Annotated in this window: 107 protein-coding genes and 1 pseudogene (2 of these 108 only partly in view); 52 read left to right on the top strand and 56 right to left on the bottom strand. The window is 72.0% G+C overall.

The features are described 5' to 3' along the window. On the top strand, nt 1-425 hold the 3' portion of the coding sequence (locus ACQP26_RS27900) for an alanyl-tRNA editing protein (RefSeq protein ID WP_433494392.1). It extends 313 nt beyond the left edge of the window; the window shows 425 of its 738 coding nt (coding positions 314-738); the start codon falls outside the window, past its left edge; its stop codon occupies nt 423-425. Between the two features lie 9 nt (nt 426-434). On the opposite strand, the gene ACQP26_RS27895 is transcribed toward ACQP26_RS27900, so the two are convergent. After that, on the bottom strand, nt 435-1106 hold the full coding sequence (locus ACQP26_RS27895; protein WP_281579656.1) for a nucleotidyltransferase domain-containing protein: 672 nt from the start codon (nt 1104-1106) through the stop codon (nt 435-437). A 76-nt stretch (nt 1107-1182) separates the two neighbouring features. On the opposite strand from ACQP26_RS27895, the gene ACQP26_RS27890 reads away from it, so the two are divergent. Then, a complete protein-coding gene (locus ACQP26_RS27890) occupies nt 1183-2097 on the top strand; it encodes an SDR family oxidoreductase (protein ID WP_433494391.1) in 915 nt (304 codons plus the stop codon). On the opposite strand, the gene ACQP26_RS27885 is transcribed toward ACQP26_RS27890, so the two are convergent. Then, nucleotides 2088-3080 (bottom strand): helix-turn-helix transcriptional regulator, encoded by a 993-nt coding sequence (locus ACQP26_RS27885; RefSeq protein WP_433494390.1) that lies wholly within the window; start codon nt 3078-3080, stop codon nt 2088-2090. The two genes, ACQP26_RS27890 and ACQP26_RS27885, sit on opposite strands and share 10 nt — an antisense overlap. 40 nt (nt 3081-3120) lie before the next feature. On the opposite strand from ACQP26_RS27885, the gene ACQP26_RS27880 reads away from it, so the two are divergent. Together ACQP26_RS27880 and ACQP26_RS27875 are read left to right on the top strand one after the other, a co-directional pair. Next, nucleotides 3121-3912 carry an EI24 domain-containing protein gene (locus tag ACQP26_RS27880; RefSeq protein WP_433494389.1) on the top strand — a complete coding sequence of 264 codons (792 nt, stop codon included), beginning with the start codon at nt 3121-3123 and terminating at the stop codon, nt 3910-3912. 1 nt (nt 3913) lies between these two features. Then, on the top strand, nt 3914-4432 hold the full coding sequence (locus ACQP26_RS27875) for an O-acetyl-ADP-ribose deacetylase (RefSeq protein ID WP_433494388.1): 519 nt from the start codon (nt 3914-3916) through the stop codon (nt 4430-4432). On the opposite strand, the gene ACQP26_RS27870 is transcribed toward ACQP26_RS27875, so the two are convergent. From ACQP26_RS27870 to ACQP26_RS27840, 7 genes are all read right to left on the bottom strand, one after another. Next, nucleotides 4425-5330 (bottom strand): GNAT family N-acetyltransferase, encoded by a 906-nt coding sequence (locus ACQP26_RS27870; protein ID WP_281579661.1) that lies wholly within the window; start codon nt 5328-5330, stop codon nt 4425-4427. The genes ACQP26_RS27875 and ACQP26_RS27870 overlap by 8 nt on opposite strands. Nucleotides 5331-5438: 108 nt before the next feature. After that, on the bottom strand, nt 5439-6446 hold the full coding sequence (locus ACQP26_RS27865) for a LacI family DNA-binding transcriptional regulator (RefSeq protein WP_433494387.1): 1008 nt from the start codon (nt 6444-6446) through the stop codon (nt 5439-5441). A 19-nt stretch (nt 6447-6465) separates the two neighbouring features. After that, entirely contained in the window at nt 6466-7833 is a 1368-nt protein-coding gene (locus ACQP26_RS27860) for a GH1 family beta-glucosidase (RefSeq protein ID WP_433494386.1), read from the bottom strand. Next, on the bottom strand, nt 7830-8663 hold the full coding sequence (locus tag ACQP26_RS27855) for a carbohydrate ABC transporter permease (RefSeq protein WP_269703853.1): 834 nt from the start codon (nt 8661-8663) through the stop codon (nt 7830-7832). The genes ACQP26_RS27860 and ACQP26_RS27855 overlap by 4 nt, the downstream gene beginning before the upstream one ends. After that, nucleotides 8660-9649: a carbohydrate ABC transporter permease gene (locus ACQP26_RS27850; RefSeq protein ID WP_433494385.1), complete on the bottom strand. Its 990-nt coding sequence runs from the start codon at nt 9647-9649 to the stop codon at nt 8660-8662. The genes ACQP26_RS27855 and ACQP26_RS27850 overlap by 4 nt, the downstream gene beginning before the upstream one ends. Before the next feature lie 70 nt (nt 9650-9719). Then, nucleotides 9720-11027: an ABC transporter substrate-binding protein gene (locus ACQP26_RS27845; RefSeq protein WP_043328052.1), complete on the bottom strand. Its 1308-nt coding sequence runs from the start codon at nt 11025-11027 to the stop codon at nt 9720-9722. A 173-nt stretch (nt 11028-11200) separates the two neighbouring features. After that, nucleotides 11201-11956: a maleylpyruvate isomerase family mycothiol-dependent enzyme gene (locus ACQP26_RS27840; RefSeq protein ID WP_269703856.1), complete on the bottom strand. Its 756-nt coding sequence runs from the start codon at nt 11954-11956 to the stop codon at nt 11201-11203. Nucleotides 11957-12026: 70 nt separating this feature from the next. Here ACQP26_RS27840 and ACQP26_RS27835 point away from each other — a divergent pair, with 70 nt between their 5' ends. Continuing rightward, nucleotides 12027-13118 (top strand): UDP-N-acetylmuramate dehydrogenase, encoded by a 1092-nt coding sequence (locus tag ACQP26_RS27835; RefSeq protein ID WP_433494384.1) that lies wholly within the window; start codon nt 12027-12029, stop codon nt 13116-13118. A gap of 276 nt (nt 13119-13394) precedes the next feature. Here ACQP26_RS27835 and ACQP26_RS27830 read toward each other — a convergent pair whose 3' ends face one another. Then, nucleotides 13395-14177: a class I SAM-dependent methyltransferase gene (locus ACQP26_RS27830; RefSeq protein ID WP_433494383.1), complete on the bottom strand. Its 783-nt coding sequence runs from the start codon at nt 14175-14177 to the stop codon at nt 13395-13397. Then, on the bottom strand, nt 14177-14941 hold the full coding sequence (locus tag ACQP26_RS27825; RefSeq protein WP_269703859.1) for an SDR family oxidoreductase: 765 nt from the start codon (nt 14939-14941) through the stop codon (nt 14177-14179). Before ACQP26_RS27825 ends, ACQP26_RS27830 begins: the two co-directional genes overlap by 1 nt. A gap of 171 nt (nt 14942-15112) precedes the next feature. Between ACQP26_RS27825 and mshA the strand changes: the two genes are divergently transcribed. From mshA to ACQP26_RS27810, 3 genes are all read left to right on the top strand, one after another. Beyond that, complete coding sequence (gene mshA, locus ACQP26_RS27820) at nt 15113-16474, top strand: D-inositol-3-phosphate glycosyltransferase (RefSeq protein WP_433494382.1); 1362 nt, start codon at nt 15113-15115, stop codon at nt 16472-16474. Nucleotides 16475-16525: 51 nt separating this feature from the next. Next, entirely contained in the window at nt 16526-17059 is a 534-nt protein-coding gene (locus ACQP26_RS27815; RefSeq protein WP_269703862.1) for a YbjN domain-containing protein, read from the top strand. A 287-nt stretch (nt 17060-17346) separates the two neighbouring features. After that, complete coding sequence (locus ACQP26_RS27810; RefSeq protein ID WP_433496211.1) at nt 17347-18207, top strand: hypothetical protein; 861 nt, start codon at nt 17347-17349, stop codon at nt 18205-18207. Between the two features lie 394 nt (nt 18208-18601). Here the strand turns inward: ACQP26_RS27810 and ACQP26_RS27805 are convergent, their stop codons facing one another. Further along, nucleotides 18602-19849, bottom strand: a complete 1248-nt coding sequence (locus ACQP26_RS27805) for an MFS transporter (protein WP_433494381.1) — start codon at nt 19847-19849, stop codon at nt 18602-18604. Nucleotides 19850-19929: 80 nt separating this feature from the next. Continuing rightward, nucleotides 19930-21255 (bottom strand): MDR family MFS transporter, encoded by a 1326-nt coding sequence (locus ACQP26_RS27800; protein ID WP_433494380.1) that lies wholly within the window; start codon nt 21253-21255, stop codon nt 19930-19932. 150 nt (nt 21256-21405) lie between these two features. Here ACQP26_RS27800 and ACQP26_RS27795 point away from each other — a divergent pair, with 150 nt between their 5' ends. Then, a complete protein-coding gene (locus ACQP26_RS27795; protein ID WP_269703867.1) occupies nt 21406-22173 on the top strand; it encodes a phosphoglyceromutase in 768 nt (255 codons plus the stop codon). 46 nt (nt 22174-22219) lie between these two features. On the opposite strand, the gene phoU is transcribed toward ACQP26_RS27795, so the two are convergent. Beyond that, complete coding sequence (gene phoU / locus ACQP26_RS27790) at nt 22220-22864, bottom strand: phosphate signaling complex protein PhoU (protein WP_281579670.1); 645 nt, start codon at nt 22862-22864, stop codon at nt 22220-22222. Nucleotides 22865-23065: 201 nt separating this feature from the next. Here phoU and ACQP26_RS27785 point away from each other — a divergent pair, with 201 nt between their 5' ends. The 3 genes from ACQP26_RS27785 to ACQP26_RS27775 all read left to right on the top strand — a co-directional run bounded on the left by ACQP26_RS27785 (nt 23066) and on the right by ACQP26_RS27775 (nt 26617). Beyond that, on the top strand, nt 23066-24358 hold the full coding sequence (locus ACQP26_RS27785) for a sensor histidine kinase (RefSeq protein WP_433494379.1): 1293 nt from the start codon (nt 23066-23068) through the stop codon (nt 24356-24358). Nucleotides 24359-24379: 21 nt separating this feature from the next. Next, nucleotides 24380-25063 (top strand): response regulator transcription factor, encoded by a 684-nt coding sequence (locus ACQP26_RS27780; protein ID WP_269703870.1) that lies wholly within the window; start codon nt 24380-24382, stop codon nt 25061-25063. A 978-nt stretch (nt 25064-26041) separates the two neighbouring features. After that, nucleotides 26042-26617: a hypothetical protein gene (locus ACQP26_RS27775; RefSeq protein WP_269701096.1), complete on the top strand. Its 576-nt coding sequence runs from the start codon at nt 26042-26044 to the stop codon at nt 26615-26617. Between the two features lie 59 nt (nt 26618-26676). On the opposite strand, the gene ACQP26_RS27770 is transcribed toward ACQP26_RS27775, so the two are convergent. Continuing rightward, on the bottom strand, nt 26677-27483 hold the full coding sequence (locus ACQP26_RS27770; RefSeq protein ID WP_281579673.1) for a hypothetical protein: 807 nt from the start codon (nt 27481-27483) through the stop codon (nt 26677-26679). A gap of 74 nt (nt 27484-27557) precedes the next feature. Here ACQP26_RS27770 and ACQP26_RS27765 point away from each other — a divergent pair, with 74 nt between their 5' ends. Together ACQP26_RS27765 and ACQP26_RS27760 are read left to right on the top strand one after the other, a co-directional pair. Further along, on the top strand, nt 27558-28502 hold the full coding sequence (locus ACQP26_RS27765; protein ID WP_269703873.1) for a Ppx/GppA phosphatase family protein: 945 nt from the start codon (nt 27558-27560) through the stop codon (nt 28500-28502). A gap of 75 nt (nt 28503-28577) precedes the next feature. After that, complete coding sequence (locus tag ACQP26_RS27760; RefSeq protein ID WP_013288771.1) at nt 28578-29384, top strand: sugar phosphate isomerase/epimerase family protein; 807 nt, start codon at nt 28578-28580, stop codon at nt 29382-29384. Nucleotides 29385-29476: 92 nt separating this feature from the next. Here ACQP26_RS27760 and ACQP26_RS27755 read toward each other — a convergent pair whose 3' ends face one another. The 3 genes from ACQP26_RS27755 to ACQP26_RS27745 are packed head-to-tail and all read right to left on the bottom strand — an operon-like array spanning nt 29477 to nt 31506. After that, nucleotides 29477-30043 (bottom strand): CGNR zinc finger domain-containing protein, encoded by a 567-nt coding sequence (locus ACQP26_RS27755; RefSeq protein WP_018787720.1) that lies wholly within the window; start codon nt 30041-30043, stop codon nt 29477-29479. Between the two features lie 19 nt (nt 30044-30062). Beyond that, a complete protein-coding gene (locus tag ACQP26_RS27750; protein ID WP_269703875.1) occupies nt 30063-31229 on the bottom strand; it encodes a glutathionylspermidine synthase family protein in 1167 nt (388 codons plus the stop codon). A gap of 1 nt (nt 31230) precedes the next feature. Further along, entirely contained in the window at nt 31231-31506 is a 276-nt protein-coding gene (locus ACQP26_RS27745) for a hypothetical protein (RefSeq protein WP_269703876.1), read from the bottom strand. Between the two features lie 119 nt (nt 31507-31625). Between ACQP26_RS27745 and ACQP26_RS27740 the strand changes: the two genes are divergently transcribed. Beyond that, the gene (locus tag ACQP26_RS27740; protein ID WP_269703877.1) at nt 31626-32546 is read left to right on the top strand and encodes a proline dehydrogenase family protein; all 921 of its coding nucleotides are present in this window, start codon (nt 31626-31628) and stop codon (nt 32544-32546) included. A gap of 1 nt (nt 32547) precedes the next feature. Here ACQP26_RS27740 and ACQP26_RS27735 read toward each other — a convergent pair whose 3' ends face one another. After that, nucleotides 32548-32952 (bottom strand): VOC family protein, encoded by a 405-nt coding sequence (locus ACQP26_RS27735; RefSeq protein ID WP_433494378.1) that lies wholly within the window; start codon nt 32950-32952, stop codon nt 32548-32550. Nucleotides 32953-33027: 75 nt separating this feature from the next. On the opposite strand from ACQP26_RS27735, the gene ACQP26_RS27730 reads away from it, so the two are divergent. From ACQP26_RS27730 to ACQP26_RS27680, 11 genes are all read left to right on the top strand, one after another. Further along, nucleotides 33028-33822, top strand: a complete 795-nt coding sequence (locus ACQP26_RS27730) for an alpha/beta fold hydrolase (RefSeq protein WP_281579676.1) — start codon at nt 33028-33030, stop codon at nt 33820-33822. Beyond that, nucleotides 33815-34384 (top strand): TetR-like C-terminal domain-containing protein, encoded by a 570-nt coding sequence (locus tag ACQP26_RS27725; RefSeq protein WP_269703880.1) that lies wholly within the window; start codon nt 33815-33817, stop codon nt 34382-34384. The genes ACQP26_RS27730 and ACQP26_RS27725 overlap by 8 nt, the downstream gene beginning before the upstream one ends. Next, nucleotides 34381-34716 (top strand): YrdB family protein, encoded by a 336-nt coding sequence (locus ACQP26_RS27720; protein WP_433494377.1) that lies wholly within the window; start codon nt 34381-34383, stop codon nt 34714-34716. The genes ACQP26_RS27725 and ACQP26_RS27720 overlap by 4 nt, the downstream gene beginning before the upstream one ends. Before the next feature lie 115 nt (nt 34717-34831). Next, complete coding sequence (locus ACQP26_RS27715) at nt 34832-36427, top strand: hypothetical protein (protein ID WP_433494376.1); 1596 nt, start codon at nt 34832-34834, stop codon at nt 36425-36427. A gap of 28 nt (nt 36428-36455) precedes the next feature. After that, nucleotides 36456-37853: an efflux RND transporter periplasmic adaptor subunit gene (locus ACQP26_RS27710; RefSeq protein WP_433494375.1), complete on the top strand. Its 1398-nt coding sequence runs from the start codon at nt 36456-36458 to the stop codon at nt 37851-37853. After that, entirely contained in the window at nt 37850-38728 is an 879-nt protein-coding gene (locus ACQP26_RS27705) for an ABC transporter ATP-binding protein (RefSeq protein ID WP_281579679.1), read from the top strand. The genes ACQP26_RS27710 and ACQP26_RS27705 overlap by 4 nt, the downstream gene beginning before the upstream one ends. Further along, nucleotides 38725-39909 (top strand): ABC transporter permease, encoded by a 1185-nt coding sequence (locus tag ACQP26_RS27700; RefSeq protein ID WP_433494374.1) that lies wholly within the window; start codon nt 38725-38727, stop codon nt 39907-39909. The genes ACQP26_RS27705 and ACQP26_RS27700 overlap by 4 nt, the downstream gene beginning before the upstream one ends. 250 nt (nt 39910-40159) lie before the next feature. Next, nucleotides 40160-40369 (top strand): helix-turn-helix domain-containing protein, encoded by a 210-nt coding sequence (locus tag ACQP26_RS27695; RefSeq protein WP_013288759.1) that lies wholly within the window; start codon nt 40160-40162, stop codon nt 40367-40369. Nucleotides 40370-40590: 221 nt separating this feature from the next. Further along, a complete protein-coding gene (locus ACQP26_RS27690) occupies nt 40591-40692 on the top strand; it encodes a 30S ribosomal protein bS22 (RefSeq protein WP_007465623.1) in 102 nt (33 codons plus the stop codon). A 120-nt stretch (nt 40693-40812) separates the two neighbouring features. Beyond that, the gene (locus ACQP26_RS27685; RefSeq protein ID WP_269703886.1) at nt 40813-41886 is read left to right on the top strand and encodes an NAD-dependent epimerase/dehydratase family protein; all 1074 of its coding nucleotides are present in this window, start codon (nt 40813-40815) and stop codon (nt 41884-41886) included. 356 nt (nt 41887-42242) lie between these two features. Next, the gene (locus ACQP26_RS27680) at nt 42243-43100 is read left to right on the top strand and encodes a lysophospholipid acyltransferase family protein (RefSeq protein WP_433496210.1); all 858 of its coding nucleotides are present in this window, start codon (nt 42243-42245) and stop codon (nt 43098-43100) included. 6 nt (nt 43101-43106) lie between these two features. On the opposite strand, the gene ACQP26_RS27675 is transcribed toward ACQP26_RS27680, so the two are convergent. The 3 genes from ACQP26_RS27675 to ACQP26_RS27665 form a co-directional block, all read right to left on the bottom strand. Next, entirely contained in the window at nt 43107-43985 is an 879-nt protein-coding gene (locus ACQP26_RS27675) for an HAD family hydrolase (RefSeq protein ID WP_269703887.1), read from the bottom strand. Nucleotides 43986-44097: 112 nt separating this feature from the next. Next, complete coding sequence (locus tag ACQP26_RS27670; protein WP_269703888.1) at nt 44098-44958, bottom strand: DUF5667 domain-containing protein; 861 nt, start codon at nt 44956-44958, stop codon at nt 44098-44100. Between the two features lie 285 nt (nt 44959-45243). After that, nucleotides 45244-46215: an ECF subfamily RNA polymerase sigma factor, BldN family gene (locus tag ACQP26_RS27665; RefSeq protein WP_269703889.1), complete on the bottom strand. Its 972-nt coding sequence runs from the start codon at nt 46213-46215 to the stop codon at nt 45244-45246. A gap of 513 nt (nt 46216-46728) precedes the next feature. Here ACQP26_RS27665 and ACQP26_RS27660 point away from each other — a divergent pair. From ACQP26_RS27660 to ACQP26_RS27650, 3 genes are read left to right on the top strand one after another with little or no spacing between them, the layout of a single operon-like run. Further along, nucleotides 46729-48402, top strand: a complete 1674-nt coding sequence (locus ACQP26_RS27660) for an AMP-binding protein (RefSeq protein ID WP_433494373.1) — start codon at nt 46729-46731, stop codon at nt 48400-48402. Beyond that, on the top strand, nt 48392-48646 hold the full coding sequence (locus ACQP26_RS27655) for a glutaredoxin family protein (RefSeq protein WP_269703891.1): 255 nt from the start codon (nt 48392-48394) through the stop codon (nt 48644-48646). The genes ACQP26_RS27660 and ACQP26_RS27655 overlap by 11 nt, the downstream gene beginning before the upstream one ends. A gap of 24 nt (nt 48647-48670) precedes the next feature. Further along, nucleotides 48671-49312 (top strand): HAD family hydrolase, encoded by a 642-nt coding sequence (locus ACQP26_RS27650; protein ID WP_433494372.1) that lies wholly within the window; start codon nt 48671-48673, stop codon nt 49310-49312. Nucleotides 49313-49321: 9 nt separating this feature from the next. On the opposite strand, the gene ACQP26_RS27645 is transcribed toward ACQP26_RS27650, so the two are convergent. Further along, complete coding sequence (locus ACQP26_RS27645) at nt 49322-49978, bottom strand: LuxR C-terminal-related transcriptional regulator (RefSeq protein ID WP_269703892.1); 657 nt, start codon at nt 49976-49978, stop codon at nt 49322-49324. A 102-nt stretch (nt 49979-50080) separates the two neighbouring features. Continuing rightward, a complete protein-coding gene (locus tag ACQP26_RS27640; RefSeq protein ID WP_433494371.1) occupies nt 50081-51385 on the bottom strand; it encodes a sensor histidine kinase in 1305 nt (434 codons plus the stop codon). Nucleotides 51386-51774: 389 nt separating this feature from the next. On the opposite strand from ACQP26_RS27640, the gene ACQP26_RS27635 reads away from it, so the two are divergent. The 6 genes from ACQP26_RS27635 (at nt 51775) to ACQP26_RS27610 (ending at nt 58531) form a co-directional block, all read left to right on the top strand. Beyond that, the gene (locus ACQP26_RS27635) at nt 51775-52545 is read left to right on the top strand and encodes a redox-sensing transcriptional repressor Rex (protein WP_269703894.1); all 771 of its coding nucleotides are present in this window, start codon (nt 51775-51777) and stop codon (nt 52543-52545) included. Then, nucleotides 52542-53915 carry a glutamyl-tRNA reductase gene (locus tag ACQP26_RS27630; protein WP_269703895.1) on the top strand — a complete coding sequence of 458 codons (1374 nt, stop codon included), beginning with the start codon at nt 52542-52544 and terminating at the stop codon, nt 53913-53915. Before ACQP26_RS27635 ends, ACQP26_RS27630 begins: the two co-directional genes overlap by 4 nt. Beyond that, nucleotides 53912-54898: a hydroxymethylbilane synthase gene (hemC, locus tag ACQP26_RS27625; RefSeq protein ID WP_269703896.1), complete on the top strand. Its 987-nt coding sequence runs from the start codon at nt 53912-53914 to the stop codon at nt 54896-54898. Before ACQP26_RS27630 ends, hemC begins: the two co-directional genes overlap by 4 nt. Further along, nucleotides 54895-56475, top strand: a complete 1581-nt coding sequence (locus tag ACQP26_RS27620) for a uroporphyrinogen-III synthase (protein ID WP_269703897.1) — start codon at nt 54895-54897, stop codon at nt 56473-56475. The genes hemC and ACQP26_RS27620 overlap by 4 nt, the downstream gene beginning before the upstream one ends. Nucleotides 56476-56488: 13 nt before the next feature. Continuing rightward, nucleotides 56489-57472 carry a porphobilinogen synthase gene (gene hemB, locus ACQP26_RS27615; protein ID WP_433494370.1) on the top strand — a complete coding sequence of 328 codons (984 nt, stop codon included), beginning with the start codon at nt 56489-56491 and terminating at the stop codon, nt 57470-57472. 453 nt (nt 57473-57925) lie between these two features. Next, entirely contained in the window at nt 57926-58531 is a 606-nt protein-coding gene (locus tag ACQP26_RS27610) for a helix-turn-helix domain-containing protein (RefSeq protein ID WP_269703899.1), read from the top strand. Between the two features lie 32 nt (nt 58532-58563). Here the strand turns inward: ACQP26_RS27610 and ACQP26_RS27605 are convergent, their stop codons facing one another. The 3 genes from ACQP26_RS27605 to ACQP26_RS27595 form a co-directional block, all read right to left on the bottom strand. Then, the gene (locus tag ACQP26_RS27605; protein WP_433494369.1) at nt 58564-61836 is read right to left on the bottom strand and encodes a lamin tail domain-containing protein; all 3273 of its coding nucleotides are present in this window, start codon (nt 61834-61836) and stop codon (nt 58564-58566) included. A gap of 91 nt (nt 61837-61927) precedes the next feature. Then, nucleotides 61928-62944 carry a GNAT family N-acetyltransferase gene (locus tag ACQP26_RS27600; protein ID WP_269706989.1) on the bottom strand — a complete coding sequence of 339 codons (1017 nt, stop codon included), beginning with the start codon at nt 62942-62944 and terminating at the stop codon, nt 61928-61930. 67 nt (nt 62945-63011) lie between these two features. Then, nucleotides 63012-64310, bottom strand: a complete 1299-nt coding sequence (locus ACQP26_RS27595; protein WP_433494368.1) for a murein transglycosylase — start codon at nt 64308-64310, stop codon at nt 63012-63014. A 38-nt stretch (nt 64311-64348) separates the two neighbouring features. Between ACQP26_RS27595 and ACQP26_RS27590 the strand changes: the two genes are divergently transcribed. Together ACQP26_RS27590 and ACQP26_RS27585 are read left to right on the top strand one after the other, a co-directional pair. Beyond that, entirely contained in the window at nt 64349-64564 is a 216-nt protein-coding gene (locus ACQP26_RS27590) for an FmdB family zinc ribbon protein (RefSeq protein ID WP_269703902.1), read from the top strand. Nucleotides 64565-64718: 154 nt separating this feature from the next. Beyond that, the gene (locus ACQP26_RS27585) at nt 64719-67535 is read left to right on the top strand and encodes an ATP-binding protein (protein WP_269703903.1); all 2817 of its coding nucleotides are present in this window, start codon (nt 64719-64721) and stop codon (nt 67533-67535) included. Between the two features lie 95 nt (nt 67536-67630). On the opposite strand, the gene ACQP26_RS27580 is transcribed toward ACQP26_RS27585, so the two are convergent. Both ACQP26_RS27580 and ACQP26_RS27575 read right to left on the bottom strand, forming a co-directional pair. Next, nucleotides 67631-68170 (bottom strand): phospholipase, encoded by a 540-nt coding sequence (locus ACQP26_RS27580; RefSeq protein WP_281579686.1) that lies wholly within the window; start codon nt 68168-68170, stop codon nt 67631-67633. Nucleotides 68171-68333: 163 nt separating this feature from the next. Further along, nucleotides 68334-69998 (bottom strand): glycoside hydrolase family 10 protein, encoded by a 1665-nt coding sequence (locus tag ACQP26_RS27575; RefSeq protein ID WP_433494367.1) that lies wholly within the window; start codon nt 69996-69998, stop codon nt 68334-68336. Between the two features lie 275 nt (nt 69999-70273). Here ACQP26_RS27575 and ACQP26_RS27570 point away from each other — a divergent pair, with 275 nt between their 5' ends. After that, on the top strand, nt 70274-71767 hold the full coding sequence (locus tag ACQP26_RS27570; protein ID WP_269703906.1) for an amino acid permease: 1494 nt from the start codon (nt 70274-70276) through the stop codon (nt 71765-71767). Nucleotides 71768-71863: 96 nt separating this feature from the next. Here ACQP26_RS27570 and ACQP26_RS27565 read toward each other — a convergent pair whose 3' ends face one another. From ACQP26_RS27565 to ACQP26_RS27550, 4 genes are read right to left on the bottom strand one after another with little or no spacing between them, the layout of a single operon-like run. Further along, nucleotides 71864-72688 carry a carbohydrate ABC transporter permease gene (locus tag ACQP26_RS27565; protein ID WP_269703907.1) on the bottom strand — a complete coding sequence of 275 codons (825 nt, stop codon included), beginning with the start codon at nt 72686-72688 and terminating at the stop codon, nt 71864-71866. A 10-nt stretch (nt 72689-72698) separates the two neighbouring features. Beyond that, nucleotides 72699-73661 carry a carbohydrate ABC transporter permease gene (locus ACQP26_RS27560; RefSeq protein WP_433494366.1) on the bottom strand — a complete coding sequence of 321 codons (963 nt, stop codon included), beginning with the start codon at nt 73659-73661 and terminating at the stop codon, nt 72699-72701. Nucleotides 73662-73667: 6 nt separating this feature from the next. Further along, nucleotides 73668-74999 carry an ABC transporter substrate-binding protein gene (locus ACQP26_RS27555; RefSeq protein WP_269703909.1) on the bottom strand — a complete coding sequence of 444 codons (1332 nt, stop codon included), beginning with the start codon at nt 74997-74999 and terminating at the stop codon, nt 73668-73670. Between the two features lie 37 nt (nt 75000-75036). Next, nucleotides 75037-76548 carry an alpha-N-arabinofuranosidase gene (locus ACQP26_RS27550; protein WP_433496209.1) on the bottom strand — a complete coding sequence of 504 codons (1512 nt, stop codon included), beginning with the start codon at nt 76546-76548 and terminating at the stop codon, nt 75037-75039. A gap of 150 nt (nt 76549-76698) precedes the next feature. Here ACQP26_RS27550 and ACQP26_RS27545 point away from each other — a divergent pair, with 150 nt between their 5' ends. Beyond that, the gene (locus ACQP26_RS27545; RefSeq protein WP_433494365.1) at nt 76699-77703 is read left to right on the top strand and encodes a LacI family DNA-binding transcriptional regulator; all 1005 of its coding nucleotides are present in this window, start codon (nt 76699-76701) and stop codon (nt 77701-77703) included. Nucleotides 77704-77824: 121 nt separating this feature from the next. Here ACQP26_RS27545 and ACQP26_RS27540 read toward each other — a convergent pair whose 3' ends face one another. The 3 genes from ACQP26_RS27540 to ACQP26_RS27530 form a co-directional block, all read right to left on the bottom strand. Next, entirely contained in the window at nt 77825-78550 is a 726-nt protein-coding gene (locus ACQP26_RS27540) for a methyltransferase domain-containing protein (RefSeq protein ID WP_433494364.1), read from the bottom strand. Between the two features lie 801 nt (nt 78551-79351). Next, nucleotides 79352-79669: a hypothetical protein gene (locus ACQP26_RS27535; protein WP_281579691.1), complete on the bottom strand. Its 318-nt coding sequence runs from the start codon at nt 79667-79669 to the stop codon at nt 79352-79354. 38 nt (nt 79670-79707) lie between these two features. Then, the gene (locus ACQP26_RS27530) at nt 79708-81345 is read right to left on the bottom strand and encodes an ABC-F family ATP-binding cassette domain-containing protein (protein WP_433494363.1); all 1638 of its coding nucleotides are present in this window, start codon (nt 81343-81345) and stop codon (nt 79708-79710) included. Between the two features lie 85 nt (nt 81346-81430). On the opposite strand from ACQP26_RS27530, the gene ACQP26_RS27525 reads away from it, so the two are divergent. The 3 genes from ACQP26_RS27525 (at nt 81431) to ACQP26_RS27515 (ending at nt 82967) form a co-directional block, all read left to right on the top strand. Then, entirely contained in the window at nt 81431-82201 is a 771-nt protein-coding gene (locus tag ACQP26_RS27525; protein ID WP_350816906.1) for an ROK family protein, read from the top strand. A gap of 89 nt (nt 82202-82290) precedes the next feature. Beyond that, nucleotides 82291-82653, top strand: a complete 363-nt coding sequence (locus tag ACQP26_RS27520; RefSeq protein ID WP_018787684.1) for a tetratricopeptide repeat protein — start codon at nt 82291-82293, stop codon at nt 82651-82653. Between the two features lie 59 nt (nt 82654-82712). Further along, a complete protein-coding gene (locus ACQP26_RS27515; protein WP_013288724.1) occupies nt 82713-82967 on the top strand; it encodes a Smr/MutS family protein in 255 nt (84 codons plus the stop codon). Between the two features lie 57 nt (nt 82968-83024). Here the strand turns inward: ACQP26_RS27515 and ACQP26_RS27510 are convergent, their stop codons facing one another. From ACQP26_RS27510 to ACQP26_RS27450, 13 genes are all read right to left on the bottom strand, one after another. Then, entirely contained in the window at nt 83025-84266 is a 1242-nt protein-coding gene (locus ACQP26_RS27510) for a tyrosine-type recombinase/integrase (protein ID WP_433494362.1), read from the bottom strand. Nucleotide 84267: 1 nt separating this feature from the next. Continuing rightward, nucleotides 84268-84462, bottom strand: a complete 195-nt coding sequence (locus ACQP26_RS27505) for a helix-turn-helix domain-containing protein (RefSeq protein ID WP_114918897.1) — start codon at nt 84460-84462, stop codon at nt 84268-84270. After that, entirely contained in the window at nt 84459-84665 is a 207-nt protein-coding gene (locus ACQP26_RS27500; protein ID WP_433494361.1) for a hypothetical protein, read from the bottom strand. The genes ACQP26_RS27505 and ACQP26_RS27500 overlap by 4 nt, the downstream gene beginning before the upstream one ends. An 89-nt stretch (nt 84666-84754) precedes the next feature. After that, the gene (locus ACQP26_RS27495) at nt 84755-86209 is read right to left on the bottom strand and encodes a replication initiator (RefSeq protein ID WP_433494360.1); all 1455 of its coding nucleotides are present in this window, start codon (nt 86207-86209) and stop codon (nt 84755-84757) included. 128 nt (nt 86210-86337) lie between these two features. After that, nucleotides 86338-87225, bottom strand: a complete 888-nt coding sequence (locus ACQP26_RS27490; protein WP_433494359.1) for a hypothetical protein — start codon at nt 87223-87225, stop codon at nt 86338-86340. Further along, complete coding sequence (locus ACQP26_RS27485) at nt 87222-87503, bottom strand: hypothetical protein (RefSeq protein WP_433494358.1); 282 nt, start codon at nt 87501-87503, stop codon at nt 87222-87224. The genes ACQP26_RS27490 and ACQP26_RS27485 overlap by 4 nt, the downstream gene beginning before the upstream one ends. After that, on the bottom strand, nt 87500-87847 hold the full coding sequence (locus ACQP26_RS27480; protein WP_433496208.1) for an RRQRL motif-containing zinc-binding protein: 348 nt from the start codon (nt 87845-87847) through the stop codon (nt 87500-87502). Before ACQP26_RS27480 ends, ACQP26_RS27485 begins: the two co-directional genes overlap by 4 nt. A 764-nt stretch (nt 87848-88611) precedes the next feature. After that, nucleotides 88612-89034, bottom strand: a complete 423-nt coding sequence (locus ACQP26_RS27475) for a DUF6197 family protein (protein WP_433494357.1) — start codon at nt 89032-89034, stop codon at nt 88612-88614. Next, nucleotides 89031-89543, bottom strand: a complete 513-nt coding sequence (locus tag ACQP26_RS27470; RefSeq protein ID WP_433494356.1) for a DUF6197 family protein — start codon at nt 89541-89543, stop codon at nt 89031-89033. The genes ACQP26_RS27475 and ACQP26_RS27470 overlap by 4 nt, the downstream gene beginning before the upstream one ends. A gap of 84 nt (nt 89544-89627) precedes the next feature. Further along, entirely contained in the window at nt 89628-89819 is a 192-nt protein-coding gene (locus tag ACQP26_RS27465; RefSeq protein ID WP_433494355.1) for a hypothetical protein, read from the bottom strand. Beyond that, a complete protein-coding gene (locus ACQP26_RS27460; protein WP_433494354.1) occupies nt 89816-90676 on the bottom strand; it encodes an FtsK/SpoIIIE domain-containing protein in 861 nt (286 codons plus the stop codon). Before ACQP26_RS27460 ends, ACQP26_RS27465 begins: the two co-directional genes overlap by 4 nt. A 107-nt stretch (nt 90677-90783) precedes the next feature. Next, complete coding sequence (locus ACQP26_RS27455) at nt 90784-91719, bottom strand: hypothetical protein (RefSeq protein ID WP_433494353.1); 936 nt, start codon at nt 91717-91719, stop codon at nt 90784-90786. Nucleotides 91720-91836: 117 nt separating this feature from the next. Further along, entirely contained in the window at nt 91837-92166 is a 330-nt protein-coding gene (locus tag ACQP26_RS27450) for a hypothetical protein (RefSeq protein ID WP_114918886.1), read from the bottom strand. Nucleotides 92167-92361: 195 nt separating this feature from the next. Here ACQP26_RS27450 and ACQP26_RS27445 point away from each other — a divergent pair, with 195 nt between their 5' ends. Further along, nucleotides 92362-93111: a helix-turn-helix domain-containing protein gene (locus ACQP26_RS27445; protein WP_358193583.1), complete on the top strand. Its 750-nt coding sequence runs from the start codon at nt 92362-92364 to the stop codon at nt 93109-93111. Nucleotides 93112-93137: 26 nt separating this feature from the next. Next, nucleotides 93138-93608 carry an NUDIX hydrolase gene (locus ACQP26_RS27440; RefSeq protein ID WP_114918884.1) on the top strand — a complete coding sequence of 157 codons (471 nt, stop codon included), beginning with the start codon at nt 93138-93140 and terminating at the stop codon, nt 93606-93608. Here ACQP26_RS27440 and ACQP26_RS27435 read toward each other — a convergent pair. The 5 genes and pseudogenes from ACQP26_RS27435 to ACQP26_RS27415 all read right to left on the bottom strand — a co-directional run bounded on the left by ACQP26_RS27435 (nt 93605) and on the right by ACQP26_RS27415 (nt 99452). Continuing rightward, nucleotides 93605-94147: an HD domain-containing protein gene (locus tag ACQP26_RS27435; RefSeq protein WP_433494352.1), complete on the bottom strand. Its 543-nt coding sequence runs from the start codon at nt 94145-94147 to the stop codon at nt 93605-93607. The two genes, ACQP26_RS27440 and ACQP26_RS27435, sit on opposite strands and share 4 nt — an antisense overlap. Nucleotides 94148-94210: 63 nt before the next feature. Continuing rightward, nucleotides 94211-96421, bottom strand: a complete 2211-nt coding sequence (locus ACQP26_RS27430) for a hypothetical protein (protein ID WP_433496207.1) — start codon at nt 96419-96421, stop codon at nt 94211-94213. 18 nt (nt 96422-96439) lie between these two features. Continuing rightward, a pseudogene (locus ACQP26_RS27425) lies at nt 96440-96829 on the bottom strand (hypothetical protein); the annotation flags it as partial. A 1614-nt stretch (nt 96830-98443) separates the two neighbouring features. Beyond that, nucleotides 98444-98992 (bottom strand): YciI family protein, encoded by a 549-nt coding sequence (locus tag ACQP26_RS27420; protein ID WP_433494351.1) that lies wholly within the window; start codon nt 98990-98992, stop codon nt 98444-98446. Between the two features lie 109 nt (nt 98993-99101). Then, on the bottom strand, nt 99102-99452 hold the full coding sequence (locus ACQP26_RS27415; protein WP_433494350.1) for a winged helix-turn-helix transcriptional regulator: 351 nt from the start codon (nt 99450-99452) through the stop codon (nt 99102-99104). A gap of 29 nt (nt 99453-99481) precedes the next feature. Here ACQP26_RS27415 and ACQP26_RS27410 point away from each other — a divergent pair, with 29 nt between their 5' ends. Continuing rightward, entirely contained in the window at nt 99482-100366 is an 885-nt protein-coding gene (locus ACQP26_RS27410; protein WP_433494349.1) for an NAD(P)-dependent oxidoreductase, read from the top strand. Nucleotides 100367-100465: 99 nt separating this feature from the next. Here ACQP26_RS27410 and ACQP26_RS27405 read toward each other — a convergent pair whose 3' ends face one another. Further along, nucleotides 100466-102844 carry a M28 family peptidase gene (locus tag ACQP26_RS27405; protein ID WP_433494348.1) on the bottom strand — a complete coding sequence of 793 codons (2379 nt, stop codon included), beginning with the start codon at nt 102842-102844 and terminating at the stop codon, nt 100466-100468. Nucleotides 102845-103155: 311 nt separating this feature from the next. Between ACQP26_RS27405 and ACQP26_RS27400 the strand changes: the two genes are divergently transcribed. The 7 genes from ACQP26_RS27400 (at nt 103156) to ACQP26_RS27370 (ending at nt 111887) form a co-directional block, all read left to right on the top strand. After that, a complete protein-coding gene (locus ACQP26_RS27400; protein ID WP_433494347.1) occupies nt 103156-104346 on the top strand; it encodes a PP2C family protein-serine/threonine phosphatase in 1191 nt (396 codons plus the stop codon). 32 nt (nt 104347-104378) lie between these two features. Next, complete coding sequence (locus tag ACQP26_RS27395) at nt 104379-106130, top strand: sensor histidine kinase (protein WP_433494346.1); 1752 nt, start codon at nt 104379-104381, stop codon at nt 106128-106130. Next, complete coding sequence (locus tag ACQP26_RS27390) at nt 106127-106579, top strand: response regulator (RefSeq protein WP_091426599.1); 453 nt, start codon at nt 106127-106129, stop codon at nt 106577-106579. Before ACQP26_RS27395 ends, ACQP26_RS27390 begins: the two co-directional genes overlap by 4 nt. Then, nucleotides 106572-107381 (top strand): inositol monophosphatase family protein, encoded by an 810-nt coding sequence (locus ACQP26_RS27385; protein WP_269703922.1) that lies wholly within the window; start codon nt 106572-106574, stop codon nt 107379-107381. Before ACQP26_RS27390 ends, ACQP26_RS27385 begins: the two co-directional genes overlap by 8 nt. 184 nt (nt 107382-107565) lie before the next feature. Next, complete coding sequence (locus ACQP26_RS27380; protein ID WP_269703924.1) at nt 107566-108603, top strand: coiled-coil domain-containing protein; 1038 nt, start codon at nt 107566-107568, stop codon at nt 108601-108603. A 60-nt stretch (nt 108604-108663) separates the two neighbouring features. Next, on the top strand, nt 108664-110196 hold the full coding sequence (locus tag ACQP26_RS27375; RefSeq protein WP_281579958.1) for a fused MFS/spermidine synthase: 1533 nt from the start codon (nt 108664-108666) through the stop codon (nt 110194-110196). Between the two features lie 71 nt (nt 110197-110267). Next, nucleotides 110268-111887: a serine/threonine-protein kinase gene (locus ACQP26_RS27370; protein ID WP_269703926.1), complete on the top strand. Its 1620-nt coding sequence runs from the start codon at nt 110268-110270 to the stop codon at nt 111885-111887. Nucleotides 111888-111967: 80 nt separating this feature from the next. Here the strand turns inward: ACQP26_RS27370 and ACQP26_RS27365 are convergent, their stop codons facing one another. Next, nucleotides 111968-112522, bottom strand: partial view of a potassium channel family protein gene (locus ACQP26_RS27365; protein WP_433494345.1) — the 3' portion only. 114 nt of this gene lie beyond the right edge of the window; the window shows 555 of its 669 coding nt (coding positions 115-669); its start codon lies beyond the right edge, outside the window; the stop codon is at nt 111968-111970.

The following is a 112522-nucleotide window of genomic DNA, read 5'->3' as shown; positions in this document are numbered from 1 at the left end:
GTACCCACTCCGGGCTGCACGTGCTCTGCGGCGTGGTGTTCCGCGACTTCGGCGCGCTCGTCACCGGCGGCAACATGGAGCCGGGCGAGGCGCGGATGGACTTCAACCTGCCCGAGGTGCCGCCGGACTTCAAGGCGCGCATCGAGGAACTGGTGAACGCCGAGGTGGCGGCCGACCGGTCGGTCGCGGTGCGGGTGCTGCCGCGCGCCGAGGCGCTCGCGCTGCCGGACATCATCCGTACCCAGTCGAACCTGATCCCGCCGGAGGAGCAGGAGGTGCGGATCGTCGACATCGTCGGGCTGGACGTGCAGGCCGACGGCGGCACGCACGTCGCCTCCACCGCCCAGATCGGCAAGATCCAGGTGGTCAAGGTGGAGAGCAAGGGGCGGGCCAACCGCCGGGTACGCGTACGCCTGGCGGACTGACCCGTCCGGTCAGCGCGGCAGGTGGGCCGCTCGGACGGCGAGCAGCCAGCGTTCGGCGGTCTCCTCGTCCGGGCGCTCCGGGAGCGGCGAGCGGACCCTGTCGAACTCCGCCTCGGCGGCCGCCACCAGGGCCTGCGCCTCGTCCAGCGCGCCACCGGCGACCCGCTCGCCGAACGCGCGGAACCACTCCGGGTCGGCGAGGCGGATCTCCAGCACGCCTGTCGCGTACAGCACCCGACCCTGGTGGAGCAGCCGGGCCAGGTGCCGGGCGTGCTTCGCCGAGCGCCGCCGCCCACCGGCGTCGGCGGGCCGGCCGGCGAGCTTGCGGAACTGCTGCGAGGCGTACCCGAGGTAGGCGTCGCGGACCCGGGGCGCGCTGAGGAACGCCGACCGGATCGCGATCAGCTCCTCGCCGAACTCGGTGCGTGTCTCGTAGCAGTCGGCGGGCAGCCACATCAGCTCGGTGGCGGTCGGGTTGCCGCTCAGCGCCAGCAGCGCGTACTTGCGGGCCTCGTGCAGCGTGACGTCCGGGTCGGTGGTGACCACCGACTCGCGGGGCGGGCGCAGGCCGTGGAACGCGACTGTGGGCGCGGCGAACACGCCGATCCGGTCGGTGTCCGAGCCGGGTCCGGCCAGCCCGTACGCGACTGAGCCGACGATCCCGGACAGCAGCAGGTGCATACCGGTGATGATCGCCCATCCGGTTCGTTCGGGAAACCGGACTTCCGTTGTCAGGTATCGCTGACACGGTGGTCCCATGAACTCACCACTGACCGGAACTGTCGCGCTCGTCGCGGGCGCGACCCGGGGCGCCGGCCGGCAGATCGCCGTGCAGCTCGGCGCCGCCGGGGCCACCGTCTACGCCACCGGCCGCACCACCCGCGAGCGCCGCTCCGAGATGGACCGGCCGGAGACCATCGAGGAGACCGCCGAGCTGGTCACCGCCGCCGGGGGAACCGGGATCGCCGTCGCTGTCGACCACCTCGACCCCGAGCAGGTACGCGCCCTGGTCGAGCGGATCGACGCCGAGCAGGGCCGCCTCGACGTGCTCGTCAACGACGTCTGGGGCGCGGACCCGCTGATCACGTGGGAGAAGCCGGTCTGGGAGCAGCCGCTCGACGCCGGTTTCCGCACGCTGCGGCTGGCTGTCGACACGCACATCATCACCAGCCACTTCGCGCTGCCGCTGCTGATCCGCAACCCGGGCGGGCTGGTCGTCGAGGTCGGCGACGGCACCAAGGAGCACAACGACACCGAGTACCGCCTGTCGGTCTTCTACGACCTGGCGAAGGTGTCGGTGAACCGGCTCGGCTTCAGCCAGGCGCACGAGCTGGCCCCGCACGGCTGCACCGCCGTCGCGCTCACGCCGGGCTGGCTGCGTTCGGAGGCGATGCTCGAACACTACGGCGTCACCGAGGCCACCTGGCGCGACGCCGCGGCTACCGAGCCGCACTTCGTCATGTCGGAGACGCCGGCGTTCGTCGGGCGCGCGGTCGCGGCCCTGGCCGCCGACCCGGACCGGGCCCGCTGGAACGGCAAGTCGCTGGACAGCGGCGGCCTGGCCCAGGTGTACGGCTTCACCGACGTCGACGGCAGCCGCCCGCACTGGGCCCGCTACTACGAGGAGGTGGTCAAGCCGGGCAAGCCGGCCGACCCGGACGGCTACCGCTGACCGTCGGCCGGCGGATCGGTGTAGAGCGCCGCCGCGCGGCGGGCCGCCGCGGCGAAGCGTGCCCGCAGCCGCGGCGGCGCCAGCACCTCCGCCTCCGGGCCGAGCGCCAGCAACTGGGTGTACGCCACGTCGATCGACTCGACAGGCAGCCGCAGCACCAGCCGGCCCTGCTCGTCCGGCGGCCCGGCCGCGTCCACCGCCTCGGTGTAGACGAACGGCGCGTCCACCAGGTGCCGCAGCGCCCGCAGCCCGGCCGGGCCGAGCCGCACGGTGACCCGCTCCCGCAGCAGCTCGCGCAGGAACGCGCCGGCCTGCTCCCGCCAGTACGCCCCGAGGTCGAAGTCCTCGTCCCGCTCGAAGCCGTCGGCCCTCACGGCGACCGCCACCACCCGGTCCACCCGGTACGTCCGCCAGGCGTCGCCGACCCGGCCGACCAGGTACCAGACCCCGTTCTTCAGCACCAGCCCGTACGGCGCCAGCACGCGGGTCACCTCCCGGTCCCCGCGCCGGTAGCGCAGCTCCACCATCCGGTCCCGCCAGACCGCCCGGGCCAGCTCGGCGAGCGTCGGCGGCGCCGGGGTCTCCCGGAACCAGCCGGGCACGTCCAGGTGGAACCGCTGCCCGGTACGCGCGGGCGCGTCCCGCAGGCTCGGCGGCAACGCGGCCAGCACCTTCAGTTCGGCGGCGGCCACCGCGTCCGCCAGTCCCATGTCCCCGGCCGGTCCGGGCAGCCCGGCCAGGAACAGCGCCTCGGCCTCGTCCCGGCTCAACCCGGTCAGCCGGGTCCGGTAGCCGCCCAGCAGCCGGTAGCCGCCCGCCCGGCCCCGGTCCGCGTACACCGGGACACCGGCGGCGGAGAGCGCCAGCACGTCCCGGTAGACGGTCCGCTCGGACACCTCCAGCTCGCGGGCCAGCTCGGCGGCGGTCATCGTCTCCCGCGACTGGAGCAGCAGCACAAGCGAGATCAGCCGGGACGCACGCACCGGCCCATTGTGGTGCACCGGCCCACTAGGCTGTGCCGTCGTGAACGCCTCCCGTACGATCGCGCCGGTCACCGGCGCGGCCACCCGCTTCCTCGGCGGCGCCGGGCTGCTGCTGCGCGGCTTCGGCATGTACGTCCGCAGCCCGAAGCTGATGCTGCTCGGCGTGATCCCGGCGCTGATCACCGGAGCGCTCTACGTGGCCCTGTTCGCCACGCTGCTCTACTTCGTGGACGACCTCGCGGGCTGGCTCACCCCGTTCGCCGACGACTGGTCGTCGACCTGGCGCGGGCTGCTGCGCGTCGTCGCCGGGCTGGCGGTCGTCGGGGTCGCCGGGCTGGTCGGCGTGCTCACGTTCACCGCCGTCACGCTGGTCATCGGCGACCCGTTCTACGAGGCGATCTCGGAGCGGGTCGAGAACCGCCTCGGCGGCACCCCCGGTGCGGTGGACGTGCCGTTCTGGTCCTCGCTGCGACGCAGCCTCGCCGACTCGCTACGCCTGGTCGCGCTGTCCGCGCTGATCGGCGTACCCCTGTTCGCCGCCGGTTTCATCCCGGTGGTGGGACAGACGGTGGTCCCGGTGGTCGGCGCTCTGGTGGGTGGCTGGTTCCTGGCGCTGGAGCTGGTCGGCGCGCCGTTCTACCGGCGCGGGATGCGGCTGCCGGACCGGCGGGCGCGACTGCGGGCCGACCGCCCTACCGCGCTCGGGTTCGGGGTGGCGGTCTTCCTGTGCTTCCTGATCCCGCTCGGCGCGGTGCTGGTCATGCCGGCCGCCGTCGCCGGGGCCGCGCTGCTGGCCCGCCGCTCGCTGGGCCAGCCCGTCGAGGAGAGCTGAGATGGACACCGTCCTGATCGAGGGGGACATCACCGCGCAGCAGGTCGACGCGATAGTCAACGCCGCCAACTCGTCGCTGCTCGGCGGCGGGGGAGTCGACGGCGCGATCCACGCCCGGGGCGGGCCGGCGATCCTGGAGGAGTGCGAGGCGCTGCGCGCCTCCCGCTACCCGCGCGGGCTGCCCACCGGCCAGGCCGTCGCCACCACCGCCGGCAACCTGCCGGCCCGCTGGGTGGTGCACACGGTCGGGCCGGTCTTCTCGCCGCGCGAGGACCGCTCGGCGCTGCTGCGCGACTGCTACGCCAACAGCCTGCGCGTCGCCGACGGGCTGGGCGCGACCCGGATCGCGTTTCCGCTGATCTCCGCCGGGATCTACGGCTGGCCGGTCGACGACGCGGTGGCGCAGGCGCTCACCGTGCTGCACGCGGCCACCCCGGAGCACGTCACCGAGGCGCGGCTGGTGCTGTTCGGCGCCGACACGTACGCGACAGCGGTGCGGGTGGCCGCCGGGCTCAGCTGAGCGTGCGCCGGCACGACCACTGGCTGTCCACCGGCCGGTAGCCGAGCCGCTCGTTCACGGCCAGCATCGGCGCGTTCGCCTCGTCGTTCGAGGTGTACGCGGTCCGTACCCCGCGCGCGGCGGCGGCGTGCAGCGCGGCCTGCTTGGTGAGCCGGGCCAAGCCCCGGCCCCGGTACGCGGGCAGCGTGCCGGTGAAGTCCGACCACATCCGGTCGCCGTCCCGCTTGACCAGGCTCAGCGCGACGAGTTCCCCGTCCACCTCGGCGAGCGTGCTCGCCTCCCGGTCCAGCCCCGGGTTGTCCCAGCACTCGTGCCGCCACAGGTCGAAGCCGAGCGCATCAGTCGGCACGTCCCCCGGCTCGTCCCGGGACGACTCGGCGTCGACCCGGTGCACCATGCGCGGGTCGAGCCCGGCGGCGGACACCAGCCGTACGCCCGCCGGCACCTGCGGCATCGGCGGGGCGGTGGTCAGGTCGAGCGCCGAGTAGCGCAACTCCCGGCTGGGTGTGAAGCCGTGCCGCTGCGCGAACGGCAGCGACTCGGTACGCGCGTGGGTGAGCACCCGGGTGGTCCCGAGCGTCCGCAGGTGACCGAGCGCGGTGTCGAACAGCGAGGTGCCGGCGCCTTGGCGGCGGTGCTCCGGATGCACGTGCAGCAGGGCGATCTCGCCCACGCCCGGTGTCGAGGTCTGCGTGTTGCGGAACGCCGACACCCAGCCGACGATCTGCCCGTCCGCCTCGGCGACCCAGCCGGCCCAGCCCTCACCGGGCGGCGGCTCGGCGATCATGCGGCGGGTCGACTCGACGCCGCGCACCAGGTAGGGGTAGACGAGCGCGCGCAACGCCACCACGGCGGGCGCGTCGTCGGGACGGGCGGGACGGATCTCGGCTGCACTCATCGGGCGGACCCTAGACCCGCCGCCACCCGCCCCGCGACCGGTTAACGCGGAGCGGGCTGTTAATAAGGGCCCCCTCCTCTACCTGAGGCGTTAAGAGGGGGCCCTTCCTTACGCGGACTCGCGCAGCACCAACTCCGTGGGGAGCACCAGTGCCTGCTCGACCGTCTCGCCCGCGGCGATCCGCAGCAGTTGCCGGGTCATCGACCGGCCCAGCTCCACTATCGGCTGCCGCACCGTGGTCAGCGGCGGCTCGGTGTACGCGGCCGTCTCGATGTCGTCGAACCCGATCACCGCCACGTCCTCGGGCACCCGCCGCCCGGCCTCCCGCAGCGTGCGCAGGGCGGCGTGCGCCATCAGGTCGGAGGCGGCGAACACGGCGTCCAGTTCCGGGTCGGCGGCGAGCAGCTCGCGCATCGCGGCCGTACCCGACTCGCGGGTGAAGTCGCCGTACGCGACCAGTTCCGGCAGCCCGGCGTCGGCGATCGCGCTGCGGTAGCCGATCAGCCGCTCGATTCCGGCGACCATGTCCTGCGGCCCGGCGATGGTGGCGATCCGCCGCCGTCCGCCCGCGATCAGGTGCTGGACCGCCGTGCTCACGCCGCCTTCGTGGTCGACGTCCACGTACGGCACGTCGGCGCCGTCGAGTGGCCGTCCGCTGCACACCACCGGGATGCCGAGGCGGGCCAGCCGGCCGGGCAGCGGGTCCTCGCCGTGCAGCGAGGCGAACAGCACCCCGTCGACGTGCCGCCCGGTGGTGTACCGCTCGACCCGTTCGTGCCCGGCCGGTGAGCCGGCGAGCATCAGCACGAGCTGCTTGTCCGCCGCCTCCAGCTCCTGCGCCGCGCCCCGGATGATGCCCGGGAACACCTGGTCGTCGGAGAAGACCCGGGTGGCCGCCTCGGGCAGCACCAGCGCCACCGAGTCGGTCCGCTGGGTGACCAGGCTGCGGGCGGCGAGGTTCGGGACGTACCCGAGTTCCTCGACCGCCCGGCGTACCGCCTGCCGGATCGGCTCGGCGACAGTGGTCGAGCCGTTCACCACCCGGGAGACGGTGGCCCGGGACACGCCGGCCAGCCGGGCCACCGCCTCCAGGGTCGGTCGCTGTGCCGTCGTCATCCCCGTAACCACCACCTCGTCACAGCCCGTTCCGGGCGATCACCTCCTGGTACCAGCGGGCGCTGTGCTTTGGTGTGCGCCGCTGGGTCAGGTAGTCGACGTGGACGATCCCGAACCGCTTCCGGTAACCCTCGGCCCATTCGAAGTTGTCCAGCACCGACCATACGAGATAACCGCGCAGGTCCACGCCCCGGGCGATGGCCTCGTGCGCCGCGCGCAGGTGCCCGTCGAGATAGGCGACCCGGTCGGCGTCGGCCACCCCGCCCTGCTCGTCGACGTCGGTGTCCGGAAACGCCCCGCCGTTCTCGGTGATCATCAGGGGCAGCCCGGGGTGGTCGGCGGCCACCCGTTCCAGCAGCCGGGTCAGCCCGGCCGGCTCGATCGACCAGCCCATGTCGGTCAGCGGCCCGGCCGGCGGCAGGAACTCGACGGTCCCGGCGGTGCCCGGGTAGGCGTCGCCGCCCGCGCCGCCTGCCCGCCCGGCCACGTAGGTGGGCGCGTAGTAGTTCAGGCCGAGCAGGTCCAGCGGCGCGGCGATCAGCTTCTCGTCCCCGTCCCTGATGAAGTCCGGCGCGACGATCCGGCCGACGTGGGCCAGCACGTCCGCCGGGTAGCCGCCGCCGGTGAGCGGGTCCAGGAAGATCCGGTTGTGCAGGCCGTCGACCAGCCGGACCGCCTCGGCATCAGCGGCGCTCGCGGCGTCCGCCGGCTGCACGTCGGCCAGGTTGAGCGTGATCCCCAGCGTCTCCACGCCGGCCGCACGCAGCGCCCGCGCCGCCAGGCCGTGGCCGAGCAGCAGATGGTGTACGGCCCGGAACGCGTCACCGGCGTCCCGCCGCCCGGGCGCGTGCACGCCGGAGCCGTACCCGAGGTAGGCCGAGCACCACGGCTCGTTCAGCGTGGTCCAGGTGCGGACCCGGTCGCCGAGGCGGCCGTGCACGGCCAGCGCGTACTCGGCGAAGTGCTCGGCGGTCTCCCGGACGGTCCAGCCGCCCCGGTCCTCCAGCGCCTGCGGCAGGTCCCAGTGGTAGAGCGTGACGATCGGGTCGATGCCGGCGGCCAGCAGCGCGTCGGTCAGCCGGTCGTAGAAGTCCAGGCCGCGCGGCTCCACCGGACCGGTGCCGTCCGGCCGCACCCGGGGCCAGGACACCGAGAACCGGTACGCCCGCAGTCCCAGCTCGGCCATCAGCGCGACGTCCTCGGCGTACCGGTGGTAGTGGTCGCAGGCCACGTCGCCGGTGTGGCCCTGGAACACGGCGCCCGGCGTACGGCTGAAGGTGTCCCAGATCGACGGACCGCGACCGTCCTCGCGGGCGGCGCCCTCGATCTGGTACGCGGCGGTGGCCCCGCCCCAGACGAAGCCCTCCGGGAATCGGACGTTGCTCATGCCTTGACCGCACCTTCCATGATGCCGCCGATGATCTGGCGGCCGAAGACGATGAACACCAGCAGCAGCGGCAGCGTGGCGATGGCCGTGCCGGTGAACACCTGCGACATGTCCTGGTAGTACCCGTCGGACAGCGCCCGCAGCGACAGCTGCACCGTCGGGTTCTCCGGGTCGTTCAGCACCGCGTACGGCCACAGGAAGTCGTTCCAGGTGGTCATGAACGTGAGCAGGCCGAGGACGGCGGCGGCCGGGCGCAGCGCGGGCAGCACCACGTTCCAGTAGATCCGTACGGTGTTGCAGCCGTCCATCCGGGCCGCCTCGATCAGCTCGGTGCTCACCGCCTGGCCCGCGTACTGCCGCATCATGAACACGCCGAAGCCGGTCACCAGCGCCGGCACGATCACGGCGGGCAGCCGGTCGTTCCAGTTCAGCTTCGTCATGAGCAGGTAGAGCGGGATCACGCCGAGCTGGGTGGGGACCATCATGGTGGCGACGATGACCAGCAGCAGCGCGTTGCGCCCGCGGAAGCGCAGCTTGGCGAACGCGAACCCGGCCAGCGTGGAGAAGAACACCACCGAGATCGTGACCGTGGTGGCCACGATCGCCGAGTTGATCAGGCCGGTCAGAAAGTACGCGTCGGTGTTGTCGAACAGCCGGGCGATGTTGGCGCCGAGGTTGCCGCCGGGGGTGAGCGGCGGCGGCACCTGGCCCATCGTGTCGCTGGTCCGGCTGGCCACCACGAACATCCAGTAGATCGGGAAGATCGACAGGACGGCCGAGAGGGTCAGCGCCAGGTAGGTGAGCCGGCTGGCCGACCAGAGGCGGGTCATCGGGAGACCTCCTTGCGGGAGCCGCCGCCGAGCCGGCGCAGGAGCAGGACGTTTATCGCCGCGACCACGGCGATGAGGGCGAACAGCAGCCAGGCGACGGCGGAGCCGTAGCCGAAGTTGTAGTGCGGTGCGAAGGCGTTCTCGAACATGTACATGGTCACCGTCTGCGACTCGCGCAGCGGCCCGCCGCGGATCGCGTTGGTGCCGGAGTTGAACATCCGGGGCTCGGTGAAGAGCTGGAGGCCGCCGATGGTGGAGATGATGACCGCGAAGATGATCGTCGGCTTGAGCAGCGGCACCGTGATGGACCAGAACTGGCGGGCCCGGCCGGCGCCGTCGATCGCCGCCGACTCGTACAGGTCGCGGGGGATGGCCTGCATGGCGGCCAGGAAGATCAGCGCGTTGTAGCCGGTCCAGCGCCAGTCGACCATGGTGGAGATGGCGACCCAGGCGGCGAACCGGTTCGCCTTCCAGTCGATCGCGTTGATGCCGATGTGGTCGAGCAGCCAGTTGATCATGCCGAACTCGCGGCCGAACAGCACCGCGAACACGATCGCCACGGCGGCGGTCGAGGTGACGTTCGGGATCAGCACCGCCATCCGCCAGGTCGTCCGGGCGCGGAGCTGCCGGTTGAGCAGGTTGGCCAGCCAGAGCGCGGCGAGCAGCTGGGGCACCGTGGAGATCACGAATATGCCCAGCGTGTTGACCACCGAGTGCCAGAAGTCCGAGTCGGCGAGCAGCTGGGTGTAGTTGTCGAAACCGACGAAGGGGTGCTCGGCGCCGAGCAGGTCCCAGTCGTGCAGCGAGACCCAGAACGTGTACGCCAGCGGGTACGCCCCGAAGACGCCGAACAGCAGGAAGAACGGGGCGATGAACAGGTACGGCGAGTACTTCGTGTCGAGTCGGCTGAGCCGGTTGCCCAGGCCGGGACGGGTGGGGCGGGGTGCCGGTGCGACCGGCGGGCGGGCGTCGAGCTGGACGGCCATGACCCGGGACTCCTTTCCGCCGTGCGGGCGGCCCCCGTGGCCGGGTGGCCGCCCGCACGCGCTGCTCGGGTTACTTGGCGGCGGCCTTCTCGGCGTTGGCGACCGCGTCGGTCCAGCCCTGCTCCGGTGAGCGCTTGCCCAGCTCCACGCTGCGGACGGCGTTCTCGACCTCGGTGCGTACGGCCTGGTTCTTCGGTCCCATGTAGACCGGCTTCAGGCTCTTGGCGCCCTCGGCGAAGATCTTGCCGACCGGCGCCTCGGAGAAGTAGGCGTTCTTCGAGTCGATGATCGCCGGGTCCTCCAGCGCCTGCGGCGAAGAGGGCAGGGGACCCTTCGCCTTGAACGCGCCGATCTGACCCTTGGCGCTGGTCAGGAACTTGGCCAGCTCGATCGCCTCGGCCTGGTGCTTGCTCTGCTTCGGCACGGCGAGGAACGAGCCGCCCCAGTTGCCGCCGTTGCCGGGGATCTGGGCGATGTCCCACTTGCCCTTGGCGCCCGCGCCCGCGTTGCCCTCGATCACGCCGGTCATCCAGGCCGGGCAGGCGATGGTGGCGAACTTCGACTGCTTGAACGCCGACACCCACTCCTCCGACCAGGAGCCGTACTTGCCGGACAGCCCCGAGTCGATGATGTCCATCGTGGTGTCGTACGCCTGCTTCACCGCCGGGTTGCTGCCGACGACCAGGTTGTTGCTGGTGTCGTAGTAGCTGTAGCCGCTGCTGTTGCCGGCGGTCTGGAGCAGGATCGTGTTGAAGGTGTTCGTCGCGGCGTCCAGGAACGACGCGCCCGTCTTCTTCGCGGTGAACTGCTCGCCGACCTTGATGTAGTCCTGCCAGGTGGGCCAGAGCTTGGACACGGCCTCGCGGTCGGTGGGCAGACCGGCCTTGGCGAACAGGTCGGTGCGGTAGCACATCGCCATGCCGCCGACGTCCGTGCCGAGGCCGATGAGCTGCTTGCCGTCGGCGGTGAGCCCCTGGTTCCACTTCCAGTCGAGGAAGTTGCCCTTCAGGTCGGCCGCGCCGTGGTCGAGCAGATTGACGAAGTTCTGCGGGTTGGCCTTGTACTCGACGAGCAGGCCCTCCTCGATGGCGACCACGTCGCCGGCGCCCTTGCCCGCGGCGAGCCACTGGGTGAGCTTCGGGGAGTACTCGTCGAGGTTGCCGCCCGTGCCCCGCTCGACGATCTTCACGCCGGGGTGGCTGGCCATGTACTCCTGGTAGAGGTCGGCGTAGCCGAACTGGCCGAAGACGTCGACGGTGAGCGTTATCGGCCCGTCGGCGGCGGCATCGTCGCCGCCACCGCAGGCGGTGGTGCCGAGCAGCGCGGTGGCGGCGACCACTGCAACCGCCGCCAAGCGGCGGCGCGTGAAGGTGAGCATGCTGTCCCTGACCTCTCGGGTCGTCGAAACGGGTGGTGGAAGGCGGTTCCGGAACAAAGAGAGCGCTCTCACGACAGCGTGGGGGAGGGCCGTGGACCTTGTCAAGAGAGCGCTCTCAGAGCGGTCCGAAAAAGAGAGGGGCGGTGGCCGCCCCTCTCCGCCAGGTGCCCTGGTCAGCCGACCCGCAGGCCGCCCAGCAACGTACGGTCGCCCGCCACGTCCAACGCGTCAAAGCTGATCCGGCCCATCAGCGCCAGCAGCAGATCGCTCGCCGTGCCGGCCACCTGCGCCCGCGCGCGGTGGTCGTCGTGGTCGAGGATCGTCGCGGTGTCCAGCAGCGCGACGCCCTCACCCCGCAACCGCAGGTACCACTCCTGCGCGGCATCCGTCGCGTTCAGCTGCACCACGCCGTGCCACTGCCCGGGCTGCGTCCGCCGGCCCGCCGGCAGCCAGGTGTCCAGCACCTCGCTCACCCCGTCGGCCGCGAGCTTCGCCTCGATCGGATCACCCGCACCGATCGCGAGCTGGGCGTCCCAGCGGTGCACGGCGGTCTCGTGGGCCAGCCGGCGGGGCCAGAAGGCCGCCTTCTTCGGCTGCGGCGCGAAGTTCCACGCCGGCGACTCCGGGTCCGTCGCCTCCAGCAGCGCGCTGATCCGTTCGTACTCCCGGGTGTACCACTGCGCGGGGGTGAGGTCCGCCGGCGGCTCCGGGTCGTGCCGCTCGGGACGGGTCGGGACGCCGGCGGTCAGCACGGTGCCCGCCCAGACGTACGTGCGGGTCAGGTGATGAGCGAGATCGGTGACCGTCCAGCCGGGACAGGACAGCACGGGTGTCTCGGGCGGCGCCTCCGTAACCGCCGCGGCGAAGGCGGGGCCCTCCGTGCGCAGCGCGCCGATCCAGAAGTCCTTCGTGTGGTGCAGTCTGCTCATCGCCATCCTCCCGGGGGTGACCGGGCCACCAGTGGGTGCTCCGGCTACCCCTCAGCCTAGGGTGAAAGGCGTGTCAGACGTCTACGCCGAACCGGCTACTGCCGGTGACCCGACCGACCCGGCCACCCTGGCGCGCTACACCACGCTCCGGCTCGGCGGACCCGCCGGGCGGCTGGAGACCGCCGAGAACGCCGCCCAGATCGTACTAAAAGTGCAGGAAGCGGAAGCCCGAGAGCAGGCCGTGCTGGTGCTGGCGGGCGGCAGCAACGTCGTGATCGGCGACCAGGGCTTCCCCGGCACCGTCGTGCTCGTCCGCTCCCGGGGGTTCCAGGCCGTCGCCGAGGACGGCGACACCGTCACGGTACGTGTCGAAGCCGGCGAGCCGTGGGACGACCTCGTCGCCGCCACCGTCGAGCGCGGCTGGTCCGGGCTGGAGTGCCTCTCCGGCATCCCCGGGTCGGCCGGCGCGACCCCGATTCAGAACGTCGGCGCGTACGGCCAGGAGGTCGCCGAGACGATCGTGGCCGTCGAGGCGTACGACCGGACTCGCCGCGAGGTGGTGCGGATCGCCGCGGCGGACTGCGGATTCGTCTACCGGGGCAGCATCTTCAAGTACAGCGACCGCTGGGTGGTGCTCACCGTCGACTTCCGGCTCACCCGGTCTCCGCTGTCCGGCCCGGTCCGCTACGCCGAACTGGCCCGGGCGCTCGGCGTCGAGGTGGGCGACCGGGTGCCGCTCGCCGACGCCCGCGCCACGGTGCGCAAACTGCGCGCCGGCAAGGGCATGGTGCTCGACTCGGCCGACCCGGACACCTGGTCGGTGGGCTCGTTCTTCACGAACCCGGTGCTGCCGGGCGAGGTCTTCGAGCAGCTGCGGGAACGCGCCGCCGACCTGGGACAGCCGCCGGGCTGGCCGGGCGCCGACGGCACGGTGAAGGTCAGCGCGGCGTGGCTGATCGACAAGGCCGGGTTCGGCAAGGGGTACGCCGGCCCGGAAGGCGTCGCCATCTCCAGCAAGCACACGCTCGCGCTGACGAACCGCTCCGGCACGGCCAGTACGGCCGCGCTGGTGACGCTGGCCCGCGAGATCCGCGACGGCGTGCAGTCCCGCTTCGGCGTAACCCTGCACCCCGAGCCGGTCCTCATCAACTGCACCATCTGACCCACCCCACCCCACCCCCGCCCGCCCTCACCCCGCGATCTTGCACTTCCGGCCCTCGTTCGGGGCGTTTAACCCGTTTTGCCGAGGCAGGAAGTGCAAGATCAACGCATCGAGGGGCCGGGGAGGGCCCCGCAGGAGGGTGGTTTTGCCGATCTTGGAGTTGTGGCACCTCGCGAACTGCGTTTACCGGGCATTCGAGGCGCCACAAGTCCAAGATCGACGGGGGCGGGGCGGGGCGGGGTGGGTCGGGGTGGGGTGGCGGGCTGGGGGCTTTGGTCAGCGGGGAGCTACGGCGGGCCAGGGGAGCGTGAGGTAGCCGTGGCGCCACGTGCGCGGGGTGTCCTGGATCGGCCAGCCTGACTCCTTCACCGCGTCGGCGGTGCGCAGCCAGCGCTGACGAGGGCCGAACGGGGCGTACCCGGCGGCCGAGCGCCACGCCTGGTCCAGCGCCTCGATCAGTTCGTGGACGCGTTCACCCGGCACGTTGCGGTGGATCAGGGCCTTCGGCAGCCGCTCGGCGAGCGTGGCCGGGCTCTCCAGCGTGGTGAGCTTCGCCGACAGGGTGAGGGTGCGCGGGCCGGTGGCGTCGAGCAGCACCCAGGAGCCGAGCCGTCCCAGCTCGTCGCAGGTGCCCTCGACCAGCAGCCCGCCCGGCGCGAGCCGTCCGGTGACGGTACGCCAGGCGTCGGCCACCTCGCTCTCGTCGTACTGGCGGAGCACGTTGAACGCCCGTACCAGCGCGGGGCGCAGCCCGGCCAGTTCGAAGCCGCCCCGGGCGAACGTCAGCCCGGGCGGGTCGGCGGCGGGCTGAGCGGCGGCCACGCGTACCGGATCGATCTCCAGGCCGACCACGCGCACGTCGGCGCGGACCCCGGACGCCAGCCGGGCGCGCAGCTCGACCGGGGTGACCGGGGTGGCGCCGTAGCCGAGGTCCACCACCAGCGGATCGGCGGCGGCGCGCAGCGCGTCGCCGCAGGTCTCGACGAGCCAGTTGTCCACCCGCCGGAGCCGGTTGGGGTTGGTGGTCCCCCGGGTGGCCACGCCGAGCGGACGCTCCATTAGGACGTCCGGTGCACCTTGTGCTGCGCGGCCTGGGCCAGCGGGCGCACCACGAGCTGGTCGATGTTGACGTGGTGCGGGCGGGTCGCGCACCAGGCGACGCAGTCTGCGACGTCGTCGGCCACCAGTGGTTCGGCGACTCCGGCGTAGACCGCCTCGGCCCGGTCCGCGTCACCGCCGAAGCGGACCAGACCGAACTCCTCGGTCTTCACCATGCCGGGGTCGATCTCGATCACCCGGACGGGCCGGCCGCACAGTTCGAGCCGGAGCGTGCCGGCGATCGCGGTCTGCGCGTGCTTGGCGGCCGTGTAGCCGCCGCCACCCTCGTAGACCACGTGCCCGGCGGTGGAGCTGACGATGATGACGGTGCCGGCGCCGGAGCGCTCCAGCGCCGGGAGCAGCGCCTTGGTGACGCGCAGCGTGCCGAGCACGTTGACGTCGTACATCCATTGCCAGTCGCCCACGTCGGCGGTCTCGACCGGGTCCAGGCCGCGGGCGCCGCCGGCGTTGTTCACCAGCAGCGTGACCGGTCCGGGGGCGGCCTCGGCGGCGGCAGCCAGGCCGGCCACCGAATCGTCCGAGGTCACGTCGCAGGCCACCGCTGTCGCCGCGCCGCCGTCCGCCTCGATCTGGGCGACCAGCGCGGCCAGCCGGTCGGTACGCCGGGCGGCGGCCAGCACGTGGAATCCCTCGGCGGCGAGCCGGCGGGCGGTGGCCGCGCCGATCCCGCTGGACGCCCCGGTGACGATGGCGACTGCAGTCATCCGGCCATTGTCTCCCGTCGCCGGGCCGGTCGGCGGGATGAGGTCCGTCACGCCCGGGACCCGGCGGAAAGCATTTCCGTACCCCGATGGGGAAGATGACATCCGGCACACGGGTTGACCGAGAAGCGCCGGTCGTGCGGGACGGCATCAACCGTGACAGAGGGAGCGGACGTGGCGGAATTGCACACCGGTGTCGGTCGTCAGCGAGGTGCCCTTCCGTGGCCGCGGCCCCGACGTATCGCCACCCTGTCGGTGCACACGTCGCCGCTGCACCAGCCCGGCACGGGTGACGCCGGTGGCATGAACGTCTACATCCTGGAGGTCGCCCGGCGGCTGGCCGAGGCCGACGTCGAGGTGGAGATCTTCACCCGGGCCACCGCCGGTGACCTGCCCCCGGTGGTCGAGGTGGCGCCCGGTGTGTCCGTCCGGCACGTCACCGCCGGGCCGCTGGAGGGGCTGACCAAGGAGGAACTCCCGGGTCAGCTCTGCGCCTTCACCGCCGGAGTGCTGCGGGCCGAGGCCGCCCGCCCGCCGGGGCACTACGACCTGATCCACTCGCACTACTGGCTCTCCGGCCAGGTCGGCTGGCTGGCCAAGGAACGCTGGGGCGTACCGCTGGTGCACACCGCGCACACCCTCGCGAAGGTCAAGAACGCCCGCCTCGCCGCCGGGGACCGTCCCGAACCGAAGGCCCGCGTGATCGGCGAGGAGCAGGTGGTCACCGAGGCGGACCGGCTGGTCGCCAACACCCGGGTCGAGGCCCGCGACCTGCTCGACCGGTACGCGGCCGAGCCGGACCGGGTGGCGGTCGTGGAGCCCGGTGTCGACCTGGACCGGTTCCGTCCCGCCGCGGGCGACCGGGACGCCGCGACCCGGGCCGCGCGCCGCCCCCTCGGCCTGCCGGTCGACGGGTACGTGGTCGCGTTCGTCGGCCGAATCCAGCCGCTCAAGGCGCCGGACGTGCTGGTACGGGCCGTCGCCGCGCTCCGCGAGCGGGATCCGGCGCTGGCCGACGAGCTGACCGTGGTGATCTGCGGCGGCCCGAGCGGCAGCGGCCTGGACCGGCCCACCGCCCTGATCGAACTGGCGCACGCGCTCGGCGTGGCCGACCGGGTGCGGTTCCTCCCGCCGCAGACCGGCGCGGACCTGCCCGCCCTCTACCGCGCCGCCGACCTGGTCGCGGTGCCCTCGCACAACGAGTCGTTCGGGCTGGTCGCGCTGGAGGCCCAGGCGTGCGGCACGCCGGTGCTGGCCGCCGCCGTGGGCGGCCTGGTCACGGCGGTACGCGACGGCGTCAGCGGCATGCTCATCGACGGGCACGACCCGGTCGACTGGGCGCGGGCGCTGGCCCGGCTGCTGCCCGACCGGGTACGCCGTGCCGCGCTGGGCCGGGGCGCCGAGCGGCACGCCCGGGACTTCTCCTGGCACCGCACCGCCTCGGGCCTGCTCGCGGTCTACGGGGAGGCGATCACCGAGCACCGGGCCCGGCTGGCGCGGCGGCTCGGCGAACCGGCCGCCCTGTGCTCCTGGTGATCTCCACCGGCCACCGGGCGGCCCCGGTACACCGGTCGTAGAGTGGGTGCGATGAGCCGCAGGAGTGAGGTCGCCGCGCTGATCGAGTCCGTCTGCGCGGAGCGCGAGCTGGAGTGGGATTCCACCGGCGAGGCGTCGTACGCGGTGACGCTGCCCGGCACGCACAAGCTCAAGACGATCTGCAACCTGATCGTGGGTGAGCACGCGCTGCGGGTCGAGGCGTTCGTGATGCGCCAGCCCGACGAGCGCCGCGAGGAACTGTGGGCCTGGCTGCTCCAGCGCAACGCCCGCATGTACGGCGTCTCGTTCTCCATCGACGCGGTCGGCGACGTCTACCTGACCGGGCGGGTCAACTTGGCCGGCGTCGACGCCGACGAGCTGGACCGGCTGCTCGGTTCCGTGCTGACGTACGCCGACGAGTCGTTCGACAGCATGCTGGAGATCGGCTTCGGCACCGCCATCCGCCGGGAGTGGGAGTGGCGGGTCAAGCGTGGCGAGTCGACGGCGAACCTTGCCGCGTTCGCGCACCTCTTCGAGCCTTCCGCCACTGCCGGATCGTCCGCCGGAGGTTCGGAGCCCTCCTGACGGGTATGCCGCCCCGCGCGGTGCGGAGCACTGGGACCCACCGCGGGCCGAGGACGGACTGTCGAGGAGCGTGTCCCATGGCTCAGCGCAACAGCTCAGGTCGCGGCACGACTGCGACCCGGACCAAGCGGCAAAGCGGCAACCAGACGCCGAACACCCCGAGGGTGTCGGAGTCCGAGATCTCCCGGATGAAGGTCGACGACCTCCGCAGCCAGCTCAAGCGGCGCGGGGTCGCCGGGATCTCCGCGCTACGGAAGCCGGAACTGGTGAAGACCCTGGCGCGGACCATGCGCGGGGAGGGCGGCGCCGCCCGGCGGAGCGCCGGCCCGGCCGGCCGGCCGTCGGCGACCCGCAAGAGCACCGCCGCGAAGAAGACCACGGCGGCGAAGCGGACCACGTCGGCCCGCCGGAGTGCCACGTCGCCGGCAAAGGCCGCGCCGGCCGCGCGCGCCACCGGTGCCAGGGCCAAGGCCACGGGTACGCGCAAGGCGGCGCCCGCCCGGGCGAAGGCGACCTCGTCGCGGGCGACGACGGCGCGTGCCAAGGCAGCTCCGTCCCGCGCGAAGGCGGCCCCGGCTCGGGCCACTGCCGCGTCCTCCCGTGCGAAGGCCGCGCCCGCTCGGGCGAAGGCGACCCCGTCGAGGGCGAAGGCGGCCCCGTCGAGGGCCAAGGCGGCTCCTTCGCGCGCCAAGGCGGCTCCTTCGCGCGCCAAGGCTGCTCCGTCGCGTGCCAAGGCGGCGCCGGCGCGGAAGGCGTCGTCCGCCCGAGCGCAGGCGGCGCCGACCCGAGGCCCGGCGTCCAGCCGGTCGATCGGGTCGTCGCAGCTCATCACGTCGCTCGCGGACCGGCCGGAGCGTCCGGGCCGGAGCCTGGTCACCCGTAACCACGAGGTGATCCAGCGCTGGGCGCGGGCGCGGGGTGCGAAACCCGCCACCATCGCCGGCACGGAGCGCGAGGGCCGGCCCGGGGTGCTGACGTTCAACATCCCCGGGTACCGGGAGAGCAGCCGGATCCGGGAGATCACCTGGGACGACTGGTTCCGCACGTTCGACCTGCGGCGGCTGAACCTGATCTACCAGGAGCAGATGCGGGACGGCCGGCAGAGCAACTTCTTCCGGACCGAGAACCCGAATCGCGAGGACGGTTGAGGTTTACGGGAATGGCGGCCGGGAACGCCGTGTTTGCCACTCCAGGGACGACAACAGGGACAGCCGGGTTTCCGACACGGGCGCTGTGACGGGCAAGACAGCGTTCCGGGTTGAATCCGGAATCCGGGCGAACTAACTTTATTGCACCGCGTCACGCTTGTTTACGTTCGGGGGAGCGGCGGATCGATCAGATCCGCGCAGGCGAGACGCGAAGATCGGGTGGAGCACGCCGTTGGGGGACGGTGCCACCCGTGGAACCGGCGGCGCGAGCGGGCGACGCTTACGGGGGTGAGTGTCGCCCGCCGCCGCCGGGCGTACGGTACGAGCGCCCATCTCGACGGGGGTCGGGGTGGGCGCTCTGCCGTTGCCGCTCCTCTGCCGTTGTCGCCGCCCCTCAGCGGACGGACGTGACCGGTTCCGCCGCCGCCCGCAGCGCGGCCACCCGCCGTTCCCGGCGCGGCCCGGCCAGCAGGTGCCCGGCGGCGGCCAGCAGGCCGAGCGCGCCCACCACCAGCCAGTGCCGCTCGCCCAGGTGTTCCAGGCTGAGCCCACCGAGCGCCGGCGCCACGAACGACGCGGCCGGGAACGTCAGGTAGAACACCGACTGGTAGCGGGCGCGCAGTTCGGGCGGCGCGAGGTCCGCGTTGATCTGTGCGTTCGGCGGCGCGGCGAGCATCTGCCCGACCGTCCAGACCACCGCCGCGCCGAGGTAGAGCGGCAGCCCGTCGGCCACCGTCAGCGCGCCGAACCCGAGCGCCATCAGGCCGGTGGAGACGGCCAGCACGCTCGACTTGCGGTACGGCTCGATGAGCCGGGGCACGAACAGCTGCCCGGCCACGATGAGCGCCCCGCCGAGCGCGACCACCAGCCCGTACGCCGACGGGCGCAGACCGTCCTCGCGCATCGCCAGCGGCATGATCGTCGAGGTCTGCATGGTCAGCACGGCCAGCAGGAACGTGAGCCCGACGAACACCAGGAACGTGCGGTCGGTCAGCGCGGTGTGCAGCCCGGGACGGCGTCCCACCACCGCCCGTGGCGTGAACGCCGGCCGCCGGGTGAGTGTCTCCGGCACCTTCAGCGCGATCACCACCGCCGCCGCCAGCGTGGCTCCGGCGTCGACCAGGAACAGCGCCGTGAAGCTCGCCTCGGCGAGCAGACCGGCCAGCAGCGAGGCCACCGCCATGCCCAGGTTGAACGCCCAGAACTGGAGGTTGAACGCGCGGGAGCGGCGCGCCTCGGGCACCACGTCCACGATGGCGGCCACGAACGCCGGGCTGGGCATCGAGTGCGCCACCCCGACCAGCGTGGCCAGCGCGGCGATCACCGCCAGGTGCGTGGTGAACGCCAGCGCCGCCATCAGTGCGGCGGCGGCCAGGTGGGCGGCGAGCAGCGTGGCCCGGCGTCCCCACCGGTCGGCGAGGACGCCGCCGAGCAGCGTGCCGGCCGCGCCGCCGATCCCGTACGCGCCGACCACCAGCCCGGCCAGCGACGGCGGGGCACCCCGCGCGGCGGTCAGGTAGAGCGACAGGAACAGCAGCGCGAACGCGCCTGCCCGGTTGATCAGCAGGCCGGACCAGAGGTACCAGAACGTGGCCGGTAGTCCGCCGGCCGTGTCGTCCCACCAGCATCGCAGGCCGCGCACCCGTCCTCCAGGAAGGTTTCCTTACCGATTCCGTCCCGTACGGTATCCACAGGCCTCGGGGCGGTCGCGTCGGGGCGTACTCAGGAACCGGCCCGGACCGGCGCGGCGGGTGCGGTCGCCGCGGCCTCGCCCGCCTCGGGCGCCGGGGTGGCGGTGGCGGTGACCGGCGTGACCGGGGTGCCCACGGTGCGCAGCGCGACCGCGCGGCGCTCGCGGGCCGGGCCCGAGATCAGGTGGGCGACCGCCGCCACGACGCCGATGCCCGCACAGCCGAGCCAGAGCGCGCTGTTGCCGGCGTGCTCGCGGACCAGGCCGCCGAGGATCGGCGCGGCGGCGCCCGCGAGCTGCCAGGACAGCGAGAAGACGCCCTGGTAGCGGCCGCGCAGCGCGGCCGGGGACAGCTCCGCGATCAGGGTGGCGTTGGACGGGGAGTTCAGCATCTCGCCGAGGGTCCAGATCAGCACGGTCAGGCCGTAGAGCCAGACCGTGTCGGCGAGCGCGGTGAGCCCGAAGCCGGCGCCCATCACCAGCGACGCGAGCGCCAGCACGTGCGAGCGGCTGCGGCCCTTGATGAGCCGGGGTACGAACAACTGGCCGACCACGATGAGCACGCCGTTGAGCGCGATCACCGACCCGTACGTGGCCGGGCTGAGCCCGGAGTCGCCCATGGCGATCGGCAACATCGAGATGTGCTGGAGGAACACCAGCGCGGCGAGCAGGTTGAGCGCGACGAAGCCGAGGAACACCCGGTCGGCGAGGATGGTGCGCAGCGCTCCGGCCGGTGCCGGCATCCCCTTGACCGGGAGCACTGTGACCGGGCCGCGGGTCTCGCCCACCTTGGCGAAGATGATCAGCGCGGTCACCAGCGTGGTGGTCGCGTTCACCAGGAACAACAGCAGGTAGCTGCCCTGGGCGGCGAAGCCGGCGAGCACGGCGGCGCAGGCGAAGCCGAGGTTGATGGCCCAGTAGTTCAGCGAGAAGGCGCGCAGCCGGTCCTTGTCCGGCACCACGTCGACCATCATCGCGCCGAAGGCCGGGCGGGCCGCCTCGGCGAACGCGCCGAGCAGCAGCGCGCCCACCGCCACCGCCCAGAGCGGCCGGGCGAGGCCCAGCGCGATCATCATGCCCGCCGCGCCGACGTGGGCGGCGAGCAGCGTGGGTCGCCGTCCCCAGCGGTCGGTCAGGGTGCCGCCGATGGTGGTGCCGACCGCGCCGCCGGCGCCCCAGAGGCCGATCACCAGTCCGGCCTGGGCGGCGGAGAAGCCGCGTTCCTGGGTGAGGTAGATGGCCAGGAAGATCAGGACGAACGAGCCGAGCCGGTTGATCAGCGTGCCGGCCCAGAGGTACCAGAACGTCCGTGGCAGGCCACCCGCCGTGTCCTGGAACCAGCCTCGTACCGTCCGCATCCCGATGCCCCCGTGTGGTAATGACCGATCTGTTTAAAGCGCCTTACAACCTAGTGCCGGGCCGGAGTCGTGGTCATCAGGTTTTCCACGTGGTGGTCGTCACCACCGGTCGCCGCGTGTCCGCTTGCCCGGTACGGCAGGATGATCGGCATGACTGCGAGCGAGGGGCCCACCGTCGGGACGCTGGTCCTGCTGCGGCACGGCGAGAGCGACTGGAACGCGAAGAACCTCTTCACCGGCTGGGTCGACGTCGACCTGACCGCCAAGGGGGAGAGCGAGGCGCGGCGCGGCGGCGAGCTGCTGCGCGAGCACGACCTGCTGCCGGACGTGGTGCACACGAGCCTGATGCGCCGGGCCATCCGCACCGCCGAGCTGGCGCTGAACGCCGCCGACCGGCACTGGATCGCGGTACGCCGGTCGTGGCGGCTCAACGAGCGCCACTACGGCGCCCTGCAGGGCAAGGACAAGAAGCAGACCCTCGACGAGTACGGCGAGGAGCAGTTCATGCTCTGGCGCCGCTCGTACGACACGCCGCCGCCGCCGATCGACGACGCCGACGAGTGGTCGCAGGTCGGCGACCCCCGGTACGCGCTGCTGCCGACCGAGCTGATGCCGCGCACCGAGTGCCTGAAGGACGTCGTCGAACGGATGCTGCCCTACTGGTACGACTCGATCGTGCCGGACATCCTGGCCGGCCGGACGGTGCTGGTGGCCGCGCACGGCAACTCGCTGCGCGCCCTGGTCAAGCACCTCGACCAGATCTCCGACGAGGCGATCGCCAAGCTGAACATCCCCACCGGCATCCCGCTGCGCTACGACCTGGACGCCGACCTGCGTCCGCAGGTGCTCGGCGGCACGTACCTGGACCCGGACGCGGCGAAGGCTGCCGCCGCCGCGGTCGCCAACCAGGGCCGCTGACACGGCGCGGGCGGGGCCTCCCCCGAGGCGGCCCCGCCCGCGGTTCTCAGGCGGACGTGGAACCGGTGATCAGGTAGACCACGTGCTCGCCCGCGTTCACCGCGTGGTCGGCGAAACGCTCGTAGAAGCGGCCCAGCAGCGTCGCGTCGATCGCCGTCTCCACCCCGTACGGCCAGTCGTCGCCGAGGAGCACGCCGAACAGGCTCTTGTGCAGGTCGTCCATCGCGTCGTCGTCGCCGTCCAGCTCGGCGGCCACGTCGGCGTCGGGCTTGGCCAGCACCGAGCCGATCTTCTCGGCCATCCGGTCGGCGATCCCGGCCATGTCGGTGAAGACCGGCCGCAGCTCCGCCGGCACCGCCGGGGACGGGTGCCGGCGCAGCGCCGTCTTCGCCACGTGGTCGGCCAGGTCGCCCATCCGCTCCAGATCGGCTGCGACGTGCAACGCGGTGATCATCGCTCGCAGGTCGGAGGCCACCGGCGCCTGGCGGGCCAGCAGGTCACAGACCCGCTCCTCCACGTGCCGGTAGAGGTCGTCGATCTCGGCGTCCCGCGCGATCACCGTCTCGGCGGCCGTCCGGTCGGCGGTGAGCAGCGCCTTGGTGGCCTGCCGCATGGCCGCGCGTACCGCCTCGGCCATGTCCACCAGCAGCTGGCTGACAATCTGCAGGTCGGCCCGGAACTCGTCGCGCATCGTCACTTCCTGGGGTCGATGGCCGTCACCCCGACGGGGTACGGCAGGAGCAGGTGCGCGCCCCACGCTAGGCCGAACGGTCGGCACCAGGGTGAACGCGGATGAACGACGCGGGGCCCGTAGGTGAACTTTGCCGAAAGCGAGAGTGGTTCGTCCCTTTGTGCCCGATCCCTGGGTTAACAATGACCCTACGATCGCCGGGTGGAATGGGCGGTGGCCATCGTGGTGGCCGGAGCGCTGGTGACCGGGCTGGTCGCCGGGGCGCTGCTGTCCGGACGCGTGGACGAATGGCGGCGCCGCCGGGCGTCGCGGGGCGGCGGGACACCCCGTCGTGACGCAGGGAGGCCGACGATTCCGGACGAAGCGCAGGGTGGCCTATCCGGGCTCGGCCGCAAGACGATCGACTCGCTGCGCGCCGGCGTGGTGGTGCTCGACCCGGACGACGTGCCGGTGCTGGTGAACCCGGCCGCCCGGGCGATGGGTCTGCTCCGTACCGGGGCGACGCCGGGGTCGATCGCGGCGCACCCGTTGATCCGTACCCTCGCCGGGCAGGTCCGCCGCACGGGCGTGCGGCGCGAGATCGAGCTGGACCTGCCCCGGGGCCGCGACGGCGGCGGTGACAACCCGCTCGGCGTGCACCTGCGGGCGATGGGGCTGGGCTCCGGCTACATCTCGATCGAAGCAGTAGACGTCACCGAGTCGCACCGTCTCGCGCGGGTACGCCGGGACTTCGTCGCGAACGTCAGCCACGAGCTGAAGACGCCGATCGGCGCGCTGCAACTGCTCGCCGAGGCGCTCGTCGACGCCACCGAACCGGCCGTCGGCGGCGCGCCCGACCTGTCCGAGGACCTGGTCGCCGCGCGGCGGTTCGCCGAGCGGATCCAGCACGAGTCGACCCGCCTCGGCCGCCTCGTGCAGGAGCTGCTGGAACTGACCCGCCTCCAGGGCGCCGAACCGCAGCCCGCCCCCGAGCCGGTCTCGGTGGACTGGGTGCTCGCCGAGGTCGTCGACCGCACCCGCACCGCGGCCACCGCGCGCCGGGTGGAGATCGCGGTCGGCGGGCAGCGGGGCCTGACCGTGTACGGCAGTGACAGCCAACTCGCCACCGCTGTGGCGAACCTGGTGGAGAACGCGATCACCTACTCCGGCGAGGACACCACGGTCCGGGTGACGGTGACCGGGACCGAGGAGCACGTCGAGATCGCCGTGGCCGACCAGGGCATCGGCATCGCCCCGAACGAGGTCGACCGGATCTTCGAACGCTTCTACCGGGCCGACCAGGCCCGCTCCCGGGCGACCGGCGGCACCGGCCTGGGCCTGGCCATCGTCAAGCACATCGCCAGCAACCATGGCGGCCGGGTGGAGGTGTCGAGCACCCTTGGTGGGGGGTCGACGTTCACCCTCCGGTTGCCCGCACGCCCCCCGGACGACCTGGAGACGACACTCGCCTCCGCTGGGATCGAGGCCGGCCCGGCCGAGCTCCGGCAGGTCTGACCACAGGAAAGGAAACACCCGTTGAGCCGCGTACTCGTGGTCGAGGACGAGGAGTCGTTCTCCGACGCCCTGTCCTACATGCTCCGCAAGGAGGGGTTCGAGGTCTCCGTCGCCGCGACGGGCACCGCCGCCCTCACCGAGTTCGACCGGACCGGCGCCGACATCGTGCTGCTCGACCTGATGCTGCCGGAGATGTCCGGCACCGAGGTCTGCCGGCAGCTCCGGCAGCGCTCGCACGTGCCGATCATCATGGTCACCGCGCGGGACAGCGAGATCGACAAGGTGGTCGGCCTGGAAATCGGCGCCGACGACTACGTGACCAAGCCGTACTCGCCGCGTGAACTGGTCGCCCGCATCCGGGCGGTGCTGCGCCGGCAGAGCGCCGAGTCGAACGAGACGGGCGCGCCGACGCTCGCCGCCGGCCCGGTCCGGATGGACATCGAACGGCACGTGGTGACAGTCGGCGGTGCCGGGGTGCAGCTTCCGCTCAAGGAGTTCGAGCTGCTGGAGCTGCTGCTGCGCAACGCCGGGCGGGTGCTCACCCGAGGCCAGTTGATCGACCGGGTCTGGGGCGCCGACTACGTGGGCGACACCAAGACGCTGGACGTGCACGTGAAGCGGCTGCGCTCCAAGATCGAGCCGGAGCCGTCCGCGCCGCGCTACATCGTCACGGTCCGCGGCCTGGGCTACAAGTTCGAGCCCTGATCCGCCGCCCGCGTTGAGCCCTTTGCGGCGATCTTGGAGTTGTGGCGCCCAGGATGCCCGCTTTGGCGCCGTTCGTGAGGTGCCACTACTCCAAGATCGCCGACCCCGGGGTTTCTCGCGCGGGGAGTTCTCGGGCCTCGACCCGCCGAGACTCCTTCGCGCACGCGATCTTGCACTTCGGTGCTCCGTAAACCGCGCAAATGGGACGCCCCGAGGGCGCAAACTGCAAGATCGCGTGGGCCGTCGACGGCCGCTGCGCTCCCCGTCCAGCTCACGCCCTGCCCGGTCGCGTCGATCATGAACTTGGCGGCGCCTGGTGTCCGTTTCGTCACGGCTAACCTCATGATCAACGCCGCGGGTGTGCCAGGCGAGGGCTTGTTCGGGGGTGATCAAGGAGTTTGTGGGCTTGTGGGCGTCGGATGGTGCCGCTAACTCCTTGATCACGGGGTGCAGGGTGAGGTGCTCGGCTGGCTCGGTGAGGGTTTGGGTGTGTGTGGGGTGGGTGTCCGGGTTGGGGTGGTGGGCGGCACTGTGGTGGCGGAATCGTGGGCGGGTGCCGGGCGTTGTAACCGGGTGAACGACCGAGCACCGGTTGCCGCCGAGCGAGGCGGTGCTGGCTGTGGGCACAGGCCCAGGGCCGCGGTCGTTGAGTACGTCTCCGACGGCGTGAGCCGCATGGAAGCTTCCCGCCCGGCTGGTCGTTGACGATGGTTGCGACGACGCGTCAGGGCCCGGGAATGATGCCGGGCCGGCCGGTCGTTGGACACGGTTCCGACGACGTGAACCCTCCGCGCCGCACCCCCGGTGGTGGCGTGAGCCGGCCCGGGAATGATGCCGGGCCGCGGGTCGTTGGACATGCTTCCGGCGCCGCGTAGAGGCCCCCGCCCCCGCGAGCAGCCGAAACCCCCAGTCTTTTGAGCGCCTGACGGTGCCCACGCATCCCCCCGGGTGCGTCGACCCCCGAATGGAGCACACGTGATGAACACGATTCTGCGTAAGAGCGTTCTGGGTATTGCTGGTCTGGCTTTCACCGGTGGCGTGTTCGCCGGTCCGGTCGCCGCCCACGCCGCGGACACCACCGCGCACGCGAAGCCGGTCACGGCGACGGTGCAGGGTGACAAGCTGATCCCGCACGGTGTGCAGGGCGCCCAGTCGCGCATCGACCTGAACGACGAGCAGACCGCCAACGTCAAGGCGATCATCGCCGCGACGAAGAAGGCCGGCATGGACGAGCGTGCCGCGGTCGTGTCCATCGCCACCGCGTTGCAGGAGTCGAAGCTGGAGAACCTCGGCCACCTGGGTGACCGTAACGACCACGACTCGCAGGGCCTGTTCCAGCAGCGCCCCTCCTCCGGTTGGGGCACGGTGGAGCAGATCACCGACCCCGAGTACTCCACGACGGCGTTCCTGAAGGGTCTCAAGCAGGTCGACGGCTGGAAGGACATGCCGCTGACCAAGGCCGCCCAGACCGTCCAGGTGTCCGCCTACCCGGACCACTACGCCCAGTGGGAGCAGCAGGCCGCCGACCTGGTGGCCGAGCACTGGAACAAGTAAGAAGAACAACTAAGAACGCAGCGAAAGGCCGGCACCCCGAACCAACGGGGTGCCGGCCTTCACTCGCTTGCCGGGTGCGGGGCGACCTGACCCTGGCGTTGCCGGGCGGCGCACAGTTCGGCCAGCTTGGCGTACGCGGGCGCGCCGATCAGCGCGGTCAGCTCCGGGCCGTACGAGACGTACATCGGCTCGGCGCCGACGTGCGCGTCGGTGGAGGACGTGCACCACCAGTCGAGGTCGTGCCCGCCGGCGCCCCAGCCGCGCCTGTCGAACTCGGCCAGCGTGGAGATCAGCACCTTGGTGTTGTCGGGCCGCTTGTGCCACTCCTGGTCGCGGCGTACCGGCAACTGCCAGCAGACGTCCGGCTTGTACTCCAGCGGGTGCACCCCGTCGCGCAGCGCCTGGGCGTGCAGCGCGCAGCCGCCCCCACCGGCGAAGTCGGCGTCGTTGAGGAACACGCAGGGGGCGTCCACGTCGCGGGTGGCGGTACGCCGGGCCGGTGTCTTGCCGTCGACCGTGTCGTTCTCGGTCCAGTTCTTGAACCCGCGCCGGAAGTGCTGCCACGTCTCCGGCGTCAGCCGCTTCACCGCTGCCCGGACCCGCTTCTCGTCGTCGGAGTCGGTGAAGAACGCGCCGTGCGAGCAGCACCCGTCGGCGGCCCGCCCGGCGATGATGCCGTGGCAGCCCTGGCCGAAGATGCACGTCCAGCGGGACAGCAGCCAGGTCAGGTCGGCGCGGACGACGTGCTTCGGGTCGGCCGGGTCGGTGAACTCGATCCACTCCCGTGGGAAGTCCAGCCCGACCTCGCGGCTGCGCGGGTCCTCGGGGTCGTCCACCAGCACGTGAAGCTCGATCTGCCCTGTCACTCGGACCAGCGTACGCGCGGTGACCCCGCCCGGCCGTCGAGCCGACGAAACGTGTTGGCCCTAGTGTCTTCTCCATGCGACTGGGTGTCCTCGACGTCGGCTCCAACACGGTGCACCTGCTGGTGGTCGACGCCCACCACGGCGCGCATCCCTGGCCGGCGCACTCGGAGAAGGTGGTGCTGCGGCTGGCCGAGCAGATCGGCCCGGACGGCGCGCTCACCGTCGGCGGCGCGGACGGCCTGGTCAAGGCGGTCGGCATGGCTCGGGCGGCGGCTGACGGGCTGGGCGCCGAGGATCTGCTGGCGTTCGCCACGAGCGCGGTCCGCGACGCCACGAACGCCGCCGACGTGCTGGCCCGCGTCCGCGACGAGACGGGCGTGCGCCTGGAGGTGCTCTCCGGCGCGGACGAGGCGCGGATGACGTTCCTGGCGGTGCGGCGGTGGTTCGGCTGGTCGGCGGGCCGGTTGCTCGCGATGGACATCGGCGGCGGCTCGCTGGAGCTGGCCGCCGGCATCGACGAGCACCCGGACGTGGCGATCTCGCTGCCGCTCGGGGCGGGACGGCTGAGCCGGGAGCGGCTCGCCGTCGACCCGGCCGGCGCGGCGCCGCCGTCGGCCGAGGCCGTGGAGGAACTGCGGGCGTACGTGGACGCCCAGCTCGACCCGGTGGTCGAGCAGCTGACAGCGGTGGGCTGGGAGCGTCCGGTCGCCACCTCGAAGACGTTCCGCACGCTGGCCCGGCTGGCGGGCGCCGCGCCCTCCGGTGCGGGCCTGTGGGCGCGCCGCAGCCTGACGCGTACCGGGCTGCGGCAGGTGCTCGGGTTCATCAGGCACATCCCCCCGGCCCAGCTGCCCGAGCTGGAGGGGGTCAGCGCGCAGCGGGCGCACCAGCTCCTCGCGGGCGCGGTGGTGGCGGAGGCGGTGATGCGCCGCCTCGACGTCGACTGCGTGGACATCTGCCCGTGGGCGCTGCGGGAGGGCGTCATCCTGCGTCGGCTGGATCAGCTCGCGCCGATGTGACCGTACGAGCGCTCTGGGTTGCTTTGCGGTTGCTCGTCCCGATGCTCGCCGGCGCTTGGGGCTACCCTCGGAACTGTGACTTACCGCGTTCCGGTGCTCCTGTCCACGTCCTCGGTCTTTCCCGAACGGACCGCGGCGGCGTTCCAGCTCGCCGCCGAGCTGGGCTACGACGGCATCGAGGTGATGGTCTGGACCGACCCGGTCAGCCAGGACGCGGGCGCGCTGCGCGGACTCGCCGAGCACTACGGCGTGCCGGTGCTGTCGGTGCACGCCCCCTGCCTGCTCGTCACCCAGCGGGTGTGGAGCCCCGACCCGTGGGAGCGGCTGCGCAAGGCCGCCGAGCTGGCCGAGACGCTGGAGGCGCCGACCGTCGTGGTGCACCCGCCGTTCACCTGGCAGCGTGACTACGCGCGCACCTTCGCCGACGGCCTCGACACCATCGCGGGCCAGTTCGGCGGCCTGCACTTCGGGGTGGAGAACATGTACCCGGTGCGGATGGCCGGGCGGCAGTTCGTCCCGTACGCGCCGGGCTGGGATCCGACCGAGATCGGGTACGCCTCGTACACCCTCGACCTGTCGCACTGCGCGGCCTCGCACACCGACGCGATGGCGATGGCCGACCGGATGGGGTCCGGGCTGGCGCACGTGCACCTGGGCGACGGCACCGGCGAGGGGCGCGACGAGCACCTGGTGCCGGGTCGCGGCGGGCAACCCTGCGCGGAGATGCTCCGCTCGCTGGCCGGACGGGGGTTCACCGGCTCGGTAGCGGTGGAGGTGACGACCCGGGGCGCGAAGAGTCGCGCGGTCCGCGAGGCGGACCTGCGGGAGTCGCTGGAGTTCGCCCGCGCGAACCTGACGGCGCCGTCCCCGGTCGACGTCTGACCGGCACGGGCCACCCCGGCCGCTCGCGCCCGGCTGCGGCGTCGCTTGCGGCGGCGCGGCGTCGGCCCGAGGGCCGGGGAGTGCGCCGGAGGTCAGCTCACCGGGGACAGCGGCTGCGCCGGGACGGCCTGCTCGCCGACCGCTGCGCGCTTGCGCGCCCGATGCGCCGCCACGTGGGAGCGGGTGGCGCAGCGCTCGGAGCAGAACCGGCGGCAGCAGTTGGACGAGGTGTCCAGGTAGACGTTGCCGCAGCGGTCGTCGGCGCAGACCCCGAAGCGGGCGCTGCCGTACTCGCACAGCCACACCGACAGGCCCCAGACCGCGCCGGCCAGGTATTCCGACGAGACCGACGCGCCCCGGCTGGTCACGTGCATGTGCCAGTCCGAGGAGTCGTGCCCGGAGATGCGCGGCTGCACCGGGAACGCCTCCAGCAGCGCGTTCAACTCCGCCACCGCTTCGTTGTCCCGGCCCGAGGTGCCGTACTCGAAGACGTCCCGGAGGCGCTTCTGCGCCCGCCGGAAGATCGCCAGGTCCCGTTCCGCGACCTCGTCGCGCATCCAGCCCTGCTCGTCCGAGAAGACGGCCCGCAGGCCGTCCAGGTCGTCCAGCCGGGCGTTGACGAGCTCGACCCCGGTCCGGGCGTACGCGTCGAAGTTCACGACACCAACGGTAGACGACTCAGAGCGGACGCGGTGCGTCGATGTAGTGGGGCAGGAACCGCGCGTAACCGTCAGTGATGAGGCTCTCGCTCTCGCGCACGCCGGCGCCGGCCGACTCGCCGTCCACGATCCAGCTGCCGAGCACCGTCCGGTTGCCCTCGAACTCGGGCAACGCGCGGAACTCCTGGAAGCAGAAGCCCTCGTCGCCGTAGATCCCCGGGTTGGTGATCTCCGTGTCGCCGGTCACGATGCGTACCGAACCGCCCTCCCGGCCGAGCAGCGGCTTGGCCACGTACTCGGTCATGCCTCGCGGCGAGTCCAGGTACGCGGGCAGCAGGTAGTCGTGCCCCGGGTACATCTCCCAGAGCACGGCCAGCAGCGCCTTGTTCGACAGCAGCAGCTTCCAGGCCGGCTCGATCCAGGTGGTGGGGGTGCCCGGGTCCAGCGCCGGGCGCCCGTACGGCTCGGCGAGCATCCACTCCCAGGGGTAGAGCTTGAAGCAGGTGGTGATCGGCCGGTCGTCGGCGTCGACGAAGCGCCGCCCGTCCCAGCCGACCCGCTGGATCGGCATGAGCGTCACGTCCAGCCCGGCCTGGCGGGCGGTCTCGGCGAGGTAGCCGGCGGTGATCTGGTCCTCGCCCGACTCCTCTTCGGAGGACCACAGCACGTGCGCCCGCGGCTCATGCAGCCCGGCGCCGATCTTGGCCCAGGCGCCCACCAGGCGTTCGTGCAGGCTGTTCCACTGGTCCGCGTCCGGCCGGGTGTGCTCCAGCCAGTACCACTGCACGATGCTCGCCTCGACCAGCGCGGTGGGGGTGTCGGCGTTGTACTCCAGCATCTTCGGCGGCCCGCTGCCGTCGTACCAGAGGTCGAACCGGCCGTAGAGCGTCGGCGGGTTCTCCCGCAGCGAGCGGGCGACCGCCTCGGCGGCCCACTCGGGGATGCCGAACTCGGCGTACCGGCGGCGGGCCACCACGTGCTCGGCGGCGGCCACCGACATCCGGTGCAGCTCCTCCGTCGCCTCCTCCAGCCGGAGCACCTCGTCCAGCGTGAACGAGTACGCCGCGGTCTCGTCCCAGTACGACATGATCTCGCCGTCGGGCAGCTCGGTGTCGACGTACACCAGGCCCTGAGCCCGGATGATCTCGTCCCAGCCGGGGCGCGGCGTGCTCGCCTCGCGGCGCACGTCAGCCGCCGCAGGAGGCGAGGTGGGTGCCGAAGCCGCCGCGCTCGGGCAGCGCGGCGGCCGGGGCCGGCTCGCCGCGTGCGGCGGTGACCGGCGCGGGCACGTGCAGGGCCACGGCGACGACGTCGCCGCCCCCGCCGGCCGGGCCGAGCGCGCAGTCGTCATCGTCGTCGTCGTAACCGTTGTTGCAGCCGGAGAGCGCGAGGGCCAGCGCGGTCAGCGCGCCGAGCTGCACGGAGGCCGAGCGGAGCCGGCGCCGGGGGTGTCGTCGATCCACGTGAACGTTGTAGCTGATCCGCGCCAGCCGGGGGTGCCCGGCCCGGTGCCGTGGGACGGAACCGGGCGGGCCTCGGACGCACCCGGCGAGGGCCCGGTGGTGAGCGTTACGCTCGGCTCATGCTCCGTTCCGTCATCCTCGCCGCCTCCCGATCCACCCAGGTGGAGCGGCTCGTCGCGACGGCCCCGTTCACCCGGGACGTCGTCCGCCGGTTCGTCGCCGGCGCCGCCACCGACGACGCGCTGCGCGCCACCCGCGAGCTGGTCGCCGACGGCCAAGCGGTCACCCTCGACTACCTGGGCGAGGACACCACCACCCCGGAGCAGGCGAACGCCACCCGGGACGAGTACCTCAGGCTGCTGAGCCGCCTCGCCGCCGCCGGGCTCACCCCGGCCGCCGAGGTCAGCGTGAAGCTGTCCGCGCTGGGCCAGATGTTCGACGAGCAGCTCGCGTACGACAACGCGCGGGCGATCTGCGCGGCGGCCGACGCGGCGGGCACCACTGTCACGCTGGACATGGAGGACCACACCACCACCGACTCGACGCTGGACATCCTGGCGAAGCTCCGCAAGGACCACCCGTCGACCGGCGCGGTGCTCCAGGCGTACCTGCGGCGGACCGAGTCGGACTGCCGGGAGCTGGCCTCGGCCGGGTCGCGGGTGCGGCTGTGCAAGGGCGCGTACAAGGAGCCGGAGTCGGTGGCGTACCAGTCCGCCCGCGAGGTGGACAAGTCGTACGTGCGCTGCATGAACGTGCTGATGTCCGGTGACGGCTACCCGATGCTCGCCACGCACGACCCGCGGCTGATCGCGATCGGGGAGGACCGGGCGCGCTGGTTCGACCGCGACCCGGGCCGGTTCGAGTTCCAGATGCTCTACGGCATCCGCCCGGAGGAGCAGCAGCGCCTGGTCGGCGAGGGCTACACGGTGCGGACCTACGTCCCGTACGGCGACCAGTGGTACGGCTACCTGATGCGCCGGCTCGCGGAGCGCCCGGCCAACCTGGCGTTCTTCGGCCGCGCGGTGCTGTCGAAGAAGTGAGTCACTCGTTCGACCAGGCCCGGGTGCACAGCACGAGGCGGTAGCCGTCCGGGTCGGTGAACGTGACACCCCACCTGTCCCAGTACGGGCCGGCGGAGACCCTGGTCCCGCCGGCCCGTTCCAGTCTCGGGACCAGGTCGTCGTCGGGCGGGCCGTCGAGGTAGAGCACGAACAGGTCCTCCCCGGTGGGACGCGGCTCGACCGTGAGCGTCGAGCCGCCGACCAGTTCCAGGTGCCAGCCGGCCCCGGGCAGGCCGAGCATCACCAGGTCGTGCTCGTCCGGGTGATCGCCCTCGCTCCGGTAGAGCACGTCCAGGCCCAGCCCCTGTGTCCAGAACCGTTCGGCGGCGGCGAGGTCGCGGCTCGGGCGGGCGAGACGTACGTGGGTGTCGGCGGTGATCGGCATGCCGGGATCGTGCGACCTCACCTCGGGTTGAGGTCAAGCTTGACCGGCTTGGCTAATGACGTTAGCTTTAAGGCTATGACAGTTAGCCAGGTGGCGCGGGACGGCGGCACGATTGCCTACGAGGTGCACGGGTCGGGACCGCTCGTGGTGCTCGCGCACGGCATGGGGGAGAACCGGGCCGCCTTCCGGCACCTGACGCCCCGGCTGGTCGCGGCCGGCTACCGGGTGGCAGCTGTCGACGTACGCGGGCACGGCGACTCCAGCCCGCACTGGCCCACGTACGCCCCGGAGCACGTCGGCGGCGACCTGCTCGCCGTGGTGCGGGCGCTCGGCGGTGAGCCGGCCACCCTGGTCGGCAGCTCGTCCAGCGCCGCCGCAATCGTCTTCGCCGCCGCCGAGGCGCCCGACCTGGTCAGCGGCATCGTGCAGGTCAGCCCGTTCGTCGGCACGCCCAAGCCGAACCCGCTGATGCGCGTCGCGCAGGCGGCAGTGCTGCGCAGCCCTCGGCTGTTCGGGCTGTTCCACCGCACGCTGTTCCCCTGCGGGCGCCCGGCGGACGACGCCGCGTACCGCAGGGAGATGGTCGCCAAGCTGCGCGGGCGGATGGCCGCGGTGCGCGGTGTCGTCGCACCGGCCGACCCGCACTGGACCGCGCGGGCGCCCGAGGTGCGCCGCCCGGTGCTGGTGCTGATGGGCACGAACGATCCGGACTTCCCCGACCCGGGCGCCGAGGCGCGCGCCGCCCGCCGGCTGTTCGCCGTCGCCGAGGCGCGGATGGTCGCCGACTCCGGGCACTACCCGCACGCCGACCAGCCCGACGCCACCGCCGCCGACCTGGTCGAGTTCCTGGCGGTGACCGCGCGTGCCTAGGGCCGGCCTGACCCCGGCCACAGTCGTGCGGGAGGCCGCCACGCTCGCCGACGAGGTCGGCTACGAGAAGCTGACCCTGGCCGCGCTCGCCGCCCGCCTCGGCGTCGCGCTACCCAGCCTCTACAAGCACGTGCGGGGCGCGGACGCGCTGCACCAGAAGCTCGCCGTGCTCGCCACCGCCGAGATCGCCGACGTGCTCACGGCCGCCGCCGCGGGCCGGGCCGGTGGCGACGCGTTGCGCGCCGTCGCCGCCGCCTACCGGGCGTACGCGCGGCAGCACCCCGGCCGCTACCCGGCCGCCCAGCGGGCGCCCGACCCGGCCGACCCCGACCACCTGGCCGCCGGAGAGCGCGCGGTCGGCGCGGTCCGGGCCATCCTGCTCGGGTACGGCCTCGACGGCGACGCCGCGACCGACGCCATCCGGATGTTCCGGGCCGCCGTGCACGGCTTCGTCGCGCTGGAGGCGGCGGGCGGATTCGGGCTGCCCCGCGACACCGACCGTAGCTTCGACCAGATGATCGCGGGGCTGGACCGCGCCTACCTCTCCTGGGAGGACAGATGACCGCGCTGCTGCTGGGCGTGATCTTCCTGCTGGAGCTGGCCCTGCTGGGCTCGGCCGGGTACTGGGGCTTCACGCTCGACGCCGGCTGGCCGCTGCGCCTGCTCGCCGGGCTCGGTGCCCCGCTGGTGATCGCCGTGGTGTGGGGACTGTTCTGCTCACCGCGTGCCGCCGTGACGCTGCCCGACCCGGCCAGGCTCGCCGTCCAGGCCGCCTGCTTCCTCACCGGCGGCGCGCTGCTCGCCCTGGCCGGCCACGCGGTACCCGGACTGGCACTGGTGGCCCTCTGGGCAGTCGACAAGACGGCGTTGACGCTGACCGGCACCCCGGTCTGAGAGATCTTGGTACGAACCGGCCCCTTCGAGGGCGCTTTCGTACCAAGATCTCGGGGCACGGCGGAACACGGCGGGACTCTTTCCCGGAACGCCCGATTGGTCGTACCCTTCGCCGGTGACCGACGGCGACGAGCAGCCTCCCGGCCGGACGACGGACGGCGACGAGCCTCGTCCCACCGTCGACGCCGCCGACGTGAGCGCCGACAAGGCGAGCGCCGCCGACACGAGCACCGTCCACGTCAGCGCCGGCGCCGACCGCGCGGCCGACGCGAGCGCTGCCAACCTCAGCGCCGCCGCCGACGCCCGCGCTGACGACACTCACGCCGAAAGCGCCGCCATCTCCGCCGGCGTGGACGCCGCCGTCGACACCATCGCACCGGCACCGGACGCGGTGTTGCCGTACATCGCCGCTGGTCCGGCGCCGTACCCCGTATCCCTGGCGCAGCCGGACCCGGCGCGGGCGGTGCCGAGACGGCGGCGGTGGCCGCTCTGGACCGCGCTCGGACTCGCGCTCGGCCTGGTGGCGGGCGCGGTGCCCGGCGTACTCCTGCGGGAGTCGGCGCCGGACGCGGCCGGGCGGTCGGCCGCGAAGGACGACCCGGGCACGGCGGCGCAGCGGCGGCTCGGCGAGCGGATGCTCGCGCTGCTGGACCGGCAGGCCGCCGCGCTGGTCGGCGCGGACCGGACGGGCTTCCTCGCGATCGCCGAGCCGACGGCCCGGCCGGTGCTGAGCCGCCGGTACGCGGCGCTGCGGTCGCTGCGAGTCACGACCTGGCGCTCGACGGCCGACGGGGTGCCGGCGGCGGTCGACGGAAAGCCGGGGGAGTGGCGGCTGGCGGTGACCGTCGGCTACTGCTTCGTGGTGCGGGACTGCGCGCCGAGCACTGTGGAGCTGGGCACGCGCTGGCGGCTGGTGGGGGAGGAACCCCGGCTGACCGCCGTGGAGCCGTCCTCGACGGACCCGGCGGGCGTGCGCCCGTGGCAGGTGAACGACCTCGCCGTGGCGGTCGGCAAGCGGGTCGTGGTGGCCACCACGCCGGCCCAGCGGCGCAAGCTGCCCGGCCTGCTCGCCCAGGCCGAGACCGCCGCCCAGGCCGCGGACCGGTACGCGATCGGCGGCCGGCCGCCGGACCGGTATCTCGTCTACTACGCCGGGAAGGGCGAGTGGCAGCGCTGGTACGGCGGCGGGCGGCCGAAGTGGACCGCCGGGTACGCGGTGGGCGTCGGTGGTGGGCGCCACGACGTGGTGCTCAACGCGCAGATCCTCACCCCGACGGGCATCGACGACCTGCTCCGGCACGAGCTGACCCATGCCGCCTCGCTGCCCGACCGGGGTTACGCCGACCGCGCGGACTGGTGGCTGGTGGAAGGGCTGGCCGAGTACGCCGGTGCCGACGGGCAACCCGTGCACCGCTACGACGGACTGGCCGAGGTGCGGGATCTGCTGCGCGGCGGGTGGTCGGGGCGGCTGGACGCGGTGGCTCCCGCCGACGACGCGAGCGACGACCGGGTCGGCGGTGCCTACGGCGTCGGCTACCTGGCCGTACGCCATCTGGTCGACAGGTACGGCGAGCAGCGGACGCTGGACTTCTACCGGGCCGTGGTGCACGAGCGGCGGTCACCGGAGCAGGCCGCCGACGAGGTGTTCGGCGACCCGTGGTCGATGCTGCACGACGACTGCGTCGCCTACGTCCGGGCCGTCGTCGGCTGAACGTCGACGCCTGTCGACGGGTCGTAGCATGGGCCGGGTGGCCCGCACTCCCTCGCCGCGGCTGCCCGCGGCCCGCCGCCCCCGTCTCGTCACCGCCGTGCTCGCCGTCGTCGCGCTGACCGGCACGACCGCCGCGTCCTGCGGCGACGACGCCCCGGCGGTCACCGTCGCCGAGGTGGGCCGCGCGCCGGTGAGCGAGGTGATCGACGCTCCGGCCACCGTGACCGCGCGCGCCGCGGCCACCCTCACCGCGCCCGCCGACGGCACGCTCGCCCGCCTGCGGGTGCAGCCGGGACAGCGGGTGACCCGGGGGCAGGTGCTCGCGGTGATCGACTCGCCGTCGGCCCGGGACCGCCTGGAGAAGGCGCGGGAAGCGTTGCGCGCGGCGAAGCGGGCCGGGCGGGGCACCGGCACGGGCGACCTGGGCGGCAGCCGCCGCGGCACCGACCGGGCCGCCGACGAGGCGTTCGCCGCCGCCCGCGCCGCCGCGGGCAAGGTCGGCGATCCGCAGGTACGCGCCGCGCTGCTGCTCCAGGTCCAGTCGGCGCAGCGGCAGTACGAGTCCGCCGCGCGCGCCGCCGACCGGGCGGTCGCCCAGGTGCAGCGCGGGGTCGCCGGCCTGAACAGCGCCGTCGGCGCGCTGTCGTCCGCGCAACGACTCCAGGCCCAGCAGGCGTACGACCTGGCGAAGGCGACTGTGGACGCGCTGACGTTGCGCGCGCCGATCGCCGGTGTGGTGCAGCCGGGCGGCACCCGGTCGGCGGCGCCGGCCGACCTGGCCGGGCTGTTGGGTGCGGCGGGTGGCGGGGCGGTGCCCGGTCTCGACCCGTCCGCGCTGGGCGGTGGTGGGCAGGGCGGCCCGCCGCCGGGTGTCGACGACGCGATCCCGGCCGGTGGCCGGGTCACCGCCGGCACGCCGGTGCTCACAGTGGTGGACGTCGGCCGGCTCGGCCTGCTCGCCGAGGTGGACGAGACCGACGTGTTGCTGGTCCGGGCCGGGGTGCCCGCGTCGGTCGAGCTGGACGCGGTGACCGGCGCGACGTACGACGCCACCGTGCGCTCGGTCGACGTGCTGCCCACCAGCTCGGCGCGGGGCGGCGTCACCTACCGGGTCCGGCTCGACCTCGGCGCCGGACGCCTCGGTGAGGCCGAGCCGGCCCCGGCGCCGCGGCCGGGCATGAACGCGGTGGTACGGCTGCGGGTGCGGGAGGCCGCCGACGCGGTGGCGGTGCCGGCGTCGGCGGTGTTCTCCGCCGACGGGCGGGACGCCGTCTGGGTGCTGCGTGACGGCCGGGCCGACCGGGTTCCGGTGACTGTGGGCGTGCAGGGGCAGGACCTGGTGCAGATCGTCGACGGCGTACGAGCCGGTGACCGGGTCGTGGTGCGCGGGGCCGACCAGGTGCGCGACGGCCAGGAACTCCCGTGACCGTACCGGCGGTCGAGGCGGTCGACGTCTGGCGCACGTACGAGCTGGACGGGGTCTCGGTGTCCGCGTTGCGCGGGGTGTCGCTCACCATCGACCAGGGCGAGTACGTGGCGGTGATCGGCCCGTCCGGCTCCGGCAAGTCGACGCTGATGCACCTGCTCGGCGGGCTGGACCGGCCCAGCGGCGGCCGGCTGGTGATCGGCGGGCGGGACGTGACCACGATGACCGCGCCGGAGCTGGCGACGCTGCGCAACGAGACCATCGGCTTCGTGTTCCAGGCGTTCCACCTGCTGGCCCGTACGTCGGCTGTGGACAACGTGGCGTTGCCGCTCGTCTACCGGGGTGTCGGGGCGCGGCAGCGGCGGGAGCGGGCGGCGGCGATGCTGGGCCGGGTCGGGCTCGGCCACCGGCTGCACCACCGGCCCAACCAGCTCTCCGGCGGCGAGCAGCAGCGGGTGGCGATCGCGCGGGCGCTGGTGACCGAACCGGCGGTGCTGCTCGCCGACGAGCCGACCGGCAACCTGGACAGCGCCACCGGTGAGGCGGTGCTGGAACTGTTGGAACAGCTGAACGCCGAGTCGGGGGTGGCGCTGGTGATGGTGACCCACGACCAGGAGGTGGCCGCCCGGGCACACCGGCGCATCGCGGTACGGGACGGGCTGATCCGGTCCGACAGCCTTCATGATCGACCGCCGTCGGACGGTTCCGGCGTACCTGCGACACTGGACCCCGCTCCCAGCGCGGAGCCCCGGTCCGCGTCCGGAAGCGGCCCGGGGCACCCGCCCGGTGGCTCCGGTGGCGCCACCGGAGCCACCGGGCGCCTTCCGCGGGCCGAGGAGCGCCGACTGCCGCAGGACCTCGGGGACGCCGGATGAGGCTGGCCGAGGCGTGGCGGGTGGCGTCGGACGCGCTGCGGGCCAACCGGATGCGCAGCCTGCTGACCATGCTCGGGGTGATCATCGGGGTGGCCTCGGTGGTGATCCTGGTGGCCATCGGCACCGGCACGAAACAGCAGGTCGAGCAGCAGGTCGAAGGGCTCGGCTCGAACCTGCTGCTGGTGGTGCCGGGCCGGATCGAGGTGGGCAACGCCCCGGTGGTCTCGCCGCTGGACCTCAGCGACGCCGACGCCGTCTCCCGGGTGGTCGGCGACCCCGGCCGGGTCGCCGTCACGGTGGCCTCCGACGCGACCGCCCGGGCCGGCAACCGGTCCGACTTCACCACCGTGCAGGGCGTGCTGGAGACCACCCCGTCGGTGTTCACCAGATCGCTGTCGCGGGGCCGCTACCTGACCGGGGCGGACGTGGACACCAGCCGCCGGGTGGCGGTGCTCGGCGACTCGGTGGCCCGGGCGCTCTTTCCCGACCGTGACCCGCTCGGCCAGCAGGTCACGCTGGCCGGCGTCCGGTTCCGGGTGATCGGCGTCTTCGCCCCGCTCGGGCAGAGCCTCGGCGTGGACCGGGACGACGAGGTGCACGTACCGGTGACGGCGGCGCAACGGCTCTGGGGCACCCAGCGCATCGACGGCATCGCGGTCAAGGCGCCGGACCGGGAGCGGATCGACGAACTCGGCGACCGGATCGTCGCGGAGCTGTCCCGCCGGCATCCGGACACCGAGTTCAGCGCCGTCACCCAGCGGCAGATCCTCGGCGTGCTCGGCGACATCCTGGGCGTGCTGACCGGCGTGCTGGCCGCCATCGCGGGCATCTCGCTGCTGGTCGGCGGCGTCGGCGTCTCCAACATCATGCTCGTCTCGGTACGCGAGCGGACCCGCGAGATCGGGCTGCGCAAGGCGGTCGGTGCCCGCCCCCGCGACATCGGCGTGCAGTTCCTGCTGGAGGCGGTGCTGCTCACCTCGGTCGGCGGCCTGGCCGGGATGGCGCTGGGCGTGGGCACCGCGCTGCTCGTGGACGCGTTCTCGCCGATCCCCGCGGCGATCACCTGGTGGTCGCTGGCGCTGGCGTTCGGCGTCTCCGCGGCGGTCGGCATCGTCTTCGGCGTGGTGCCGGCGCAGCGGGCCGGACGGCTCGACCCGGTGGTGGCGCTGCGCGCCGAGTAGGAGATGGTGCTGCGCGCGGAGCACCCGGTGGCGTCGTGCGCCCGGCAGCCGGATCGGACGAGACACCCGTCCGGGCGAAAAAGCCCTGGCAGACATCGGGTGAACGGCTGCCCCGCCATGATCAAAGGGTGGAAGGGATCGCGCAGGTCACAGCCGTCCCGCTACCGTACTGGTTACACGCGCGTCGCTCGTCGAGGCGGGAGCACCTGCCCGGTGACACGCGCCGGGCACGGGAATGGGTCGGTGAGCCATGGCCGGGTCGCAGTCCGACGCACGGCTGTCGGATGTCAGGTTCCTGACCGTCGCCGAGGTGGCGACGGTCATGCGGGTCTCCAAGATGACCGTCTACCGCCTCGTGCACAGCGGTGAGCTCACCGCGGTACGGGTCGGCCGGTCGTTCCGGGTGCCCGAGCACGCCGTGCACGAATACCTCCGGGGCGCCTTCCAGGAGTCCGCCTGAGCACTCGTCGGCCCGGTCCGCCGAGTACGACGAAAAGGGGCATCGACGGGGGCGCGTTGGTCCTGCTGACGCACTCCGGTTAGGCTGGACCACGACCGTGACCGCTCTCTGGTGTGCCCTGCCCACCACGCTGGTCCGGTCCGTTGTCCGCAAGCGGTCACGGCGCCACCCGCGGTGGTGCCGTCCGGTCCGCCCCGCACGTTGCATCGAAAGGCTGTCGTATGGGCTCGGTGGTCAAGAAGCGCCGCAAGCGCATGGCTAAGAAGAAGCACCGCAAGCTGCTGCGCAAGACCCGCGTCCAGCGTCGCCGTCTCGGCAAGTGACCGGGGCCGGGCACTGGCCCGGCACCCGGCACCACTTGCCAACTGTCGACCCTCGGAGGCTCAGGTGATCAGGCCGCGGACGTCCCGGCTCGATCTCGCCTGCCGCGCAAGGCGCACGACATGACCCCCGGTGACACCTCCGGTGCCCCGGGGGTTGTCGTCGTCACCGGGGTCGGCCGCTGGCTGGGCGCCCACGTGGCTGCCCGGCTCGCCGCCGACGAGCGGATCGAACGCGTCATCGGGGTCGATCCGGCACCGCCCAACCCCGAGCTGACCGACCTGCTCTCCGACGTCGAACGCATCCGCTTGGACCTCGACTCGCTCGGCGGCCTCCTGCTCGACCTCGACGTCGACACGGTGGTGCACCTGGCGCTCGTCTCCGCCCCCGACCCGCAGCAGGGCGGCCGGGCGGGGATGAAGGAACAGAACGTCATCGGCACCATGCAGCTGCTCGCCGCCGCGCAGCGCGCGCCCCGGCTGCGCAAGCTCGTGGTCCGCTCGTCCACCGCCGCGTACGGGGTGTCGTTCCGCGATCCGGCCGTCTTCACCGAGGAGACCGAGCCGCGCGAGGTGCCGCGCGGTGGTTTCGGCCGCGACATCCTCGACATCGAGGGGTACGTCCGCGGGTTCCGCCGCCGCCGGCCCGACGTCACCGCGACGGTGCTGCGTTTCGCGCCGTTCATCGGGTACGCCGCCGACACCACGCTCACCCGCTACTTCTCCCAGCCGGTCGTGCCCACCGTCTTCGGTCGCGACCCGCGCCTGCAGTTCGTGCACTTCGACGACGCGCTGGAGGTGCTGCACCGGTCGGTCGCCGAGGACCACCCGGGCACCTACAACGTCGCCGGGCCCGGGGTGCTGTCGCTGTCGCAGGCGATCCGCCGGGCCGGCCGGGTGGCGGTGCCGGTGCTCGAACCGGGCCTGGCCGGGGTGGCGGCGGTCGCCCGCAGTCTGGGCTTCGGCCGGTACGGCTTGGACCAGGTGGACCTCTTCGTGCACGGTCGGGTGGTGGACACCAGCCGACTGGAGCGGGAGTACGGCTTCACGCCCCGCTCGACCGCCGCCGCGTTCGAGGACTTCATCCGCGCCCACCACGGCGGCGTCGTGGTCACCCGCGATCAGCTCGCCGCCGCCGAGCAGTTGGTGCTGGAGAGCATCCGGCAGGTCCGCTCGACCGTGCGGGAGCGCTCGTGAGCAGCTCGGAGGAGCGGCGCGACGCGCGCTACGACGTACCGCTGGGTGTGCCGGATCCGGACGCGGAGCCGGCGCGGCGCAACGGGCACCGCCGGGTGACCGCGCCGTCCGCCCGCCCCGCGGCGGCAGCGGACCCGGCCGACGAGCCGGACACCTCCGCCGACGAGCCCGGCGCGGCTGCCGAGCCGGGCGTTCCGGGCCCGGCCACGCCCCACCAGCCGGCCAGGAAGACGGTCGCGAAGAAGGCCGTCGCCAAGAAGGCCGTCGCCAAGAAGACGGTGGCGAAGAAGACGGTGGCTGAGCCGACGGCCGGGAGCACGCCGGCCAGCGAGACGCAGAACCCCGCCGGGCCGGCGGTGGCCGACCGGCCGGGGGACCACTGGGACCGCAAGGTGGCCCAGGGGCTGGCGTTCCTGCGGCGGCGGCTCGCCGGTGACTACGAGGTCGACGAGTTCGGTTTCGACCCCGACCTGACCGACGCCGTGGTCCACCCGCTGGTCCGGCTGCTCTACCGGGACTGGTTCCGCACCGAGGTCACCGGCATCGAGCACGTGCCCGACGTGGGGGCCGGTCTCGTCGTGGGCAACCACTCCGGCACCGTGGCGCTCGACGCACTGATCCTCTCCACCGCGCTGCACGACCGGCACCCGGCGCACCGCTACCTGCGGCTGCTCGGCGCCGACCTGGTCTTCCGGATGCCCGTCGTGTCCGAGATAGCCCGCAAGACCGGCGGCACCGTCGCGTGCAGCCCGGACGCGGAACGGCTGCTGGGCAACGGGGAACTGGTGGGCGTGTTCCCGGAGGGCTTCAAGGGGGTCGGCAAGCTCTACTCCGACCGGTACAAGCTCCAGCGCTTCGGCCGGGGCGGGTTCGTCTCCGCCGCGCTGCGCACCGGTACGCCGATCGTGCCGGTGGCCATCGTCGGCGGCGAGGAGATCTATCCGATGCTCGCCGACATCAAGCCGCTGGCGCGGCTGCTCAAACTGCCGTACTTCCCGGTCACGCCGACGTTCCCCTGGCTCGGGCCGCTGGGCATGGTGCCGCTGCCGAGCAAGTGGCTGATCGAGTTCTGCCCGCCGATCCCGACCGCGCACCTGCGTGACTCCGCGGACGACCCGCTGGTGGTGTTCAACCTCGCCGACCAGGTGCGGGAGACGATCCAGCAGACGCTGCACAAGCTGCTCGAACGCCGCCCCGACCCGTTCGGTCCCTGAGCCGGTTCAGGCGTCGCGGTGGCGGCGCCGGTGCAGCGCCAGGCCGGCGGTGACCGCGCCGGCGAGCAGCCCGGCGGCCGCGGTGGAGGGCACGGCGATGCGCGCGGCCCGGCGCCCGGTGCGGAAGTCGCGCACGTCCCAGCCCCGCTCGCGGGCCTGCCGCAGCAGCGCCGGATCGGGGTTCACGGCCACCGCGCGGCCGACCGCGCAGAGCATCGGCAGGTCGTTCGCCGAGTCGCTGTAGGCGGCGCAGCGGGACAGGTCCAGCCCTTCCACGGCGGCGAGCTGGGTGACCGCCTCGGCCTTCGCCGGACCGTGCATCAGGTCGCCGACCAGCCGCCCGGTGTACGCGCCGTCGACCACCTCGGCCACAGTGCCGATCGCACCGGTCAGGCCGAGCCGGGCCGCGATCACCCGGCCGATCTCCACCGGGGCGGCGCTGACCAGCCAGACCCGCTCGCCCGCGTCGAGGTGACGCTGCGCCAGGCGACGGGTGCCGGCCCAGATGCGCGGCGCCATCAGCTCGTCGAAGATCTCGTCGGCCAGGCGTTCCATGTCGTCGACGCGCCAGCCCTGGACGAAGGCGAGCGCGGCCTCCTTGGCCTGCGACATGTCGCCCGCGTGCTCGGTGGCGAGGAGCCGGAACCGCGCCTGCTGCCAGGCGAACCGGGCCAGGTCACCGGTGGTGAAGTACTTCCGGGCGGCCAGCCCGCGGGCGAACCAGTAGATCGAGGCGCCCTGCATCATCGTGTTGTCCACGTCGAAGAACGCAGCGGCGGTGGGATCGGGCGCGACTGTGGTCGCCGGTGCCGACGGGGTCTCCGACCAGCCCGCGGTGTGCCCGTGGGCGTCGGTGCTGACGGTCACCTTCCGGCTTCCGGCCACGGCGACCTCCCTGCCTCGACGACGGCCCACGCACTCCGCGTCGAGCGTATCCGGCACGGTGTGACGGCCGGGTGTCCGCCGGGAGAAGTGTGGTGCGGTACGCGTCCGCCGCTCAGCGGTCGGCCGGGCAGGTGGCCGGAGCCGGCCCGAGCATGTCGCTGGCCTGCGGCGCGGGCAGCCCGCAGGCGATCGCCTCGCGGAGCGCGTCGGCGCGCTTGCCGGCCGCGTCGAGCAGGGCCAGCGAGCGGCGGGTGCGGTCCCGGTCGGCGTGGTCGGGCCGGTCCAGCAGGCCGCTGACCACCCGGCGCTGGCCGGCCAGGAACGTGTCCACCGCGTCCAGCGCCGCCGGGTCGGAGCGCTGCGCGGCGACGGTGGTCAGCAGGCGTACGCCCTGGCGGGTGTCCGCGTCCATGTCGTCGAGGACGGCGCTGAAGCCGAGCCGGTCGTCGCGGACCGAGGCAGCCTCGTCGAGGCGGGTGCGGGCGAAGGCGAGGAAGAGCTGCCCACGGCTGATGTCCGAGCTGGTGAGCGCGAGCTGGGCGCGCTCGGTGGAGCGCTTCATGCCGTACAGGGCGTCACCGGGCAGCGCGTTCTCGCTGGCGGCGGAGATGCCGGAGAGGGCGACCGCACCGGCGGCCACGCCGACCAGGATCGCGCCCCGGGCCCGCGCCCGGCGGCCGGTGATGGCGGGCAGCAGCGCGCCGCGTACCCCGCTCGTCGTGGTGGCCTTGGCCGGCGTCCCGACGCCCTCGCGTTCGGCGGTGGCCACGAGCATCGCCCGCAGGCCGGTACGGAACTCGGCGTCCACCTCGACGTCGGGCCGCTCGGCGGTGAGCCGGCGGCTCACCTCGACGAGCGCGGTGAGTTCACCGTCCGCCTTGGACCGGACGTGGTGCCGGCGTCCGCCGTTGGCCTCGTCGAGGAGTTGCGCGAAGCGCTCGGCTCGCCGACGGGAGAAGAGGTCGCTGTCCACCGCGGGCACCCCCTCTCGCTGGTCACGGCCGGGCGGCCGTCGTCGTCACCAGCGACCGGTGGCAGCGTGTGGCCCAGGGCCGACCGGAGCGGCCGACCTGACCCGCCGGACCGGGTGGCCCGGGGGACGCCGGGACAACCACTGGTCGCACCCGGAGAAACGGACCGCGCCGGTCGCCGGTTACGGCTGGGGCGGCGGCGAAATCACCGGGAGTGAGGGGCGGGCGGGGGTACGTCGGGCATGCGACACCGTCCGGCGTGCGTGCGCCGGCCGGGTCGGGATCGGTCAGGAGTGGAAGCCGTCGGGCAGCAGCCGGGCCAGCGCCCGGACGGCGCGGTACTGCAGAGCCTTGATGGCGCCCTCGTTCTTGCCCATGGCGCGGGCCGTCTCGGCCACCGAGAAGCCCTGGAGGAACCGCAGCACGATGCACTCCTGCTGCTCCGGGTTGAGCTGCTTGACGGCGGTGAGCAGGGCGACGTTCGTGATGTGCTCCACCACCGCCGCCTCGGGGCTGCCCTCCGGCCCGCGGTCCTCCCGGTCGGCGTCCAGGACGTCACCGGTGGTGACCTCCAGCCGGTAGCGCCCGGACTTGAAGTGGTCGGCGACCAGGTTGCGGGCGATGGTGACCAGCCAGGCGCCGAGGTCGCGCCCCTGCCAGGTGAAGCTGCCGATCCGCTTGAGCGCCCGCAGGAACGTGTCGGAGGTGAGGTCCTCGGCGAGCTGGCGGTTGCCGACCCGGAAGTAGACGAACCGGAAGACGGTGTCCACGTACCGGTCGTAGATCAGCCCGAACGCCTCGGACTCGCCGGCCTGCGCGCGCTCGACCAGCGTCCACACCTCGGTGGCCGGGTCGGACGGGTCGGGGCGGCTGGGGAAGCCGGTGGCGGGCGCGGCGGCCGGTACGGCGGGCAGGACGGCGGTGTCGCCGGTGGTCACCGCCGGCAGGATCGCGGTCTCGGCGGCGGACGGCTCACCACCGGTCGCCGTGTCGCCGCGCCGCGCCTGGGCGGGCATGGTCGGGCGGGTCGGGCTGCCCAGTCGGCCGGTCGCGGGCTTCGCGTTGCCCCCGGGAGTCGCGGGGCGGGGCGGCGCCTCGTTCGTGTGGTGCGCGCGGCTGCGTACCCGTCGCCCGTCGCCGCGTACCGCGAGCTGGCCGTCGGTGCCCCGGGTGCCCGGGTCCGCGCGCTCGTTGAGCGGGTTGCGCTGGGTCGGGCCGGTGACGCCGGCCGGTCGTTCGGCGTAACCGAAGGTGGTCACCGCGCCTCCCCGGGCCGGACGGACAGTGACCGCGCCGCGCGCCGTAATGGCGCCGGTGGACCGGGTGGGACCCGGTCGGGCACGGCCGGGTCGGGACGTGCCGACGGGCGGCAGATCCCCTTGAGGTGCTGGTCCAATGCGCTCACGGGCACGGGGGCCTCCTCGGGCTGAGGGGTGTCGACTCACGGCAAATGGGGTGAGCCGACCCGAGTGATGATAGGGCCAACGTCACCCACGCGTGGCAAGTCCGTTACACAGAGCGGAAGTATTTCCCGCCAGGTCGCACACATGGCGGACCGGTTGTCCGTCGCGTGTGGTTGACTTTCGCGCCGGAACCTGGTCCGCAGTGGAAAGTCCTGGTCGGAGCCGATTTTCTTTTCGCTCGGCGTGTCGCGGAGACGGTGCGGCCGAGTCACTTCGGGCTGCCCGCGCGGACACCGGTGGAGATCCTCATCCCGTGGCTAGGAATCCCACCCTACGGCAATTGCAGTCCCGTGCGGCGGACCCGGCGCCGTGTCCGGGCATGGCCCGGCGGACGCCGCTGTGCCAGACTCAGCCACCGTGCAGGACGCCGCCGAAAGCTCCGCGCCGAACCTCGCCGACCGGCTCCGCCACGCCGCCGCGCAGCAGGGCGACCGGGCCGCGCTGCACTGGCGCGACCGGACGCTGACCTGGTCCGAGCTGGACGACGCGGCCACCGCCACCGCCCGCGCGCTGCTCGCCGACGCGCCACCTGCCGACGGCGGCCACCCGCCCCGGGTGGCGATCGCGTTCGGCAACACCCCGGACTTCGTGGTCACCTACCTCGCCGCGCTCCGGGCCGGCCTGGTGGCCGTACCGGTCAACCCGGCGCTGACCGCCCGTGAGCTGCGGCACGTGCTCGCCGACTCCGGCGCGTCGGTGCTGGTCGGCGCGCCCGAGGTGACCGCCCGGGTGGACCGCGCCGAGCTGCCCGGGCTGCGCGCCGTGCACACCACGCCGCCGGTGACCGGCGACGCCGGGCCGGACGAGTTCCCGGCCCGCGCCGGCGACGACCTCGCCGTCCTGCTCTACACCTCCGGCACCGAGGGGCGGCCCAAGGGCGCGATGCTGTCGCACCGGGCCCTCGCCGCCAACCACGACCAGGTCGACCGCATCGAACCACCTGTGGTCGGCGCCGACGACGTCGTGCTGCTCGCCCTACCGCTGTTCCACGCGTACGGGCTGAACTCCGTGCTCGGTGCCGTCGTGCGGCACGGCGCGACAGGTGTGCTCGTCGACGAGATCAGCCCGGCCGGAGCGCTGGACGAGATCGCCCGGCACCGGGTCACCGTGCTGGTCGGCGTACCGTCGATGTTCCTGACCTGGGCCGAGGCGGACCGGGACCCGGCCGCGGCGCTGGCCTCGGTGCGCGTCGCGGTGTGCGGCGCGGCGCCGCTGCCCCTCGCGGTCGGTGCGCGCTTCACCGAGCTGACCGGGCACCCGGTGCACGTCGGCTACGGGCTCACCGAGACCGCGCCGGTGCTCACCTCGACGCTCGTCGGCGGCGAGCCGAAACCCGGGTCGATCGGCCGCCCGCTGCCCGGCGTCGGGCTGCGTCTGGTCGGCTCCGACGGCACCGAGCTGTGGCGCGACGGGGCACCCGCCGACGCCCCCGACGAGGACGAGATGGACCTCTCCGACGATCCGGCCGGCACCGACCCCGGGCAGATCGTGGTACGCGGACCGAACCTGTTCGCCGGTTACTGGCCGGACGGGCGGGGCGGGCCGGACCCGGACGGCTGGTGGGGCACCGGCGACGTGGCGTACGCCGACGACGACGGCGACCTGTTCCTGGTCGACCGGCTCGGCGAGCTGATCCTCGTCAACGGCTTCAACGTCTACCCGCACGAGGTGGAGCTGGTGCTCCAGGCGCACCCCGGCGTGGCCGAGTCGGCAGTCCTCGGCGTGCCGCACCCGCGGACCGGCGAGACTGTGCGGGCGTACGTGGTCCGGGCGGCCGGCTCGCCGGTGACGGCGGAGGAGCTGCTCGTCCACTGCGCGCGTAACCTGGCCCGGTTCAAGTGCCCGACCGCCGTCGAGTTCGTCGACAGCCTGCCGTACTCGGCGATCGGGAAGGTCCGCAAGACCGAGCTGCGCCCGGCACCCGCGGTGCCGTCGCCGACGCCGCCGATCGAGATCCGCACGGAGGTACCCGATGTCCAGTGACCCGAGGCTCATCCTGATCACGCGGCCCGGCTGCCACCTGTGCGACGACGCGAAGGCCGCGCTCGACCGGGTGGTGGCGGTCACCGGCGACCGGTGGGTGGAGCGCGACGTCACCGGCGACGTGGAGATGGAGCGCGACTACGGCGACCGGCTGCCGGTCGTCCTGCTCGACGGCAAGGAGCACGGCTACTGGCGGGTCGAGGAGGACCGGCTGCTGCGCGATCTGACCACCCCGCAGCTCTAGCCTTAGAGTGCTCGGGTGACGGGTATGCGACGCCACCTCGTGTGGGACTGGAACGGAACGCTCCTCGACGACCTCGACCTGGTGGTCCAGGCCACGAACGTCGCCTTCGCCAGCGCCGGCGGGCCGGCGGTCACCGCCGCCGAGCACCGGGTCCGCTTCCGGCGGCCGATCGCCGACTACTACGCCGAGATGCTCGGCCGGGCCGTGGACGCCGAGGCGTTCGGGACACTGGACCGCGTGTTCCACGACGCGTACCGGGCCGGTCTGACCACCTGCGCCCTGGCCGCCGACGCCACCACCGCCATCGAGTCCTGGGAGGGCAGCCAGTCGCTGCTGTCCATGTGGTTCCACGACGAGCTGGTGCCGACCGTGCACACCTACGGGCTGACGCCGCACTTCCGCCGGGTGGACGGGCTGCGCGCCACCGTCGGCGGCGGGCACAAGGCCGAGTGGCTGGAGAAGCACCTGGCCGAGCTGGGGCTGGGCGGGCACGAGGTGGTGCTGATCGGTGACTCGCTCGACGACGCCGACGCGGCCGCCTCGGTCGGCGCCCGCTGCGTCCTCTACACCGGCGGCCTGTCCGACCCGGACCGGCTGCGCGGCAGCGGCCACCCGGCCGCCGACACGCTCACCCAGGCGGTGACGCTGGCCCGCACGCTGCCCTGACCGGCCCGGTCAGGCGCGCAGGTGGGCCAGGACGGCCAGGACGCGACGGTGGTGGGTGGTCGCATCAGGGGGCAGGTCCAGCTTGGTGAAGATGTTGCGGACGTGCTTCTCGACCGCGCCGTCACTGACGACGAGCGCCCGGGCGATGGCGATGTTCGAGCGGCCCTCGGCCATCAGCGCCAGCACCTCGCGCTCGCGCGGGGTCAGCGACGCCAGCGGGTCGTCGCGCCGCCGCCGGACCAGCAACTGGCTGATCACCTCCGGGTCGAGCACGGTGCCGCCGGCTGCCACCCGGGCCAGGCCGTCCAGGAACTCGTCGATCGCGGCGACCCGGTCCTTGAGCAGGTAGCCGATGCCGCCGCCGGCGCCGCCCGCGGTGTCCAGCAGGTCGTCGGCGTACGACACCTCGACGTACTGGGACAGCACCAGGACCGGCGTACCCGGCACCCGGCGGCGGGCCTCCACCGCGGCGCGCAGTCCCTCGTCGGTGTGTGACGGCGGCATCCGCACGTCCACCACCGAGACGTCGGGCCGGTGCGCCACCACCGCCTCGACCAGCGCGTCACCGTCGCCGACGGCCGCCACCACCTCGTGCCCGTACTCGGTCAGCAGCCGGACCAGCCCCTCCCGGAGCAGTACGGCGTCGTCCGCGATCACCACCCGCATGGGTCCGGTGTCTATCACGCCCGGACCCGGCGCCGGCCCGGCGGCCCGGATGCCGGGCACGCCACGCGCTCGCGCGACGGCCCGGAGTCCGGGCGGGCCGGGTCACCGCGGCAGTTCGGCGTGGATCCGGGTCGGCCCGTCGGCCGGGCTGTCCACCTCCAGCGTGCCGCCGGCCGCCCGGACCCGGTCGGCGATGCCGCTGAGCCCGTGGCCCTTGGCCAGGTGCGCGCCGCCGGCGCCGTCGTCGGTGACGGTGATCTCCAGCCGGCCCACCTTCCGGGTGACCTCGACCCGGCAGGTGTTCGCCCGGCTGTGCTTCGAGACGTTCGTCAGCGCCTCGGCCACCACGAAGTACGCAGTGCTCTCCACTCCCGGGTCGAGCCGCCCGGCGGCGGTGCCCAGGTCGTCGTCCACGGCCAGCTCGGTGGGCACCAGGGCGCGGGCGGCGAGTGCGGCGAGCGCGCTGGGCAGACCCCTGTCGACCAGGATCGGCGGCGCGATGCCCCGGGACAGGGCGCGCAGCTCGTCCAGCGTCTCTCGGGTCTGCGCGACCGCCTCGTCCAGCGTCTGCCGGGCCGCCTCCGGGTCGCCGGCGAGCTGGTGGCGGGCCCGGCTCAGGTCCATCGCGAGCCGGACCAGCCGCTGCTGCGGGCCGTCGTGGATGTCGCGCTCCAGCCGGCGCAGCGCTACCGCCTCGGCCGACGCGGCGGCCCGCTTCTGCTCCTCCAGCGTGATGATCCGCTGCCGCATCTCGGCCACGCCGGTGAGCAGCGAGTACGCCAGCCCGGCCTGGAGCCGGGCGCAGCCGCGCGCCACCAGCGGGAGGGTGAACAGCGCGAACAGCCCGATCGCGGTGTTCAGGGCGATCCGCGCGCCGGCCCCGTCGCCCATTCCGAGGAGCTGGCTCAGGTCCTGCTCGCCCGGGCCGCGGGGGATGGCCCAGTCGTAGGTGATGTAGAGCGTGCCGCCCAGCGCAAGCACCCACCAGACCACGAGCAGCACGAACGTGGGCACCGCCACGAGCAGCCGGACGAACGCGTGCAGCAGGTCGAGCCACGACTGCGCGTCCCGGATCGGGGTGAACACCCGCCGCCAGAACCGGGCGCCCGGCTCGGGCGTGCGGTAGACCGGGCGTACCCGGGGCCGGTCCAGCACCCCGGCGAGCCGGAGCCGCTCGATGTCGGCCAGGCCGCGGGCGGCGTACAGGAAACCGGCGAGGATCGGCAGCCCGAGCGTGATCACCAGCAGCCCGGCGCTGAGTGAGATCCCCACCACCGCGAGCACGAAGCTGACGAGCGCCAGCGGGAAGCCCACGAGGACGTAGGTGGTGTCGCGGGCGAGGCGGCGCAGCAGCCCTTGAACGGGGGACAGCGGAGTGGGCGCGGTGGCCGGTGGTGCAGCGGTCATGATTCGAGGCTATGGCCGCGTGCCCCGCCCACCCATCCCGCACGCAGGCCTCTTCGGGGTGGGGTTCTCCCTACTCGAAAACGTGAGACTCGCCTCGCCGCGCCGGTCACGGAGCGCTACGGACCCGCGCGATTGGTCAGGGAAGTCTGGATTGAGCAATAATCGCCACGCGCCGCCGATAGACGCGGTTGATCGATCTTGCGGGAATGGAGGGGCAGGTGAAGGCGCGTCGCGAGCTTTCAAGATCGCGATTTGTGCACCCCTTCACAAACACCTACTCTGTAGTTCCGACGCGCCCTGCTAGCACAGCCGGCAATCTCGGTCGCCAGCGGGAGTCCCGAAACGACCCGCCCTCGCCGCTGGTCGAGGATCGCACCGCACGGAGTCTCATGAGCCAGCACCGTCAACCAGGCGCGCCCGGTCGCACCGGTGCCGTACCGGCACTACCGGACCTGCCCGAGGCGACCGTGTCCCGGCTCCCGGAATACCTGCGTGCGCTGCACGCGCTCGTCGACGCCGGGCACGAGACGGTGTCCAGCGAGGGCCTGGCGAACGCCGCCGGCGTCAACTCCGCGAAGCTCCGCAAGGACCTCTCCCACCTCGGCTCGTACGGCACCCGGGGCGTCGGCTACGACGTCGCGCTGCTTGTCGACCAGATCTCCTCGGTGCTCGGGCTCACCCAGTGCCGGGCCGTCGCGCTCGTCGGCGTGGGTAATCTCGGTCACGCCCTGGCCGGCTACGACGGCTTCGCCAACCGCGGATTCCGCATCGCCGCGCTGCTCGACGCCGACCGGTCCCGCGTCGGCGAGGAGATCAACGGACTGGTCGTCCAGCACGTCGACGACCTGCCCCGGATCGTCGCCGAGGAGTCGATCTCAATCGGCGTCATCGCCACCCCCGCCCCGGCCGCCCAGGCGGTCGCCGACCAGTTGGTCGCCGTCGGCGTGACGAGCATCCTCAACTTCGCACCCTGCGTACTCTCGGTTCCGGACGGGGTCGACGTGCGCAAGGTCGACCTCGCCATCGAGCTGCAGATCCTGTCCTTCCACGAGCACCGCAAGGCATCGCTGACCGCGCTCCCCGCCACCGGCGGGTCCGCCCTCACCGCCCTGCCCGGCGGACTCGCGGCAACCGACACCCAGGAGGCGATCGGCACGTGAAACTGCTCGTCGTCGGCGCGTCCTACCGCACCGCCCCGGTCGCCACCCTGGAACAGCTGGCCGTCCCGCCCGCCGACCTCACCCGCACGCTCGACCGCCTGATCGCCCAGCCGTACGTCGCCGAGGCCGTCCTGGTCTCCACCTGCAACCGGGTGGAGGTCTACGCCGCCGTCTCCGGCTTCCACGGCGGACTCGGCGACATCTGCGCGATCCTGGCCGACCAGGCCGGCTGCCAGCCGGCTGCGCTCGCCCCGCACCTCTACGTGCACTACGACGCCGCCGCGGTGGACCACGTCTTCCGGGTCGCCGCCGGGCTCGACTCGATGGTGGTGGGCGAGGCGCAGATCCTCGGCCAGCTCCGCGACGCGTACCACTCCGCCGGTGGCGCCGACTCCGCCGGCCGGCTGCTGCACGAGCTGATGCAGCAGGCGCTGCGGGTCGGCAAGCGCGCGCACGCCGAGACCAACATCGACCGGGCCGGGCAGAGCGTCGTCACCGCCGCGCTCGACCTCGCCGCCGATCTGCTCGACGGCGACCTGGCCGGCCGGCCCGCCATGGTGGTCGGCGCGGGCGCGATGGGCTCGCTGGGCGTCGCCACGCTGTCCCGGCTGGGCGCCGGCCCGCTCACCGTGACCAACCGGGGCGCCGCCCGTGCCGTCCGGCTCGCCGAGTCGTACGGCGCGTCCGCCGTACCGATGGCCGAGCTGATCACCGCGCTCGCCGCCGTCGACGTCGTGGTCGCCGCCACCGCCGCCACCGAGCCGGTGCTCACCCGCGACGTGGTCACCCGGGCGCTGGCCCGCCGGGACGCCGACCGCGGCCCGCTGGTCCTGCTCGACCTGGCCGTCCCGCGTGACGTCGAGCCCGGCGTCGCCGAGCTGCCCGGCGTCGAGGTGATCGACATCGACCGGATGGCCGCCGTCCTCGCCGACGGACCGGCCGCGGCCGACGCCGCCGAGGTGGCCCGGATCGTGGCCGGCGAGGTCGAGGCGTTCCTGAGCTGGCTGCGCGGCGCCGACGTCGCGCCGACGGTGGCCGCCCTGCGCGGCCGGGCCGAGGACGTCGTCACCGCCGAGCTGCGGCGGCTCGGCCAGCGCCGCCCCGACCTCAGCGACGACCAGCGCGCCGAGGTCGCCCGCACGGTGCACCGGGTCGTGCAGCGGCTGCTGCACCAGCCGACCGTACGGGTCCGCCAGCTCGCCGCCGAGCCCGGCGGTGACCAGTACGCGGCGCTGCTGCGCGAACTGTTCGACCTGGACGTTCCGCAGACGTCCCCGGTCGACACCGTTCCCGACGTGGTCGCCACCGACCTCGACGGCCGGCCGTCGTTCGACGCCGCCGACGTCCCGCCCACCGGAGGTGCGCGATGACCGCCCCCCTTCGCCTCGGTACCCGGGGCAGCGCCCTGGCGATGGCCCAGTCCGGCCACGTCGCCGAGGCCCTCACCGCGGCCACCGGCCGCCCGGTCGAGCTGGTCGAGGTGGTGACCGCCGGCGACAAGTCCACCGCCCCGGTGCAGCGGCTCGGCGTCGGCGTGTTCGTGTCCGCGCTGCGCGACGCGCTGACCGCGGGCGAGATCGACTTCGCCGTCCACTCGTACAAGGACCTGCCCACCGCGGCGGCTCCCGGCCTGCACGTCGCGGCCGTGCCGCCCCGGCAGGACCCGCGCGACGCGCTGGTGGCCACGAACGGCCGTACGCTCGCCGAGCTGCCACCCGGCGCCCGCGTCGGCACCGGCGCGCTGCGCCGGATCGCCCAGCTGCACGCGCTGGGCATGCAGTTGGAGGTCGCCCCGATCCGGGGCAACATCGACACCCGGGTGGCCCGGGTGCTCGGCCCGGACGCCGACCTCGACGCCGTCGTGCTGGCTCGCGCCGGGCTCAACCGGATCGGCCGCGCCGACGTCATCACCGAGACGCTCGACCCGATGCTCATGCTGCCCGCGCCCGCTCAGGGTGCGCTGGCCGTCGAGTGCCGGGCCGACGACCAGGACGTGCTCGAGCTGCTCGCGCTGCTCGACCACGAACCGTCCCGTGCCGCGATCACCGCGGAGCGGGCGCTGCTGGCCACCCTGGAAGCAGGGTGCAGCGCACCCGTGGCCGCGTACGCCGTCCTCGCCGAAGGCGAGCCCACCGACGAGGGCGACGTCAATCAGGAGATCTACCTGCGCGGTGCGGTGATCAGCCCGGACGGTACCCGTGACCTCCGGCTGTCCCGCACCGGAACGCCCGCCGACGCGGCGGAGATCGGCAAGGCACTCGCCGCCGAACTCCTCGAACTCGGCGCCGACTCGATCCTCGGCCAGGACGCACAGGCCGGCCCGGGGACCCAGCAACTTGGGAGCACAGAATGACCCGCACCCGTAAGCCCGTAGGCCAGATCGCCTTCGTCGGGGCCGGACCCGGCGACCCGGGCCTGCTGACCCGCCGGGCGCTGGACGCCCTGGTCGACGCCGACCAGGTGGTCTACGACCGGGGCGTACCCGAGTCGCTCCTGGCGCACGTCCGCGCCCAGGCCCGGCCGGACGCCGAGTTCAGCCCCGCCGAGGGTGTACCGGGGGACGTGGCGAAGGTGCTGATCTCCGCGGCCCGGGCCGGGCAGAACGCCGTGCACCTCGTCTCCGGTGACCCGTTCGGCCACGACTCGGTGGTCAAGGAGGTGCAGGCGGTCGCGCGTACCGCCGCGCACTTCGAGGTGGTGCCGGGCGTCGGCCAGGCCGAGGGCGTGGCCACCTACGCGGGTGTCCCGCTGCCGGGCGTGCGGACCGCCGCCGACGTCGAGGACGTCACCGCGCTGGACTTCGAGGCGCTCGCCACCGCCGTCGGGCGGGGTTCGCTGGCGCTCGCCGTGGACGCCGGTGACCTGGCCGCCGTCCGGGACGGCCTGCTGGCCGCCGGGGTCGACGGCACCACCCCGGTCGGGGTGACCGGCGACGGCACCGGCGAGACGCAGTACACCACCACGTCGAGCGTGGACTCCTTCGTCGCGGCGGCGCTCGGCTTCACCGGCCGGGTGGTGCTCACCGTCGGCTCGGCCGTCACCGACCGCGACAAGCTGAGCTGGTGGGAGAACCGTCCGCTGTACGGCTGGAAGGTGCTGGTGCCCCGCACCAAGGAGCAGGCCGGCGTGATGAGTGCGCGGCTGCGCGCGTACGGGGCGATCCCGTGCGAGGTGCCGACCATCGCGGTCGAGCCACCGCGTACCCCGGCGCAGATGGAGCGGGCGGTGAAGGGCCTGGTCGACGGCCGGTACGCCTGGGTGATCTTCACCTCGGTGAACGCGGTCCGCGCGGTGTGGGAGAAGTTCGCCGAGCACGGTCTCGACGCACGCCACTTCGGCGGCGTGAAGATCGCCTGCATCGGTGACGCCACCGCCGAGGCGGTTCGCGCCTTCGGCATCCAGCCCGAGCTGATCCCCTCCGGGGAGCAGTCCTCCGAGGGCCTGCTGGCCGAGTTCTCGCCGCACGACGAGATCCTCGACCCGGTCGGCCGGGTGCTGCTGCCGCGCGCCGACATCGCCACCGAGACGCTTGCCGCCGGGCTCACCGAGCGCGGCTGGGAGGTCGACGACGTGACCGCGTACCGGACCGTCCGGGCGGCGCCGCCGCCCGCCGAGATCCGCGACGCGATCAAGTCGGGCGGGTTCGACGCGGTGCTGTTCACCTCGTCGTCCACGGTGCGGAACCTCGTCGGTATCGCCGGGAAGCCGCACGCGCGCACAGTTGTTGCAGTGATCGGGCCCAAGACGGCGGAGACCGCCACCGAGTTCGGCCTGCGTGTCGACGTGCAGCCGCCGCACGCGTCGGTGCCCGACCTGGTGGAGGCGCTCGCCGCCTACGCCGTCGAGCTGCGGGAGAAGCTCGCCGCCATGCCGGCGAAGCAGCGCCGGGGCTCCAAGGTGCAGGGCCCGACCGCCCTGCGGTTCCGCTGACAGGAGGCCCGTCATGTCGTACCCCGAGGTCCGGCCCCGCCGGCTGCGCCGCAACGCGGCCGTGCGGCGGCTGGTCTCCGAGACCCGCGTCGACCCGGCCGAGCTGGTCGTGCCGATGTTCGTCAAGGAGGGGCTGACCGAGCCGCGGGCCATCGCGTCGCTCCCGGGGGTACTCCAGCACTCCCGGGACTCGCTGCGCAAGGCCGCCGCGGAGGCGGTGCAGGCCGGGGTCGGCGGGATCATGCTGTTCGGGGTGCCGGCGACGCGGGACGAGACCGGTTCCGGCGGCATCGACCCGGCCGGCGTGCTCAACACGGCGATCCGGGACGTGATCGCCGAGGTCGGCGACTCGACTGTGGTGATGAGCGACCTGTGCCTGGACGAGTTCACCTCGCACGGGCACTGCGGCCTGCTCACCCCGGACGGCGGGGTCGACAACGACGCCACGCTCGCCGCGTACGCCGAGATGGCGGTGGCCCAGGCCGCCGCCGGGGTCCACGTGGTCGGGCCGTCCGGGATGATGGACGGCCAGGTCGGCGTCGTCCGCAAGGCGCTGGACGCCGCCGGGCACCAGGACGTCTCGGTGCTCGCGTACGCGGTGAAGTACGCCTCCGCCTTCTTCGGCCCGTTCCGCGACGCCGTCGAGTCGGCGCTGGAGGGGGACCGGCGCGCCTACCAGCAGGACCCGGCGAACCTGCGCGAGTCGCTGCGCGAGGTCGAGCTGGACGTGGCCGAGGGCGCCGACATGGTGATGGTCAAGCCGGCGCTGCCCTACCTCGACGTGGTGTCGGCGGTCCGGTCCGCGGTGAACGTCCCGGTCGCGGCCTACCAGGTCTCCGGCGAGTACGCGATGGTCGAGGCGGCCGCCGCGAACGGCTGGATCGACCGGGAACGGGTGATGCTGGAGACGCTCACCTCGATCCGCCGGGCCGGCGCCCAGATCATCCTCACCTACTGGGCCGTCGAGGCCGCCCGGTTGCTGCGCGAGCGCTACTGACCGGCGGGCGTCGCTCGGCGTCGCGTCGCTCCCCTCGCGCCGTCGGCACGCTCACCGAGGATGCGCCCCTTGCGTGTGGTCGTCGTGCGTTGTCCACAGCCCAAGGCGGTCACTCAGCGTGTCTTCCTGGGCGGCAGTGCACCCCATCTCTCCCCGACTTTGCTCTGCAGCCACGGACGCACCTGTCACGAATCGTGAGCGCTGCCTCGGTGGCTGCAGAGCAAAGTCTGCCGAGGGCGTTCTCCCTGCGGCGACGATCTCGGGATTTCTGTCCGGTTAGGTCCTGTTCGGGGTGGATGGGGATCGCGCGGTTCGACGGCGCTGCTTGACGCTGAGTGACGATCACCCTCTGTGCCTGTGGTGCCGTGCCGGGTGGACGCCGTATCCCGGGGTTTCCACAAGGGCGGGGAGCGGGGTTGCCGGGCCGGTGCGGGCGGCGGGACCGTGGGCGGCGTGACAGACATCGCCGACACCGAGCCGAAGGCGGCCGCCGCCGCGAGCGCCGGCACCGCCGCGGCGGACGGCGGCCCGGTGGCGGACGGCGGCCCGGCGCTGCTCACCGAGCCGTTCGACGTCCCGTTCCCGGCGCCGGGGATCGTCCGGGCGGTGCGTCGCCGGGCCGACGCCAGCCAACGAGAGCTGGCCCGGTTCGCCCGGGTGCATCCGAGCACCGTCGGGCGGATCGAGGCGGGGACGCTGACGCCGAGCCTGGCCATGCTGTCGCGCATCGTGGGTACGGCCGGCTTCCGGCTCGTCGTTGTCGACGAGGCCGGGCGGGTGCTCAAGCCGATGCGTGACCGGGCCGACCTGCGGGACGGCGCGGAGCGGCGGTACCCGTCCCACCTCGACATCGTCACCGACCCGGAGCCGGGGGAGTGGTGGGCCGACCGGTACGGGCTGGCCCGCCCACCGGAGACCTTCTACCGCGATCGGGAGGTCCGGGACTGGCTGCGCCGCCGTAGCCAGTGGGAGGTGCGGGTGGCCAAGTACCGGGGCGTACCGCCTCCGCCCGACCCGCAGCGGTGCGGATACCGCGGCGGCCCGCCGATCCGCCCATGAGCGAATCGACGGGCCGCCGCGCGGAACGCCGCTCAGTCGTCGTTCAGAATCGTCCCGACGCCGGACGGGTCGGCAAGGCGCAGGCCCGGCACCCCTGCCACGTACAGCGTGAGCTTCTCGTCCGCCTCGCGCTTGCGGTCACCGCGCACGGTGACCGGGAACGTCAGCGAGGTCTGGCCCGCAGCGAGCACCCGGCAGCCCACGTACGGGTCATAGTCCGACCCGGCCTGGGCGGTCGTGCCGTAGGTGGTCGCGCAGATCAGGGCCGGCTCGGAGAGCGGGCGCGACACGGTGACGGTGAACGTCATCGCGCGGGTGCCCTTGTCGCCCTCGGCGACCGAGGTGTCCGCGACGCGCAGCGAGGCGCGCGACCGGAACCGGGCCACCTGCGGGTCGTGGTCGCTGGCACCCCGGTCACCCAGCTCCGGCGCGTCGGTGGGGTAGTCGGCGTTGATGTGCGCCGTCCGTACCTGCACCAGGTCGTCGTGCATCGGGGCGTTCACGAACAGGTTGTCCAGCGTCTGCGCCTGGCCGCTGAAGGTGTAAGAGTATGCCGACGCCGGAGCGTCCTTCACCAGGTCGTCCCAGAGGTTGTGCAGCCCGGCCTCGTACAGCGGGGCGAGCTGGTCCGACGGGGTCGGGTTCTGGGCGGTGGCGATCGGGTCGTCCGGGCGGGGGAAGACGTTCAGGTCGCCGCCGTACACCACCCGGGCGTTCGGGTCGCTCGCCTCGACCGCCGCGACGATCGCCGCCCCGTACGCGGCCTGCTCCCGGCGCTGCCCGACCCGGCTGTCCGGCCCGGACGAGAAGTGGTTGGCGACCGCCCAGAGCGTGAACCGCTCGTTCGATCCGGGCGCGGCCTTGACGGTGAACCGGGCCAGCTGCGCCGCACGGGTGTAGACGTTGCTGCCGTCCACCCCGGTCGACCGGTCCACGTCGTCCGGCAGCACCGCGTTGAACGCCTTGGGGTTCTGCACGTCGGCGTTGGACGGCAGCGCCGCCGAGCGGTACCGGACCGTCGGCGCGGAGCCCAGCAGCGGGTCCGCGGCGGTCGCCTCGGCCAGCGTCAGCCGGTCGGTGCGGTAGAGGAACGCCGAGGCGATGCCCCGGGCGTCCGCGCCGGTCCGGTCGTACGCGGCGGCGTAAGCCGGACCGCCGTGCGCGGCGATGGTCAGCGCCAGCTCCTGCACGGTGTCCGGCGCGCCGTCGGCGTTGTTGGTGTCGCCGCAGGCCAGAGCGCCGTCGACCACCGAGCAGATGTCCTGGTCCTCGGCCTCCTGCACCAGGATCAGATCCGGGCTGTGCAGCGACTGGACGATCTGCCGGGCCTGCACGGCCAGCCTGGCGGCGTACGCCTCCGGGCTCGCCGGCACGTAGTCGAACGGCGGGCTGACCCCGGGGCACCCCGTGTTGCCGGCGAAGTCGCAGCCGTCGAACGGGTCGTCCCGGTAGTCGTACAGGTTCTCCACGTTGTAGGTGGCGATCGCGACCTCGCTGCCGCGGTCGGCCGGCTGTGGCGGGTGGTTCGCGGCCGGGTCGGCGCCACCGGTCAGCGTGAGCTGCTCCGGCTGCACGCTGTACTTGCTGAACGCGTACGAGACGGAGCCGTAGGCGTCCTCGGTGAGCGTGTCGAACGTGCGCGCCTCGGGCAGCAGCGCCCGGGAGTCACCGGCTGTCGCCTTCACGCCGCCGGCGCCCAGCAGGACGCGCTGGTTGTTGCCGTTGTCGAACAGCGTGCCGGGGATGTCGTCGAGCGGGTGCGCGTCCCGGAACACCCGCCGGGCGTACGGGTCGGACCGCTTCATGATCGGGTCCTCGCGGTCCAGCACGTAGATCTCGGAGTCGGCGGTGGACGAGTAGATGTGCCGGGGCGCGGACACGCCGCTGCCGGCGCGTACCCGCATCCGCTCGCCCTCGTGCCGCTCCCAGAACAGGTCGGCGGCGGCCGCCTCGGCCGGCGGGACCGCGTCGTCGACCCGGACCGCGGTGTCCACGTCGAGGCCGGAGTCCAGCTTGCGGACCAGCGAGGCGCCGGAGAGCTGGGTCTGGTTGAAGTACTCGGAGATCCGGCCGCGCAGCACGACCTCGTCGCCGACGGTCGGGGCGTACCCGCCGATCAGCGTGGTGAACGAGCCCATGAAGACGAAGAGGCCGTCGGAGGTCAGCGGGTCGCCGTCCTCGGTGCCGAGCCGGCTCTGCAGGTAGAAGCCCCACTGGCCGGCCCCGGCCGAGCTGCGGGTCAGCGACATGCCGGTGATGACGCCGCGCACGTCGTACAGCGTGGAGCTGGTGCCGTTGCCGCTGGCCGGCGCGAGCGGCGACCGGTCGGTGCGGCCGTCCTCGTCGTCGGCGGTGCGGCCCTGCACCTCGCCGATCGACAGCACGCTCGTGGCCTGCACGGTGAGCGTGCAGGTGGCGCTGTCGCCGTCGGCGTCGGTGGACGTCACGGTGACCGCGTAGCTGCCGGCCGGCAGGCCGGTGGCGGTCAGCGTCGCGGTGGCCGTACCGCCGTCCGCGGTCGCCGGGGTGAACGCGGTACGGCTGATCGAGCCGCTCGCCGGCACCGGCACGACCGAGGTGACCGCCAGGTCGGTGATCGTGTCGTCGGCGTCGGTCGCGGTCACCTCGCGGCTCGCGGTGGCGCCCGCCGACAGCATCAGCGCGCCGCCGCAGGCCAGGGTGGGCGGCTGGTCGACCGGCCCGCCTCCGCCGACGGTGTGGCTGCCCAGCCCGTCGAACGTGTCGGTGGCGAAGCCGGCCCACTGCGCGGCCGGGTCGAACGGGTCCGCCGGGTCGGTGTCGCCGGCGGTCACCGAGGGCAGGCGGCGCAGCGTGTTGTCCGCCGTGCTGGTGAGCCCGTTGCCCCACTCGCTGCCCGGGTCGACACCGACCTGGCCGAGGGAGTCGACCACCGTGTCACCCTTGCGCAGCACGATCGCGTCGTCGCCGTTGAACAGCGAACCGGAGTACGTCTGGTCGGCCTGGGCGAGGATCGCGGGGGCGGCCGCCGCGGCGGCGAAGACGAACACGTCCCCGGCGGCGACGCTCCCGGTCAGGGCCACGTTCGTCGAGGTGGTGGCGCCGTTGAAGAAGAGCTGGAGCTGGTAGCCGCCGGCAGCCAGGTCGATCGGGGCACCGGTGCCGTTGTACAGCTCGACGGCCTTGTTGTTGGACGACCCCTCGACGTACTCCGAGATGAAGAGGTCGGTGGGCGCGGCGCTGGCCGCGGTGGGTGCGACAGCGATCGCCGTGAGGGTGACGGCGGCGGTGGTCGCGAGCGCGGCGAGGGTGCGGCGCGGGCGCATGGGGCCTCCACGATGGGTGGACAGGAACTAACGAACGTTAAGGCTCTCGTGGGTCCACCGTCCAGCCCATCGATGGCCGGGCGGTGAACGGTCAGCGGTGACTGTCCAGCCGGTGCACCAACTCGGCGACGTCCACACCGTATTCGCACCAGTCGCGGTCGGGGCGGTAGCCCAGCTCGGCGTTGACCTTCAACATCGACTCGTTGTCCTGCGCGTTCCAGGTCTGCACCTCGGCCACCTCGGGCTCGGCCGAGCGCAGCTCCAGCAGCATCCGTGCCTTGATGGCCCGGTCGATGCCGTAGCCGCGGTGGTCGTGGACGACGATCGTGTCGTACTGGTCGGCCCGGGTCGGGTGCTGCGCCGGCACCACCACCTCGGTCAACCCGGCGACCTCGCCGGTCTGCTCGTGCAGCGCCAGCACGATGTACGGCTTCATGCCGCGCCGGTGCAGCGTCGCGAGGCTGTCGCGCAGGCGGTCCGGGTCGTAGGAGCTGGGCCGCAGCTCCACGTCGTCCACATCGCGCACCTCGGCCTTGGCCCGCGCGTACGCCTCGATCAGCTCGTCCGGCGGGCCGCCCGGCCAGAACTCCACGCGGTAGCCCGCACCGACCCCGGCGGCCATCTCGGAGAGCGCCGGCCAGTCCACCGAGCGCAGGTCGAGCACGCTGCGGGTCTCCACGTAGTCGCGGGTGAAGCCCAGCGACTCGTAGAACCCGACGGCCGGGGTGTCGCCGACCACCTCCACGCCGATCGACTGGAAGCCCTCGTCCCAGACCCGGCGGGCGGCCACCCGCACCAGCTCACGGCCGATCCCGCTGCGCCGGACCGCCGGGTGCACCAGCACCTCGAGCACGCCGATTCCCCCGAGCAGCAGCACGTGCACATGCCCGAGGATCGCTCCGGGCGTGCCGTCCGGGTCGGCGTCGTCCTGCGCTACCCACGAGATTCGCCGCTCGCCGGGCATCACCTCGGACAGATACTCCCGCATGGAGCTCTCCCGCCATGGCGGGTCCTGCGGCAGATCGGCCGCCAGGACCGCGTTCAGCGTGTCCAGCAGGGACGCGATCTCGGCGGACGACGCGGTCCTGGGATCCCACTCGCGCACCATCACCCGTCTAGCTTGCCGTCAACAGCAGCCGGGGGGAAGGGTTGAGTCCGCGAATGTACGCGAGCCGTCACCTCACGTTGCGGCTGATCCTGCCGTACTCGTCGGCCTTGTCGAAGACGGCCTGGGCGTACCGACGCACATCGTTGTAGGAGAGGATGGCCCCCCACCAGTCACCCGGGATGGTCATGTTCCGGCCGCCCTTGCACAGGTAGAGCCCGGCGGCCAGCGCCGCGTCGTCGATGTCGTGCGGGTTCTTCACGCCGTCGCCGTCGGCGTCCGCGCCGATCTCCTGCCAGGTGGTCGGGATGAACTGCATCGGGCCGAGCGCCCGGTCGTGGACGCGGTCGCCGTCGAGCGCGCCCTGGTCGGTGTCGAGGATCCGGGATCGGCCGCCCTGCCCGTCGAGCGGCTCCCCCTTGATCTCCGGCAGCGCCCGGCCGTCGGCTTGCAGCGTGGCGCCGTTCGCCGCGCCGTGGCGCGACTCGACGTAACCGATCGCGGCCAGCGTGGTCCAGCTCAACTGGCAGGCGCGGTTGGTCTGGGCGAGCACCAGTTCGGCGTACGCGTACGCCTGGAGCGCCACCGCGGGGATGCCGGTCACCGCGCCGACCCGCTGCGCCCAGCCGGCGAGCGCGTCCGCCGGTCGCCCGGTGGGCAGCACCGGGGCGGTGGTCGCACCGGGCAGCGGCGTGCCGGTTGGTGCGGCGGTGCCGGGCAACCCGGTCAGCTCCGGCAGCGGAGGCGTGGCGGGCGCCTCGGCGGTCTGCGGCACGGTCGCCGACGGCGTGGCCTCGGCGACCGGTTCCGGCCGGCCGATCGCCGCCGGCACGACCACCGCGCCGGCCGTGGTGGCGGCGGCGACCAGCGCGAGCAGGAACAGCGCGGGCAGCGCGGTGCGCCCGCCGGGCCGCCGGGACCAGGCGCGGGTGGCCCGGGCCGCGCCGACGGCGACCTGCCTGGGGCGCGTCCGGACGGCGTGCGCGAACGGCATCCGCCGACGCCGCCCGCCGCCCTCGGCCGCCGCCTCGACCTTCGTCTCCGGGCCGGAGTCCGTCTGCTCGCGCCCGCCGTCCGCCCCGGGCTCGGCGTCCGTCTTCGCGTCCGGCTCGGGCTGTGGCTTCCCGCCCGGCTCGGCGACCGCGCCGGCCGTCGTGCCCGCGCTGGCTGCCGTGCCCGCGTCGGCGACCGCGCCGGCTACGGCGTCCGCGTCGCGGGGCGCGTCGGCGGGCGGCTTCGGGGGGAGGGAATCGCGCTCGCGGCGGGGCTGCGGGATGGACCGGGCGCCGTCGTCGGGTGGCGCGGCGGGTCGCAGGGGCCGGGCCGTCGCTCGCCGTTCGCCGTCCACCACCCGTCGAGTATCACCCATCCGTGTGACGACGTCAGGCCCGGCCGTACGCTTGGGACATGCCCCGGTACGAGTTCCGTTGCCGCGCCTGCGGTGACACCTTCGAGGTCAACCGCCCGATGGCCGAGGCCGCACAGCCGGCCACCTGCCCGCAGGGCCACGCCGACACGGTGAAGCTGCTGTCCACGGTGGCGGTCACCGGCCGGGGCGGCGCCGCTCCGAGCGGTGGGATTCCCAGCGGTGGTGGTTGCTGCGGCGGCTCCTGCGGCTGCTGACTTTCCGCCTTCCGTCCCGCGAGTCGATAGGGTCTTGCCGCCGGTGTGATCTTTTGGCACCTTGGGGCGGAATCTGCCCAGCCGTTCTCACGATGCGTGACGGCACGACCATAGGGCAGCATGAACCCGACGTCACCGGGCGGAGGTTCGACGTATGTCGCAAGGACACCACCTCCCCAGCGGGTGGGTGACCTTCGTGTTCACCGACATCGAGGGCTCGACGCGGCTGGCCCGGATGCTCGGCCCGGTCTACCGCCCGGTCCTGCACGAGCACCGGCGGCTGCTGCGCGACACCCTGGCCGGCACCGACGGAGCCGAACTGCTGACCGAGGGCGACTCGTTCTTCCTCGCGTTCCCCGACGCCGCCGCCGCGGTCCGTGCCTGCCTGACCGCGCAGCGCGCGCTCGCCGGGCACGAGTGGCCCAACCCGGACGCCACCCCGCGGGTACGGATGGGGCTGCACACCGGCTACGCCGAGCCCCGCGACGGCGAGTACGCCAGCCCGGAGGTGCACCGGGCCGCCCGGGTGGCCGCCGCCGCGCACGGCGGGCAGGTGCTCTGCTCGGCCGCCACCGCCCGGCACGCCGACCCGCTGCCGGACGGGGTGTCCCTGCTGGACCTCGGGCTGCACCGGCTGCGCGGATTCGACGACCGGGAGCGGCTGTTCCAGCTCGTCGCGCCCGGGCTGGAGCGGCGGTTCCCGCGTCCGCGCACCGCCGACGCGACAGCGCACAACCTGCCGACCCAGGTCACCACGTTCGTCGGCCGGCAGGCCGAGCGCGCCGAGCTGGGGCGGCTGGTCGAGGCGTACCGCCTGGTGACGGTGCTCGGCGCGGGCGGCGCCGGCAAGACCCGGCTGGCGGTGGAGCTGGCCTCCGGAATCGTCGAGGACTACCCGGACGGTGTCTGGTTCGTCGACATCGCCGCGGTGACCGATCCGGGGCTGGTGGCGTTCGAGATCGCCGCCGTGCTCGGCCTCCGCCCGGAGCCCGGCCGGCCGATGGTCGACACCCTCGTCGAGTACGCGGCGCCGCGCCGGATGCTCGTGCTGCTCGACACCTGCGACGCCCAGACCGCGGCGTCGGCCGAGGTGATCAGCCGGCTGCTCGCGGGTGGCCGGGGGGTGCGGGTGCTGGCGACCAGCCGGGAGTCGTTCGGCGTACCCGGCGAGGTGGTGTGGCGGATACCGCCGCTCTCGGTGGACGAGGGACCCGACGGCGGGGGGAGCGACGCGGTGGCGCTGCTCCTGGACCGTACCGCCGTGGCCCGGGGCGGACGGGCGCCGGAGCCGGCCGAGCAGGCCGACCTGCACCGGGTGGTACGCCGCCTGGACGGGCTGCCGCTGGCCATCGAACTGGCCGCCGCCCGGCTGCGGGTGCTCTCCGCCGGGCAACTGGCCGAACGGCTGGACGACATGCTGGGCACGCTCGACGCCGGGCGGGAGACGGCGGAGCCGCCGCCGGTGGAGGCGGGCTGGAGCGGCAACCAGCAGGACACGGTGGACCTGGTGGCCGCCGCGACCGGTGCTGCCCCGCCCACCCCCGCGAGCCGCGCGGTGCAGCGTTCGGCGAGCGAGCGGCACCTGACGATCCAGGCCACTGTGACCTGGTCGTACCGGACGCTCGGTGCGCGCTCGGCCCGGCTGCTGCGCTGGATGGCGGTGTTCGCCGGCCCGGTGGACCTGCCCACCGTGCAGTGGCTGCTCGACGAGGACCCGCTCGACCCGCTCTCGGTGCTGGTGGACAAGTCGATGGTGCTGGCCGAGCCGCACGCCTCCGGCAGCACCTACCGGATGCTCGACCCGATCCGGGCGTACGCGGCCCGCCGGCTGGTCGAGGCGGGTGAGGAGCAGAGCGCCCGGGACCGGCACGTCGCCTGGTGCCGGCACGCGCTGGACCGGGCGCACCTGGGACCGGACGGCCGCCCGGTGACGCTCTCCCTGTACGCGCTCGACCCGCTGGCGAACGAGTTGCGGGCCGCGTTGCGCTGGTGCGCCACCGGTGGCAGCGCCCGCTCGGGCCTGTCGCTCGCGGGCGACCTGGACCAGTGGTGGCGGGAGCGCGGACTGGCCCGCGAGGGGCGGCTCTGGCTGTTCCGGCTCTACGGCCGGCTCGCCGAGACCGGCGAGGTGATGCCGGACGCGGAACTGGCCGCCGCGTACCACATGCATTCGCTGCACGCGGGCGCGGACGGCGAGTTCGGCGAGGAGCTGCGGTACTCGCAGCGGGCCGAGGCGGCCGCCCGGCAGTCCGGTGACCGTGGGCTGCTGGCCCGGGTGCTGGCCGGGCGCGCGGCGCCGCTCGTCGACATGGGACAGTTCGCCGAGGCGGAGCGGGTCTGTCGCGAGGTGATCGACTGGGCACTCGCCCAGGACGTGGTGGGGGACGCGCTGCTGGCCGTCTACAACCTCGCCGAGCTGCTCTGGCGCCGGGGCGCGCTGGACGAGGCGGCCGACCTGCTCGCCGCGGCCCGCCCGGTCGAGGCGTCCCGGCCGGCCGAGCGGGGCGGCCGGTCGGTGGACATGCTGCTCGGGATGGTGGCCCTGGCCCGGGGCGATCTGGTCGCCGCGCACGAGCACCTGCTGGTGGCGCTGCGCTCCCGGATGAGCCACGGCTACCTGGGCCGGGCCTGCGACACGATCAACGCGATAGCGGTGCGGTGCGCGCTGGCCGGGGACGCGCTCTCCGCGGCCCGGCTGTTCGGGGCGGCGCAGGCCACCCGGGCGAACCTTCGGGCCACGCCGGGGATATACGGCCCGTACTGGTCGGCCCGACAGACGGAGCTGCGCCGGGTGCTCGGCGACGAGGCGTTCGACGCCGCCTACGGCGCCGGGGCGGGACTGCGGCTGGACGAGGTGGCGGCACTGGCGCTGCACGTCGAGCACCCGGACCTGGCTGCCGACTCGCCCCGGTTCGGCGCGCGGACGCCGGGTTCCTGGCCGGCGTTCGAGCCGCGCAGCACGGCGGGCTGAGCGGGCCGGCCGCGCGCCGACGTGCGGACGCGGCGGATCGACCGGCCGGGCACGGCGGGGAGCCCGCCGGGCGGCGGACTCCCCGGTGCGGTGCGTCAGGCGAGGGCGGCGCGGCGCTGCGCGTCGGCCTTCATCCGGGCGGCGCGGTCGAGGTCGGCCTGCGATACCGCGGCGACCGAGCCGAAGACGCTCACCGCCTGGTAGTAGGTCCAGGCGAGGCTGTAGCAGGCGGGCCGGACCACCGCGGTGTACGTGGCGCAGACCCGCTTCAGGTCGGCGTAGAAGGCGTTGTCCAGGCGGGACTTGCTGGACGAGAAGACGCCCATCGCCTTGTGGTTGCGGTAGCCGAAGTCGTGCCGGTAGCAGGAGAGCTTGAAGTTGAACCCGATCGGGTTGTCCGGGCTGGACGAGCAGTAGTCGGTGGACCAGTCGAAGCCGTACTCGGTCCAGGGCGCCCGGTTCTGCCGGGCGCTGTTCCAGGCGTTGTAGCTGGACGCGCTGGTCTGCGTCCAACTGGTCAGGACGGACAGCTTCTGCTGGGTGCTCACCGCGGCGGCGGCCGGTGTGGCCAGGCCGAGCAGTGTGAGCAGGGCGAGTGTTCCGGCGGCGAGGGTGGTGGCGAGGCGACGGGACACGGGAACCTCCGCGGGGTGGTGGCCGGGATCTCCGGATGTCGACAAGTGTCGATCAAGCGGGTGAGCTGGGGCGATGCCCCGGGAGGCGGCTCGCTGACATCCGCCCAAACAGACGAATGCCCCCGGGCCGGCGAGGCGGCCCGGGGGCATCCGGCGAATCAGATCAGCGGACGAAGCGCGGCGGGCTCGCCGGGCTCTCGTTCGCCAGCCGGTCCAGCGCGGTCACGTAGTACGTGTACCGGGCGCCGTCGGCCGCCGTCGTGTCCACCCAGGACTGGGCGGCGCCGTCGGTGGCTCGGACGGTGCCGACCAGGTGGGAGGCGTCCGCGAAGTCGCAGCGCCCGGCCAGGCCGTGCCCGTCGAACCGGTAGATCGCGTACGACGCGGCGGTGCCGAGCGGGCCCTTGCCGTCGGCCGGCTGCCGCCAGCTCAGGCGTACACCGTCCGCCTCCCGCTGGGCCTTGGTGACCACCGGGAACAGCAGCGGCTTGCGCGGCAGGTGCGTCATCGTGGGCACCAGCGCCGGGCGGGAGTAGTGCTCGGCCGCGTAGATGTCGGTGGCGCCGAGCCGGTTGGCCCGCACCTGCACCGCGGAGAAGTGCACGTTGCCGAGCACCTCCGGGTACGACCGGTTGAGCGTCAGGTGGTTCGACAGCTCCTGCGGGTTCATCCAGAACGATCCGTACGCCGGGTCACCGCTCTTGTAGTCGGCCTGGCCGATGTAGAGCTGCACCCGCGTACCGCGCACCTGCTCGGCCCACCACGGGACCAGCCGGGCGTAGTCGGCCGCCGGGTACTGGCCGATGTACCAGTAGAGCTGCGGCACGATGTAGTCGATCCACTCCTCCTTGACCCACTTGCGGGAGTCGGCGGAGATGATGTCGTACGACTGCGAGCCGGTGGTGTCCGAGCCGTTCGGGTCGGCCGACGCGTTGCGCCAGATGCCGAACGGGCTGACGCCGAACTTCACGTACGGCTTCACGGCCTTGATCTTGGCGTTCATCTCCTGGATCAGGAGGTTGATGTTGTCCCGCCGCCAGTCGGCCTTGTCGGTGAAGCCCCTGTTGTACGCCGCGAACGTGGCGTCGTCGGGCACCTGGTAGGTGCCGCTCGGGTACGGGTAGAAGTAGTCGTCGAAGTGCACGCCGTCGATGTCGTACCGCTTGACCGCGTCCATCATCGCGGTCTGGACGAACTCGCGGACCTCGGGGATGCCGGGGTTGTAGTAGAGCCGGCTGCCGGCGACGCCGGCGGGCGGGTAGGCGAAGACCCAGTCGGGGTGCTGGCGGGCCGGGCTGTCCGGGGCCAGTTGCGACAGGTCGGCGCCGGCGCCGCCGGGGGCGGGCATCGAGACGCGGTACGGGTTGAACCAGGCGTGGAACTCCAGGTTGCGCTTGTGCGACTCGTCGACCAGGAAGGCCAGCGGGTCCCAGCCCGGGTTCTTGCCGCGTACGCCGGTCAGGTACTCCGACCACGGCTCGTACGGCGAGGGCCAGAACGCGTCGGCGGTCGGGCGGACCTGGACCACGACGGCGTTGTGGTTGAGCTTCTGGGCCAGGTCGAGCCAGGCCAGATATTCGGCCTTCTGCTTGGCCACCTGGTCCGGCGCGGTCCAGGAGTCCTTGCTGGGCCAGTCGATGTTCGTCACCGAGGCGATCCACATGGCCCGGAACTGGCGCTTGGGGGTGGCCGGGTCGGTGACGCAGTCGGTGGAGGGGGAAGTGGTCGTGCCGGTGTCGCCGGGGGCGGCCTGCGCGGGCGTGCCGGCGACCAGCGTGCCGAGCAGCGCCGCGGCCAGCGCGGCGGCTCCGAGCCGAGTTGCCTTCATGCGGTGCGGTCCCTTCGTCGGGTCCGGGGGGACGGTCGGCGGCGAGGGCTCCACGGCAAGATTCGCCGCGCTGCCCAGGCCACCGGTAGAAAACTTTCATCTATCCGTGCTCGGCGCAAGACCCCGGCCGGTGATCGATGTCCCGCGCCGTCCGACTCGGCCGGATCGTGACGATTCCGAGACCTGCGGTGCGGGATTGGAGCGGAAAACGGCTGGGTAGCTAGCCCGGTCACAGACCGCCACCGTGGCGGCCACACGGCGGGGGAGGTGATCAGATGTCGGTCCTGCGTACCAAGCCGATCCAGGACGTGCTCGCCCAGGGCGACGCCGACGGCGAGGACGGCAAGCCGGGGCTGCGGCGCCGGCTCGGCGCGGTCGACCTGATGGGCTTCGGCATCGGCATCGTGATCGGCACCGGCATCTTCACGCTCACCGGTGTCGAGGCGCGGAACAGCGCCGGGCCGGGCGTGGTGATCTCGTTCGGCATCGCCGGCCTGGTCGCCCTGCTCGCCGCGCTCTGCTACGCCGAACTCGCCAGCAGCGTGCCGACCGCCGGCAGCGCCTACACCTACGCGTACGCGACCATGGGCGAGATCGTCGCCTGGATCATCGGCTGGGACCTGCTGCTGGAGTTCGCGCTCGGCGCGGCCGTGGTGGCCCGGGGCTGGTCCGGCTACCTCGCCGACCTGTTCGGCCTGCCCAGTGCCTGGTTCGCCGAGGAGGGCAGCGTCGTCAACCTCGGCGCCATCGGCATCGTGCTGGTGCTCGGCGTGGTCGCCATCGTCGGCATCCGCGAGTCGGCCCGGGTCACCAACCTGCTCGTGCTGGTCAAGGTGGCGATCTGTGCCTTCGTCATCATCGCCGGGCTGTTCTTCGTCAAGGCGGCCAACCTCACCCCGTTCATCCCGGCCGCCGAGCCGGCCGGGGCCGGGGACGACGGCATCAAACAACCGGTCACCCAGGCCATCTTCGGGCTGGAACCCTCCGTCTTCGGCTTCGTCGGGGTGCTCACCGCCGCCGCCGTCGTGTTCTTCGCGTACACCGGGTTCGAGGCCGTGGCGAACCTGGGTGAGGAGACCCGCAAGCCCAAGCGGGACCTGCCGCTGGGTCTGCTCGGCACGCTGCTCATCTCCACTGTGCTCTACATCGGCGTCTCGCTCGTCGTGGTCGGCATGGTCAAGTACACCGAGATCGACGAGGGCGCGCCGATCGCGTCCGCGTTCCGGGCGGTCGGCGCGGGCTGGGCCGCGGTGCTCGTCTCCATCGCCGCCGTCGCCGGTCTCACCAGCGTGATCCTGGTGGACCTGGTGGCCATGGGCCGGATCGGCTTCGCCATCGCCCGCGACGGGCTCATTCCGCCCGCCATCGCGAAGGTGCATCCGCGCTGGGGCACGCCGTACCGGATCGCCGGGATCATGACGATCGCGGTGGCGCTGCTCGCCGGCTTCCTGCCGCTGTCGGCGCTGGCCGACCTGGTCAGCATCGGCGCGCTCTGCGCGTTCACGCTGGTCGCGATCGCGGTGCCGATCCTGCGTAAGCGCCGCCCCGACCTGGAACGGCCGTTCAAGGTGCCGTTCTCGCCCGTGCTGCCGATCCTCACCGCGCTGGCGTGCCTCTACCTGAGCCTGAACCTGTCGGTGGAGACGTGGCTGCGGTTCCTCGCCTGGATGCTGCTCGGCGCGGTCATCTACTTCGGGTACGGCCACCGCAAGAACCGGCTCGCCCGTCGCGAGCACTCGGACACCCCCGAGCCCGCCCCCACCCCCTGAGGCGGGCGCCCCGAAGGAAGGGCCCCTTCTCAACGCCTGGCGTCAAGAAGGGGCCCTTCTACTACCGGAGGCGTTAACAGGGGGCCCTTCCTTACGTCATCCCTTCAGGCCGCTGCGGGAGACGCCCTGGATGACGTGCCGCTGGGCGAGCACGAACAGGATCAGCACCGGTACGCTCGCCAGCACCGCGCCCGCCATGATGACCGGATAGTCGGTCACGTACGCGCCCTGGAGCAGGCCCAGGCCCGCCGGCAGGGTCAGCCGTTCCGGGCTGAACAGCACGTACACCGGCCAGAGGAAGTCGTTCCAGTTGGTCAGGAACGACAGCACCGCCAGCGTCGCCAGGGCCGGCTTCGACAGCGGCAGCAGCACCCGGCGGAAGATCTGCCAGTGGTTCGCGCCGTCCAGCACCGCCGCCTCCTCCAGCTCGGCCGGGATGGAGAGGAAGAACTGGCGCAGGAAGAACACCCCGAACGCACTGGCCGCGCCGGGCACGATCACCACTGTCAGCGTGTCGATCCAGTTCAGCCGCTCGGCGATGATGAAGTTCGGGATGATCAGCGAGGTGGGCGGCAGGAACAGCGTGCCCACGATCAGCGCGAACAGCACCTTCCGGCCGCGGAACCGCATCCGGGCCAGCGCGTACGCGGCCATCGACGCGGTCACCAGCACCAGCAGCGTGTGCAGGGTGGCCGCGAGCATGCTGTTGACGAACCAGCGCAGCACCGGGTTCGCCGTGTTGTCGATGATCTGCTCGTAGCCGTAGGTGGAGAACGGGTTCGGCAGCCAGCCGGGCGGCACCTGCTGCGCGTCGTCGTACGTCTTCACCGACGTCAGCAGCATCCAGACCAGCGGGGTCACGAAGATCGCGGTGATCAGCAGCAGGACGCCGTACCGCGCCACCGCACGCATGTTCCTCATGTCGTACCCCTCAGTCTTCCCGGTAGCGGAACAGCCGGAAGTTGACGACGCTCACCACCGCGAGCATCAGCGCGAAGAACACGCTCATCGCGGCGGCCCGCCCGGCGTCGTAGTCCCGCAACCCCTCGTCGACGATCCGCCAGACCACGGTCCGGGTCTGCTCGCCCGGCGCGCCCTGGGTGATCAGGAACGCCTGCCCGAACACGTTCGCCGAGGCGAGGATCGTGGTGGTGAAGACGAACAGCATCACCGGGCGCAGGCCGGGGATCGTGACGTGGCGGAACCGGTCCCAGGCGCCCGCGCCGTCCACCTTGGCCGCCTCGTACAGCTCGGCCGGGATGTCCTGGAGACCGGCCAGGTAGATCACCGCGTTGAAACCGCAGGTCCACCACACGGTCACGCCGACCAGCGACACCCACGCCCACGGCACGTCGGTCACCCACGGCGTGTCCGAGGGGAGCCCGACCACGCCGAGCAGCCGGTTGACCAGGCCCAGATTGGCGTCCAGCAGGAACCGCCAGAGCAGGCCGATCACCGCCACGCCCAGCACGTACGGCGCGAAGAACGCGGCCCGGAAGAACGTCCGGCCGGGGAACGAGCGGTTGAGCAGCAGCGCCAGCCCGAGCGGGACGACCACGAGCAGCGGTACGGAGAACAGCGTGAAGATGCCGGTGGCCCGGACGCTCGACCACCAGTCCCCGTAGATCGCCGATTCGCTGGAGAACAGGTCCCGGTAGTTGCCCAGCCCGACGAACGGCCGGTTGGGCAGTTGCAGATCCCACTGGTGCAGGCTGATCCAGACCCCGAACAGGATCGGCGCCAGGCCGAAGACGCCGAACAGGATCAGGTACGGCGCGAGGAAGAGGTACGGCGTCGTCCGGCTGCCGCGTTCCGTCACGCCCCGGCGGCGGGTGGGCGCCGCCGGGGGCGGCGCGCTGTCACGCGCCGCCCCGGCCTCGATCACGTCCGCCACGGCGGATCAGTTCCCGTACTTCTTGCGGTTGTCCTCGAGCTGCTTGTTCGCCTTGGCCACGCCGTCGTCGAGCGCCTGCTTCGGCGACTTCTTGCCCAGCGCCGCCTCGTTGAAGGCGCTGTAGAAGGTCAGCATGGCCTCGTTGAGGCCCGGCACGGACGGCGGGAACGCCGCGTACTCCAGCTCGGGGGCGAGCGCGTTGACCTCGGTGAGCGCGGTGAACTCGCTGCTCTCGCGGACCGCCTTGCGGGCCGGCACCTGGCCACCCTTGGCCCAGTCCAGCGAGTGCTGGCTCAGCCAGTTGATGAAGACCTTCGCCCCGGCCGTCTTGTTCGCGTTCGCGGAGCGCTGCTTGACGATGGTGAAGTTGTGCGAGTTCGCCCAGGCGGCCTTCTGGCTGCCGATCTGCGGCAGCGGCGCGACGCCCCACTGCACGTTCGGGCTCTTCTTCAGGTCGTTGATCTGCCAGATGCCGTTCCAGGTGAACGCGTTCTTGCCGCTCTTGAACGCCAGGTAGTCGGCGTCCTGGCCGACGTTCGCCGGGGAGTGGCCCTGTTTGGTCATGTCCACCAGCCAGGTGCACGCCTCGACCGCCGGGTCGGAGTTGAACGTCGCCTTCGCCACCTCGGCGTCGAAGAGCGTCCCGCCCCACTGGTGCAGCAGGCTGTAGAACGTCATGCCGCCGGTGAACTGGAACGGGCTGACCCAGAAGCCCTGGACGCCGGACTTCTTCAGTTCGGTCAACGCCGCGGTGTACTCGTCCCGGGTGGTCGGCGGCTTCTCCGGATCGAGGCCGGCCTTCTGCATGACCGCCTTGTTGTAGTAGAAGCCCAGCGGGTGCATGTCCAGCGGGATGCCGTACCGCTTGTCGTTGTAGAGGCCGCCCTTCCAGACCGTCGGGGCGAAGTCGCCCTCGCTCAGCTCCAGGGCCTTGGCCACGTCGTCCAGTTCGGTGATCGTGCCGCGGGCGGCGAACGTGGCGAGCTGGTCCATGTGCATGACCGCGATGTCCGGGCCGTTGCCGCTGGAGACCGCGCCGGGCAGCTTGCTGTAGTAGTCCTCCCACTGGTACGTGATCACGCTGACCGCGATGTTCTGGTGCTCGCCGTTGAACTGCTGGACGAGCGTCTTGAAGATGTCGCCGTCGCCGCCGGTGAAGCCGTTCCACAGCTTCAGGTCCACCTTCGGGCCGGTGTAGTCCTTGCCGCCGTTGCCGGACGCGCCGGAGCTGTCGGAGCTGCTGCCGCCGCCGCAGCCGCTCAGCGTCAGCGTGGCCGCCGCGCCGAGACCGAGGCCGAGCCCGAGCAGGTGCCGCCGGCTCATCTCGTTCTGGATCATGGGTACTCCTTGGGGGACGGGATGGAGTATTGCCTGGTCACAGCGCCGGCACGAAGCGCAGCAGGTTCCAGGAGGTGGCCGGCAGCAGCACGGAGACCCGGCCGCCGTCGACAGTGGGCGTGGTGAGGTCCCGGGGCATGACCCGCTCCGGGTCCGCTTCGGTGTTCGTGGCGTCCGGGTCGGTCCCGGCCGCCACCGTGGTGTGCGCCTCGGCCCGCAGGCCGGGCAGGCCGCGCAGGTCCAGGTCGAGCGGAAGGTCCTGCGAGCTGCGGTTGACCGCGAACACGGCCAGAGCGCCGGTCTCCTCGTCGTGCACGGCGACGGTGTCCAGCGCCGGCACGTCGCCGTATCGGCGGGTCTCGTAGGTCGGGCCGGTGGGCTCGGTCCGCAGCACGGTGCCGCGGGCGTACCGGGCGGTCAGGGCGAACGGGTGGAAGATGCTCTGCCGCCAGGCCGGGCCGCCGTTGCGGGTACGGATCGGGGCGATCACGTTGGCGAGCTGCGCCTGGCAGGCCACACCGATGCGGTCGGCGTGCCGGAGCAGGGTGATCAGCAGGTCGCCCACGACCACCGCGTCGACGGCCGTGTAGTCGTCCTCGATCAGCGCCGGTGCCTCGACCCAGCCGCGCCGGTCCAGGTCGGACTGGAGGCGGGACTGGTACCAGACGTTCCACTCGTCGAAGGAGATCTTCAGCTTGCGCTTCTGCCGCAGCTTGGCGCCCACGTAGTCGGCGGTGGCGACGACCTCGGTGATGAAGGCGTCCATGTCGACGGCGGAGGCGAGCAGGCTGGCCCGGTCGCCGTCGGTGGGGTCGTAGTAGGTGTGGGCGGAGATGTAGTCGACGTGCTCGTAGGTGTGCTCCAGCACCGTCGCCTCCCACGCGGCGAACGTGGGCATGCCCCGGCCGGAGCTGCCGCAGGCGACCAGGCTGATCGAGGGGTCGATCATCTTCATCGCGCGGGCGGTCTCGGCGGCGAGGCGGCCGTACTCGTCGGCGGTCTTGTGCCCGACCTGCCACGGCCCGTCCATCTCGTTGCCGAGGCACCACAGCCGCACCCCGTACGGCTGCTCGGCGCCGTGCTTGCGGCGCAGGTCGGACAGTTGGGTGCCGCCCGGGTGGTTGGTGTACTCCAGCAGGTCGAGCGCCTCGGTCACGCCGCGGGTGCCCAGGTTGACCGCCATCATCGGCTCGACCCCGGCCTCGGCCGCCCAGGTCATGAACTCGTCGAGGCCGAACTCGTTGGTCTCGATGGTCTTCCAGGCCAGGTCGAGCCGGCGCGGGCGGTCGCCGGCCGGGCCGACGCCGTCCTCCCAGCGGTAGCTGGAGACGAAGTTGCCGCCCGGGTACCGGACCACCGACACGCCCAGCTCGCGGGTCAGGTCCAGCACGTCGCGTCGCAGACCCCGCCGGTCGGCGCTCGGATGCCCCGGTTCGTACACCCCGCCGTAGACGCAACGCCCCATGTGCTCGACGAAGGAACCGAAGATCCGGCGGTCCGCCGGCGCGACCCGGAACGCCGGATCGATCGTGAGCTGCGCGTTCGGCACGATGCCAACCTCTTTCTCGCTGCTGTTGCGGGTGACCGCGGTCACCCCGCTGTCACTGGTTTCTACAACGTTGTAAGCGCTCGTGTAAAGAGGTCGTTACGTCGTCGTGACGCGGTACAGTGCGGCCAGCGTTCACCGGAAGGAAGTGCAGTGCGGCACAGGCTCAAGGACGTCGCGGAGCGGGCCGGAGTGTCGGTGAAGACCGTCTCCAACGTCGTCAACGGCTACCAGCACGTGCGCGCCGACACGCGGGCCCGGGTCGAGGAGGCCATCGCCGCGCTGAACTACCGGCCCAACCTGTCGGCCCGCAACCTGCGCAAGGGGCGTACCGGGGTGATCGCCCTGGCCGTGCCCGAGCTGGACATCCCCTACTTCGCCGAACTGGCCCGGCACGTCGTCACCGCCGCCGCCGACCAGGGCTGGACCGTCCTCATCGACCAGACCGGCGGCGGCTCCGAGCAGGAACGCAAGGCCGCCAGCGGCATCGGCGACCACATGATCGACGGCCTGATCCTGAGCCCGCTCGCACTCACCGCCGACGACCTCGCCGCGCTGGCCGGCCTGCCCATGGTGCTGCTGGGCGAGCGGGTCGACCACGGCCCCGCCGACCACGTCATGATCGACAACGTGGCCGCCGCCCGGGAGATCACCGCCCACCTGATCGGGCTCGGCCGCCGCCGGATCGCCGCGATCGGCTCCCAGCGCACCCCCGAGGGCGCCAGCGCCCGGCTCCGCCTGGCCGGCTACACCGCCGCGCTGACCGAGGCCGGCATCGCCTACGACGACCGCCTGGTGGCGCCCGCGCCGGCCTGGCACCGCGCGGACGGCGCCGCCGCCATGCGGCACCTGCTCACCACGGGGGTACGCCCCGACGCCGTCTTCTGCTTCAACGACACGCTCGCGCTCGGCGCGTTGCGTGCCCTGCACGAGATGGGCCTGCGCGTGCCCGAGGACGTCGCGGTGGCCGGCTTCGACGACATCGAGGACGGTCGCTTCTCGATCCCGACGCTGACCACGGTCGCCCCGGACAAGGAACGCATCGCCCGTCTCGCGGTCGAGTTGCTGGCGGGCCGCCTGGGCCCCGACCGCGATGCCCCACCGCGTGAGCTGGTGGCCCCCCACCACCTGGCCCTCCGCGAATCCGCCCCCCTCTAGCCCTCTTCTTGCGCGTCGATCATGAAGTTGACGGCGATGTCGATCTCCTTTAGTGCCGCCAACTTCATGATCGACGGGGTGGGTGCGGGGTGGGTCCGGGTGGGTTCGGCCCGGTCGGGGGTCAGTCGAAGAAGCGGGCCAGATGGGACGCGGGTGGGGGTGGCGCGTCCGGGGGCAGGGGAGTGAGGTCGGCGAAGATCGACGCGCCGTCGCAGCCGACGTGCAGCGGATACCAGCGCGGCGTACCCGGTGGACGCTGACCGCAGATGCCCTTGAACGTCTGCACGTCCAGCAGGCGTACGTGGGTCGGGTCGGCCACCGCGTTGACGTGCCGCCACCAGGGGCTCATCACGTGCAGGACGCCGCCCGGACGCAGCACCCGGTGGCACTCGTCGAACAGCGGCAGGAAGTCGATCAGGTGCTCGACGATGTGCACCGCGAAGAAGACGTCCACCGAGTCGTCGCGCAGCGGCAGCAAGCCGGCCAGGTTGGCGACCGCGTTCACCCCCGGCGCCGGATAGATGTCCAGCCCCAGGTTGCCCGGCCACTGCTTGGTGGCACCGCAGCCCAGGTCGACCACCACCGGCGCCCGCCCGGCCACGGTGACCCGGCACCAGACCCCGAGTACGCCGGACAGCCGGCCGATCAGCTCCCGTACCAGCCGTAGCTGATCCGCATCTGCGACCTCACCGGTCAGGTGCGCCACCCCCCGGTCGAAGCGCACCTCGACCGCCGTTCCGCGCAGCCGCTCGTCGTGCCGGACCATGTCGGCCCACGCCTCGGCGAGGAAGCCGTCGGTCTGCCGGAGTCGCTCACCCGCAAGCGCGGTCTGCCCCATCGCCACCATGCGCCACCTCCGGCGGCCCGTTACCCCCATTTCGCCCCCATATGCCCCCGTCAGCACGCCCCCTCCACCGCGCGGGCGCAGGCGCCGCCGACCCGGGGCCCGGCAGCCGCCCCTCCCTGCCCAGCCGCCCTCGCCGTCCCCGCCCCGCCTCGCCCGGCCCGCACCCCGCCCGACCCGCCCGCGCTTCGCCCGGCCCGCCCGCGCTTCGCCCGACCGGCCCGCGCTTCGCCCGACCGGCCCGCGCTCCGCCCGACCCGCCCGCGCTCCGCCCGACCCGCCCGCGCTCCGCCCGCCCCGCGCCCGCCCCCAGCCCGCCGGCCCAGCCGTCCGCCCCGCCTGTCGCCGGTGATCAAGGAGTTTCTGTCACCGGTCGACACCCTCGAGGACACAAACTCCTTGATCACCGGGACTGCGCCTGAGGTCTTGGAAGATTTCGGCCCCTATGGGGGCACTTTCCTTCCAAGATCTCCCGCGGCTCGGGACGCGGCGCTGATCAAGGAGTTGGTGCTGGCACCAGCGGCGTGGATGGACCCAAACTCCTTGATCGGGCGAGGGGCCACCCGGACCCACCTCGTTGATCAAGGAGTTTGTGTCTTTGTGGGCCCCGGATCGGACACAAACTCCTTGATCACGGCCGGTCTCGGGTCGGGTTGTGCGCGGAGATGGCGGGGGCCTGGCTGCGCCCGTCGATCATGGAGTTGTGGCCGGGGCAAAGCTCCCGAAAGGGGCATGCTAGGGGCCGCAACTGCAAGATCAGCAGGGCGAGGGCGCGGGGTGAGGGCGCGGGGCGAAGAGAGAGGGTCAGGGGGAGAGGGTTCGGCGGACTGTGCGGGAGCTCCGCATGCGCTGGCGGGGCTGCGCGGCGGCCGTCTTCGGGCGCTTGAGGTGGTAGCGGTGCAACTCGTTGTTGCCCGGCAGCGACGGGTCCTCGCTCATCGCGACCAGTTCCCAGCCCTGGTCACCGGCCCGGTTCAGGTGGGCCAGCGCGGTGTCGCCGTACGGCGTCACGTCGATCATGGAGCCGTCCGGGCCGTACCAGATGAAGACGACCTCCCACCCGGTGTCGGTGGTGGCGGCCTGGCGGCGGCGGACCAGCAGCGCGTACTCCCACTTGAGCATGCGCTCATTGTGGACCCGCGCGGGCGACTCGGCACGGATCAGTGTTCGGCGATCCGTCCGTCCGCCACGCGCAGCCGCCGGTTCACGCTCACCGCGTCGAGCATCCGCCGGTCGTGGGTCACCAGCAGCAGGGTGCCCGGGTAGCTCGCCAGCGCCGACTCCAGCTGTTCGATCGCGGCCAGGTCGAGGTGGTTGGTCGGCTCGTCGAGCACGAGCAGGTTCACGCCGCGCCCCTGGAGCAGGGCCAGCGCGGCCCGGGTCCGCTCGCCGGGGGACAGCGTCGCCGCCGGGCGCAGCACGTGGTCGGCGCGCAGCCCGAACTTCGCCAGCAGCGTCCGCACGTCCGCCGGGGCGAGATCAGGTACGGCGGCGCCGAACGCGTCGAGCAGCGGCTGGTCGCCGAGGAACAGTCCCCGGGCCTGGTCGACCTCGCCGACCACCACACCCGGGCCGAGCGCGGCGTGCCCCTCGTCCAGTGGCAGCCGGCCCAGCAGCGCGGCGAGCAGGGTGCTCTTGCCGGAGCCGTTCGCCCCGGTGATCGCCACCCGGTCGGCCCAGTCGATCTGCAGGTCCACCGGGCCGAGCGTGAAGCCGCCACGGCGTACCACTGCTCCTCGGAGCGAGGCCACGACGGCGCCGGCGCGGGGCGCGGCGGCGATCTCCATCCGCAGCTCCCACTCCTTGCGCGGCTCCTCGACCACCTCCAGCCGCTCGATCAGCCGGGCGGTCTGCTTGGCCTTCGCGGCCTGCTTCTCGGTCGACTCGGCGCGATACTTGCGCCCGACCTTGTCGTTGTCGGTGGCCTTGCGGCGGGCGTTCTTGACGCCCTTCTCCATCCACGCCCGCTGGGTGCGGGCGCGCGCCTCCAGGTCGGCCTTCGTGTCGGCGTACTCCTCGTACTCCTCGCGGGCGTGCCGGCGCGCCACCTCCCGCTCCTCCAGGTAGGCCGCGTAGCCACCGCCGTAGTGGTTGACCTGCCGCTGGTGCAGGTCCAGCTCGACGATCCGGGTGACGGTGCGGGTGAGGAACTCGCGGTCGTGGCTGACCACCACGGTTCCGGCGCGCAGGCCGGTGACGAAGCGTTCCAGCCGGTCCAGCCCGGCCAGGTCGAGGTCGTTCGTCGGCTCGTCGAGCAGGAAGACGTCGTACCGGCTGAGCAGCAGCGACGCCAGCCCGGCGCGGGCGGCCTGCCCGCCGGACAGGCCGGTCATCGGATGGTCCAGGCCGACGTCGAGACCCAGCTCCGCGGCCACCTGCGCGGCCCGTTCGTCCAGATCCGCGCCGCCGAGGTCGAGCCAACGTTCCAGAGCGTTCGCGTACGCGTCGTCGGCGCCCGCCGCCCCGGCGGTGAGCGCCTCGGTGGCGGCGTCCAGCGCGGCCTGCTCGGCGGTCACCCCGGTGCGCCGGGCCAGGAACTCCCGGACCGTCTCGCCGGGCCGGCGCTCCGGCTCCTGCGGCAGGTAGCCGACGGTCGCCGTGGGCGGGCTCAGCGAGACCGAGCCCTGCTCGCGGGGGACAAGACCGGCGAGGGTACGCAGCAGCGTGGACTTGCCCGCGCCGTTGACCCCGACCAGACCCACCACGTCGCCGGGCGCGACGACCAGGTCGAGGTCTTCGAAGAGGAGGCGGTCACCGTGGCCGGCGGTGAGGTCCTTGGCGATCAACGTGGCGCTCATCAGGGCACCGAGCCTACCGGCGGGCGCATCCGGATTACCGCGACCCGCGCTTGCGGCGGCACCGATCTGAGGGAGACTCACAGCCGTGGTGACCACACTGGCGATCGACTGCGGTGGCGGCGGGATCAAGGCCTCCGTACTGGATGCCGCCGGAACCATGCGCGCGCGGCCGCTGCGCGTGCCCACGCCGTACCCGCTGCCGCCCGGCCTGTTCGTCAAGACGCTGCTGGATCTCGGCGCCCGCCTGCCCACGGCGGACCGGCTCACCGTCGGCATGCCCGGCATGATCCGGCACGGCGTGGTGGTGGCGACGCCGCACTACGTGACCCGCTCCGGGCCGCGCAGCCGCGTCGACCCGGAGCTGGTGGCCGAGTGGTCCGGGTACGACGCGCGCACCGCGCTGGCCGAGGCGTTCGGTGTGCCGGCGCTGGTGCTCAACGACGCCGAGGTGCACGGCGCGGGCGTGGTCGCCGGGACCGGCTGCGAGCTGGTGCTGACGCTCGGCACCGGGCTGGGCAGCGCGTTGTTCGACGGTGGGACGCTGGCGCCGCACCTGGAGCTGTCGCACGCGCCGGTGCGGTGGAACACCACCTACGACACGTACGTGGGGGAGCCGGAACGGCGGCGCCTCGGCGACGCGTTCTGGTCCCGGCGGATCCGGCAGGTGGTGGACGGCCTGCGGCCGGTGTTCCGCTGGGACCGGCTGTATCTCGGCGGCGGCAACTCCCGGCTGATCCGGCCCGAGCAGGTGGCCCGGATGGGCGACGACGTGGTGATCGTCCCCAACACTGCCGGAATCGTCGGTGGTGTCCGGGCCTGGGACCTGATCGGCGGCCGGTACGACCCGACCACCTGATCTTTCGCCCCGCAGGAACACTCGCGCTCGCGCCGGTGTTGTGCCAGCGTCGGACCAAGGGCCTGGCGCGACACGAGGAGGTGGGTCGAGTGGATCTTCTGGCGGAGTACCGGCGGGCGACCATGTTCTTCGAAGCGGGTGACCCGACCGGAGCGGCCCGGCTGCTCGAACCGATCATCGAGGCCGAGCCGGACAACTCCTCGGTCCGGCAGCTGCTGGCCCGCGCGTACTTCCAGTCGGCCCAGCTCAACCGGGCCGAGGAGCAGTTGCGCGAGCTGGTCGACCGCGACCCGAGCGACCACTACGCGCACCACGTGCTCGGCCGCACGCTGGAGCGGATGAACCGGCCGGTGGACGCGCTGCGGCACCTGCGCATCGCGGCCGCGATGTACTCGACGAACACCGACTACGCCACCGCGCTGCGCCGAGTGGAGGGCAAAGTCGGTCGTTGACCGATGACGCGGAAGGGCAGCCCGGGCGGGCTGCCCTTCCGCGTACCTAGGATGGGACCGTGAAGCTCAAGCTCGACCTCCACGACATCTACAACAAGGGCCACGACATCGATCGTGCGCTGCGCGGGATCATGGACGAGGCGGTGGCGAAGAAGGCCACGCTCGTGGAGATCATCCCGGGTAAGGGGTCGGGCGCGCTCAAGAAGAAGGTGCTGCGTTTCCTCGACCAGAAGGACGTGAAGCAGCTCTACCACCGGGTCGAGAAGGACTCGAAGAACTTCGGCCGGCTGTTCGTCCACTTCCGCTGGAAGTAGAACCGGCGTGCCCCTTGACCTGCACGTTGGGTCGTTCAGAGGGGGCCGGAAGCAAGATCATGCCGTTTCCAGGCCGTCTAGGGGCTCGGGAGGGTCGTCGTCCTCCTGGTCCTCGCCTAGCGCCTTGTCGATGGCTCGCCGGGTGCGGTCCTCACTCGTTGGCAGCAGGTGCGTGTAGGTCCGGAGGGTGAAGCCCGGGTCCGCGTGCCCGAGGTACGCCGAGAGGGCCTTGATGCTCTCCCCGGCGTCGAGGAGCACCGAGGCGTAGGTGTGCCGGAGCACGTGCATCCCGTTGTGCCTGTCGTCCGGTGCGCCGGTCGCCCTGATCGCGGGTTTCCAGACGCCGGAGTTGAACATCGAGCGGGTGAGGGCCGTTCCGGCGGGCGTCGACAGGTACAGCTCGACGGTCCGCAGCTCGCCCGTCAGGCTGGCCCACGGGAGGCTGACCGTGGCCGGTGGGAAGTCGGCCACGTGCCGCTTCAGTCGGTCGGCTACCGACTTGGGTAGGGGCACCTCGCGGGACTTGCCGCCCTTGGGCGGCGCGAAGATGAGTTGACCGCGAACGAGCTTGATCTGACGAGTGACGTGCAGGATGGGGCGTGTGCCGTCCAGGTCCGTTGGACTGGCCCCGAATATCTCGCCCTGTCGGAGACCGCATCCAGCGCCCAGGTCGACAGCGACTCGATACCGCTCCGGCACGTTGTTCCGGAACGACGCGAGCCGGGCCACGGTCCACGGCACGACCTTTGTCGGGGCTGGCTTGGGTCGGCGGATGCTCTTGACGGAGAACGGGTTACTGACGATCTTCCGGTCATCGACGGCGGCGTTGAGGATCATCGACACGTCGGTGAAGAGGACTCTCCGGTAGCCCACTGACAACCCGGATTCCTGGATGCGGCGTGCCCACTCCCGAACGGTGGCCGGCTGAATGGACGCCAGCGGCCGGTGCCCGAGCACCGGGTATACGTGCAGTCGTAGTTCGTACTCGATGCGGTCGCGGGTCAACATGTCGGTCGTCGCGGCGGCGAGCCATTCGTCGGCATATTGCTTGAACGTGAGGCGACCGGCGTCCGGATCGACGTAGGTGCCCTTCAAGATGTCGGCCTGGACGCTGGCGAGGAACGTTTGCGCGTCGCGCTTCTTCTTGTCGGGGAAGGACTGCGACTTCTCTTTGCCGTCCGGGGCGATATAGCGGACCCGGTAGCGCATCCCCTGACCGCATTCGGGCTTCGGTTCCTGCCGGGACTTCCCATCGGCACCGACCACCGTCCGGTACCAACGGTCAACGATGTGAGCCATGTCAGGCCGCCGTGGACTGGTCAGCGAACCAGGAGCGCACCGCGTCGGGGTCGTAGCGCAGGTGACGGCCGACCCGGGCGGCTGGGGGACCGTACTTGCGTTTGCGCCACTGGTAAAGCGTCTGAACGGGAACCCGCAGGTAAGCGGATACGTCTTGGATCTCCCAGAGAGCTTCCGGGGCGGCGGGTGCGGTCATTGGGGCTCCTTCCTGGTGATGGTGATGTAGGCGCGGCTTTCGCCGCTGTAGCCGCCGGTGCGGGTGCTGGTGCGGCAGGTGACGCGTTCGCGCCCTCCGTGGTGGGCGACGAGCTGGGCCGCGATGGTGGCGGCGTGGGTGGTGACGGTGGCGGTCGGGCCGATGAGCCGGACCGCGACCAGGGGGCGGGGACGTGCGGGCATGCGTGCTCCTTCCGGGCCGGGTGGTGGGGGTGTTGCGTGCGCTGTGGAGTTGTCAAGGAACGGCTACACGTGGCGTTGACACGTACGTGTCAAGCGGCCAGGGGTCGGACCGCGCGAGCGGCGGTGAGTTCGTCGGCCAGGGCGTCGAGTCCGGCTTGGTATCGCGCGCGAGCTTGGGCGGCGGCGGTGTTGGCCAGTAGGGCGTCGCCGGTGCTGATCCAGCCGGTGGCGTGGTAGCCGAGTTCGTAGATGACCTGTTCGGCTTGTTCGTCGTCCCAGGTGTGGGGGTGGCCCTCGGTGCGCCGCCAGATGGTGCGCTGCATGCGGATGAAGCCGAGGGTTGCGGAGAAGGCGCGGCTCTTAGTGGTGATGTGGCCGCCGTAGCCGAACTGGTGCGCCCACCGGCGTAGCCGCTGGTAGTCGGGGTGTTCGCCGATGTCCCAGCACGCGCGGATGAGGCGGCCGAGGTGGGTTGCCGGGTCGCCGTGGACGTCGACGGTGAGGTCGTCGACGCGGCGTAGGTTCAGGCCGGTGACTTCGGTGCTCTTGGTGACGTACTTGGCGATGTAGCCGGTGATCTGGGCGAGGTTGACCTCACCGCCGGGGGCGTTGACGTGCTTGACGTCGAGCCCCTTGTCACCCCAGGCGATGTGCCATCCCTGGCCGCCGTTGGCGGGGTGGCCGGCGGAGGTGTAGGAGGTCTTGACGAACGCCGTCCGGGCCGCCTGTTCGAACATGTCCCGGGTGATCTGGCGGGATGGTGGGACGATCGCGCCGGGGCAGTCGGGGTTATGGCCGTCGAGCCGGATCAGCGCGTGGTAGTGCACCACGCCGCGTACCTGGAACTCGTAGACCTTGATGTAGCGGCGGCGCAGCTCGACACCGTGAGCGCGGCCGAGGCGGCGCAACTCGCGGTCAACCTGTTGGATGGTGCGGCGCCACAGTTCCGGTGCCTCGTGGTTCCACACGACCTGCCCGTCGTGGTCGTAGCAGTCCAGGCAGAACGGTTGCCCGAGGTGGCTGTCACCGGCCTTGTGCCGGGCGGTGCAGCGCAGTTCGACACCGTGAGGGCAGACGCGGCCGAACGGACGGCAGATATCCGCGCGGCAGGTGCAGCCGTCCTTGCGGCGGCAGTCCGCGGCGTGGACCTTGACCGTCCGGTGGTGCACCGGCCCGAACGACGGGGCGGTGGCGGTGAGGAAGATGGCGATGTGCTCGTGCAGCGGCGGCAGTCCCCACCGGTCGCCCTGTAGCCCGGCCTTGATGAGGTGGTAGGTGTCGCGGCGATAGACCTCGGCGCAGGACGGGCACACGGCGGCGCGGCGGTTGCCGCAGGGGGTGTAGATCGCACCGTCGGGCATGGTGTCGGTGTCGATGGTGACCATGCGGTTGCCGTCACGGTCGTTGACGTGGATCTGCCCCGCCAGCCGGATCGGGTGCTTGCACGCCGACGCGGCGCGGACGTGGCCGAGCCAGTCGGCGTAGTCGGGATCCTGTGCGCGGGCGCGGCCGGAGGCGACGGTGCGGGGATCGTGGCCGCGCACCCAGCCGTCATCAGCGCGGCGGGTGGAGGTGGGTACAGCCCAGGGCCAGTGGCCGGTGTCTGCGTCGGCGGAGGCTCCCGTACCCGGGACCGTAGTGGTCCCGGGTGCGAGAGGCAGCGTCGAGGAGGTCACGCGGTGGCTCCCACGGCAGTGCCGTTGTGGGTCTTGTCGTTGATGGTCGGTGGGTTGTGGAGGGCCGTCAGGAGGTCGGCGGCTGTGTGGGTGGGCACGCGCAGTCGCACGGCGAGCTGGCCCGGGTTGATCGGTTCACCGTGGGCCTTTTCGTGCGCGGCGGCGACGAGCCGGGCGTTGGACAGCAACGCGGGCGGCGGGCCGGTGGTGACCGGTGCCGCAGGTGCCGGGATCGGGTCCGTGACGGTGTCCGGGGTCGGCTCGACCGTCGTCGGGGTGTCGGTGTCCTCGGTTGGGGTGGGCAGGTTGACGGGTTCGATAGGACGCGAATCGGTGTCGGTGTCGGGTACGGGGTTGGTGGCCGGGGTCGCGGCGGCCGGGCGGACCAGCGGCGAGGCGGGGATGTCGGATGACGGGGCCTCGGCGGTGGTGGCCGGCGCAGGTGCCGGGACGAGATCAGTGGGCCGGGTGGTGCGGTTTCCGGTGGCGAGTAGCGCGGCGGTGGCCATGAGCATCAGGCCATCCACGGCGAGGGGACCGAACCAGACGACGAGGGTTTCCTCGTTGTAGTGGTCGAGCAGTCCGGACAGGTGCCGATAGGACACGAACGCGGCGACCAGGGCCACGGGCGGCAGCCCGACCCAGCGCAGAACGTTCCAGCCCCAGCCGGTCGGCCAGGGCGTACGAGCAAGGATCTCAATGGCGATGAACAGGAACAGCGGCCACACGACCGCAGAGACCACCGCACCGGGTTCCGGCGACCAGTCGGCCGGGGCGTCCTTCGGGGCGATGAACGAGTGGGCGATGTTCGCGGCGACGGAGACGACTCCGCCGGAGAACGCGCCGATGTAGGCGTAGACGCGGCCATTCTTCTTGGCAGTCATGACGCCGCCTTGGGGTCGGTAGTGCGTTGCTCGGCGTGTATGCCGGTGAGTCCGGCGCGGATCGCCTCGCAGGTGGCGCAGGGGTCGCCGTGACCGGCGGTGCAGTCGGTGAGGTGGGCGTCGCGGATGATGCGGATGGACTCGGCGTAGTAGCCGGACAGGAACGATTCGAAGGCCAGCGGGCCGCGCTCGGCGAAGTCACCGGCGATGGCGGTGACTGTGTAGTCGTCGGGAGTCATGCGCTGCTGGGCGGCGACATTGACGAGTGAGTCGGTCATCGGGCACCTCCTGGGGTGCAGTCGAGGCATGCGCCGGTACCGCGGGGGATGTAGTAGGGCTTGACCTGGCCGCAGTCGGGGCAGGTGCGCCGGGCGGTGAGCGCCTTGTCGATGGCCGCCATCTGGGCGGCGGTGGCGGTGCGCTTGGGTTGCGCGAGGTCGAGGCGGTAGAGGTAGGCGACGCGCTTACCGCGACGCCACAGGATCTGCGCGGCGGGATCCTGCCCGCCGGGGCGAAGGTCGCGGGCGCGGAGCTGACGGCGGGTCAGCAGGTCGCCGGGAGCGAGCTTGAACGGGTAGGTGGGCAGGCCGTAGCGCTCGCCGGTCGGGTCGTAGAACACCATCGGGTCGTCGTCCTCCTGGTCGTCGTCGGCCGGACCGCCGGCCGGGGTGCCGGTGGCGAAGGTCGGGTGTTCGTAGGTGTCCCGGTCGATGTCCTCGGGCAGGAACGCCGCCGAGCACACGGCGCAGACGATCGGCCCTTCTTCGAAGGCCGTGACAGCGATGCGCAGCTTGCGGGGGCACTCGCATTCACACGAGACGCCGTTGTTGTTGTTCGTGCGCTGCTTGCCTTCCCCGGTGGGTTCGGGGTGGCGGTAGAAGCGCAGCGCTTCGGTGAGGTCGGTGATGACGGCCCGGTAGCGGGCGCGGGTGATGTCGGTGAGGGTGCAGGGGGAGTAGCCGAGCTTGTCGTCTTTGGTGGTGGACATGCCGAGTTCGGCGGCCAGGGTGGCGAAGCGCTTGTTGTGCCAGCGGCCCTGCCGGGAGGTGTCCTGAATGCCCCGGACGTCGGCCAGGGCGTGGGTCGCTTCGTGCAGGAGGGTGGTGAAGACGGCTTCCGGTTCGCGGGACAGCCCTTCACCGGAGATGAGGATTTCGGGGAGTTGGGTGTCGCCGTGCTGCCAGCGCAGAGCGGCGAAGTGGCCCCACTTCATGCCCTGGTTGGGCTTGGTGGGCGAGCCGGAGCCGACGACGAGGACGACGGCCGGGATCTCGGTGTGCTGGGCGCGGATCGCAGCCCACGCGGATTCGAGCGCGCCGACGAGCGCGGCGGTGGAGATAGGGTTTTGACACGTACGTGTCAGGTCGGTGGTGTGGGCGGCGGTGCTCATGCGGCCCTCCGGATGGTGTGCTTGCGGTAGGCGATGGCGGCGGCGCACAGCGCCTGCGTGACGTGGGCCGGGGTGCGGCCGGGAGCGGTCTCCCAGGCGAAGACCGAGGCGTGCTGACCGGCGTGGCCGACGGCGATGAGGTAGGTGTTGAACCACTCGACGGCGGCGCTGTAGGTGTGCTGTTCGGCGTCGGTGATGCCGGTGAGGTACCAGCGGGGACGGCCGAACACGGCCGCCCGGATCGCGCCGAGGATCGACGCCGGGTACAGGCCGGTGCGGTGACAGGCGCACTTCGCGGTGCAGCCGTCGTGGCTGTCGTAGAGGCCGGTCGGCGTCCAGCCGTGCTGGGCCAGGTAGAGGGCGGCGCGGTCGAGGATGGCGTGGACGCTGCCGGTCGGCAGCGCGGTGACGGTGCTCATCGGGCACCGATCCACGCAAGGAAGCCTTCACGGGTCGGGTGCTTCTCGGCCCAGACGCAGGCGTCGGCGTAGGTTTCGAGGTCGTCCTCGGTGGCGTGGGTCCAGTCGTAGTTGTCGGCGGCGGCGCGCAGTGTGGTGATGACGCGCTCGGCGGTCTGGTCGTCGCGGTCGTTCCAGTCGATCGCGTCCGTCGGAGCGGTGTTCCAGTCGTCGCCGTAGGCGATGATGCCGAGGTCGGTCAGGTAGTGGGTGAGGTAGTCGATGGCGCGGGTGCAGTCGCGGGCGCCGGACCCGTGGGTGGCGGGGATGGTGATGAGGCGGCCGTGGGCGGCCATGCCGATCGCGCCGACGGCGCAGGCGGGCGGGAAGGTGCCGCCCTGGTTGCTGTAGTAGGTGCCCTTGATCCAGCCGTGGATTTCCAGGTAGCGGGCGGCGCAGCGCAGGGTGTCGGCCGGGGTCAGGTCGGCCAGCGCGCCGGGGGTGGTGGTCGGTTTTTGGGTAGGGTTCATGGCGGCCACGTCCTTTCGTGGGCGGTGGTTGGGTCGGCGGACCGGGCAGCTTTCTCAGGGCATTGGCCGGTCCGTCGGCCGCTTCTATCGGTGGTGCAGGTGGAGCCGGAGGAACACCCGCTGCCGGTCGTCATGAGGGCCAGCGGCGGTGGGTGCGGAGCGGAAGACGAGTACGCCCGCGTTGCGGGTGATGGCGGTCAGCGCGGCGATGTCCTCGCCGGTGCCGACGAGCACCAGGTCCACGACGCGGGTCGGGACAGCGGTCCGGGCGTTCATGCCGCCGCTCCGATGTCGGAGCTGTCGTGGCGGCGGGTCCAGGCGGCGTAGTCGGCCACGCGGATGATGTCGGTGTCGCTCATGTAGGCGGCCTTGACGCGGTTCGGGATGCCGCCTTCGGCGATGAGGAAGCCCTCGCCCTGGTTGTTCGGGTCGATGGTGTTGGAGGAGAAGCCCCGGGCGTACCAGCCGTGGCCGAGGATGATGTCCGAGGACACGTCGTTGGTGCAGCGGCCGGCAAACCGCCACGCGAACAGGTCCCGCAGCGACGGCGGGATGATGTCCGACGAGGGGCGCTGCGTCGCGGCGGCGACGATGATCCCGACGGCACGGCCCCGGGCCACGATGTCGCGCAGCAGCGCGGCGAACAGTTCCTGGGTCTTCTTGTCCCCGGCGGTGGCGGAGAAGTAGGCGATCTCGTCGCAGGCGACGAGGATCTGCCCGAACACGTCGTTGCGGCCGATCTTGCGACGGCGGCGCGACATCAGGAACGAGTAGCGGTTGTCCATCACCGTCTGCACCCGGCGCAGGGTACGGATGGCGTGCTCGATGTCCGGGCCGACGAATACGTCGGCGGCGTCCTGCCACAGGCCGAGTTCGACCTGCTTGCCGTCGAGCAGGCACAGCCGCACGTCGGGGCACAGCGCCGCGTGGCCGACGATGGTGTTCAACAGGCTGGACTTGCCCGCGCCGGGCTCGCCGCCGATGAGGATGTTCCGGTAGATCATCGGCAGGTAGACGGCCTGGCCGAACTCGTCGATGCCGAGGAACACCGGGTCGAAGATGGACAGGCCCGCGCCGACCGGCACCGTGTCGGCCGACGTGGCAGGTAGTTCGATGGTGTCGGTGAGATCCATGACGGGCTCCCGGTGGGTCGGTTGACACGTACGTGTCAAAGACGGGTGAGGGTGGGAAGGGCGCGGACACTCGACCCGGTGGGTACTGGTCCGCGCCGTCCCGGCGGTCAGGCGTAGTCGGAGGGGTCGAACCCGTTGGTCGGGCTCGCCTCGGTGGTGGAGGGGTTGCGCGGCTTGCGCGGCCGAGGAGTCTCGGCGGTGAGGGTGGCCGGGGTGTCCGGCACGTCGGGCAGGTCCAGGCCGACAGGCGGCATGCCCGGGGAGGTGGGGGCGTTGGCGGGCATGTCCGTAGGGACGTGGTCCGGCAGCGGGGACACGATGGTTGCCGCGAGGGGTTCGCGGCGGGTGATGTCCAGGCGGATCAGAGCGGCGTAGCGGCGGGAGGCGCGCATGACGCGGACCTCGTTGGCCCAGCACGCGACGGCGAGCTTCTGCACCTGGCCGTCCTGCTCCAAGTCCCGCAGGGACAGGCCGGGACGCAGCCACACCCACACCCGCTCACCGGCCGGGGTCGGCTTCGCGGGCAGGATCAGCGGCAGCGAACCGTGCCGGTTGGTGGCGATGAACGCGGCGAAGCACAGCCGCAGCCGGTGCCGCACCACCAGACACCACACGAGCGCCATGACGCGGCGGCGGACCGGGCCGATAGCGGCCGGCACGCCGACGACCAGGGCGACGACGAGCAGCGAGCCCCACAGCGGGGTCGACTGCATCAGCGCGGTCCAGCCGTAGACGGCGGCCAGGCCGAGCCCGATTTCCGGCAGCCAGTGCCAGAAGACGCGCAGGACCGGCCACGCCACGATGAACGCGAACGTCACCGCGCCGAGCACAGCGCCGATGATCCCGCCGAGCAGGGCGCCCACGATCGGGTGCAGGTAGTGCGAGGCGACGGTGGCGGCCAGCAGGCCGACGACGCCGAGAACGACCCAGAAGGCGATGATGGCCCGACGACGGTAGGAGCGGGCGATCGGAGCTTCGATGACGGTGACGTTGCCCCCACGGTTCGACCAGCCGAACGGGGACCTCTGGCTAGACTTGGACACGACAAGTCCTCCCAACATGGGACCGGAGTTGTTGACAGGACGCGGGCTCGCAGACGACGCCAATCAACGGCGAGCCCGTGTCCACCACTTCTGTTGGAGCAGATGACACGCCCGCCGCTAGGCGGCGGTGTCCAGCGGCGTCAGGCCCGAGGCCCGGAACGCCACACCCGAACGGACCTTGCCGTCCCGGTCGTTGACCCAGGGCAGCGCCTCCAGGTCCACCGGCTGCACCGGCTGACGGACCGTCACCGGCGGCATCACCGGGTTCACGACCGTCACGTTGATGACCTCCGCAGCACCCTCCGAGAGGGCGTAGAGGTGCACCGTCCACATCGGGTTCTTCGTCTCCCGGTCGAACTTCTGCTGACCGTTCTGGTCCAGCTTCGGCACCGGGTTCACCGACACCTCGTACGACACCCGCGAGGTGTCCAGCAGCAGACGTCCCATGACTGACTCCTTCATCTCGTGAGCTGAGCCCGTATCGCCGGGCCGGATGCGTCCTCCCTGGACGGCAGCTCTTCTGGAATCAGGGTGCGTCGATCGGTAGTGACGAGTTCACCACGAGATATGGACGACTAGGGACGTCCTTGCTAACGTAAGTCGTCCCTGAAGTCGTCCCGTTGTTCAGAAGCAGGAGCGTCCATGCCGAACGACCGTCTACGCAGCAGGATGCTGACGAAAGGGCTGACGCCTGGGGCACTCGCGGAAAGACTTGGTGTCGACCCGAAGACCGTCGAGCGGTGGATCACCCAGGACCGGAACCCATACCCGCGCTATCGCCACACGATCGCTGAGCTGCTAGACGAGAGCGAGTCCTACCTCTGGCCGGACGCTCTGCCGGCGCAGCGAGCGGCGCAGGTCAGCCAGTCCGAGGTGGTCCACATCTACCCTCGCCGCGGAGCCGTCCCGACGGACCTCTGGCAGCAGCTCTTGGAGAAGGCCACCCGACAGATCGGCGTCCTGGTCTACGGCGGCCTGTTCCTGCCCGAGTTCAACCACCGATGGGTGCCGACGCTTCGCGAGAAGGCGCTCGCAGGCGCCCAGGTGGAGTTGCTATTCGGTGATCCCGACGGCAAGCACATCGCCGAGCGGGGGAACGACGAGGGCATCGGCGCTGCCATGTCGAGCAAGATTCTGAACGCGCTTGCCTTCTACAAAGAGCTACGAGACCTGGACACCGTCGGGATCTACTACCACGACACGATCCTCTACAACTCCATCTACCGCTTCGATGACGAGATGCTGGTTAACACCCACCTCTACGGCACACCCGCCGCCTACGCCCCGGTGCTGCATCTCCGGCGCATCGGCGGAGCGGAGCTGTTCGACAACTACGTCGCTAGCTTCAAGCAGGTACTCGGGAAGAAGCGGGCCGTCTGGCCTGAGCACTGAGTTGCCGCCGATGAGAGGCTAGGACCATGGCCCGGACCGAGCACTTCAACGACCCGAACGCCCCGAAGCCGAACAGCATCGTTGTCGCGGTCACCGTCTTCGTGCAGGACGAGCTGGGCCGGGTACTCCTCATCCAGCGGACCGACAACGGCCTCTGGGCGCTGCCAGGCGGCGCCCAGGACTTCGGTGAGTACATCGCGGAGACGGCCGTGCGGGAAACGCGCGAGGAAACCGGCGTAGAGGTAGAGGTGACCGGCATGGTCGGGATCTACACCAACCCGAATCACGTAGTCGAGTACAGCGATGGCGAGGTGCGTCAGCAGTTCTCGATCTGCTTTCGTGGTCGGTACGTCAGCGGCCAGCCGACGCCGAGCGACGAGTCCTCGGAGGTGCGGTGGGTCGCACGCGATGAGCTGGACGACCTGGCCATCCACCCGTCGATGCGGCTGCGGATCGACCACGGCTTCGAGAGCCGGCAGCAGCCGTACATCGGTTAGGCCCGCAGCCGTTCTTCTGTCCGACGGATGGCTTCCAGCAGCGGCGCTTCCGCCTTGACCCAGAAGCGCGTCACGAGGTCATCCGGGCCGTATCGCGCACGGATCTCAGCTAGCCGTTCATCTACGGTCAGGTCTTGCCCGTCAGGCCCTGTAGTCATGTCGGCGAACCAGAGCGCGTCGGACGTAGGTGACTGTTCAAGGGGAAACTCGGCCATGAGAGCACGTTTCAACCCCCGTTCTTCAGCTTCGAACGAGGCGCAGGAGTGATGGGCGACCAAGCTTGCGAGGCGTGGATGGATGCCCTGCCGGAGCAACCATCTAGCGCCATCCAGCGCATGGAAGCCGGTGTCAGCGATTTTAGGCGCGTAGCCGATGTCATGAAGCCATCCAGCAGCAGCAAGCACTTCTGCATCATCGCCGACGAGTCGGCCCAGGCTCTCAGCCTTTACTCCGACGGCCTGTACGTGTTTCCACCTCGTTGGTAATGATTCAGAAAGTTGTCTCTCCGCCGCTTGGATCGCCCACTGAAGATCAGTCACGCCGCAAGGATATAGGGGACCGCCAGCGAAACCAAGCGGGTGCACAATGGAAGTGGAAGCGACCTAGAGTAGGTCGAAGAGCCGAACCGGGTCGATGTTGCCGGCGGAAGGCGTGTATTGCCTGTGTGGTGGCCGAGTGGGCCCTGCATCGTCATCCGGTGCGAAACCCTTGCCATCGCTTTCCTGAAGTTGCTCTTCAATAAGCTGTTCCGCCTCCCAGGTGTCAACGGCGCGACTCCATTGCGTAGCGACCGCCTTGATCTCGTCAATCGATGCCTCTTCGTCGCCATTCGGGTCATCTTGTAATTGATCGACGATCTCATCGATCTGGAACTGTGCGAACTCGTCAAATTCATCTTCCATATTTCGGAGAAAATCGTCTGTGACGGGCACGACATCTATTATGTCTCGCAATATGGACCACTCTTCCACATCTCGCGGATTGCTCATGCGCTTCAATAGGCCGTGCTCGAATCTCGTTCGCGTTGGCCGCCAGTTGGTCGGAATAGCGGCTCGCAGAGTCTGGGCCAGCGCCAGCAAGTGGCTGGCCCTCATCTTCCGGACATTCACCAACACCCCATTGATTACATCTTCGATCATTTGTTGCGGTGGCGTTTGCCCCGTGAGGCCGCACAAGGCAAGGTACAGCTTCAAGCGTTCCCCGATTATTTCGTACCACTCGTATCGAGGGCGAATAAGCGGCAGGCTACTTGTAAGTGCGCCGGCTGTGAAAAGGGTGCGCTCGACCCCCTTCAGCATGTCCTGCTCCAGCTCAACCAGTCGAGGGCTGAAAACCCCACCAGGTGGCTGATTCCTGACAAAGTAGCCGCACAGGCCAGCAAGCGTCCGTACCTGTTCGTAGAATGGCGCAGATCGGACTATCCCCTGCAGTTGGTCGGGGTAGCGCAAAAGAAAATCGCCGACTGCATCTGCCAAACCTGGGTTAAGTCCTGCCACCGCGAAATTCTTTCGGTCCTCCCAGTTCAGATGAAGCAAGTCGCCATCCAGTACCGAAATGGCCGCGTCTAGATCTACCTCTAAGCAGTGTTGGCCATTTAGCTGGTACATGGATCTAACTGCCTTGTAGAGCTCGTCCACCCGAACTACGATCGTCCCAAACGAATAGCGAACCAAGAGGATATCGCGTTGCAGTTCGGTAAGCTGATAACGAAGAACGTGATCCCACAGGCCTTCTGGACGTTCAAGAGCCTCAAGTAGTCGTGCAGGGACCGTGGGGCTGCTGGATTGCGGCAGAGGCTGATCTTTAGGTTTTCCATTTCTCGGATGGCGATGGAGGCCGTTGGCTCTCGTTAGAAGGGAAATGGCTGCTTCCGTCAGTCGTGGATTGAACTTGGGGTGGCATGCGACTTTGACGTAATCCTTAGAAGGCGACTGACGTGCAAGGCCGCGTAGCGGCGAAAAATACAACTGGTTGTAGAGAATATGGGCCTTCTCGTGCAGTGAAAGGGCCTCCGACTTCACGGATACGCGACTGGCATCAAAAATTTCGTGATTCAGGCGTTCGTAGCTCTGCTGTGCCTGCCGCAGAACGTAGTCACGTGTTGTCATGATGAATATCTTCCGGGGGTCCGCCTCTACTAGTCGCAGCAGTCTGACCAGTTCCGAGTCGCCACCAACCTTTAGCTTCGCATCCAAGCTATTCTGGCCAAGAAAGTCGTCGAAGAAGAGCACCTGCTTGGCGTTAGTGCTGATTTGTGCCTCTAGTTCACGCACGTCACCGACGGCTGTAATCGGTTCCCAACCCTCTGCCATCAATTGGAGCAAAAGGATATGCGCCGTAGTTGTTTTCCCGACGCCGGGAGGGCCCGCAAGGATGCATATCCCCAACTCATCGATTGTCTCTCTCGCCTTTGCAATGAACTTCGTTTCAACGAAGGTTCGTTGGAGCCTTGTAAGCTCCGAGCGGAGATTCTCGGATCTCAAACTTTCCATATGATGTAGTAGCGACGAAAGCAGTGACCCGCTGAGCATCCAGAGCTTCGGCGTGGCCCTCTCAACTGCGGGATGACGGCGGACGAGGGCGGCAATGTCTTCTCGCCCAAGGATGTCTGCCTCTGCGATCCTTTTAGAATAAAGGTCTACGATGCTCTTCTTGTTGAGTCGGGTCAACCTGGCAGATGTTGCAAGGAGATATCTTGAGGCCTCGTTAACAATAGGCTTCTTGGCCTCTTTGGCGAGTCCTCCCTTGATTTCGTCGTACGAAGCAAGGGGGTGATGCTTGCACTGGACCACCAGCTCGTCGCCGGAGGCCAATCGGAGTGGCGTATCCGTCGGCCCTAAGACACGAAGATCTACCCCGCCGTCCCGGCCCCTGGGAAATGACTCTACGTGTGTGCGCCATTCGGCAGTCAGAAGGTCTGCGACGAGTCGCTCGAAGTCGTAGTCTGACAGGTTCTCGAAACCGTCTGTCACTTGGCACCCTCTGATTGCTTTGTCGGCGGCGTTGTGTCGGTTCTGGTCGAGCCTGAGGCTGCCCAACGCATCCCTATATTCTGTGAGAACTTTCTGTACGAGATCAAGGCGGCCCGCGTCGCGGGCCGCTCGCGCCGCCGAACCTGGGCCGGGCCGATGGCCCGCCGCCGCGCCTCTGGCCTTCGGCCGCCAGCGCGTCAGTGTTAGCCCGCCGGCGGCGCGAGATGCGACGAAGCCCCGGGCCGCCATGGGTGCTGGCAGATCCGGGGCTTCGATGCGAGGCGACAGCAAGGGCGGTGCCTCCGGCGGGGTCCTCGGGCACTCTGGGATGGTGGCGCCATCCCGACAACCTTCGTCCGGGCAGAGCCGAGCAGATGGGGCCTGCCCGGTCAAGGTCGTTCAGCCGCTGGGTGCTCCACCTTGACCGGGCAGGCCCCACCCGCTCCACTGTGTGCGGACGAAGGCTGACGGGATGGCTTGTAGACTAAGAGGAGACGGCTGGCGAACGACGACACGCGATAAGTGGGCCGGACGCAGTCCTCGATTTGGTAGGTCGCTTATGCGACCAAAAGATCACTGAGCGCAGATAGATGCTCAACCTCGTTGCGGTGCTGTCTCGCCTGAAGGACAAGATTTGCTACAACAAGAGCAGGGCTTGCGTCGGGCACCTTCAATTGCAGGCAGCGCCGCAGCCAAGGTGCCACCTCACTCCACCGATAGAAGTGGGCACCTTCCCGATTCGGATTCACTGGCGGAGGAAAGCTGCCCGGGCCCCTCGTCCCCGTGACATATCGTCGGACAGACTCCCTGCTCTGGCCAATCCGATCAGCAATGTCGGCAAGCGTTACCAGGTCCTGGTCGATCAAACGCGTGACCCTGAGCCCAACCGATTCGACACAGCGGACAGCGGAAGCGATCGCATCCGCAAGAGTCGGTGCCTCGCGATCGAACTCGACAATCGCGAGGCCCTCCTCAGTCCCGAACGCGCCGTCGTCGCAACCAGCATCGTATAGCGCGTCCAGGTCGTCGTCGGTAGGCCGCCGATCTAGCACGAGCGTGAACACGTGTGACGCCACGGGCCTACCCCCCTTCCTCCTTACCAGCTTGCCAGCAACGGCACCTCAATGCCGGTGGTTGCTGGTGAAGCGGTCGATTTGCTTGGCATGAGTGCCCGGGTTGCGTGGCGTAGTCCAGACATCTCGGCTCGATCCACACGACTCGCACCTCACCTCCGCCCACCGGTGGTTACGGTGAACGAACTCAATCGAGAGTCCTGCTTCCTCAGCGCGCTGCAGCGCGTCGGCGATCTCTTTCTTCTGGTGCCGACCTCGGCTCACCATGTGCCACTCCCTCGGTTAGCAGCCTTTTTCTTTTGCCCATCTGTGCCTCCGAGGTCGGGTCGGTTGGTTGGTGCGGGTTGGTTGTGCTGGGCCGTATGGGGGAGTTGCTGTTAGCGGCGGACGAGCTCCCCCGGGCCCTGGTGCAAGAGTACACCACCCCGGTGCGAAAGTGCACCAGGCCGCCGACGGCCCGGCGCGTTGGGCCTTCCGGACCGACGAGGCGCACGCCTGGAGAGGGCATTCGACGTCGGGTTCGGGCCACGAGCATCGCGGGCGGTTCCGGTGATCATCGGGCACAGGTCCGGCACGACTAACCCTGGAGAGGCGGCAGCGTTAAGCGGCAGGCGGTTTCTCGGTGTCGCTGCGCGGTCGCAAGATCATGCCGTACTCAGGCCGTCAAACGGGAGCCTGAGTTGACCATCGTTGACCATCCATGCCAGACGTAGCCGCAGTTCGGAGGCTCAGTCGTCCAGTTTGATCGACCACGCCCCCGCCGTAGATCAATTCCGCTGGAAGTAGCCGGTCACGCTGGGCGTCCCCCGAACACCCAGTTGTGCACCTCCACCTCGGCGTACCGGTCGGCGGTCAGCACGGCGCGTGCCTCGTCCGGCCCGGCCGCCCGTACCAGCGCCGCCGTCCCCACCCACGTCCCGCCGTCGTCGGACAGCAGTGGCCCGTACGCGATCAGCTCGTCCTGCCGCTGCGGCAGCACCGGACCGGCGCCCTGCTCCGGACCGAGCCCGAGCACCAGGTAGCGGTTGCCACCGGTCCGGCCCCCGGGGAACTCCCACATGGTGCGGCCCAGCATGTTCCGCCACCGCCGCAGCATCACGTCCCGGTACGCGCCGGCCTGGTAGTTGGGCTCGTCGAAGGCGAACGCCCGGGCGGCCGCCGGGTCGGGCAGGCTCAGGATGTGCACGCTGCCGGTCGGTGAACCGTCGTCGGCGAGGGTCGGGCCGCGCGCGATCATCTGCTCCGCGTACCGGTCCATGTAGGACCAGTGCTCCTCGATCAGCTTCTGGCGCAGTGTTGCCGAGCCGAGCCGATCGCGGTGGTAGCAGAAGAACTCCATGACCCGAGTCTCGCCGTCGATCAACAGGCGTAGCCACTTTTTTGTGGGTACTTGTCGGCGTGCGCGACGGCGACGAACCTGGTTGTGGGTGGAGGCGAAAAGGGGCAGGTCAGGAGGCGGTGCGGGCTTCGGCGAGTTTGTCCAGGCGGCGGTGGCCCCAGTCGGAGAGGGGAGTCAGCGCCTCGGCCAGTTCGCGGCCGAAAGTGGTGAGCGAGTACTCGGTCTTCAACGGCAGCACCTCGTACGCCTCCCGGTGCACCAGGCCGTCGCCCTCCATCTCCCGTAACGCCTGAGTCAGCACCTTCTCGGTGAGGCCCGGAAGCTGCCGGCGCAGCTCTCCGGGGCGGCGCGGGCCGGATTCCAGCAGCCAGAGCAGGGCTGTCTTCCACTTGCCGTCGATCACGGCGATCGCGGCCGTCACTCCACAGACGTTCAGATCCTGGGCCCGGCTGCGCGTCATCTGCGTCCCGTTCGACAAGAGGAGTCTGCGTGAACACCAATCCCGACAAGTCTGTCACGGTGCTCGGTCTGGGACCGATGGGTCGTGCGCTGGCCGGCGCCTTCCTGAGCGCCGGAGTGCCCACGACGGTCTGGAATCGCACGCCGGGCAAGGACCGTGAGCTGGTCGAGCGGGGCGCGACAAGCGCACGGACCGCCGAGGAGGCGGTCGCCGCGAGCGAACTGACTGTGGTCTGCGTGGTGAACTACGACGCGTCGGACGCGATCCTGCGACGCGACGCCGTGACCGCCGCGCTCGAAGGGCGCACGGTCGTCAGCCTGACGGCCGACACCCCGGACCGGGCCCGGGACACCGCGCGGTGGGCGGCCGGACACGGCATCCGGTATCTGGACGGCGCGATCATGACGCCGACCACCACCATCGGCACCGCGGACGCGGTGCTCATCTACAGCGGTCCGGCCGGCCTTTACCAGGAGCACCAGCCGGTGCTCGACGCGCTGGGCGGCACCCACACCCACCTCGGCGAGGAGATCGGGCGTGCGGCGGCGTACGACATCGCGCTGCTCGACATCTTCTGGACCGCGATGGCGGGTTACGCGCACGCGCTGGCGGTGGCGAAGGCGGAAGGCGTGACGGCCCGGGAACTCGCGCCGTTCGCTGCCGGCATCGCCGCGATCCTGCCGCCCATCTTCGAGGAGGGCGCGGCGGAGATGGACACGGGCAGCTTCCCCGGAGACGGCAACCCGATCACCTCCGCCGTGTCGTCCATGGCGCACATCGTCCACACGTCCGAGGCGCACGGCATCGACGCCGGGGTGATGCGTGCGGCCGAGGGAATGGCCCGCCGGGTCGTGGGACTGGGCCACGGCGCGGACGGTTTCCTGCGGGTCGCTGAGGTGCTGGGGCGGCGCTGACCCACAGCCAGTACGCCGAAGCGGCGGCATCCCGGCGTGGGGATACCGCCACTTCGGCGAGGTGGTGTCGATCAAGCGGCAGTGTCGATCAAGCGGCGGTCAGAGCGGGTACGTGCGCGCCACCGCCAGCATCTCCGAGCTGTGCGACCCGACCACGCCCACACCCTCCGGCCGGGGCCGGAACCCGGGCACGGAGGACAGCCCGTCACTGGCGTCCATCGCCCGCACCGAAACGGCACCGCCCCGGGGCACGAGCGTCAGCGTGACCTCGACACCCTCCGGCGGCGGGGCGTGGAACACGACCCCGAACCCCCACTTGCCGTCGGCCGGCTCGACCGGCACGTCCCGTCCGGCCACCGATGCGGACCGCACGGTGGCGGTGCTGGTGTCGACGTGCAGCGTGAGCAGGCGTACCTGCCGCTGCGGCACCACCCGGACCCGCAGCACGCGCTGGTCACCGGTGCGGGTGTCGGAGAGCAGCTCCACCTTCGGGGCGGGCAGGGGCGCCGCGGTGGCCGAGCCGCCGCGCAGCTCGGTGGCGCCCAGCCCGGGGAAGTCGTCGGCGATCGAGACCGTGCCGTCGACGTAGCCGTCGGTCCACGGCTGCGGCTTCTCCTCCCGGGTGAGCCAGGCCGCCTTGCCGGTGCCCGCATCCAGCGCGTACATCAGGTGCGTCGGCACGGGATGTGCGGCGTCGAAGCGGTCCACGGCGAGGCCGACCCCGGCGAGCACCACCGCCGCCAGCGCGGCGGCCGCGGCGGGCAGCGCGCCGAGCCGGCGTGCGCGCAGCGCGAGCAGGCCGCGCTGGCCGCCGGCCCGGGGGTGCAGCAGGTCCACCACCGGGAGTACGGCGAGGCCGAGCAGCACCGCGACGAGCGCGGCTACCGCGCCCATGCCCATGCCCAACGCGGGGAACAGCAGCACCACCGGAGGCAGCAGGATCACGACTGCGACCGCGGCGGCGAGCGTCACCGCGACCACCGGCCACGGTCCGTCGCGCCGGGTGGCGAGCGCCACGAAACCGGCGAGCGCGCCGGCCAGCGCCGGCAGTGTCGTCAGGTACGCCCCACCGGGTACCGCCACGGCGAGCAGCACACCGAACACGGCGAGCCAGGCCAGCCCGCCGAACGCCAGCGCGGCCGGGCCGACCCGGCGGCGCAGCAGCGCGTACCAGCAGAACAGCACGGCGGCGGAGAGTGCCACGACGGCGAGCCGGTACCAGCCCGGGCGGTACGGGTCGAGCAGCTCGGCGTACCCGGGTCGGATCGTGGTGATCGCGGCCCAGAGCAGCCACGCGCCCAGCGGGGCCACGACGACCGGCAGCAGGGTCAGGCCGAAGCCGGCGGCGAGCGTGCCGGCGGTGGCCCGCCCCCGGCGGCGCAGGAGCCAGCCGAGCGCGCCGACGGCGAGCAGCGCGACCACCGCGAGCGGCAGCGTCAGCCAGCCGGGGTAGCGCACCAGCCCGCCGAGCACCGGGAAGTAGGTGTCGTCGTGGCCGGCGCGCAGGTCGCCCAGGTCGGTACGGCCGAACTCACGGGCCAGGCCGAGCGCGTTGTCGCCGTGCATCTGGAGGCTGCCCCGGTCGACCCGGGCCGGCACGTCCAGCGGGGTGTGATAGATCGCGCCGCCGTCGATGTAGGCGGAGTTCAGCCCGACGAACTTCCGGTCCAGGAACGCGGTGAAGTCGGTGTCGTTCGGCAGCGCCCGGTAGATCTCCACCGCGAACGACGTGCCCACCGGGTGCGGCGCGGCCCTGCCGAAGATCTCCACCAGCTTCGCGTTGTTCCGGGACGTCTCGAACATGATCACCGGGCCGGTGGAGCCACGCGCCTCCAGGTTGAGCACGACGCCGCCGTCGCGGGCGAGCGGATGGTCGCCGGCGAACCCGGCGGCCCCGCACAGGCACGCCTCCTCCGCGTCGGTGAGCACGAAGACGATGTCGTTGCGGGGGCGCGGGCCGGTGGTGAGCGCCCGCGCGACCTCCAGGATCGTGGCGGTGCCGGCGGCGTCGTCGTTGCCACCCGGCCCGGTCTGCACCGAGTCGTAGTGCGAGACCAGGAACACCTTCCCGGTCGGGTCGGTGCCGGGCAGGCGGGCCACCACGTTGCGGACCCGGGCCAGCGTGGCCCCGCCCGCCGCGCCGGACAGCTGCCCGGCCTCGGGCGCCACCGCGTCCTGCACCTCGGTCTGCAGGCCCAGCCCGCGCAGCGTCGTCACCAGATGCTCGCGTACCCGGTCGTTGGCGGCGCTGCCCGCCACGTGCGGCTCGGCCGCGATCACCTCGACATTCCGGAAGGCCCGGGCGGCGCTGAACTCGCCCTCGGGCGCGTCCGCCGGGGCCGGCGCCGGGGTGGAGAGGCCGGCCAGGACGCCCGCCCCGACGGCGAGCAGCGCGACGAGCGCGGCGACGGCGGCGATCGGCCGCCGGCGGGGCCGGGTGAACGCGCGGTCGGCGGGGCGGGTGGGGGGTGCGCCCACGGGGACTCCTCGGGGTGGATCTACGGGGTGGGGATCATCCTGCACCCCCGAGGGCTGCGGCGGCAGTCCTCGGTCGGTGCGCTGCGGGCGTGACAGCGCTCCCGGCGTAACATCGTCTGTCGACCGCGCCGCTGTGGAAGTGGATCGGTCACACGCTCCGCCGCGCCGGTGTCGGTCGCGTTGTGTGCGACTGTTGTCTGAGTCAGGATCAGCAGGGCATTCGGAAGGAGCCCGACATCACCAGCGAACTCCCGCGTCTCGCGGCGGTTACCCGACCGCAGCGGGGTTCCGGCGCGTCGGGTGCCGTCCACGTGCCGTCGGCCGGGGCCGGCCTGCACGGCGTACCGCCGGGCGAGCGGCTGCGGGTGCTGCTGGTCGAGGACGACGAAGGCGACGCCTTCCTGGTCGGCGAGCTGCTCGCCGAGACCAACTCGATGATCGACCTGCTGGTGGCCACCAGCCTCAGCGAGGCCCGGCAGCGGGTGATGGGCGTCGACTGCGTCCTGCTCGACCTGGGCCTGCCCGACGCGCAGGGCCTGGACGGGCTGCGCCGGGTGCTGGAGATGGCCAGCGGTGCGGCGGTCTGCGTACTGACCGGCCGCTCGGACGAGCACCTGGGCATCGTCGCGGTCGCCGAGGGAGCGCAGGACTACCTGGTCAAGGGCCAGGTCGACGGTGTCCTGCTGACCCGGGCGCTGCGGTACGCCGTCGAGCGCAAGCGGGCCGACGAGAACGCCCGCCGGCTGCGTGAGGTGGAGCTGCGCCAGGCCGAGTCCGCCCGCCTGGAGCGCGGCCTGCTGCCGCAGCCGCTGATGACCACCGACGAGGTGTCGGTGCACACGTTCTACCGGCCCGGCCGGCACGCCGCGCTGATCGGCGGCGACTTCTACGACGTGGTGCAGACCCGGCCGGACCGGATCGATTTCATCGTCGGCGACGTCTGCGGGCACGGCGTGGACGAGGCGGCGCTCGGCGTGGAACTGCGCGTCGCGTGGCGGGCCCTGGTGCTGGCCGGGGTGCCGGACGACGAGGTGCTGCCCGCGCTGGAGCAGGTGCTGATGAGCGAGCGCCGCCTCCAGGAGATCTTCGCGACGGTGGCCACCACCCGGCTCGACCTGGCGTCGGCACGGGCCACCGTCCGGCTCGCCGGTCACCCGCCGCCGCTGCTGCTCAGCGGCGGGAAGGTCGCGCCGGTGCCGGCCAAGGGCGGGCTGCTGCTGGGCGTACGCCCACGCCGCCCGGTCGCCTTCGACCTGGAGTTCGACACCGACGACTGGTCCCTGCTGATGTACACCGACGGCCTGATCGAGGGCCGGGTGGACGGCGGTGACGAACGCCTCGACGTGCCGGGCCTGACCGGGCTGCTCGACGACCCGGCGAACCGGGCGGTGCCGCTGGCCGAGCTGCCCGCCTGGCTGGTCGGGCGGGCCGAGCAGATAAACGGCGGCCCGCTCGCCGACGACGTGGCGATGTTGCTGGTGACCCGCGGTAGCGGTCGGTGAGCGTGAGCGCGAAAGGCTACGGGGAGGAACCTGTGAAGGCGTACCAGCAGGGGTGGACCCTGCGGCGGCGGGTGGTCGCGCTCCTCGGCGTGGTGGTGGTGCTGCTGCTCGGGCTGGCCGCCGCTGAGGCGGCGGTCGCCGCGAAGAACCGCGAGAACATCGACGCGGTGCTGCTCAAGACCGGCCCGCTGCGCGTCCAGGCGCAGGAACTGATGAGCGTGCTGCTCGACCAGGAGACCTCGGTTCGCGGGTACGCGGTGAACGGTGACCGCCGCGACCTGGAGCCGTACCAGGAGGGCGTGAAGCGCGAGCAGACGCTGGCCGCCTCGATCCGGGACCTGTCGGCCGACTACCCGGACGTGCGCCGGTCGCTGGACGCGGTGGAGCAGCAGACCGCGCAGTGGCGGACCCAGGTGGCCGAGCCGGTGATCACCACTGTCGAGCGGGACGGCGCGGCGGCCGGCCAGGCGCTGATCACCGACGCGACCCGCCAGCAGTTCGACGGCATCCGGACGTCGGTGAACACCCTTCAGGACGAGATCCTCACCGTCCGGCAGGAGACCGCCGACCGGGTCAACTCGACCAGCAACGCGCTGGTCGTGCTGCTGGTCATCGCCGCGCTGGTGGTGACGACTGCCGGTGTGGTGATGCTGCTCTCGCTGGACCGGATCCTGATCCGCCCGCTGGCGGCCCTGGTCAGCCAGGTGCGCGAGGTGGCCGACGGCGACTACCGGCACCACATCGAGGGGTCCGGTCCGCCGGAGTTCCGCCGGCTCGCCGAGGACATCGACCAGATGCGGATGAAGATCGCCCGCGAGCTGGACGAGGTACGCGAGGCGCGCGAGCGCATCGAGTGGGTCAACAGCCAGCTCCAGAAGCAGGCCGAGGAGCTGACCCGCTCCAACCGTGACCTGGAGCAGTTCGCGTACGTCGCCTCGCACGACCTCCAGGAGCCGCTGCGCAAGGTGGCGAGCTTCTGCCAGCTCCTGCAGCGGCGCTACGCCGGGCAGCTCGACGAGCGGGCCGACCAGTACATCGCGTTCGCGGTGGACGGCGCGCAGCGCATGCAGCGGCTGATCAACGACCTGCTGGCGTTCTCCCGGATCGGCCGGTTGACCACCGGTTTCACCGAGGTCGACCTGAACAAGGTGATGGGCGACGTCGCGGGGCAGACCGAGGCGGCGTTGCAGTACGCCGACGCGGACCTGACCTGGGGCGAGATGCCGACCATCCGCGGCGAGGAGCCGCTGCTGACCAACCTGCTGGTCAACCTGGTCAGCAACTCGGTGAAGTTCCGCCGGGCGGACGTGCCGCCGAAGGTGCACGTGTCGGCGCGGCTGGTCGGCGACGAGTGGGAGATCAGCTGCCGGGACAACGGCATCGGGATCGAGCCGGAGTTCGCCGACAAGATCTTCGTGATCTTCCAGCGGCTGCACTCGAAGGACGCGTACCCGGGCACCGGCATCGGGCTGGCCATCGTCAAGAAGATCGTGGAGTATCACGGCGGCCGGGTCTGGGTGGACACGGACGCCGACGAGGGCACCACGATCCGGTTCACGCTCCCCGCGCTGGAGGCCGACATCGAGGCCGCCCGGGCGGCGGAGGCGGCGAAGGACGGGGACGCGGCGGACGACGCGGAGCCGGCCGAGGCGCCGGCCGCCGAAAGTGCCGAGGGCGACCCGGCGGGCGTCGGGCGGCAGCCGGACGGCGAGGCACGCGAAGAGCCGCCCGCGGAGGCGGACCGACACGGTACAAACGGTGGCATGAAGGAGACGGTGGGATGACCGCGCCCGCGGACGGCAAGAGCCCGATCGAGGTCCTGCTCGTCGAGGACGACCCCGGCGACGTGCTGATGACCCAGGAGGCGTTCGAGGAGCACAAGCTCCGCAACCGCCTCACCGTCGTCTCCGACGGCGCCGAGGCGCTCGCCTACCTGCGCCGCGAGGGCCAGTACGCGGACGCGGTGACGCCCGACCTGGTCCTGCTCGACCTGAACCTGCCCCGGCGGGACGGCCGGGAGGTGCTTGAGGAGATCAAGAAGGACGAGGAACTGCGCCGCATCCCGGTCGTGGTGCTCACCACCTCGCAGGCCGACGAGGACATCCTGCGCAGCTACCAGTTGCACGCCAACGCCTACGTGACCAAGCCGGTGGACTTCGAGCGCTTCATCTCCGTGGTCCGCCAGATCGACGAGTTCTTCGTCAGCGTGGTCAAGCTGCCGCCGCGTGGCTGACCCGCTGCTGGACGACGTCGGCGCGCTGCTGAAGGAGGCAGCGGCCAAGGTCGTCGTGCCGTTGTTCCGCCGGCTCGACGCGTCCGACATCTCCGAGAAGGCTCCCGGCGAGGTGGTCACCGTCGCCGACCGCGAGGCCGAGGTGCTGATCTCCGAGGGCCTGCGGCAGTTGCGTCCCGGCTCGGTGGTGGTCGGCGAGGAGGCCGTCGCCGAGGACCCGGACCTGCTGCGGCACCTGCGCGGCAGCGGCGACGTCTGGCTCGTCGACCCGGTCGACGGCACCTCCAACTTCGCCGCCGGCCGCCGGCCGTTCGCGCTGATGGCGGCGCTGCTCACCGACGGCGTACCGGTGGCCTCCTGGGTGTACGACCCGCTCGACGGCACGATGGCGGCGGGCCGGCTCGGCGCGGGTGCCCGGCTGGACGGGGCGTCGCTGGGCGCGCCGCGGGCCGAGCCGCGGGTGGGCGCGCTGCGGGGGACCGCGGCGACGAAGTTCCTGCCCCCGGACTTCCGCCGCCGGGTCGAGGAGGGCGGCCGCCGCATCGGTGAGCTGCTGCCCGGCCAGCACTGCGCCGGCCGGGAGTACCTGGACATCCTCACCGGCGCGCAGCAGTTCGTGCTGTTCTGGCGCACCCTGCCGTGGGACCACACGCCCGGCACGCTGCTGGTGCGCGAGGCCGGTGGCGTGGCCCGCCGGTTCGACGGCGCCGACTACCACCCGGCCGACGACGGCAAGGGACTGCTCGTGGCCGCCAGCCCGGAGATCTGGGACGAGGTGAGCACCGCCCTGCTGGGCGGTTGAGCGGCGCTGCGCGACGAGCACGGCACGCTGCGTCGACGTCGGACGCCGTACGCCGTCGCCGGCCTGGCGTGTCGCGCGTGGTCCGGTATCGTGACCGGCGGTCTCCGCCAGCAGGCCGCCGTCCGGCGCCGGCGGAGACGCCGCTCGGTGTACGGGGGCCGGCGGTCGACGGAAGGACCAACACGTGCCCAGGACCAGCCCTACCGGCCGGCGCGTCCGGCGGTCGCTGCTCGCCGCGCTCGCCGCGGTGGCCGTGCTGCTCGGCTCCGGCGTGGCCGCCGGGCCGGCCGCCGCCGTACCCAGCCCGAACGCCCCGAACGAGGGCGGCAGCAAGCAGCTGCGGGCGGCGCTCGAGGCGGCGGCGAAGGGCCACATCGAGGCCCAGAACAAGCTGGAGAACTCCAAGCGCCGGCAGAAGGCGCTCGCCGCCCAGCTCACCGAGATCGAGGTACGCCTCGTCGGGCTCAGCGCGCAGGCCGGTGAGGTCGCCGCGCAGTCGTACCGGATGGGCCGGCTGACCGCGACGTCGATGCTGCTCGCGAGCGCCGACCCGAACGACTTCCTCAAGCGCGCCGCCGAGCTGGACGTGATGGCCCAGCGGGACAGCAAGCGGCTGCGGGAACTGGCCGACGCGAAGGCGCAGGCGGCCGAGGCGAAGCTCGCCATCGACGCCGAGGTGCGGGAGCAGGCCAAGCAGGTCGCGGTGCAGGCCCGCAAGAAGAAGGACGCCGAGGTGGCGCTGGCGAAGGTCAGCTCGGGCGCCGGGTCCGGCTTCAACGGCACCTCCTCGTCGGCGCGGCCCGCGCCGCGCAACTCGGACGGCTCGTGGCCGTCGGAGTCCTGCTCGGTGGACGACCCGACGCCCGCCTCCGGCTGCATCACGCCGCGCACGCTGCACATGCTCCAGCAGGCCAAGGCGGCCGGTTACAAGCGGTACGCCTCGTGCCACCGCAGCGGTGGCGGCGGCGAGCACCCCAAGGGTCGGGCCTGCGACTTCTCCGCCGCCAGCGGTGGGTTCGAGGACAAGACCGCCACCGGCGGCGACAAGGCGTACGGCGACAGCCTCGCCGCCTGGGCGAAGAACAACGCGAACCGGCTCGGCATCATGTACGTCATCTGGTATCGGCAGATCTGGATGCCGAACACCGGTTGGCGCGCGTACAGCGGTGGTGGCAGCCCGGCGGCGGACCACACAAACCATGTTCACATCTCGATGTATTGACGCGGCCCGCCGGCGGCGCTGCGTACCATCGCCACGGTGAGCAGCACATCGTCCGACGTCATGGCGGAACCGGCGGCCGACGCCCCGGTTCCGCCGCGGGCCCTCCCCAACGGGCTCGCCGCGTTCCTCGTCTTCTTCTCCAGCGGTGCGGTGCTGGTGCTGGAGACCGTCTCGTTGCGCCTGGTCGGCCCGTACGTCGGGGTGACGCTCCAGGTGACCAGCTCGGTCATCGGCATGGCGCTGGCCGCGATCGCCTACGGGGCGTGGTTCGGCGGGTGGCTCGCCGACCGGCGTGACCCGCGTACCCTTCTCGCCCCGGCGCTGGTGCTGGCCGGCATCGCCACCGCGGTCACGCTGCCGATCGTCAGGTACGCCGGTGAGGCGCTGCGCGGCGGCGCGGCGAGCGCGGTGCTCCTGCTGACCGCGCTGACCGTGGTGGTGCCGGCGGCGCTGCTGTCCGCCATCACCCCGCTCGTGGTGAAGCTCCAACTCGCCGACCTGCGCCGCACCGGCCAGGTGGTGGGCAAGCTGTCCAGCATCGGCACACTCGGCGGCATCACCGCCACGCTCGGCACCGGCTTCATCCTGGTGGCAGCGCTGCGCAGCTCCGTCATCGTGCTGGGGCTGGCCGCCGCGCTGGGGGTGAGCGGGCTGGCGCTCGGCGTCTGGCTACGTCGGCAGGCGGATGCCGGTGGGCCGTCCACGCCGGGCCGGGTCAAGGCCGCGCTGGCGTTGCTCGGTCTCGCCGCGGCCGGGCTCACCGCCGCCGCGCCGAACCCGTGCGACGTGGAGACCGCGTACCACTGCGCCCGGGTCGAGGTGGACCCGTCGTGGCCGCAGGGCCGCACGCTGTACCTCAACTCGGCCGAGCACTCGTACGTCGACCTGGACGAGCCCAACCACCTCAAGTACGCGTACACGCAGTGGATCGGCCTGGTCGCGGACGTGGCGCGGCCGGCGAAGCAGCCGATGGACGCGCTGCACCTGGGTGGCGGTGGCTTCACCGTGCCGAACTACCTGGCCGCGACCCGGCCCGGCACCGACAACCTGGTGTTCGAGCTGGACGGCGGGCTGGTCGAGCTGGACCGGCGGGAGCTGGGCCTGCGCACCGGCCCGAAGATGCGCGCCGAGGTGGGCGACGCGCGGGTGCTGCTGCGTGACGAGCCGACCGACAGCCGCGACTTCATCGTCGGCGACGCGTTCGGCCACCTGGTGGTGCCGTGGCACCTGGCCACCCGGGAGATGGCCGCCGACATCCGCCGGGTGCTGCGCCCGGACGGGATCTACGTGCAGAACGTCATCGACTACCCGCCGGGCCGGTTCATCCGGGCCGAGCTGGCCACCGTGAAGGCCGAGTTCGCGCACGTCGCGCTGATCGCCCCGCCCGGCGCGATCGACGGGGAGCAGGGCGCCAACTTCGTCATCGTCGCCTCGGACGCGCCGCTGCCGCTCGCCGCGATCCCGCCCGGGCTGAAGCTGCTGCCCGAGCGGGCCGAGCTGATGGACGAGGCGCGGGTGACCGAATGGGTCGGTGACGCGATGGTGCTCACCGACGACTACGCGCCGGTGGACCAACTGCTCGCGACCGCCTGAACGGGTGACTTTTCTGACCGATTCCGACAGCTGAGGTGTACCGGGGTCGACTTCGGGCAACAGGACCGACCATGGGTGGACCGGTCAGGAACGGCGTGCAACTGCTCGGCGAGCGATATCGGCTCGTCGAGCAGTTGGGTGCGGGCGGCATGTCGGTCGTCTGGCGCGGCTACGACGAGGTGCTGGGCCGCCAGGTCGCGGTCAAGGTGCTGGCCTCGCGGCTGGCCAGCGACAAGGCGTTCCGGCACCGGATCCGGGTGGAGGCGCAGGCCGCCGCGCGGCTGTGCCACCCCAACATCACCAACGTGTACGACTACGGCGAGTCCGTGCAGGTCGGCCTGACCGTCCCGTACGTGGTCATGGAACTCGTCGACGGCGGTCCGCTCAGCGGGCGGCTCGGCCGCGACGGGCAGCTTCCCTGGCGGGAGGCCATGACCATCGGCGCGGAGGTCGCCTCGGCGCTCGCCGCCGCGCACGCCCGGGGCGTGGTGCACCGGGACGTGACACCGGGCAACGTCATGCTGACCCCGACCGGGGTGAAGGTCGTCGACTTCGGCATCTCGGCGCTGGTGGGGGAGAGTGACAAGGGGCCGGACGGCGCGCTGCTCGGCACGCCGGCCTACCTCGCGCCGGAGCGGCTGGACAACGGGCACGTCTCGCCCGCCACCGACGTGTACGCGGTCGGGCTGCTGCTCTACCGGATGCTCACCGGCCGCCTGCCGTGGCAGGCCAGCACCACCACCGAGATGCTGCGCGCGCACATGTACCGCGACCCGGACCCGATGCCTGCCGTGCCGGGCCTGCCCGAGCCGGTCGCCGCGCTGGTGCAGCGGTGCATGTCCAAGCGTCCCGAGGACCGCCCGGCCACCGCCGAGGTGGCCCGTACGCTCGCCGAAGCAGCGGGTATCGCGGCGATCGTGCCGGTGTCACCGGCGTTCGGCCGGATGGACCCGGCGCTCGCCGAGAACGCGGGCACCACCATCCTGCCGTGGTCGGCGGAGACCGACGCGCTGCCGTTCTCGGCGGTGCGTACCCGCACGAGGCGGGCGGTGGCGCGGCGGCGCAAGGTCGAGGCCGGGGTGGCCGCCGTGGGCCTGGTCGCGGTCACCGCCACGCTCTGGGGGCTGACCTCGCGGAGCCCGGCCAGTGGCGGGGTGGAACCGACCGAGGCGCGGATGAGCCTGCCCGAGCCGATCCCCTGTGCCGTCGACTATTCGCTGCGCCGCGACACCGGCAAGGACTTCTCCGCCGAGCTGACGCTCACCAACACCAGCGACCGGGAACTGCGCGGCTGGACCATGAACTTCACGTTCCCCGGCAAGCAGACCGTCACCACGTCCCAGCCCACCGCGCGTCAGGCGGGGCGTACCGTCTCGATCGCCGCACCGGCGACGGACCCGGCGCTGGCGCCCGGCGCGTCGACGAAGCTGACACTGGCCGGCCGCTACACCGGGAGCAACACGCTGCCGGTGGAGTTCACCGTCGGCGGCAGCACCTGCGGCGTGCAGGTCTCCGGCATCGCCGGCTCGGCGCCGACCACCGCGCCGCCGGTGAAGACGCCGGTCAAGCCGGCCACCAAGGCCACCGCCAAGAGCGGGCCGGCGAAGGCCAAGCCGGCCCCGGCGAAACCGAAGCCCAAGGCCGCGCCGAAGCCCAAGGGCAAGGAGGGCCCGAAGGGAAAAGCAAAGTAGACCGGCCGAAGGGGGGTGAGCACGGCAAGGGCAAGGGTCCTGGTCCCAAGAAGGGCTGACGGCCAGGTGTGCGGCCCCGGTCAGGTCAGCGCGGAGAAGCGCTGCACCTGGGAGATGCCACCCTCCACGATCAGCACGGTGTCCGCCTCCAGGACCGTGTCCGGCCCGACGTACCGGAACGGTTCCCCGGCCTGCTTCTCGCCGACCACCATCACGCCGTACCGGTCCTGCGGGGCGATGTCGCGCAGCGACCGCCCGACCAGCGGCGCGGGCACCTTGATCTTGGCGATGGCGAAGTCGTCGTCGAACTCGATGAAGTCGAGCATCCGGCTGACGATCAGGTGCGCCACCCGCTCGCCGGTCTCCTGCTCGGGGAAGACCACGTGGTGCGCGCCCACCGAGTGCAGGATCTTCGCGTGCTTCTCCGAGGTGGCCCGCGCCCAGATCTGCTCGATTCCCAGCTCGGCCAGCGCCAGTACGGTGAGCACGCTCGCCTCCAGCGACGCGCCGATGGCCACCACGACCCGGCGGAAGTCCGCCAGCCCGAGCTGGCGCAGCACCGCCTCCTCGGTGGTGTCCGCCTGCACCACCCGGTCCAGGTCGGCCGACCAGTGCTGGACCCGCCCCGCGTCGCG

This window comes from Micromonospora sp. CA-248089 (assembly GCF_050948515.1).
GTDB lineage: Bacteria > Actinomycetota > Actinomycetes > Mycobacteriales > Micromonosporaceae > Micromonospora.
Note: the sequence above shows the minus strand (reverse complement) of the source record. Positions and strands in the feature narration are given on the sequence as shown.

Bases quoted from the DNA above. Each gene is read 5' to 3' on its own strand.
- ACQP26_RS27895 (WP_281579656.1), bottom strand. From the start codon at position 1,106: ATGCACCTGCTGCTGTCCGGGATCGTCGGCTCAGTCGCGTACGGGCTG.
- ACQP26_RS27890 (WP_433494391.1), top strand. From the start codon at position 1,183: ATGAACTCACCACTGACCGGAACTGTCGCGCTCGTCGCGGGCGCGACC.
- ACQP26_RS27875 (WP_433494388.1), top strand. From the start codon at position 3,914: ATGGACACCGTCCTGATCGAGGGGGACATCACCGCGCAGCAGGTCGAC.
- ACQP26_RS27870 (WP_281579661.1), bottom strand. From the start codon at position 5,330: ATGAGTGCAGCCGAGATCCGTCCCGCCCGTCCCGACGACGCGCCCGCC.
- ACQP26_RS27865 (WP_433494387.1), bottom strand. From the start codon at position 6,446: ATGACGACGGCACAGCGACCGACCCTGGAGGCGGTGGCCCGGCTGGCC.
- ACQP26_RS27860 (WP_433494386.1), bottom strand. From the start codon at position 7,833: ATGAGCAACGTCCGATTCCCGGAGGGCTTCGTCTGGGGCGGGGCCACC.
- ACQP26_RS27855 (WP_269703853.1), bottom strand. From the start codon at position 8,663: ATGACCCGCCTCTGGTCGGCCAGCCGGCTCACCTACCTGGCGCTGACC.
- ACQP26_RS27850 (WP_433494385.1), bottom strand. From the start codon at position 9,649: ATGGCCGTCCAGCTCGACGCCCGCCCGCCGGTCGCACCGGCACCCCGC.
- ACQP26_RS27845 (WP_043328052.1), bottom strand. From the start codon at position 11,027: ATGCTCACCTTCACGCGCCGCCGCTTGGCGGCGGTTGCAGTGGTCGCC.
- ACQP26_RS27840 (WP_269703856.1), bottom strand. From the start codon at position 11,956: ATGAGCAGACTGCACCACACGAAGGACTTCTGGATCGGCGCGCTGCGC.
- ACQP26_RS27830 (WP_433494383.1), bottom strand. From the start codon at position 14,177: ATGGAGCGTCCGCTCGGCGTGGCCACCCGGGGGACCACCAACCCCAAC.
- ACQP26_RS27825 (WP_269703859.1), bottom strand. From the start codon at position 14,941: ATGACTGCAGTCGCCATCGTCACCGGGGCGTCCAGCGGGATCGGCGCG.
- ACQP26_RS27815 (WP_269703862.1), top strand. From the start codon at position 16,526: ATGAGCCGCAGGAGTGAGGTCGCCGCGCTGATCGAGTCCGTCTGCGCG.
- ACQP26_RS27810 (WP_433496211.1), top strand. From the start codon at position 17,347: ATGCGCGGGGAGGGCGGCGCCGCCCGGCGGAGCGCCGGCCCGGCCGGC.
- ACQP26_RS27800 (WP_433494380.1), bottom strand. From the start codon at position 21,255: ATGCGGACGGTACGAGGCTGGTTCCAGGACACGGCGGGTGGCCTGCCA.
- ACQP26_RS27795 (WP_269703867.1), top strand. From the start codon at position 21,406: ATGACTGCGAGCGAGGGGCCCACCGTCGGGACGCTGGTCCTGCTGCGG.
- phoU (WP_281579670.1), bottom strand. From the start codon at position 22,864: ATGCGCGACGAGTTCCGGGCCGACCTGCAGATTGTCAGCCAGCTGCTG.
- ACQP26_RS27775 (WP_269701096.1), top strand. From the start codon at position 26,042: ATGAACACGATTCTGCGTAAGAGCGTTCTGGGTATTGCTGGTCTGGCT.
- ACQP26_RS27765 (WP_269703873.1), top strand. From the start codon at position 27,558: ATGCGACTGGGTGTCCTCGACGTCGGCTCCAACACGGTGCACCTGCTG.
- ACQP26_RS27740 (WP_269703877.1), top strand. From the start codon at position 31,626: ATGCTCCGTTCCGTCATCCTCGCCGCCTCCCGATCCACCCAGGTGGAG.
- ACQP26_RS27735 (WP_433494378.1), bottom strand. From the start codon at position 32,952: ATGCCGATCACCGCCGACACCCACGTACGTCTCGCCCGCCCGAGCCGC.
- ACQP26_RS27730 (WP_281579676.1), top strand. From the start codon at position 33,028: ATGACAGTTAGCCAGGTGGCGCGGGACGGCGGCACGATTGCCTACGAG.
- ACQP26_RS27720 (WP_433494377.1), top strand. From the start codon at position 34,381: ATGACCGCGCTGCTGCTGGGCGTGATCTTCCTGCTGGAGCTGGCCCTG.
- ACQP26_RS27710 (WP_433494375.1), top strand. From the start codon at position 36,456: ATGGGCCGGGTGGCCCGCACTCCCTCGCCGCGGCTGCCCGCGGCCCGC.
- ACQP26_RS27700 (WP_433494374.1), top strand. From the start codon at position 38,725: ATGAGGCTGGCCGAGGCGTGGCGGGTGGCGTCGGACGCGCTGCGGGCC.
- ACQP26_RS27695 (WP_013288759.1), top strand. From the start codon at position 40,160: ATGGCCGGGTCGCAGTCCGACGCACGGCTGTCGGATGTCAGGTTCCTG.
- ACQP26_RS27690 (WP_007465623.1), top strand. From the start codon at position 40,591: ATGGGCTCGGTGGTCAAGAAGCGCCGCAAGCGCATGGCTAAGAAGAAG.
- ACQP26_RS27685 (WP_269703886.1), top strand. From the start codon at position 40,813: ATGACCCCCGGTGACACCTCCGGTGCCCCGGGGGTTGTCGTCGTCACC.
- ACQP26_RS27655 (WP_269703891.1), top strand. From the start codon at position 48,392: ATGTCCAGTGACCCGAGGCTCATCCTGATCACGCGGCCCGGCTGCCAC.
- ACQP26_RS27650 (WP_433494372.1), top strand. From the start codon at position 48,671: ATGCGACGCCACCTCGTGTGGGACTGGAACGGAACGCTCCTCGACGAC.
- ACQP26_RS27645 (WP_269703892.1), bottom strand. From the start codon at position 49,978: ATGCGGGTGGTGATCGCGGACGACGCCGTACTGCTCCGGGAGGGGCTG.
- ACQP26_RS27640 (WP_433494371.1), bottom strand. From the start codon at position 51,385: ATGACCGCTGCACCACCGGCCACCGCGCCCACTCCGCTGTCCCCCGTT.
- ACQP26_RS27635 (WP_269703894.1), top strand. From the start codon at position 51,775: ATGAGCCAGCACCGTCAACCAGGCGCGCCCGGTCGCACCGGTGCCGTA.
- hemC (WP_269703896.1), top strand. From the start codon at position 53,912: ATGACCGCCCCCCTTCGCCTCGGTACCCGGGGCAGCGCCCTGGCGATG.
- ACQP26_RS27620 (WP_269703897.1), top strand. From the start codon at position 54,895: ATGACCCGCACCCGTAAGCCCGTAGGCCAGATCGCCTTCGTCGGGGCC.
- hemB (WP_433494370.1), top strand. From the start codon at position 56,489: ATGTCGTACCCCGAGGTCCGGCCCCGCCGGCTGCGCCGCAACGCGGCC.
- ACQP26_RS27605 (WP_433494369.1), bottom strand. From the start codon at position 61,836: ATGCGCCCGCGCCGCACCCTCGCCGCGCTCGCGACCACCGCCGCCGTC.
- ACQP26_RS27600 (WP_269706989.1), bottom strand. From the start codon at position 62,944: ATGGTGCGCGAGTGGGATCCCAGGACCGCGTCGTCCGCCGAGATCGCG.
- ACQP26_RS27595 (WP_433494368.1), bottom strand. From the start codon at position 64,310: ATGGGTGATACTCGACGGGTGGTGGACGGCGAACGGCGAGCGACGGCC.
- ACQP26_RS27590 (WP_269703902.1), top strand. From the start codon at position 64,349: ATGCCCCGGTACGAGTTCCGTTGCCGCGCCTGCGGTGACACCTTCGAG.
- ACQP26_RS27585 (WP_269703903.1), top strand. From the start codon at position 64,719: ATGTCGCAAGGACACCACCTCCCCAGCGGGTGGGTGACCTTCGTGTTC.
- ACQP26_RS27575 (WP_433494367.1), bottom strand. From the start codon at position 69,998: ATGAAGGCAACTCGGCTCGGAGCCGCCGCGCTGGCCGCGGCGCTGCTC.
- ACQP26_RS27570 (WP_269703906.1), top strand. From the start codon at position 70,274: ATGTCGGTCCTGCGTACCAAGCCGATCCAGGACGTGCTCGCCCAGGGC.
- ACQP26_RS27565 (WP_269703907.1), bottom strand. From the start codon at position 72,688: ATGAGGAACATGCGTGCGGTGGCGCGGTACGGCGTCCTGCTGCTGATC.
- ACQP26_RS27555 (WP_269703909.1), bottom strand. From the start codon at position 74,999: ATGATCCAGAACGAGATGAGCCGGCGGCACCTGCTCGGGCTCGGCCTC.
- ACQP26_RS27540 (WP_433494364.1), bottom strand. From the start codon at position 78,550: ATGGTGGCGATGGGGCAGACCGCGCTTGCGGGTGAGCGACTCCGGCAG.
- ACQP26_RS27535 (WP_281579691.1), bottom strand. From the start codon at position 79,669: ATGCTCAAGTGGGAGTACGCGCTGCTGGTCCGCCGCCGCCAGGCCGCC.
- ACQP26_RS27530 (WP_433494363.1), bottom strand. From the start codon at position 81,345: ATGAGCGCCACGTTGATCGCCAAGGACCTCACCGCCGGCCACGGTGAC.
- ACQP26_RS27510 (WP_433494362.1), bottom strand. From the start codon at position 84,266: ATGGCTCACATCGTTGACCGTTGGTACCGGACGGTGGTCGGTGCCGAT.
- ACQP26_RS27505 (WP_114918897.1), bottom strand. From the start codon at position 84,462: ATGACCGCACCCGCCGCCCCGGAAGCTCTCTGGGAGATCCAAGACGTA.
- ACQP26_RS27500 (WP_433494361.1), bottom strand. From the start codon at position 84,665: ATGCCCGCACGTCCCCGCCCCCTGGTCGCGGTCCGGCTCATCGGCCCG.
- ACQP26_RS27490 (WP_433494359.1), bottom strand. From the start codon at position 87,225: ATGACTGCCAAGAAGAATGGCCGCGTCTACGCCTACATCGGCGCGTTC.
- ACQP26_RS27485 (WP_433494358.1), bottom strand. From the start codon at position 87,503: ATGACCGACTCACTCGTCAATGTCGCCGCCCAGCAGCGCATGACTCCC.
- ACQP26_RS27480 (WP_433496208.1), bottom strand. From the start codon at position 87,847: ATGGTGTTCTACGACCCGACCGGCGAGCGCTACGGCCTGCCCACCTAC.
- ACQP26_RS27475 (WP_433494357.1), bottom strand. From the start codon at position 89,034: ATGAGCACCGTCACCGCGCTGCCGACCGGCAGCGTCCACGCCATCCTC.
- ACQP26_RS27470 (WP_433494356.1), bottom strand. From the start codon at position 89,543: ATGAACCCTACCCAAAAACCGACCACCACCCCCGGCGCGCTGGCCGAC.
- ACQP26_RS27465 (WP_433494355.1), bottom strand. From the start codon at position 89,819: ATGAACGCCCGGACCGCTGTCCCGACCCGCGTCGTGGACCTGGTGCTC.
- ACQP26_RS27460 (WP_433494354.1), bottom strand. From the start codon at position 90,676: ATGGATCTCACCGACACCATCGAACTACCTGCCACGTCGGCCGACACG.
- ACQP26_RS27450 (WP_114918886.1), bottom strand. From the start codon at position 92,166: ATGGGACGTCTGCTGCTGGACACCTCGCGGGTGTCGTACGAGGTGTCG.
- ACQP26_RS27445 (WP_358193583.1), top strand. From the start codon at position 92,362: ATGCCGAACGACCGTCTACGCAGCAGGATGCTGACGAAAGGGCTGACG.
- ACQP26_RS27440 (WP_114918884.1), top strand. From the start codon at position 93,138: ATGGCCCGGACCGAGCACTTCAACGACCCGAACGCCCCGAAGCCGAAC.
- ACQP26_RS27420 (WP_433494351.1), bottom strand. From the start codon at position 98,992: ATGGAGTTCTTCTGCTACCACCGCGATCGGCTCGGCTCGGCAACACTG.
- ACQP26_RS27415 (WP_433494350.1), bottom strand. From the start codon at position 99,452: ATGACGCGCAGCCGGGCCCAGGATCTGAACGTCTGTGGAGTGACGGCC.
- ACQP26_RS27390 (WP_091426599.1), top strand. From the start codon at position 106,127: ATGACCGCGCCCGCGGACGGCAAGAGCCCGATCGAGGTCCTGCTCGTC.
- ACQP26_RS27375 (WP_281579958.1), top strand. From the start codon at position 108,664: ATGGCGGAACCGGCGGCCGACGCCCCGGTTCCGCCGCGGGCCCTCCCC.
- ACQP26_RS27370 (WP_269703926.1), top strand. From the start codon at position 110,268: ATGGGTGGACCGGTCAGGAACGGCGTGCAACTGCTCGGCGAGCGATAT.